This window comes from Streptomyces sp. NPDC005791, from assembly GCF_042871485.1.
Lineage (GTDB): Bacteria > Actinomycetota > Actinomycetes > Streptomycetales > Streptomycetaceae > Streptomyces.
In genome coordinates this window covers 428539-543881 of sequence record NZ_JBIAIP010000003.1, presented here as the reverse complement: position 1 = coordinate 543881, position 115343 = coordinate 428539, and the positions used below count along the sequence as shown (strand labels likewise).

The 115343-nt window shown below is 70.9% G+C and carries 89 protein-coding genes and 6 pseudogenes (1 of these 95 running past the window's edge); 50 read left to right on the top strand and 45 right to left on the bottom strand.

What is annotated here, in order from left to right:
* Nucleotides 1–938, bottom strand: the 5' portion of a protein-coding gene (locus ACFYSH_RS09480; RefSeq protein WP_388751644.1) for an alpha/beta fold hydrolase. Its footprint begins 364 nt before the window's first position; only the first 938 of its 1302 coding nucleotides appear in the window; it begins with the start codon at nt 936–938; the stop codon falls past the left edge of the window.
* A gap of 261 nt (nt 939–1199) precedes the next feature.
* On the opposite strand from ACFYSH_RS09480, the gene ACFYSH_RS09475 reads away from it, so the two are divergent.
* The 4 genes from ACFYSH_RS09475 to ACFYSH_RS09460 all read left to right on the top strand — a co-directional run bounded on the left by ACFYSH_RS09475 (nt 1200) and on the right by ACFYSH_RS09460 (nt 5742).
* Complete coding sequence (locus tag ACFYSH_RS09475) at nt 1200–2024, top strand: aldo/keto reductase (protein WP_388751642.1); 825 nt, start codon at nt 1200–1202, stop codon at nt 2022–2024.
* A 544-nt stretch (nt 2025–2568) separates the two neighbouring features.
* A complete protein-coding gene (locus tag ACFYSH_RS09470) occupies nt 2569–3543 on the top strand; it encodes an acetylxylan esterase (RefSeq protein ID WP_388751670.1) in 975 nt (324 codons plus the stop codon).
* Nucleotides 3544–3652: 109 nt separating this feature from the next.
* On the top strand, nt 3653–4816 hold the full coding sequence (locus ACFYSH_RS09465; RefSeq protein WP_359471864.1) for a Gfo/Idh/MocA family oxidoreductase: 1164 nt from the start codon (nt 3653–3655) through the stop codon (nt 4814–4816).
* The gene (locus ACFYSH_RS09460) at nt 4813–5742 is read left to right on the top strand and encodes a PmoA family protein (RefSeq protein ID WP_388751640.1); all 930 of its coding nucleotides are present in this window, start codon (nt 4813–4815) and stop codon (nt 5740–5742) included. The genes ACFYSH_RS09465 and ACFYSH_RS09460 overlap by 4 nt, the downstream gene beginning before the upstream one ends.
* Before the next feature lie 7 nt (nt 5743–5749).
* Here the strand turns inward: ACFYSH_RS09460 and ACFYSH_RS09455 are convergent, their stop codons facing one another.
* Nucleotides 5750–6193, bottom strand: coding sequence for a nitroreductase family deazaflavin-dependent oxidoreductase (locus ACFYSH_RS09455; RefSeq protein WP_359471859.1), 444 nt, complete (start codon nt 6191–6193; stop codon nt 5750–5752).
* A gap of 332 nt (nt 6194–6525) precedes the next feature.
* On the opposite strand from ACFYSH_RS09455, the gene ACFYSH_RS09450 reads away from it, so the two are divergent.
* The 4 genes from ACFYSH_RS09450 (at nt 6526) to ACFYSH_RS09435 (ending at nt 9534) form a co-directional block, all read left to right on the top strand.
* A complete protein-coding gene (locus ACFYSH_RS09450; protein ID WP_388751638.1) occupies nt 6526–7887 on the top strand; it encodes an FAD-dependent oxidoreductase in 1362 nt (453 codons plus the stop codon).
* Between the two features lie 154 nt (nt 7888–8041).
* Nucleotides 8042–8662: an L-threonylcarbamoyladenylate synthase gene (locus ACFYSH_RS09445; protein WP_359471855.1), complete on the top strand. Its 621-nt coding sequence runs from the start codon at nt 8042–8044 to the stop codon at nt 8660–8662.
* A 113-nt stretch (nt 8663–8775) separates the two neighbouring features.
* On the top strand, nt 8776–8967 hold the full coding sequence (locus ACFYSH_RS09440; RefSeq protein ID WP_388751636.1) for a DUF6381 family protein: 192 nt from the start codon (nt 8776–8778) through the stop codon (nt 8965–8967).
* Between the two features lie 234 nt (nt 8968–9201).
* Complete coding sequence (locus tag ACFYSH_RS09435; protein WP_388751634.1) at nt 9202–9534, top strand: DUF2267 domain-containing protein; 333 nt, start codon at nt 9202–9204, stop codon at nt 9532–9534.
* Nucleotides 9535–9537: 3 nt separating this feature from the next.
* Here the strand turns inward: ACFYSH_RS09435 and ACFYSH_RS09430 are convergent, their stop codons facing one another.
* Nucleotides 9538–10545 (bottom strand): MsnO8 family LLM class oxidoreductase, encoded by a 1008-nt coding sequence (locus ACFYSH_RS09430; RefSeq protein WP_359471851.1) that lies wholly within the window; start codon nt 10543–10545, stop codon nt 9538–9540.
* Nucleotides 10542–10982 carry a metalloregulator ArsR/SmtB family transcription factor gene (locus ACFYSH_RS09425; RefSeq protein ID WP_359471849.1) on the bottom strand — a complete coding sequence of 147 codons (441 nt, stop codon included), beginning with the start codon at nt 10980–10982 and terminating at the stop codon, nt 10542–10544. The genes ACFYSH_RS09430 and ACFYSH_RS09425 overlap by 4 nt, the downstream gene beginning before the upstream one ends.
* 98 nt (nt 10983–11080) lie before the next feature.
* Here ACFYSH_RS09425 and ACFYSH_RS09420 point away from each other — a divergent pair, with 98 nt between their 5' ends.
* Entirely contained in the window at nt 11081–13108 is a 2028-nt protein-coding gene (locus tag ACFYSH_RS09420; RefSeq protein ID WP_388751631.1) for a heavy metal translocating P-type ATPase, read from the top strand.
* Nucleotides 13109–13147: 39 nt separating this feature from the next.
* A pseudogene (locus ACFYSH_RS09415) lies at nt 13148–13413 on the top strand (arginine deiminase family protein); the annotation flags it as partial.
* 92 nt (nt 13414–13505) lie between these two features.
* Here the strand turns inward: ACFYSH_RS09415 and ACFYSH_RS09410 are convergent.
* The 5 genes from ACFYSH_RS09410 to ACFYSH_RS09390 all read right to left on the bottom strand — a co-directional run bounded on the left by ACFYSH_RS09410 (nt 13506) and on the right by ACFYSH_RS09390 (nt 18910).
* Entirely contained in the window at nt 13506–14396 is an 891-nt protein-coding gene (locus ACFYSH_RS09410; RefSeq protein WP_359471844.1) for an endo alpha-1,4 polygalactosaminidase, read from the bottom strand.
* A gap of 249 nt (nt 14397–14645) precedes the next feature.
* Nucleotides 14646–15554, bottom strand: coding sequence for an adenosine kinase (locus tag ACFYSH_RS09405; protein ID WP_359471842.1), 909 nt, complete (start codon nt 15552–15554; stop codon nt 14646–14648).
* A gap of 147 nt (nt 15555–15701) precedes the next feature.
* Nucleotides 15702–15911 carry a hypothetical protein gene (locus ACFYSH_RS09400; protein ID WP_359471840.1) on the bottom strand — a complete coding sequence of 70 codons (210 nt, stop codon included), beginning with the start codon at nt 15909–15911 and terminating at the stop codon, nt 15702–15704.
* A 188-nt stretch (nt 15912–16099) separates the two neighbouring features.
* Nucleotides 16100–16861: an IclR family transcriptional regulator gene (locus tag ACFYSH_RS09395; RefSeq protein WP_359471838.1), complete on the bottom strand. Its 762-nt coding sequence runs from the start codon at nt 16859–16861 to the stop codon at nt 16100–16102.
* Between the two features lie 246 nt (nt 16862–17107).
* The gene (locus ACFYSH_RS09390; RefSeq protein ID WP_359471836.1) at nt 17108–18910 is read right to left on the bottom strand and encodes a thiamine pyrophosphate-requiring protein; all 1803 of its coding nucleotides are present in this window, start codon (nt 18908–18910) and stop codon (nt 17108–17110) included.
* Between the two features lie 337 nt (nt 18911–19247).
* Between ACFYSH_RS09390 and argB the strand changes: the two genes are divergently transcribed.
* Both argB and ACFYSH_RS09380 read left to right on the top strand, forming a co-directional pair.
* Entirely contained in the window at nt 19248–20255 is a 1008-nt protein-coding gene (argB, locus tag ACFYSH_RS09385; RefSeq protein ID WP_359471834.1) for an acetylglutamate kinase, read from the top strand.
* 52 nt (nt 20256–20307) lie between these two features.
* Nucleotides 20308–21420 carry an alpha/beta hydrolase-fold protein gene (locus ACFYSH_RS09380; RefSeq protein WP_359471878.1) on the top strand — a complete coding sequence of 371 codons (1113 nt, stop codon included), beginning with the start codon at nt 20308–20310 and terminating at the stop codon, nt 21418–21420.
* A gap of 3 nt (nt 21421–21423) precedes the next feature.
* Here the strand turns inward: ACFYSH_RS09380 and ACFYSH_RS09375 are convergent, their stop codons facing one another.
* The 7 genes from ACFYSH_RS09375 to ACFYSH_RS09345 form a co-directional block, all read right to left on the bottom strand.
* Nucleotides 21424–23124: an ABC transporter ATP-binding protein gene (locus ACFYSH_RS09375; RefSeq protein ID WP_359471832.1), complete on the bottom strand. Its 1701-nt coding sequence runs from the start codon at nt 23122–23124 to the stop codon at nt 21424–21426.
* Nucleotides 23111–33991 (bottom strand): amino acid adenylation domain-containing protein, encoded by a 10881-nt coding sequence (locus ACFYSH_RS09370; protein WP_359471830.1) that lies wholly within the window; start codon nt 33989–33991, stop codon nt 23111–23113. Before ACFYSH_RS09370 ends, ACFYSH_RS09375 begins: the two co-directional genes overlap by 14 nt.
* Nucleotides 33992–34039: 48 nt before the next feature.
* Nucleotides 34040–35839 carry an ABC transporter ATP-binding protein gene (locus ACFYSH_RS09365; protein ID WP_359471828.1) on the bottom strand — a complete coding sequence of 600 codons (1800 nt, stop codon included), beginning with the start codon at nt 35837–35839 and terminating at the stop codon, nt 34040–34042.
* 46 nt (nt 35840–35885) lie between these two features.
* Nucleotides 35886–36938 carry an iron-siderophore ABC transporter substrate-binding protein gene (locus ACFYSH_RS09360; protein WP_388751626.1) on the bottom strand — a complete coding sequence of 351 codons (1053 nt, stop codon included), beginning with the start codon at nt 36936–36938 and terminating at the stop codon, nt 35886–35888.
* A 115-nt stretch (nt 36939–37053) separates the two neighbouring features.
* Complete coding sequence (locus ACFYSH_RS09355) at nt 37054–37893, bottom strand: ABC transporter ATP-binding protein (RefSeq protein ID WP_359471824.1); 840 nt, start codon at nt 37891–37893, stop codon at nt 37054–37056.
* A gap of 41 nt (nt 37894–37934) precedes the next feature.
* The gene (locus tag ACFYSH_RS09350; RefSeq protein ID WP_388751624.1) at nt 37935–39023 is read right to left on the bottom strand and encodes a FecCD family ABC transporter permease; all 1089 of its coding nucleotides are present in this window, start codon (nt 39021–39023) and stop codon (nt 37935–37937) included.
* Nucleotides 38996–40054, bottom strand: coding sequence for an iron ABC transporter permease (locus tag ACFYSH_RS09345; RefSeq protein WP_359471820.1), 1059 nt, complete (start codon nt 40052–40054; stop codon nt 38996–38998). The genes ACFYSH_RS09350 and ACFYSH_RS09345 overlap by 28 nt, the downstream gene beginning before the upstream one ends.
* Nucleotides 40055–40713: 659 nt before the next feature.
* Between ACFYSH_RS09345 and ACFYSH_RS09340 the strand changes: the two genes are divergently transcribed.
* From ACFYSH_RS09340 to ACFYSH_RS09325, 4 genes are all read left to right on the top strand, one after another.
* Complete coding sequence (locus ACFYSH_RS09340; RefSeq protein ID WP_359471817.1) at nt 40714–41613, top strand: ABC transporter ATP-binding protein; 900 nt, start codon at nt 40714–40716, stop codon at nt 41611–41613.
* Nucleotides 41610–42590, top strand: a complete 981-nt coding sequence (locus tag ACFYSH_RS09335; protein ID WP_388751621.1) for an ABC transporter substrate-binding protein — start codon at nt 41610–41612, stop codon at nt 42588–42590. The genes ACFYSH_RS09340 and ACFYSH_RS09335 overlap by 4 nt, the downstream gene beginning before the upstream one ends.
* Before the next feature lie 6 nt (nt 42591–42596).
* Complete coding sequence (locus ACFYSH_RS09330) at nt 42597–44663, top strand: iron ABC transporter permease (protein WP_388751619.1); 2067 nt, start codon at nt 42597–42599, stop codon at nt 44661–44663.
* Nucleotides 44664–44951: 288 nt separating this feature from the next.
* Nucleotides 44952–46829 (top strand): CocE/NonD family hydrolase, encoded by a 1878-nt coding sequence (locus ACFYSH_RS09325; RefSeq protein WP_388751617.1) that lies wholly within the window; start codon nt 44952–44954, stop codon nt 46827–46829.
* 95 nt (nt 46830–46924) lie between these two features.
* Here ACFYSH_RS09325 and ACFYSH_RS09320 read toward each other — a convergent pair whose 3' ends face one another.
* Both ACFYSH_RS09320 and ACFYSH_RS09315 read right to left on the bottom strand, forming a co-directional pair.
* Nucleotides 46925–48040: an AI-2E family transporter gene (locus tag ACFYSH_RS09320; RefSeq protein WP_359471809.1), complete on the bottom strand. Its 1116-nt coding sequence runs from the start codon at nt 48038–48040 to the stop codon at nt 46925–46927.
* A 125-nt stretch (nt 48041–48165) separates the two neighbouring features.
* The gene (locus tag ACFYSH_RS09315) at nt 48166–49668 is read right to left on the bottom strand and encodes a SulP family inorganic anion transporter (RefSeq protein ID WP_359471807.1); all 1503 of its coding nucleotides are present in this window, start codon (nt 49666–49668) and stop codon (nt 48166–48168) included.
* A gap of 403 nt (nt 49669–50071) precedes the next feature.
* Here ACFYSH_RS09315 and ACFYSH_RS09310 point away from each other — a divergent pair, with 403 nt between their 5' ends.
* Nucleotides 50072–50485 carry a MerR family transcriptional regulator gene (locus ACFYSH_RS09310; RefSeq protein WP_359471806.1) on the top strand — a complete coding sequence of 138 codons (414 nt, stop codon included), beginning with the start codon at nt 50072–50074 and terminating at the stop codon, nt 50483–50485.
* A 78-nt stretch (nt 50486–50563) separates the two neighbouring features.
* Here the strand turns inward: ACFYSH_RS09310 and ACFYSH_RS09305 are convergent, their stop codons facing one another.
* Nucleotides 50564–51529, bottom strand: a complete 966-nt coding sequence (locus ACFYSH_RS09305; protein ID WP_388751615.1) for a pirin family protein — start codon at nt 51527–51529, stop codon at nt 50564–50566.
* 121 nt (nt 51530–51650) lie between these two features.
* Between ACFYSH_RS09305 and ACFYSH_RS09300 the strand changes: the two genes are divergently transcribed.
* A complete protein-coding gene (locus ACFYSH_RS09300) occupies nt 51651–52025 on the top strand; it encodes a tetratricopeptide repeat protein (protein ID WP_359471801.1) in 375 nt (124 codons plus the stop codon).
* Between the two features lie 154 nt (nt 52026–52179).
* Here ACFYSH_RS09300 and ACFYSH_RS09295 read toward each other — a convergent pair whose 3' ends face one another.
* Both ACFYSH_RS09295 and ACFYSH_RS09290 read right to left on the bottom strand, forming a co-directional pair.
* Nucleotides 52180–52851 (bottom strand): 4'-phosphopantetheinyl transferase superfamily protein, encoded by a 672-nt coding sequence (locus ACFYSH_RS09295; protein WP_359471799.1) that lies wholly within the window; start codon nt 52849–52851, stop codon nt 52180–52182.
* A complete protein-coding gene (locus ACFYSH_RS09290) occupies nt 52848–53753 on the bottom strand; it encodes a metallophosphoesterase (protein WP_359471797.1) in 906 nt (301 codons plus the stop codon). Before ACFYSH_RS09290 ends, ACFYSH_RS09295 begins: the two co-directional genes overlap by 4 nt.
* 153 nt (nt 53754–53906) lie before the next feature.
* Between ACFYSH_RS09290 and ACFYSH_RS09285 the strand changes: the two genes are divergently transcribed.
* The 5 genes and pseudogenes from ACFYSH_RS09285 to ACFYSH_RS09265 form a co-directional block, all read left to right on the top strand.
* The gene (locus ACFYSH_RS09285) at nt 53907–54794 is read left to right on the top strand and encodes an SDR family oxidoreductase (RefSeq protein ID WP_359471795.1); all 888 of its coding nucleotides are present in this window, start codon (nt 53907–53909) and stop codon (nt 54792–54794) included.
* Nucleotides 54795–54831: 37 nt separating this feature from the next.
* On the top strand, nt 54832–56319 hold the full coding sequence (locus ACFYSH_RS09280) for an aminotransferase class I/II-fold pyridoxal phosphate-dependent enzyme (RefSeq protein ID WP_359471793.1): 1488 nt from the start codon (nt 54832–54834) through the stop codon (nt 56317–56319).
* A gap of 39 nt (nt 56320–56358) precedes the next feature.
* Nucleotides 56359–56730, top strand: a complete 372-nt coding sequence (locus ACFYSH_RS09275; protein WP_388751611.1) for a VOC family protein — start codon at nt 56359–56361, stop codon at nt 56728–56730.
* A 75-nt stretch (nt 56731–56805) separates the two neighbouring features.
* Complete coding sequence (locus ACFYSH_RS09270) at nt 56806–57342, top strand: isochorismatase family cysteine hydrolase (protein ID WP_359471789.1); 537 nt, start codon at nt 56806–56808, stop codon at nt 57340–57342.
* Nucleotides 57343–57399: 57 nt separating this feature from the next.
* Nucleotides 57400–57682: pseudogene (locus tag ACFYSH_RS09265) on the top strand (NADPH-dependent oxidoreductase); the annotation flags it as partial.
* Nucleotides 57683–57695: 13 nt separating this feature from the next.
* Here ACFYSH_RS09265 and ACFYSH_RS09260 read toward each other — a convergent pair.
* Nucleotides 57696–58863: pseudogene (locus ACFYSH_RS09260) on the bottom strand (epoxide hydrolase family protein).
* Nucleotides 58864–58990: 127 nt separating this feature from the next.
* Here ACFYSH_RS09260 and ACFYSH_RS09255 point away from each other — a divergent pair.
* Nucleotides 58991–60202 carry a phospholipase D-like domain-containing protein gene (locus tag ACFYSH_RS09255; protein WP_359471785.1) on the top strand — a complete coding sequence of 404 codons (1212 nt, stop codon included), beginning with the start codon at nt 58991–58993 and terminating at the stop codon, nt 60200–60202.
* 63 nt (nt 60203–60265) lie between these two features.
* On the opposite strand, the gene ACFYSH_RS09250 is transcribed toward ACFYSH_RS09255, so the two are convergent.
* Complete coding sequence (locus ACFYSH_RS09250) at nt 60266–60553, bottom strand: DUF4190 domain-containing protein (protein WP_359471783.1); 288 nt, start codon at nt 60551–60553, stop codon at nt 60266–60268.
* Between the two features lie 156 nt (nt 60554–60709).
* On the opposite strand from ACFYSH_RS09250, the gene ACFYSH_RS09245 reads away from it, so the two are divergent.
* On the top strand, nt 60710–61144 hold the full coding sequence (locus ACFYSH_RS09245; RefSeq protein WP_359471781.1) for a hypothetical protein: 435 nt from the start codon (nt 60710–60712) through the stop codon (nt 61142–61144).
* Nucleotides 61145–61438: 294 nt separating this feature from the next.
* Here the strand turns inward: ACFYSH_RS09245 and ACFYSH_RS09240 are convergent, their stop codons facing one another.
* Nucleotides 61439–62404, bottom strand: a complete 966-nt coding sequence (locus tag ACFYSH_RS09240) for a MerR family transcriptional regulator (protein ID WP_388751608.1) — start codon at nt 62402–62404, stop codon at nt 61439–61441.
* A gap of 93 nt (nt 62405–62497) precedes the next feature.
* On the opposite strand from ACFYSH_RS09240, the gene ACFYSH_RS09235 reads away from it, so the two are divergent.
* The 5 genes and pseudogenes from ACFYSH_RS09235 (at nt 62498) to ACFYSH_RS09215 (ending at nt 68112) form a co-directional block, all read left to right on the top strand.
* Complete coding sequence (locus ACFYSH_RS09235; protein ID WP_359471777.1) at nt 62498–64015, top strand: alpha/beta hydrolase; 1518 nt, start codon at nt 62498–62500, stop codon at nt 64013–64015.
* A gap of 184 nt (nt 64016–64199) precedes the next feature.
* Nucleotides 64200–64328 (top strand): annotated as a pseudogene (locus ACFYSH_RS09230) (DUF2945 domain-containing protein); the annotation flags it as partial.
* Between the two features lie 285 nt (nt 64329–64613).
* Complete coding sequence (locus tag ACFYSH_RS09225) at nt 64614–65819, top strand: lycopene cyclase family protein (protein WP_359471876.1); 1206 nt, start codon at nt 64614–64616, stop codon at nt 65817–65819.
* Nucleotides 65819–66553, top strand: coding sequence for a class I SAM-dependent methyltransferase (locus tag ACFYSH_RS09220; RefSeq protein ID WP_359471775.1), 735 nt, complete (start codon nt 65819–65821; stop codon nt 66551–66553). Before ACFYSH_RS09225 ends, ACFYSH_RS09220 begins: the two co-directional genes overlap by 1 nt.
* The gene (locus ACFYSH_RS09215; RefSeq protein WP_359471773.1) at nt 66550–68112 is read left to right on the top strand and encodes an FAD-dependent oxidoreductase; all 1563 of its coding nucleotides are present in this window, start codon (nt 66550–66552) and stop codon (nt 68110–68112) included. The genes ACFYSH_RS09220 and ACFYSH_RS09215 overlap by 4 nt, the downstream gene beginning before the upstream one ends.
* Nucleotides 68113–68115: 3 nt before the next feature.
* On the opposite strand, the gene ACFYSH_RS09210 is transcribed toward ACFYSH_RS09215, so the two are convergent.
* From ACFYSH_RS09210 to ACFYSH_RS09190, 5 genes are all read right to left on the bottom strand, one after another.
* Entirely contained in the window at nt 68116–69126 is a 1011-nt protein-coding gene (locus ACFYSH_RS09210) for a DUF5914 domain-containing protein (RefSeq protein WP_359471771.1), read from the bottom strand.
* A complete protein-coding gene (locus ACFYSH_RS09205; protein ID WP_359471769.1) occupies nt 69123–70103 on the bottom strand; it encodes a phytoene/squalene synthase family protein in 981 nt (326 codons plus the stop codon). The genes ACFYSH_RS09210 and ACFYSH_RS09205 overlap by 4 nt, the downstream gene beginning before the upstream one ends.
* A complete protein-coding gene (gene crtI, locus ACFYSH_RS09200) occupies nt 70100–71635 on the bottom strand; it encodes a phytoene desaturase family protein (RefSeq protein WP_359471767.1) in 1536 nt (511 codons plus the stop codon). The genes ACFYSH_RS09205 and crtI overlap by 4 nt, the downstream gene beginning before the upstream one ends.
* On the bottom strand, nt 71632–72789 hold the full coding sequence (locus ACFYSH_RS09195; RefSeq protein ID WP_359471765.1) for a polyprenyl synthetase family protein: 1158 nt from the start codon (nt 72787–72789) through the stop codon (nt 71632–71634). The genes crtI and ACFYSH_RS09195 overlap by 4 nt, the downstream gene beginning before the upstream one ends.
* Before the next feature lie 194 nt (nt 72790–72983).
* Nucleotides 72984–73472 (bottom strand): carboxymuconolactone decarboxylase family protein, encoded by a 489-nt coding sequence (locus ACFYSH_RS09190; RefSeq protein ID WP_359471763.1) that lies wholly within the window; start codon nt 73470–73472, stop codon nt 72984–72986.
* Nucleotides 73473–73593: 121 nt separating this feature from the next.
* Between ACFYSH_RS09190 and ACFYSH_RS09185 the strand changes: the two genes are divergently transcribed.
* Together ACFYSH_RS09185 and ACFYSH_RS09180 are read left to right on the top strand one after the other, a co-directional pair.
* The gene (locus ACFYSH_RS09185) at nt 73594–74538 is read left to right on the top strand and encodes a pirin family protein (protein ID WP_359471761.1); all 945 of its coding nucleotides are present in this window, start codon (nt 73594–73596) and stop codon (nt 74536–74538) included.
* Entirely contained in the window at nt 74535–74873 is a 339-nt protein-coding gene (locus ACFYSH_RS09180; RefSeq protein WP_359471759.1) for a GNAT family N-acetyltransferase, read from the top strand. The genes ACFYSH_RS09185 and ACFYSH_RS09180 overlap by 4 nt, the downstream gene beginning before the upstream one ends.
* 28 nt (nt 74874–74901) lie before the next feature.
* Here ACFYSH_RS09180 and ACFYSH_RS09175 read toward each other — a convergent pair whose 3' ends face one another.
* The 6 genes from ACFYSH_RS09175 to ACFYSH_RS09150 all read right to left on the bottom strand — a co-directional run bounded on the left by ACFYSH_RS09175 (nt 74902) and on the right by ACFYSH_RS09150 (nt 81914).
* Nucleotides 74902–76440, bottom strand: a complete 1539-nt coding sequence (locus ACFYSH_RS09175) for a glycoside hydrolase family 43 protein (protein WP_359471757.1) — start codon at nt 76438–76440, stop codon at nt 74902–74904.
* A 187-nt stretch (nt 76441–76627) separates the two neighbouring features.
* Nucleotides 76628–77227, bottom strand: coding sequence for a class F sortase (locus tag ACFYSH_RS09170; protein WP_359471755.1), 600 nt, complete (start codon nt 77225–77227; stop codon nt 76628–76630).
* A gap of 88 nt (nt 77228–77315) precedes the next feature.
* Nucleotides 77316–77675 (bottom strand): hypothetical protein, encoded by a 360-nt coding sequence (locus tag ACFYSH_RS09165; RefSeq protein WP_359471753.1) that lies wholly within the window; start codon nt 77673–77675, stop codon nt 77316–77318.
* Nucleotides 77676–77778: 103 nt separating this feature from the next.
* Complete coding sequence (locus ACFYSH_RS09160; RefSeq protein WP_388751602.1) at nt 77779–79839, bottom strand: sensor histidine kinase; 2061 nt, start codon at nt 79837–79839, stop codon at nt 77779–77781.
* The gene (locus ACFYSH_RS09155) at nt 79823–80545 is read right to left on the bottom strand and encodes a response regulator transcription factor (protein WP_359471749.1); all 723 of its coding nucleotides are present in this window, start codon (nt 80543–80545) and stop codon (nt 79823–79825) included. The genes ACFYSH_RS09160 and ACFYSH_RS09155 overlap by 17 nt, the downstream gene beginning before the upstream one ends.
* Nucleotides 80546–80621: 76 nt before the next feature.
* The gene (locus ACFYSH_RS09150; protein ID WP_359471747.1) at nt 80622–81914 is read right to left on the bottom strand and encodes a YeeE/YedE family protein; all 1293 of its coding nucleotides are present in this window, start codon (nt 81912–81914) and stop codon (nt 80622–80624) included.
* Nucleotides 81915–82297: 383 nt separating this feature from the next.
* Here ACFYSH_RS09150 and ACFYSH_RS09145 point away from each other — a divergent pair, with 383 nt between their 5' ends.
* The 3 genes from ACFYSH_RS09145 to ACFYSH_RS09135 all read left to right on the top strand — a co-directional run bounded on the left by ACFYSH_RS09145 (nt 82298) and on the right by ACFYSH_RS09135 (nt 85911).
* Complete coding sequence (locus ACFYSH_RS09145; protein ID WP_388751599.1) at nt 82298–83470, top strand: 4-hydroxybenzoate 3-monooxygenase; 1173 nt, start codon at nt 82298–82300, stop codon at nt 83468–83470.
* Between the two features lie 227 nt (nt 83471–83697).
* Entirely contained in the window at nt 83698–85041 is a 1344-nt protein-coding gene (locus tag ACFYSH_RS09140) for an MFS transporter (RefSeq protein WP_388751598.1), read from the top strand.
* 21 nt (nt 85042–85062) lie between these two features.
* On the top strand, nt 85063–85911 hold the full coding sequence (locus ACFYSH_RS09135; protein WP_388751596.1) for a hypothetical protein: 849 nt from the start codon (nt 85063–85065) through the stop codon (nt 85909–85911).
* A 73-nt stretch (nt 85912–85984) separates the two neighbouring features.
* Here ACFYSH_RS09135 and ACFYSH_RS09130 read toward each other — a convergent pair whose 3' ends face one another.
* Together ACFYSH_RS09130 and ACFYSH_RS09125 are read right to left on the bottom strand one after the other, a co-directional pair.
* Nucleotides 85985–88993 carry a family 16 glycoside hydrolase gene (locus ACFYSH_RS09130; protein ID WP_388751594.1) on the bottom strand — a complete coding sequence of 1003 codons (3009 nt, stop codon included), beginning with the start codon at nt 88991–88993 and terminating at the stop codon, nt 85985–85987.
* A gap of 169 nt (nt 88994–89162) precedes the next feature.
* A pseudogene (locus ACFYSH_RS09125) lies at nt 89163–89533 on the bottom strand (EamA family transporter); the annotation flags it as partial.
* Between ACFYSH_RS09125 and ACFYSH_RS09120 the strand changes: the two are divergent.
* From ACFYSH_RS09120 to ACFYSH_RS09090, 7 genes and pseudogenes are all read left to right on the top strand, one after another.
* A pseudogene (locus tag ACFYSH_RS09120) lies at nt 89515–89649 on the top strand (LysR family transcriptional regulator); the annotation flags it as partial. The pseudogenes ACFYSH_RS09125 and ACFYSH_RS09120 sit on opposite strands and share 19 nt — an antisense overlap.
* 41 nt (nt 89650–89690) lie before the next feature.
* Nucleotides 89691–90506, top strand: coding sequence for a FadR/GntR family transcriptional regulator (locus tag ACFYSH_RS09115; protein WP_359471737.1), 816 nt, complete (start codon nt 89691–89693; stop codon nt 90504–90506).
* A 235-nt stretch (nt 90507–90741) separates the two neighbouring features.
* A complete protein-coding gene (locus ACFYSH_RS09110; RefSeq protein ID WP_388751592.1) occupies nt 90742–92061 on the top strand; it encodes an ABC transporter substrate-binding protein in 1320 nt (439 codons plus the stop codon).
* Nucleotides 92061–93020: a sugar ABC transporter permease gene (locus tag ACFYSH_RS09105; protein WP_359471732.1), complete on the top strand. Its 960-nt coding sequence runs from the start codon at nt 92061–92063 to the stop codon at nt 93018–93020. Before ACFYSH_RS09110 ends, ACFYSH_RS09105 begins: the two co-directional genes overlap by 1 nt.
* Entirely contained in the window at nt 93017–93871 is an 855-nt protein-coding gene (locus ACFYSH_RS09100; RefSeq protein ID WP_359471730.1) for a carbohydrate ABC transporter permease, read from the top strand. The genes ACFYSH_RS09105 and ACFYSH_RS09100 overlap by 4 nt, the downstream gene beginning before the upstream one ends.
* Nucleotides 93872–93910: 39 nt before the next feature.
* The gene (manD, locus tag ACFYSH_RS09095) at nt 93911–95125 is read left to right on the top strand and encodes a D-mannonate dehydratase ManD (RefSeq protein ID WP_388751589.1); all 1215 of its coding nucleotides are present in this window, start codon (nt 93911–93913) and stop codon (nt 95123–95125) included.
* A 433-nt stretch (nt 95126–95558) separates the two neighbouring features.
* On the top strand, nt 95559–97583 hold the full coding sequence (locus tag ACFYSH_RS09090) for a GxGYxYP domain-containing protein (RefSeq protein ID WP_388751587.1): 2025 nt from the start codon (nt 95559–95561) through the stop codon (nt 97581–97583).
* 369 nt (nt 97584–97952) lie between these two features.
* Here the strand turns inward: ACFYSH_RS09090 and ACFYSH_RS09085 are convergent, their stop codons facing one another.
* Nucleotides 97953–101882 (bottom strand): glycoside hydrolase family 2 TIM barrel-domain containing protein, encoded by a 3930-nt coding sequence (locus ACFYSH_RS09085; protein WP_359471724.1) that lies wholly within the window; start codon nt 101880–101882, stop codon nt 97953–97955.
* Nucleotides 101883–102268: 386 nt separating this feature from the next.
* On the opposite strand from ACFYSH_RS09085, the gene ACFYSH_RS09080 reads away from it, so the two are divergent.
* Together ACFYSH_RS09080 and ACFYSH_RS09075 are read left to right on the top strand one after the other, a co-directional pair.
* Nucleotides 102269–103339, top strand: coding sequence for a MerR family transcriptional regulator (locus tag ACFYSH_RS09080; protein WP_388751584.1), 1071 nt, complete (start codon nt 102269–102271; stop codon nt 103337–103339).
* 22 nt (nt 103340–103361) lie between these two features.
* Entirely contained in the window at nt 103362–103871 is a 510-nt protein-coding gene (locus ACFYSH_RS09075) for a hypothetical protein (protein WP_359471720.1), read from the top strand.
* A gap of 49 nt (nt 103872–103920) precedes the next feature.
* On the opposite strand, the gene ACFYSH_RS09070 is transcribed toward ACFYSH_RS09075, so the two are convergent.
* Together ACFYSH_RS09070 and ACFYSH_RS09065 are read right to left on the bottom strand one after the other, a co-directional pair.
* Complete coding sequence (locus tag ACFYSH_RS09070) at nt 103921–104454, bottom strand: TetR/AcrR family transcriptional regulator (RefSeq protein WP_359471873.1); 534 nt, start codon at nt 104452–104454, stop codon at nt 103921–103923.
* Nucleotides 104455–104476: 22 nt separating this feature from the next.
* Entirely contained in the window at nt 104477–105313 is an 837-nt protein-coding gene (locus ACFYSH_RS09065; RefSeq protein WP_388751582.1) for an alpha/beta fold hydrolase, read from the bottom strand.
* A gap of 87 nt (nt 105314–105400) precedes the next feature.
* Between ACFYSH_RS09065 and ACFYSH_RS09060 the strand changes: the two genes are divergently transcribed.
* The 5 genes from ACFYSH_RS09060 (at nt 105401) to ACFYSH_RS09040 (ending at nt 108518) form a co-directional block, all read left to right on the top strand.
* Nucleotides 105401–105619, top strand: coding sequence for a hypothetical protein (locus ACFYSH_RS09060; RefSeq protein WP_388751580.1), 219 nt, complete (start codon nt 105401–105403; stop codon nt 105617–105619).
* Between the two features lie 275 nt (nt 105620–105894).
* A complete protein-coding gene (locus ACFYSH_RS09055) occupies nt 105895–107211 on the top strand; it encodes an APC family permease (protein ID WP_388751578.1) in 1317 nt (438 codons plus the stop codon).
* A gap of 154 nt (nt 107212–107365) precedes the next feature.
* Nucleotides 107366–107779 carry a phage holin family protein gene (locus ACFYSH_RS09050; RefSeq protein ID WP_359471712.1) on the top strand — a complete coding sequence of 138 codons (414 nt, stop codon included), beginning with the start codon at nt 107366–107368 and terminating at the stop codon, nt 107777–107779.
* Entirely contained in the window at nt 107776–108255 is a 480-nt protein-coding gene (locus ACFYSH_RS09045; RefSeq protein ID WP_388751575.1) for a DUF3618 domain-containing protein, read from the top strand. Before ACFYSH_RS09050 ends, ACFYSH_RS09045 begins: the two co-directional genes overlap by 4 nt.
* Nucleotides 108252–108518, top strand: a complete 267-nt coding sequence (locus tag ACFYSH_RS09040; protein WP_359471708.1) for a DUF4235 domain-containing protein — start codon at nt 108252–108254, stop codon at nt 108516–108518. The genes ACFYSH_RS09045 and ACFYSH_RS09040 overlap by 4 nt, the downstream gene beginning before the upstream one ends.
* Before the next feature lie 7 nt (nt 108519–108525).
* Here the strand turns inward: ACFYSH_RS09040 and ACFYSH_RS09035 are convergent, their stop codons facing one another.
* The 5 genes from ACFYSH_RS09035 to ACFYSH_RS09015 are packed head-to-tail and all read right to left on the bottom strand — an operon-like array spanning nt 108526 to nt 113695.
* A complete protein-coding gene (locus tag ACFYSH_RS09035; protein WP_359471706.1) occupies nt 108526–109209 on the bottom strand; it encodes an ATP-binding cassette domain-containing protein in 684 nt (227 codons plus the stop codon).
* Nucleotides 109202–110158 (bottom strand): ABC transporter ATP-binding protein, encoded by a 957-nt coding sequence (locus tag ACFYSH_RS09030; RefSeq protein WP_388751667.1) that lies wholly within the window; start codon nt 110156–110158, stop codon nt 109202–109204. Before ACFYSH_RS09030 ends, ACFYSH_RS09035 begins: the two co-directional genes overlap by 8 nt.
* Before the next feature lie 56 nt (nt 110159–110214).
* On the bottom strand, nt 110215–111117 hold the full coding sequence (locus ACFYSH_RS09025; RefSeq protein ID WP_388751573.1) for an ABC transporter permease: 903 nt from the start codon (nt 111115–111117) through the stop codon (nt 110215–110217).
* 5 nt (nt 111118–111122) lie between these two features.
* Nucleotides 111123–112085 (bottom strand): ABC transporter permease, encoded by a 963-nt coding sequence (locus tag ACFYSH_RS09020; protein ID WP_388751571.1) that lies wholly within the window; start codon nt 112083–112085, stop codon nt 111123–111125.
* Nucleotides 112086–112105: 20 nt separating this feature from the next.
* The gene (locus ACFYSH_RS09015; RefSeq protein ID WP_359471699.1) at nt 112106–113695 is read right to left on the bottom strand and encodes an ABC transporter substrate-binding protein; all 1590 of its coding nucleotides are present in this window, start codon (nt 113693–113695) and stop codon (nt 112106–112108) included.
* A 206-nt stretch (nt 113696–113901) separates the two neighbouring features.
* On the opposite strand from ACFYSH_RS09015, the gene ACFYSH_RS09010 reads away from it, so the two are divergent.
* Nucleotides 113902–115179, top strand: coding sequence for an alpha-L-fucosidase (locus ACFYSH_RS09010; protein ID WP_388751569.1), 1278 nt, complete (start codon nt 113902–113904; stop codon nt 115177–115179).
* Nucleotides 115180–115343: the final 164 nt, after the last annotated feature.

Sequence of the window (115343 nt, the reverse complement as noted above, 5' to 3'; positions counted from 1 at the left end):
GCGTCGAACTGCGGGAACTCGGCACGGACGCGTTCGGCCGACCAGTCGGTGGGCCGCGCGCCCTGACCGTAGATCGCCTCGTGCAGGAGGGCGTACAGCGGGTGGCCCGCGAATGAGGTGGCGGTGCGCATGGCCTCCTGGAAGGCATCGGACAACTCGACCCCGTGCGGTCCGTCGACGAACGCGTTCTCGAGGAGGTAGTGCAGCTGGTGGCTGCCGTTTCCGCCGCCCAGCATGATGCCGAGGGACTGGAATCCCTCGGGTGTCAGGATGTGGCCGGCGCTGTCCGGGCGGTGCTCGGCGAGGTACCGGGCGATCGCGCGGGCACGCGCGACGTCCTGCGGGTAGCGGGCGTAGTGCGCGGCGACCTTACGCTCGATCCGTGGGTAACCGGCCCGGTAGACATCGTCGGCGTGCGCGTCCAGAGAGGGCAGACCACCGGTGATCAGGACGGCTGCGAGCCCTTCCGGGGCGGCCGACAGGTAGCGGACGGCGCAGAAGCCGCCGAAGGACTGCCCCAGGACGGTCCAGGGCGCGCCGCCGGTGAGCCGGGGGCGGATCAGTTCGCAGTCGCGGACGATGCTGTCGGACCGGAAGTGCGCGAGGTAGTCGGCCTGCTCACGCGCGCCGCCGCGCAGCGGCAGTGTCTGCCGGTTGGCGGGGGTGGACAGGCCGGTGCCGCGCTGGTCCAGGAGCAGCACTCGGAACTCCCGCACCGCCCGTCCCAGCCAGGCTTCCGTGCCGACGAAGCGGCGGGCGCCGAAACCGGGGCCGCCCTCCAGATAGACAAGCCACGGCAGGTCCTCCACAGCTGTCCCGGTCGCCAGGGCTTCACGGCCGAAGATCTCGATCGTCTCGCCGCCCGGATCGTCATGGTCGAGCGGGACGGTGAACCGTCGGTCGGTGAGGACGATGCCCGGCTGGCGATAACTGTGCAAGGGAACTCCTGTGTCCGGTGTTTCCCCGACAGTTCAGCACACCACCGTGACCCGGTCGGTCGCGGCCCGTGTGCGCCCCACCACTGCGGCTCCTACCGTGCAGTCGTGACCGCGGGGCCGAGCCGCACCCTATTACCAGCGTTTGCCATTAATCCGCGTATGCAACTATTGTCTACGCCAGTAACCATCGCACGCGGATCGACTTCGACCGGCCCCACCAGCCCCGGCACCGCCCGGTCCGACCCCACGAAAGGTTCCACCATGCCCACGGCCCCCACCGTCACGCTCAACAACGGCGTCACGATCCCGCAGCTCGGATTCGGTGTGTTCCAGGTGCCCGACGACGAGACCACCACCGCGGTCGCCGACGCACTGGAGGCCGGCTACCGCTCGATCGACACCGCCGCCGTGTACGGCAACGAAGCAGGCGTGGGCCGCGCGCTGGCCGAGTCCGGGCTCGCCCGGGAGGAACTGTTCGTCACGACGAAACTCTGGAACGCGGACCAGGGATACGACGCCACTCTCGCCGCCTTCGACGCGAGCCTGGCCAAGCTCGGCCTCGACCATGTGGACCTCTACCTCATCCACTGGCCCACCCCGGCCCGCGACCTCTACGTCGACACCTGGCGCGCCCTGGAAAAGCTGCTGGCCGACGGCCGGATCCGGGCGGCCGGGGTCTCCAACTTCCAGCCCGCGCACCTTCGCCGCCTGCGAGAGGAGAGCTCCCTCGTCCCCGCGGTCAACCAGATCGAACTGCACCCCGGGCTCCAGCAGAGCGAGCTGCGCGCCGTACACGCGGAGTACGGCATCGCCACCGAGGCCTGGAGCCCGCTGGCGCAGGGCGCGCTGCTGGACGACGAGGTGCTCACCTCCCTCGCCGAACGCCATGGCAGGACGGCGGCCCAGGTGGTCCTGCGCTGGCACCTCCAGCTCGGCAACGTCGTGATCCCGAAGTCGGTCACGCCCGCCCGCATCCGGCAGAACATCGACGTGTTCGACTTCGAGCTCTCGGCTGCCGACATGGACGCGATCGCGGGTCTGGACCGCGGCATGCGCACGGGCCCGGACCCCGACACGCTCAACTGACCCGTGACGAGGTGACTTCGGCCGGCCGCGGCCTGTCGGATCCGGGCGGGCGCTCAGCGCCTGCCCGGCCGCATGCCGGACCGGCGGGGACGTGTCTCGCCGGCCACCGTCCGCGCCGGCAGCCGCTGCCACCCCCGGGCCGCTCCAGCAGGCCTGCGGCCACGGGGTGGCGACGCAGGGCCGAGCCAGTCCTCGTACACGGTGCGAGGGGTGGCGACGCAGGGCGAGCCTCGTCCACGTGCGCAACGCGTCGTCGACCTCCGGCTCCGTGCAGACGCGACCTGACCCGAAGAGCGTGTTCGCGAGGTACGTCAGCGACTGCTCGCGGTGGGGCGGCTTCCGGGGGACCGCTGTCAGGCGTCCGCCCGGGAAGAGTGCGGCCACCTGCCAACCGCGGGGGTCCTGTCGGACATCGCGGAAGCCCCACAGGTGTGGGCCGGACAGACTACGCGTTTCCCCCGGGCAACGAAAGCTTCTTGACGTTCGGGCCGACCGTCGTACGGTGTGACCATTCATTCACCCTCACGACATGAGGCGGTCCCGCATGGCCCTGTTCGATCTTCCCCTCGATGAACTGCACGTCTACCGCAGCCGGTCCGTGGAGCCGGAGGACTTCGACGCCTTCTGGTCGGCCACGCTCGCCGAGGCCGGAACCCACGACCTGGACGCCCGCTTCGAGCGGCGCGCCGGCCTCGGTCTCGTCACGGTCGACGTCTACGACGTGACGTTCGCGGGCTTCGGCGGTCACCCCGTCAAGGGCTGGTTCATCATACCGGCGGGGACCACCGAACCCCTTCCGGTCGCCGTGGAGTTCATCGGGTACGGCGGCGGGCGGAACCTGCCCCACACCCACCTGCTCTGGGCGTCGGCCGGCCTGGCCCACTTCGTGATGGACACCCGGGGCCAGGGCAGCGGCTGGGCCCCGGGCGACACCGCCGACCCCGTCGGCTCGGGCCCTTCACTGGCCGGATTCATGACCCAGGGCATCGAGGATCCTGCCACCTACTACTACCGCAGAGTGATCACGGACGCCGTGCGCGCGGTCGAGGCGGCCCGTTCGCACCCGCTGGCCGACGCGTCGCGTACCGCTGTGATCGGCGCGAGCCAGGGAGGCGGCCTCGCCCTCGCGGCCGCCGGGCTGGTGCCCGACCTGGCGGCCGTCATGCCGGATGTGCCGTTCCTCTGCGACTTCCCCCGGGCCACCCGGATGACCGACCGCAAGCCGTATCGCGAGATCGGCGACTACCTCAAGACGCACCGGGGCAGGGCCGAGCAGATCGACAGGACGCTCACCTACTTCGACGGCGTCCACTTCGCCACGCGGGGGCGGGCACCCGCACTGTTCTCCGTCGCCTTGGAGGACCTGACCTGCCCGCCGTCCACGGTGTTCGCCGCGTACAACGCGTACGCGCACGCCGACAAGGAGATCGAGGTGTACGACTTCAACGACCACGAGGGCGGCGGAGCGTTCCAGCACGCGAAGCAGCTCACGTGGCTGCCGGGGCTGCTGAAGGCCTGACGGTCGCGCGTGACCCTGACCTCTTGACCTGCCTTGCGGACGGAGCCTAGGTTCTCCGGGAGAAAGCGCTTGCTGTACGGGTGAGCGCCCCTCATCTCCGCCTGAAGGGGTGTTTGTCACGACCAGTAGTCCTTCGCATCAGGGGCCTGTGCGGGTCGCGATCGTCGGCACGGGCGCGATCGCGCGTGGCAGCCATCTGCCCGCGCTGACCGCGCTCGCCGCCGGGCAGCCGTTGGAGATCGTCGCCGCGGTCGATGTCGACGCGGCCTCGGTCGAGGCGTTCTGCACCGATGCCGGGCTCGCGCACCCGTACACCGACCTCGACCGGATGCTCGCCGAGCAGCGCCCGGACCTGGTCACCCTCGCGACTCCGCCCCGGTTCCACCGCGACCAGACCGTGGCCGCGCTGCGCGCCGGGGCGTGGGTGTGGTGCGAGAAGCCTCCGTGCCCGTCGCTGCGGGACTTCGACGCGATCGAAGCGGCCGAGGGCTCCGGTGGCGACGGCCCGTACGCCGCGATCGTGTTCCAGCACCGCTTCGGCTCGGGCTCCAGGCACGTCCGGGAGCTGCTCGCCGCACATGCCATGGGCCGGCCCCTCGTGGCTCACTGCCAGACCACCTGGTACCGGGACGAGGCCTACTACTCCGTCCCCTGGCGCGGCAGTTGGAGCAGCGAGGGCGGCGGGCCCGCGATGGGGCACGGCATCCACCAGATGGACCTGCTGCTCGATCTGCTGGGGCCGTGGACGGAGATCCGCGCGATGGCGGGGCGCCTGGTGCACGACGTGGAGACGGAGGACGTCTCCACGGCGCTGATCCGCTTCGAGAACGGCGCGATGGCCACCGTGGTCAACAGCGTCCTCAGCCCGGACGAGGTCAGCCGGATCCGGATCGACTGCGAGCGGGCGACGGTCGAACTCACCCATCTGTACGGACATCGCAACGCGGACTGGCGGATCACACCGGCCCCTGGAGTCACGTCGGAAGAGGCGGACGTCTGGCGGGACTTCGGCCCCGACGTACCCAGCTCGCACGAGGCGCAGCTCGAGGGCCTGCTGGAGGATCTGCGGGCCGGACGCAGGCCTCGGAGCAGCGGCACGGACGGCCGCAAGAGCCTCGAACTGGTCGCCGCGCTCTACAAGGCCGCCTTCACGGGGGGCACCGTACGGGCGGGCGAGATAGGCCCCGGCGATCCGTACTACGGAGCGTTGCACGGCAACGCCCCCGGCTGGGCGCCGGAACACCTGGTGCGGCCCGCGGAGGTCCCGGCATGACCCGGGCGGTGGAGCTCGTCCACCGGCACGGCGACCACCTCTCCGTCGTGGCGACGGGCAGCGGGGTGGAGCTGCTGCGCTACGTCTACCGCGCCGAGGACGCGTGGGAGGCCCCCAAGCCGTACATCCATCCCCTGCGCACCCTCTCCGGGCAGGTGGTGACCGGATACCGGCCCAACGACCACCGCTGGCACAAGGGGCTGCAGATGACCGCCTCGCATCTGTCGGGCGCGAATCTGTGGGGCGGCAACAGTTATGTGCACGGCGAGGGGTACCTCGCCCTGCCCGAGCGCGTCGGTTCCATGGCGCACACCGGCTTCGACGAGGTGTCGGTGCACGACGGCGGGGTCTGTTTCACGGAACGGCTGACCTGGCATCCCCGTGGAGGGGAGCTGTGGGCCGAGGAAGCGCGCCGTATCGAGGTGCACGACATCGACGCCGAGGGCGGCAGCTGGGCACTGACCTGGTCGTCCACGGTCACCAACCGGCGCGAGGAACCGTTGCGGTTCGGCAGCCCGACGACTCACGGGCGCCCGGACGCGGGGTACACCGGGCTGTTCTGGCGGGGGCCACGCGCCTACCGCGACGGGCGGATCCTCACCGAGGACGGCGAGGGTCCGGACACGATGGGGCAGCAGTCCCCGTGGCTCGCCTACAGCGGTGAGCACGACGAGTCCGACGGGTTCGCCACGCTCGTCTTCGTCCACTCCCCCGAGAACGACCACACCGGCGCGGGCGGCTCGCATCCGGCGCACTGGTTCGTGCGCAGCTCCCCCTTCGCGGCCGTCGCTCCGTCGTTCGCCTTCCACAAGGAGCTGGTACTGGCTCCAGGGGCGGCCCTGGCCCGCCGCTACCGGGTGGTGGTGGCCGACGGGTCCTGGGACCGCGAACGGATCGCCTCCGAGGTCGGTGCGCTCTCCTGGTAGCGCCGCCTCAGCTCTTCTCGGCCGGGGAGAGGACGAAGACCGGGATCTCCCGGTCGGTCTTGGTCTGGTAGTCGGCGTAGTCGGGGAACGCCTCGACGGCGCGGCCCCACCACAGGGCCTTCTCCTCCCCCGTGACCTCGCGGGCGACCATGTCCCGCACCGCGGTCCCGTCCCGGAGCTCCACCTCGGGGTCGGCCTGCACGTTGTAATACCAGACCGGGTGCTTCGGGGCGCCGCCGAGGGAGGCCACCACGGCGTACTCCCCGCCGTGCTCGACCCGCATGAGCGGGGTCTTGCGGAGCTTGCCGCTCCTGGCGCCGCGCGTCGTCAGGAGGATGACGGGCATGCCGCGCAGAGTGGTTCCCTGCGTTCCGCCGGAGCTCTCGATGAGCTCGACCTGCTCACGGACCCACGTCGTCGGGCTCGGCTCGTAGTCGCCCTCGATCGGCATGACACATTCCTCTCGTCGCAGTGCTGAGGTCGTGTGCCCATCATGTCTCGCTCCGGGAGAAGGAACACGCGGGGACACCGGCGTACAGCGCGCCCGCCCCGCCTCGTCTCATTATCTGGACAGCCGTGAGACGACCACGGCGTAGATCCGCCCACAGAAACCGAGCCCCTTCAGCACCATACGTCCCTTTATTTCCGGAATATCCTCTTGCCCCGATCCAGGGGCGCCCGAGCACAGGCCGTACCGTGGGGGCAGCGCAGTAAGCCAAGCCTTACCCCGCTGCACTCTCTGCCCGTGCTCGTCCGCCCTATCGGTCTAAGGAACAACACTCCATGACACGCCCCGTCCGCGTCGCCATCGTCGGAGCCGGTCCCGCCGGAATCTACGCAGCGGACGCGCTTCTCAAGTCCGAGGCCGCCCAGGAGCCGGGCGTATCGATCGACCTGTTCGAGCGCATGCCCGCACCCTTCGGCCTGATCCGGTACGGAGTGGCTCCGGACCACCCGCGGATCAAGGGCATCGTCAAGGCGCTGCACCAGGTACTGGACAAGCCGCAGCTGCGGCTGTTCGGCAATGTCGACTACCCCAACGACATCGGCCTGGACGACCTGCGGTCCTTCTACGACGCCGTGATCTTCTCCACCGGCGCCGATGCCGACCGCGCCCTCGACATACCGGGCATCGAGCTCGCCGGCTCCTACGGTGCGGCCGACTTCGTCGCCTGGTACGACGGACACCCCGACGTACCGCGCACGTGGCCCCTGGAGGCCGAGAAGGTCGCCGTGCTCGGCGTCGGCAACGTGGCCCTGGACGTGGCACGCATCCTGGCCAAGACGGCGGACGAGCTGCTCCCGACCGAGATCCCCGCGAACGTGTACGACGGGCTCAAGGCGAACAAGGCGCTCGAGGTGCACGTCTTCGGACGGCGCGGGCCGGCGCAGGCGAAGTTCAGCCCGATGGAGCTGCGCGAGCTGGACCACTCGCCGAACATCGAGGTCATCGTCAACCCCGAGGACATCGACTACGACGAGGGCTCGATCGCCACGCGGCGGGAGAACAAGCAGGCGAACATGGTCGCCTCCACGCTGGAGAACTGGGCGATCCGTGACGTGGGCGACCGCCCGCACAAGCTGTTCCTGCACTTCTTCGAGTCCCCGGTGGAGGTCGTCGGCGAGGACGGCCGTGTCGTCGCCCTGCGCACGGAGCGGACGGAGCTGGACGGCACGGGCAACGTCAAGGGCACGGGCAAGCACACGGACTGGGACGTGCAGAGCGTCTACCGCGCGGTCGGCTACTACTCGGAGGAGCTTGCGAAGCTGCCTTTCGACGTCGTCTCCGGCACCGTCCCGCACGCGGCCGGACGCGTACTGACGGGTGACGAGCCCATGCCATCGGTGTACGTCACCGGGTGGATCAAGCGCGGTCCGATCGGCCTGATCGGGCACACCAAGGGCGACGCCAACGAGACCGTGGCCTGCCTGCTGGAGGACCACGCCGCCGGCCGGCTGCCCGCCCCCACGCAGCCGGGCCCCGACGCCGTCGTCGACTTCCTGGAGCAGCGCGGCGTCCGGTACACCACCAAGGAGGGCTGGCACCGCCTGGACGCCCACGAGCAGGCGCTCGGCGCCGAGCAGGGCCGTGAGCGCGTCAAGGTCGTGGAGCGTACGGCCATGCTGGACGCGTCCGGAGCCTGACAGCCGGCGCGAGACCCCGCGCCCCCGCGGCCCCTCACCGAAGAGGGTTCCGGGGGCGCGGTGCTGTCCGAGGGCGCGTCAGCCGGACCAGTGCCGTGGCAGGTGTGCTCGTCGTGGGCGGAACGGGTTCACCCCGAGGCCGTAGACTCGCCGAATGGCCAAGTACTTCGATGTGCACCCCGAGAATCCCCAGCGACGCACCATCACCAGCGTGGCCGAGAGCATCCGCTCCGGGGCCCTCGTCGCGTATCCGACCGACTCCTGTTACGCCCTCGGATGCCAGCTGGGCAGCCGCGACGGGATCGACCGCATCCGGTCGATCCGGAACCTCGACGACCGCCATCACTTCACTTTGGTGTGTCAGAACTTCTCGCAGCTCGGCCAGTTCGTCCAGGTCGACAACGATGTGTTCCGCACGATCAAGGCGGCGACGCCCGGGAGTTACACGTTCATCCTTCCCGCCACCAAAGAGGTGCCGCGGCAGTTGCTGCACCCCAAGAAGAAGACCGTCGGTGTGCGGATCCCGGATCACACCGTCACGCAGGCACTCCTGGCCGAGCTCGGCGAGCCGCTGCTGTCCAGCACGCTGCTCCTGCCGGACGAGGAGGAGCCGCTGACGCAGGGCTGGGAGATCAAGGAGCGCCTCGACCACGTCGTGGACGTGGTGCTCGACTCCGGTGACTGCGGCACCGAGCCGACCACCGTCATCGACTTCTCCGGCGGAGACCTGGAAGTCGTACGCCGTGGAGCCGGCGACCTGACCCGGTTCGAGTAGCACGCCGCCCGCACGGTCACTCCGCGCTTCCGGCGCTGCTGCTGAGATGCGCGGACCCCCGGGTGACTGGTTCGGTGGAGGGGTCCGCTCCGCCCGAGAGCCAGGGAGTGATCATGAGCGAGTCAGAAGACGTCCGGGGCCGTCTGCGGCAGATGCGTGCCCGGGCCGAGGATCTCGAGAAGGCCGCCGAGCAGACCACCGACCCTGCGGAGCGCCGTCGCCTCCAGGCTGAAGCCCATCGGCTCGAATCGGAGAGCGTGCAGGTCAGTGGTATGGCGAGCGGAGACATCTACGCCATGGAGTAGGCCGGGGGCGCGGCTCCGGGGGCTGCGGGGCGGAGCCGCGCTTGCCCTCACCGGGGTGGCGTGTTAATACCGGTGTTGAGGCGACATGCGGTGGCGCAGGTACGCGGCCACCGGGCTTCCTCTCCCTTGCCCGTCCGCCTCCTGACCACGCTCGACGAAGGGGTCCCGGTGACGTACATGAGATGGCAGGCGTTCCTGGAAGCCGTCCAGGAGCGCGGCGCCTACGCCTAGACCGTGGAGGCGGAGCGCGCGGCGCGCGTGGTGCTGGCGCTGCTCGGGGCGCATCTGGTCGGCGAGGAGCGGAACGAGTTGGCCGCCCGGTTGCCGGAGACGTTCGCGCTCGTTCTCCTGAACCCTCTGCAGGCCGCCGAACCGCTCAGCGCCGAGCGGTTCGTGCGGGCGGTGTCCGCGTGGATCGAAGGAGCGAACGAACAGACGGCGGCCTGGGACACCGGTGCCGTCCTCAGCGTGGTGGCCGACGCCTCGGGCGAGGAACTGCTCCGACGCCTGCTGCTGCAACTGCCTCCGGGGTACGACCTTTTGTTCGGTCACCCTGTCAGCGGCTGACGATCAGCCCAGGCCGGCGATCCGCGCGAGCCGCCGCATCGAGTCCGCAAGCGCTTCACGGTCGTACGAGCTCGTGGTGACCAGCACCTCGTCCGCGCCGGTCTCCTCGATCACCGACTCGAGTCCGGCCGCCACCGCGTCCTCGGTTCCCGCCAGGTGTCCGCGCAGGCCGTCTTCGAACAGGCCCCGCTCCTTCTCGGTCATGGGCAGTGCTTCGATCCGTTCGGCCGGCGCCAGCGGCGGGAACGAGCCGTGGGTCCGCGAGTACGCCATGGACCACGCTTCCGGGACCAGCAGGCGTCGCGCTTCCTCCACGGTACCGGCGACCGCGACGGTGCCGGCCACGATCACATAGGGCTCCTGGGCCCACACGGAAGGGCGGAACGCCCTGCGGTACCCGTCGACCACTCGTTTCAGCTTCTCGCGGCCACGGAGATCGCCCACGACGACCGGCAGTCCGGCAGCCGCGGCGATGGCCGCGCCCTGACCGGTCGCCAGGACGAACGGGGGGATGCGCAGGCCCTCCGCGGGTCGCGCATGGACCTGGGGATGGGCCTGCTGCGTGCCGTCCAGCCATCCGAGGAGCTCGGCGACCTGCCCGGCGAAGGCGTCGGCGTCCTCCTTGTCCCGGCCGAGGGCGCGGCGGATCCCGTCGGTGAAGCCGACCGAACGCCCCAGCCCCATGTCGATCCGGCCGGGGAAGAGGGAGGCGAGCACCCCGAACTGCTCAGCCACCACGAAGGGCTGATGGTTCGGCAGCATGACTCCGCCGGTTCCGACCCGGATGGTGGAGGTCGCGGCCGCGACGGCGGCTGCCAGGACCGTGGGCGCCGAGCCGGCCACCCCAGGGACGCCGTGGTGCTCGGACACCCAGAAGCGGTGGTAGCCGAGCGCCTCGGCCGTGCCTGCCAACGTGACGGTGTCCCGCAGCGCCTGCGGGTGGTCGTGCCCCTCGCGGGTGCGGGAACGGTCGAGGAAGGAGAACCGGGTCGATGCGATGGATGAACTCACGCCTGGTTCAACGCGGCGGGCGCGCCGTGATTCCCCGTGCCGCCACCCGGTCGGTGCCGTGCTGCCGTGGCGGTGATCTCGGCGGGTGTGTCGCGGAGGCCGAGGCGCAGGTGCTCGACGTGGTAGAGGGCCTGGTCGAGGAGTTCGGCGACGTGATGGTCGTACAGGGCGTACACGATGGAGCGCCCCTGGCGCTCGCCCGCGACCAGCCCGAGATTCCGCAGCAGGCGTAGCTGGTGGGAGCAGGCGGACGGCTCCATCTCCACCGCTTCGGCCAGATCACCGACCGCGCAGGGACCCTCCTGGAGACGGGCCAGGATCCGCAGCCGGGAGGGTGTTGCCAGCGCCTGGAGCGTCGAGGCGACACCCTCCGCCCCGACGGCGTCCAGCCGCTCGCGGGTGGTGGCGGTGCTCTGCTCGTCGCGTCCGTGGCCCATGACGCCATTCTACGTATGACACATGAAGACCTGTTCATATATTCCTGTACGGTGAAGCTGTCGTCGTTCCCGCCGCCCGCGAAGGGGGCTGCTCCGCCATGCCCGCTGATGTCCTGCCACGTCCCTCGCGTACCGCTGCCCCCGGCGCCGGAGGCATCCCCCGGCGTCGCACGCGCGTGCTCGCACTGACCGAAGCCCGCTGGGCGGGAGCGGCCCTCGTGCTCTTCCTGGCCGCGCTCCCTCTGGAGCTCACCGGCGCCCCCGGCTGGACCTGGGGCCCGATGTACGCCCTCGTGTACGCCGCCGGAGGCTGGGAGCCGGCACTGTCGGGCCTGCGGGAACTGCGGGAGAAGGTCCTGGACGTGGACCTGTTGATGATCGTGGCGGCGCTCGGCGCGGCCTCGATCGGACAGGTGATGGACGGGGCGTTGCTGATCGTGATCTTCGCGACCTCCGGTGCGCTGGAGGCGCTGGCCACCGCGCGTACCCAGGACGCGGTCCGCGGACTCCTCGACCTGGCCCCCGCCACCGCCTCCCGCATCACCGCCGGCGGCGACGAGGAAAGCGTCGCCACCGGGGACCTCGCGGTCGGTGATGTCATCCGGATCCGCCCCGGTGAACGCGTCGGCGCCGACGGCCGGGTTCTCGACGGTGCGAGCGAGGTCGACCAGGCCACCATCACCGGCGAGCCGCTGCCCATGGCGAAGGAGCCCGGGGACGAGGTGTTCGCCGGAACGCTGAACGGCACCGGCACACTGAAGGTGGCCGTCGAGCGGGACGCCTCGGAATCGGTGATCGCCCGGATCGTGGCGATGACCGAGGAAGCCTCCCGGACCAAGGCCCCCACCCAGCTGTTCATCGAGAAGGTCGAGCAGCGCTACTCGCTCGGGATGGTGGCCGCCACCCTTGCCGTCTTCCTCGTACCCCTCGCCTTCGGCGGCGACGTCACCGGCAGTCTGCTGCGCGCCATGACGTTCATGATCGTGGCCTCCCCCTGCGCCGTGGTCCTGGCGACCATGCCGCCCCTGCTCTCCGCCATGGCCAATGCGGGACGCCACGGCGTCCTCGTCAAATCCGCCGTCGTCATGGAACGCCTCGGCCAGACCGACACGGTGGCACTGGACAAGACCGGAACCCTCACCGAGGGAACCCCCCACGTCACCGGAGTCCACCCCCTGCCCGGGGCCGGACTGACCGAGGACACGCTGCTGGCCCTGGCCGCCGCCGCCGAACACTCCAGCGAGCACCCACTGGCCCGCGCCGTCGTGCACGCCGCGCAGGAGCGGGGGCTGTCGCTGTCGCCGGCCTCGGAGTTCATGTCGGCGCCCGGCACCGGTGTCACGGCCACCGTCGACGGCCACCGGATCTCGGCCGGCTCACCCGCCCGGCTGCTGCGCGGCACCGCCACACCGGCGGCGGACCAGGCCGCCGCCGTGGCGGCCGGACTGGAGGAGACCGGACGCACCGCGGTGCTCGTCCTGCGTGACGGCCTGCCGGTCGGAGTCCTGGGGATCGCCGACCGCATCCGGCGCGACGCGGCGGCGACCGTCGCCTCACTGGCCCGCCTGACCGGCGGCATCCCGATGCTGCTGACCGGCGACAACCCGCGCGCCGCCGCGCGGCTGGCCGCCGAGGCCGGAATCACCGATGTCCGGGCGGGCCTCCTCCCCCAGGACAAGGCCGCCGCCGTGCGCGAACAGGAGCAGGCCGGTCGCAAGGTGCTGGTCGTGGGTGACGGCGTGAACGACGCGCCCGCGCTGGCCGCCGCGCACATCGGTATCGCCATGGGGCGTGCGGGCTCCGACCTCGCGCTGGAGACCGCGGACGCCGTCATCATCCGTGACGAACTGGCCGCTGTACCCACCGTGGTGGCCCTGTCCCGGGCGACCCGCCGACTGGTCGTGCAGAACCTGGTCGTCGCCGGCGTCTTCATCACCGCCCTCGTCGTCTGGGACCTCGTCGGTCATCTGCCTCTTCCGCTGGGGGTCCTGGGGCACGAAGGTTCCACCGTCATCGTGGGCCTCAACGGTCTCCGCCTGCTGCGCGAATCCGCCTGGAATAGGGCGGCCGCCCAGGGCAGGGCCGCGATGCCGCCGGCCGTCCGGCCGGCTGCCGAAACCGGCTGACAGGCCGTCATGGAGGGCAGGAACTGCCCGGCCGCACCGCCCGACTTCTCCGGCGCCACTGTCTGGTGGGGCGACCCCGAACGCGACTGGGGCCAGGCCACCTTCGAGGGCGGTGACATCATGCCGGTCGGTAACGGTGTCGTCCTCATGGCCATGAGTGAACGCACCGCAACACCCAGACCACCGATCTGCTGCGCGCGGCGGGGGTCGAGCTCATCACCATCGTCGGCGGGGAACTGGGCCGCGGCCGGGGCGGCGGCCACTGCATGACCTGCCCCCTCGGCCGCGATCCGGTGGACTTCTGAACCGGCCGGTTTCCCGGCCCGGGCCCCATCGGAGCCATGCCGGCACGAACGGTGGCGCACGTCGTGCGCCACCGTTCGTGCCTCCGCGTGCGTCAGCAGGTCCGGGACACGTACCCCTTCTCACCTACGGGGAGCACGTCGAGGTCGCGCAGGACGAGGGAGATCCTGTCGCCCCAGGCCGAGCAGCTCTCGTCGAAGCCCACTTCACCCTCGCCCTCGTACTCGATGGCGAAGACGCGGTCGTCGTAAGCGTCGGCGTACGCGTCGCATTCGTCGAACTGGGCGCATTCCTCCGTCACCGCGAAGTCGAAGCCGATCGCGTCGTGCCGGTCGAGCAGGTCGGTGGTGTTCTTCTGGCCGATCGCGAGGCCGTCGCTGTGCGCCCGTGCGGCCAGCACCTCGGCGAAGGCGGCGTTGTGCTCCTTCGTCAGCTTGCCCTTCGAGCGTTCGAACGAGTCGAGGTTGTCCGGCTCCACCGCCTGGAAACCGCTCTCCGCGCAGCCGTCGATCCACTCCCCGACGATCTCGGCGAGCTGGGTGCGCTTCGCGGCCGTCGAGGTGTCCAGAAGGACCTCGTCCCAGCCCTCGTCGATGATCAGCTCCCCGTCGCCGTCACGCAGCAGGAGGCCGGGGTGGGTGTCCTGCCACCACTTCAGAGCGCGGGGTTGTGTCTGGAAGGCGTTGACGTAACAGACGTTGTACAGGCCGGGGACCGGATCGTCCTCGCGGTCGCGGGACACCGCCCGCACCCCGTCGGGCGGCGTGTAGCCACCGCCGATCTGGTAGTCGAAGTTCATGCCGGCCGTCGGCAGGAGCACCTCGGCGGCCGCCGACGGCCGCTCTGGGCCGGCATCGGCGGCCGCCCCGCCCGCGGCGGCACAGCCCGCCAGTACGCCGGCCCCGAGGGCGGCGGCCAGAACCGTCGCCACGCCGGCCACCGCACGCCTGCGGCGGAAGAACAGGGAAAGGGCGCGGCGGGCCACACGTACTCCAGGTGCCAGAGAGCGGGAAGAGGACCCTATGTATCCTCCGTCACCGCTTCCGCGACCGGCTCCCCGGGGGCACGGCTGCACGCGTCGTCCGCCGGGTGCGGCAGCGCAGACGCTGCCGCAAGCCGGACGTCGTGTGCGCAGTTCACACGGCCGTGCGTTCGTGCGAGCCAGGCCGATGTCGCGGTAGGCATCGCTTTCCGCACCTCCCCCTCCGCGCCGGATTGCGTCGTGCCGGTGACTTCACCCCTCCACTTCGGCGACTCGGGTGAGAAGCTCCTCCCGGCCGATGGCGTCGGTCCGCGTCGACGGCACCGTGCAGGCGTAGGCACCGGCCACCGTCCCGTACAGGGCGCAACGCCGCGGGGGTTCGCCGTGCAGGAGACCGAGGAGGAACCCTGCGGCGAACGCGTCGCCCGCGCCGTTGGAATCCACCACCGGAGCGGGCGGAGTGACGGCGGGCGTGTGCGTCAGTTCGCCGTCGTGCAACAGGTACGCCCCGTCGGCACCCGCGGTCGCGACGACGGCCTGCGCCCTTCCTCGTGCGGTGATGTCCCGCATGGTGCGCTCGGGATCGGCCAGAGCGGTGGTCGACAGGAACACCACGTCCGCCTGGAGGGCGAACGCCTCGTGATAGGTGTCGACGCCGTCCCAGTTGTGCAGATCGGTGGAGACGGTCACACCGGCCTCATGGAGCAGCGGCAGCGTGAGGGCACACGGATGCGTGATGACGACGTGGGCGTGGCGGGTGACCCCGGCGAGTTCACGGACCGTCGGTTCGTCGAACCGGTCGGTGTCGTGCGAGCGGGTCGTGTCGTACAGGGACAGCCGCCGCCCGTCGGGTCCGACGAGGTTGACCGCGCGCTTCGTGCCGCCCGAGGAGAACGCCTCGGTGAGCGCGATGCCCCGCTCACGGTGGAGGGTGCGGACCAGGTCCCCCTCGTGGTCGTCACCGATCACGTCGAGGTGGTGGGTGCGCAGGCCGAGGGCGTGCACCCCGAGCGCGACGAAGTCGCCGCTCTGTCCCGCGCGGGTCTCGATGCCCGGACGGATCATGTAGCTGTCGGCGAAGGGAAGCGGCAGCTCGGGGACGTGGACGATGGTGTCCACGCCCGCGCCACCCAGTACGAGGACGTCGGTCTGCTTGCGCATGTGCGTGGTCGTACCTCTCGGTGCGGGGAAAGGAGATCCGTGAGTCACGGTTCGGTTGTCGGCCGGGGGACCCGGACCGATCGCGACGCGCAGGGCGGATCCTGCTCCGCCCTGCGCGTCGTCGTGCCGTGTTGACGCACGGGCGGGTCAGTTCGTCCCGGATCCGGTGTGCGGCGCCGGCGCCGCACGGGCCGTCGGTGTGGCTCGGACGGTGCCGTCGTCGCCGACCGTGCCGGTGACGGTCTTCTCGCCGAGTGGTGCCGCCTGCGACGACTGCCGGGGTGCGAGCACGGTGAGACACGCGACGGCCCACACTCCGAACGGGATTGCGCCGACCAGGCGGAAACGGTGCTGCACGTACGGCTCCTTCGGCAACAGGGCACAGTGGCGCCCTCGAAGGCAGCCACGCGCCAGGCCGCCACAGGCGGGAACGCCTGGCAGCCTGCCGCCCTTCGTGTGCAGCCGTCAAGCATTTCCGCAAGTCCTTACAGGACTTTGCGCAAGTCCGTGCAGCGGGCAACTGCCCTCGGTACACGGGGAAGTGGTCAGGAGGACGGTGGTGGCAGGAGGTCCGCGGCCCTCCGTAGTTCCACGGCGTGCCGGGCCAGATCGGTTTCGCCGCCCCGGTCCGCCGGCATGGCCGCCATCAGAGCGAGCCGGTCACGCCAGCTGTTGCCGGCCAGCGGCACGGCGACGGCGTTCATCCCCGGCACCGACTCGCCGGCACTGTCGGCACGGCCGAGGGCCCGGATCCCGGCCAGCTCGGCGAGCAGGGCGGTACGGGATACGACGGTGCGGCTGGTGACACCGGGCAGTCGCTCCTGCGGATAGAGGGCGCAGACCTGTTCGGCGGTCAGCCGGGCGAGCAGTACCTTGCCCGCCGCGGTGGCGTGGGCGGGGTGGGCGCGGCCCGTCTCCAGGACAGCTCGCACGGGGTGACGCGACTCCCGGCCGTCCGTGATGATCACTTGGTCGCCGATCAGGGCAGCGGTGCTGATCGTCTCGCCGGTGGCGGCGGCCGCCGCGTCCAGCACCACCTGCAGGCGGGCCCTGATCTCGGGGCCGTAACCGGCCGGACGGCCCAGTGTGACCAGTTCCGGGCCCGCGGAGTAGCCCCGGCCAGAGGTGTCGCGGGTGGCGAAGCCGCGCGATTCGAGGGTGCTGAGCACACGGTGTGCGGTGGAGCGGGCCACTTCCAGTTCCCTGGCGGCCTCGGTGACCGAGAGGGTGTCGTGGGTGAGGAAGAGACGCATCAGGCGCAGCCCGGTGTCCAGCGACTCGATGATGTAGCTCCTGGGGTCGGCCACGGGGTCCTCTCGGTCAGGTCACGGGGCCGTGTTCGAGGTGCGGCGCCCGGCACCCATCATTCCGGGCGCCCGGACGGCCGAGTGACCACCGTCCGGGTCCGGTTCGGTGCCGTGACGAGCCGCGAGCGGTCCGAGGGGCAGCGGATCGGCTACCAGGCCGAACCGGCTGCGAAGTTCACGGCGTTCACGGCCTGCCCCTCAAGAGGGGCCCGGCCCGCCGGTACCCCGGCCGCCCTGGGCATACGGTCATCCGTCATCGCGCTGGCGGCGGCCGGGCAGCATCTCCTGCACCTTCGACTTGAACCCCTGGCGGATCATGCCGGCCCGGTCACTGTCCCCCTTGACGATCGCTGTGGCCGCGGCCTCGATCTGCTCGAAACTCGCGTGGGGCGGGATCGGGGGCACAGCGGGGTCGGTGCGGAAATCGATGACGAAGGGGCGGTCGGCAGACAGTGCCTGCCGCCACGCGGCTTCGACCTCTCCCGGCTTCTCCACCCGCACACCGTCGAGCCCGATGGAACGGGCGAAGTCGGCGTACGGAACGTCCGGGATGGACTGGGACGGCAGGAACTGCGGGGCGCCGGACATGGCTCGCATCTCCCAGGTGACCTGATTCAGGTCCTGGTTGTTCAGCACCGCCACGATCAGCCGCGGATCACCCCACTCGGGCCAGTACTTCGCGGCGGTGATCAGCTCGGCCATTCCGTTCATCTGCATCGCACCGTCCCCTACGAGGGCGATCCCCGGGCGGCCGGGATGGGCGAACTTGGCTCCGATGAGATAGGGGACGCCCGGCCCCATGGTGGCGAGCGTGCCCGAGAGGGACCCGCGCATCGACCCGCGCATCCGCAGGTGCCGGGCGTACCAGTTCGCCGCGGAACCGGAGTCGGCGGCAAGGATGACGTCGTCCGGCAGCAGTGCGTCGAGTGCGTGCACGACGTATTCGGGGTTGACCGGATCAGCTTCGACGGCGGCCCGGCGTTCCATGACGTCCCACCAGCGAGCGGTGTCCTTCTCGATCTTCTTGCGCCACGCACCGTGCTTCCTGCGCTTCAGCCGCGGCAGGAGTTCCCTCAGCGTCTCCTTGGCGTCGCCGACGAGATTCACCTCGAAGGGGTAGCGCAGGCCGACCATGAAGGGGTCGATGTCGATCTGTACGGCGCGGGCCTGATCCAGGTCGGGCAGGAACTGGGTGTACGGGAAACTGGACCCCACGACCAGGAGCGTGTCGCAGTCCCGCATCAGCTCGTAGGACGGCCGGGTGCCGAGCAGACCGATGGAACCGGTGACGTACGGCAGGTCGTCGGGCAGCGCGTCCTTGCCGAGCAGGGCCTTGGCCACGCCCGCGCCCATTAGCTCGGCGACGTGTTCGACCTCGGCCCGCGCGCCCCGGGCTCCCTGCCCGATGAGGACCGCCACCTTCTCACCGGCGTTGAGGACCTCGGCGGCCCGGGCGATGTCGTGCGCCGCGGGGACCGGCGTGTAGTCGGCCATTCCCAGGCTGGAGGGGACCATCTTGAACGCGTGGGTCGGCGGGGAGTAATCCAGTTCCTGCACGTCGGCGGGGATCACGAGGGCGGTGACCGTGCGCTTGGCGTACGCGGTCCGCACGGCGCGGTCGAGGGCGTTGGGCAGTTGCTCGGGGACGGTCACCATCTCGCAGTAGTCGGAGGCGACGTCCTTGTAGAGGCTCAGCAGGTCGACCTCTTGCTGGTAGGAGCCGCCCATGGCGCTGCGATTGGTCTGCCCGACGATCGCCACCACCGGGACGTGGTCCAGCTTGGCGTCGTAGAGGCCGTTGAGCAGGTGGATCGCCCCCGGCCCGGATGTGGCCGCGCACACTCCGACCTTTCCGGAGAACTTGGCGTACCCCACGGCTTCGAAGGCGGCCATCTCCTCATGCCTGGCCTGGACGAACCGGGGGCGGTCCTCGGCCCGGCCCCATGCGGCCAGGAGGCCGTTGATGCCGTCGCCGGCGTATCCGAAGACATGGTCGACGTCCCATTCGCGGAGCCGTTGCAGGATGAAGTCGGACACCTTGATCGACATGGTGCATGGCCTTTCGTAGGGATCGGACCCGCACGGGCTCGCCTAACCACTGACGTCACATGAAAACCCGGCGCTCCGGATCAACGGGCTTGCCATGGCCGGGGTTCGTCCCAAAGATTCCGGGAGTCGGATCATCGCCCCGGCAAAGGATCCGCCGGGGTTCCGCCGAGCGCCTCAGGCTCGGCGACCCGCTTCTTCGACAGAGACACCGGTTCCCCTGGAAACAAAAGGCATTTAGGTTAGCCTAAGCTAATGTGAAGCGTGAGACTTGCGGGTACGGCCCCCTGGCCGGCCGGGCTCCAGCCCGCGCGCAGCTCTCGGAACAGGGTGGGGACAGATGAGACGACCGGCCGGCACACAGCGCGGGAACGTGGCTCCTCCCACCGGGTCGCTCGGCCGGCCGGAGGAACCGCCGGGCGACGTGGTCGTCGTCAAATTCGGCGGCAGTGCCATGGTGGACGCGAGCCTGCAGCGGACGTTCGCACAGGACGTCGTGGAGCTGCGACGTTCGGGCCTGCGCCCTGTCGTCGTGCACGGGGGCGGCCCGCAGATCAGCACCATGCTCGATCGCCTCGGCCTCGAGACCCACTTCGAGGCAGGCCTGCGGGTGACGACACCGGAGGCCATGAAGGTGGTGCGCATGGTGCTGACCGGGCACGTCCAGCGAGACCTGGTCGGCCACATCAACGCCCATGGGCCCTTCGCCGTGGGCCTCTCGGGCGAGGACGCGCACACCATGACAGCAGTACGGCGGCCGGCCTGGGTCGACGGACGGCCCGTGGACATCGGTCTCGTCGGCGACGTCGTGGAGGTGCGGCCCGGCATGCTGCACGCGCTTCTGGAGCAGGGGCACATCCCGGTGGTCTCCCCTGTGGCGCGCGGCGAGGACGGGCAGGTCTACAACGTCAACGCCGATCTCGCCGCGTCGGCCCTGGCCGTGGGCCTCGATGCCGAGCGTCTGGTGATGCTCACCGATGTGGAAGGGCTCTACTCGGACTGGCCGCACAGCACCGAGGTGATCGAGCGGGTGACGGCAGGTGCGCTGCACGCGCTGCTGCCGGACCTGGCAACCGGCATGCTGCCCAAGATGGAAGGCTGTCTGCGGGCCGTCCGCGGCGGCGTACGCCGGGCACACGTCATCGACGGCCGCGTGCCTCACGCCGTCCTGCGCCGCGTCCTCGACGGGACCGGTCCTGGGACCACGGTGGTTCCCGACGACAGCGGGGACCCGGCCGCCGATCATGTGCGGGAGTCCCGGCACATACGTACCGCGGCCTTCCCTTCGGCAAGGGATCACAGTGCCATGAATATGACAGCCACGATCGGATCGGGGTCATCCCGTTGACGTGCCATCAGCTCTCCGCCCTCCCCCTGCCAAGGAGACGTCCGTGCACCGGATGACGGATCACGAGGCCATTGCGGCAGGTGCGGAGAACGCGTTCGCCGCGTTCGGACTGCCGGGCCCGCCCGGTACCGACGCGTTCTGGGCGACGGCGCGGACACCCACATCGGTGCCGGCCGACGGCGGCGGCTGGGTGACCCTGTTCCTCTGGCGGGGGTCCCCGGTGAGCGTCGGTTTCGAGAGCTGGTCGAAGCCCGTGCCCATGTCCCGGTGGGAGGACACCGACTGCTGGTACGCCGAGGTCCGCATGCCCCCACGGCTGCGGGTGACCTATCAGTTCCTCACCGACGACGGCCCGTACGCCGACCCGTTCAACCCCGTCGGCGCGGGCGGTGACCGGTCCGTCGTCGCCACGCCGGACGCCCCGCACCAACCGCACTGGCCCCTCGTCGGCGCCGACGACGTCCTGCCCGTCCCGCCCACCCGGATCCGCTGGGCCGGCAAGCGGCTCGGTGGGCGGCGCACGGTGCGGGTCCACCCGGCGGGCGGCGGCGGCCCGGTGGTCCTGCTGCTCGACGGGGACGACTGGCTGTACCTCCACCCAGCCACGACCGCCTTCGACTCCGCCGTCGCCGCCGGTGAGATGCCCCCCGTCACCCTCGTCTTCCTTCCCTCCAAGGACAGGGCTGCCGAGTTCGGGTGCAGACCCGAGCTGTGGGAGGCGATCCGGGACGAACTGCTGCCGCTGGTCACTGCATCCGGTGTGCACGCCGACACGGACCGGTTGGTGGTCGCCGGGCAGAGCCTCGGCGGACTGAGCGCGATGTACGCGGCGATGGAATTCCCGGACCTGGTCCCACGCGTCGCCTGCCAGTCCCCGTCGTTCTGGTGGACGCCTGACGCCTTGAACCGGCCGGACCCCTTGGGCGGTCCGGTCGGTGGTGCCGTCGCCGCCCGTCTGCGGGAGCGCCCCGACCTGTCCGGTCTGCGGATCGCGTTCGACGTGGGGGAACACGAAACGCGCATGCTGCCCCACTGCGAGCTGGCCGAGGCCCTGACGGAACAGGCCGGCGCGACCGTGCGGGTCTCGCGGTCGGCTTCGGGACACGACCGGGCGGGCTGGCGGCACGCCCTGCTCAGGGATGTGGCCTGGACCCTCGACCGGTAGCGGTCACCGGGCCACGGCCCTGCAGTAGTTGTCGTCGGACGCCAGGAGGTGGCGATGCGTGTCGTCCGCCGTGACGACACCCTCGTCCAGGACGAGCACGCGGTCGGCGACGTCCAGCAGAGCGGGGCTGCTGGTGATCACGACGGTGGTGCGGCCCGCGCGCAGTTTCGCGATGTTACGCGCGATGAGCTGTTCGGTGACCGCGTCGACCGCTGTCGTCGGGTCGTGCAGGACCAGGACGTCGGAGTCGGCGGCAAGAGCCCGGGCCAGGGACAGCCGTTGCCGCTGCCCCCCGGAGAGGTTCGCGCCGCGGTCACGGACGCCGTGGTCGAGTCCCTCGGGGTGGAGTGCGACGACGTCGGTCAGGAGCGAGGCCTCCACGGCCTCGGGAATCATCCGGCCGGTGCCCGACGGATCGATGTTCGTACGGAGACTGCCGGCGAAGATCTCCCCGTCGTACGGGTTCACCAGCATGTGCCGGCGAAGGGCCTCGACCGACAGGTCGCTGATCGCGCGTCCGCTGACCCGCACCACACCCTCGTACGTCCCGGGTGCGACGTGCACGCCGAGGATCGAGGCGAGATCGGCCGCCGCGCGGGGCTGGTAGGGGGCGATCGCCACGAACTCACCGGCGCGCACCCGGAACGTGAGCTCGCGCAGTTCCCCGTACCGGACACCGTCGAACTCCAGATCCCCGTTTGCGGCCGGGCGGCCCAGGCCCGGGGCCGTCAGTGGTGGCGCGGAGAGGACCAGTGCCATCCGCTCGGCCGAGGCGCGCGCCATCATCACGTACTTCGGCATCTCCGAGAACAGCTTGAGCGGTTCCATGATGAACTGCGCGAGGCCCACGGCCATGACGAGCTCCCCGATGGTGATCCGTCCTTCGTACGCCAGCCAGCCCGCCGTCAGGGTCACCGCGGCGGCGAGCACCGCGTTCAGGGCCAGTGCGGTGCCCGCGTAGACGCCGTTGACCCTGGCGACGGTGACGGCCTGGTGTTTCGCCTCCGTGCTGACCTTCCGGTAGGAGAGGAAGGCCGCGTGGTTGCCGCCGAAGCCGTGCAGCGGACGCAGACCGGTGATCAGGTCGGCGACCTTCGCCCCCGCCCGAGCCACCCGGGCCTGCTGCTCCTGGGTACTGGACCCGATCCGCCTGGACATCACGCTCAGGATCGACAGGATCGCGACGGTGCCCACGATCACCAGCAGGCCGAGCCGGACATCGGCCAGGCCCAGCGCCACCGACGCGACCACCACCGCGACCAGTGAGCTGACCAGCAGCGGCACCACCTCGACGATGTCGGCGGTCTGGTCCGCGTCCTCGGTGGCGATGGTCAGCACCTCGCCGGACTTCAGGTCGACGTCCCTGGCCACCGGTTGGAGTCCGCAGGCGGCGACCCGGACCCGCCAGCGGTGTGCCTCGGTCGTGTTGGCCTTCTGCAGGACGCGCATCCCGAACCGCCACGACAGTGACACGGTCGTGATGATGACGGCCAGCGCCGCGATCGACAGGCCGAGCGAGCCGAGGCTTCGGTCCCGCAGCGTGTGCTCGACGATCAGGCCGAGCGCGATGGGAAAGGCGGTCTCACCCGCCTGGTAGAGGCCCATGAGGACGGTGCCCCAGGCCACCGCGCCGGCGTTCCGGCGCAGGGCGGTCCGGAGGATGCCGGCGCCCGGGCGGGGGCGGTGCACGTCAGGTGTTGTCATCAAGGTGGCGGGCAATCGCTTCCGGGGTTCGAAGGGTGAGCAGATCACGGATCGTGATCACAGGACCGTACTCCCGGCGGAGCAGCCCGATCAGCCGCACCGCCAGCATGGAATGACCGCCGAGGGACACGAAGTCGCTGACCGCGTTCACCTCGTCGTCGTCCAGGTCGAGTGCCTCGGCGAAGAACTCGCAGACCGTGAACTCCGTCTCGGTCTCCGGGGCACGCTCCCCTCCCGTGGTCAGCACGCCGAGTGGTCTGGCCTCCGGCAGCGCCTTGGTGTCGGCCTTCCCGTTCACGGTCAGCGGGATGCTGTCGACCTGGGCGTAATGCGTCGGCCGCAGGAAGTCCGGCAGCCCGGCACCCACCTCGGCGGCCACCGCTCCCAGGTCGCCGCCGCCCAGCACGAGGTAGGCGGCCAGTCTGTACGCTCCGTCGACCCGTGGGTCGGGCTGGGCGACCGCGGCGGCGAACCGCACCGCCGGGTGAGCGGTGAACGCGGCCTCGACCTCGCCAGGCTCGACCCGATGGCCACGGATCTTGACCTGGTGGTCGGTGCGACCGAGATACAGCAGATTCCCGTCCGGCCGGCGGACCACGAGGTCGCCGGTGCGGTACATGCGCTCGCCGGGTTCGCCGAAGGGGCATGCGACGAAGCGGTGCGCGGTCCTGTCGGGCTGCCCGAGATAGCCGCGCGCGATCCCGATGCCCGCGACGTACAGCTCACCGGGAACGCCGTCCGGCAGGGGTCGGAGCCACGGATCGAGCACGTACACATCGGTGTTGTCGATCGCCACGCCCACCACAGGGTCCTGGCATTCGAAGGTGCCGACGCCGAGGGTGTTGATCGTGTACTCGGTGGGCCCGTACAGGTTGTAGCCGGCCGTACCCTCGGTCTCCGCGAGCCGCTTCCACAGTCCGGGGGTGACGGCCTCGCCGCCCAGCAGCACCAGGGCCGGGCGGCGTGCGGGGTCGTCGAGGAGGCCTTCCGCGACCAGCTGCTGGGCGTACGTGGGGGTCACGTTGATGACGTCGATCCCGTGCGTCGCGCAGTACTCGACCAACCGGGGCGCGTCGCGGCGCAGTTCCTCGTCACAGATGTGCACCTCGTGGCCGTCGGCGAGCCACAGCAGCTCCTCCCAGGACATGTCGAACGCGAAGGACACGGTGTGCGCGATCTTGAACACCCGGTGCCCGTGTTCTGCCAGGACCGGCTCGAAGATGCGGCGCTGATGGTTGACCAGCATGTTGGTGAGCCCGGCGTACTCGGTCACCACACCCTTCGGCTTCCCGGTCGATCCGGAGGTGTAGATCGTGTACGCGGGATGCCGCAGGCGGTGCGGGGCGTCCGGTGCGAACGTCACGTACGGCTCGCCCTCGGGCAGGGGCAGGTCGAGTTCGATCAGATCGCCGGTCAGCCGTGGCGAGACCGCGCTCACCGTGAGGAGCACGTCCGGCCGTGCCGCGTCGATGATCGCGGCGATCCGCTCGTCCGGGTGGTCCAGCTCCAGCGGAACGTAAGCGGCGCCGGTCCGCAGCACGGCGAACAGGGCCACGATCGAGTCGAGGGAGCGCGGGATCGCGAGGCCCACGGACTTCTCCGGGCCGATGCCGCGCCGGGCGAGTACACCTGCCACCGAACGGCTGCGGTCGCGGAGTTGTGCGAACGTCAGCGCGGAGCCGTGGGCGACGAGGGCCACCCGCTGCGGATCGCGGTCCGCCGCCCGGTCGAAGCGGTCGACGACCGTGTCCGTGCCGATGCCCGTGCGCCCGGTGGGCTCGGGGACCGGTCCGAGGCCACGCAGCGCGCCGACCGGCCCGTCCGAACGGGCGAGGTCCCCCAGCACCCGCAGGTAGTCGTCGACGAGCCGGCGGGCCTTCCCCGCGTCACCGTCGCGGTACTCCAGTTTGACCGTGAGCCGGTCGCCGGGGGTCACGACCCAGGTGAACGGGTAGTGCGTGGAGTCGTCGGTCCTCACCTCGGTGATGCCGTGCCTGGCGTTCATCTCGGCGAAGGCGTCCATGTCCAGGAAGTTCTGCAGGACGAACAGGTTGTCGAAAAGGCTGTCGTGGCCGCCGGCCCGCTGGATCTCGCCGAGCCCCAGGTGCTCGTGTTCCATCGCCTCGACCCGGGCCGCCTGGACGGCGGTCAGATACGCCCGGACGGTGTCCTCGGGCCGTGCCCGCGTCCACATCGGCACGGTGTTGAGCAGCACTCCGACGATGTCCGACAGGCCTTCGCCCTCCCGGCCGGAGACGGTCACCCCGAAGACGGCGTCGCTACGGCCCGTGTGGGCGCCCAGCAGCAGGCCGAACGCACCGGTCAGCACCGAGTTGAGGGTGACGCCGTGCGTCCTGGCCGCGTCTCGCAGCCGGTCCGACTGTGCGGCGGACAGCGTGTGCACGAGCGCGCGGGGCAGGCCGTCCGGGAAGGACGGCTGCGGTCCGGCCAGCAGTGTCGGGCCGGTGAGGCCGGCCAGGTGCTCCGACCAGAAGCGCTCGGACACGGCGGCGTCCCTGGCGGCGAGCGTCCTGGCGTACTCCTCGAAGCCCGGTGTCGCCGGGACGGCGTCCAGCTCCTCGCCCGCGAGGACGGCCTGATAGGCGTCGAACAGGTCCCGCAGCAGGATCTCACGGGACCAGCCGTCCCAGAGCAGCAGGTGGTAGCTCAGCAGCAGGCCGTCGCGTCCGCCGGGCAGACGTACGACGGTCAGCCGGATCAGTGGCGGCTCGCCCGGGTCGAATCCGGTGTCGCGGTCCGTGGCGCGCAGGACGTCGACATCCGCGTCCGTCTGCGATCCGACCGTCCGGACGTCGACCCGTCGGCCGGCCTTGAGCATCTGGACGGGATTTCCGTCCTCGTCGGTGGTGAAACCCGCGCCCACCACGGGGTGCCGCGCGATGACGTACGCCATCGCCTCCGACAGCGCAGCGGTGTCCAGGCGGCGGTCGAAGGTGAAGTAGCTCTGGGCGACGTAGTGGCCGGCCGGACCGGCCATCTGGGCCTGGAAGAAGAGACCCCGCTGGAGCGGGGTCACCGGTGCCGTGCGCTCGGCTGTCGTGGCGGCGTCGGCGAGGTGTTCCAGGGCACGGTGCCAGTGCGCGGTCAGTTCACCGGGAATGCCGTCGGCGAGGGTGAAGTCCGCGTGGAGGCTGCCGGTGCTCGCGTCGGTCCACGCGTTGACCTCGACGGCGTACGGGCTGCCCTGGTCACCGCCGGTGAGGCGCGGGACCTGTGACTCGCTCCCCCGGCCGAGATAGTTGAACAGCACCTGCGGACGGTTCTTCAGCAGGGGCGCCGTCTGCGGGTCGAGGTACCTGAGCTGCCCGTAGGCCAGGTGACCGCGCTCGTCGGGCTGGCGTTCGGTGATCTCGCGTGCCGCCGCGACGGGGTCGGTGTGGGCGGTGAGGCGGACGGGTGCGACGGAGGTGAACCAGCCGACGGTGCGGGTGTAGTCGTGGTGTTCCAGGACCGGTACCCGGCCGTGCCGTTCCAGATCGATCGCGAGATCGGTGGGCGAGGGCTGGATCGCGGTGAGCGCCGTGCGCAGCGCGCCGCACAGGAGCTCCGTCAGCCCGATGCCGAGTGCGGCGGGCGCGGTACGGGTCAGCCGGTCGCTCACCTCGGGTGCGAGCACGACCGATGTCGCGCGCAGCGGCCCGGTCGTGGGCAGGAGCGGGGGCGCCTGGAGCGTGGTGATCCAGTGCCCGAGTCCGCCGGTCACCTGGGCGGCTCCGGAGGCCAGTGCCTCCGCGTACGCGGCGTAGGGCGTGGTCGGCGCGGGCAGGTCGGACCCGCGCATCGCCGTGGCCAGGTCGTCCAGCAGGATCAGCCACGAGACCGAGTCGACGGCGAGGTGGTGCACGGCGACGACCAGGGTCCGGCTCGGCTCCAGCCACAAGAAGGCGATGACCTCCCCGGCCTCCGGATCCAGGCGCCCGGCGGCGTCGTCCGCAGCGGTGGTCGTGTCGGTCGTGTCCGTGCGGACGACGGCGACCTCGCGGGCCGGCTCGGTACGCAGCGACCACACCCCGTGCTCGACGTGCAGCCGCAGCCGCAGCGCCGGATGCGCGGCCACGACGGCGTTCGCGGCGCGCCGGGCGTCGGCGAACCCGGTGCCCTCCGCCGCCACCAGCGTCCTGGCCTGGGCGAAGCGGGCGAGCGAGCCGCCCAGTTCCCGCTGGCGCAGGATGATCGGCGTCGGTGTCAGCGGGCCGTCCTCGCGGGGGGCGGGTGCGGCTGACCGGGTCTGTGGGGCGCGTGCGCGCAGATGCCCGGCGAGTGCGCGCGGTGTCTTGAGGAGGAACACGTCCCGGGGCGCGATCGGGAGTCCGAGCGCTCTGGCCCGGTTGATCACCGTGATGGCGACGATGCTGTCGCCGCCGGCCCTGAAGAAGTCGGTGTCGCCGTCCACGGCGGCGGAGCCCGGCAGTGCGTCGGTGAAGATGCCGACCAGTGCGTCGAGCGCGGAATCACCCGCTGCGGGTACCTGGGTGTCGTCCTGTGCGGCGCGCTCGGCCAGGGCCTTGCGGTCCAGCTTGCCGTTGACGGTCAGCGGCAGGGCGTCGAGCGTGAGCACCCGGCCGGGGACCATGTGCGCGGGCAGTGTCGCGGACAGGCGGGCTGCCAGGTCGCCGGGCGCCCCGCCCACGAGGTGGGCGACGAGGTGGTCGCCGTCGGCCGCGACCGTGACGGCGACGTCGGCCACGCCGTCGAGCTCCCGGATCGCGGACTCCACCTCGCCGAGCTCGATGCGGAAGCCTTTGAGCTGGACCTGGTCGTCGGCTCGGCCGGTGAACTCCAGCTCGCCGTCGAGCGTGCGCCGGGCGAGATCGCCCGTGTGGTACATGCGGGAGCCGTCGTTCGCGAACGGGTTGGCCACGAACCGGCCGGCGGTGAGTCCCGGCCTGCCGAGGTAGCCGAGCGCCACCTGGTCACCGGCGACGTAGATGGCGCCCACCCGGCCGGGCGGCACCGGACGGAGCCGGTCGTCGAGCAGATGGGCGACCAGGCCGGGGATCGGCCCGCCGATCGGGCTGACGTCACGGCCGAGGTCCTCGTCGGTCAGCGCCCGGCGGGTGACGTGGACGGTGGTCTCGGTGATGCCGTACATGTTGACCAGCTCCGGCGAACGGGTGCCGTGCCGCTCGGCCCAGCCGCGCAGCCGCGCGGGGTCCAGCGCTTCGCCTCCGAAGATGATCAGGCGCAGCGCGGTGACGGGTGCGCCGGAATGCCGGTCGGCCTCGATGAATCGGTAGAAGGCGGAAGGGGTCTGGTTGAGGACGGTCACCCCGCGCTCGCGGACCAGCCGGTGGAAGTCCACCGGGGAGCGGGTCAACCCGTAGTCCGGCACCAGCAGTTCCCCGCCGTGGGTGAGTGCTCCCCACAGCTCCCAGACCGCGAAGTCGAAGGAGTACGAGTGGAACTGGACCCACACGTCGTGCGGGCCGAATGCCATGTCGGACCGCGTGTTCGCGAGCAGGGTCACCACGCTCGAGTGCGGGACGACGACACCCTTGGGTCTGCCGGTCGAGCCGGACGTGTAGATCACGTAGGCGGGATCATGCCATCCGGGCGCGGACTCCGCCGTCGCCGGCGCCGGTTCGTCCTGCGTCGCGGGCTCCTCCCCCATGACGAGTACGCGGGCACGCGCCTGTGTGAACCGGTCCCGCTGCCCGGGGGCCACGAGGACGATCTGGGGAGCGGCGTCGGCGAGGATGTACTCCAGGCGTTCGTCCGGGTAGGCGAGATCCAGCGGTACATAGGCGCCACCCGCGCTGACCACGGCCAGCAGGGCCACCACCTGTTCCAGGGAGCGCGGTACGGCGACGGCGACGCGTCGGCCCGGCCCGACACCGGCCGCACGCAGTGTGGCCGCCAGTTCTTCCTTCGCGTCCGCCAGTTCGGCGTACGTCATCGAGCTCGTCGTCCCGTCGAGGGCACAGTGGGTGACCGCGGTGGCATCGGGACCGCGCCGTGCGGCGGCGTCGAACAGTGCGCCCAGGGGTGTCGGGGCGATGTGCTCGGGAAGCCGGGCGTCGTCGGGCAGCAGTTCGCCGACGGGGGAGTCCGGGCGGTCGAGCAGTCCGGTGAGGACCCGGGTGAACGTGCCGAGGATCGCACGGGCCGTCGTCGCCCTGAGCAGTTCGGCGTCGTAGATGAGGTTGAAGCGTGGGCGGCCGGCGGGTGTGCGTTCCGCGACGAGGGTCAGCGGGTAGTGGGGAGCGCCCTCGTTCACGATGCCGGTGACCACCAGTTCGTCGCCGGGGCGCCGCAGGGCCCCCGCATCGGTCGCCACGTCGAAGACCACCAGGGTGTCGAACAGTGCGCCTCCGCCGGCCTGGCGGCCGATCCTCGCCAGCGATACGTGCTGGTGGGCCAGCACCGCGCTCTGGTGTTCCCGTACCGAGGCGAGGAGGTCGCGGGCCGTCGTGTCACCGGTCCAACGGGCCCTCAGCGGGATCGTGTTGATGAACAGACCCACCATGTCCGCGATGCCGGGCACCTCCGCGTCGCGGCCGGACACCGTGCAGCCGAACACCACGTCCGTGCCCCGCAGCATGCCGCCCAAGGTCACCGCCCAGGCGCTGTGCACCGCCACGCTCAGCGGTACGCCGGCCGAGCGGACCGTCGTGTCGATGTCGTCCTCCGGCTCCTCGGCGACATCGGCGAAGCGGTCGGAGGGGGCGTGCCCGTCGGCGACCAGGGAGGGGCCGGGCAGACCGGCGAGCTGGTCGCTCCAGACCCGGTCGCTCTCGTCGTCGTCGAGCCCGGCGAGCCGGCGTACGTAGTCGGGGAACCCGCCGAGGGGATACAGGGATCCCGGGGCGTGGTACTCGGCCAGCAGGGCGCGGAGCATCGGTGGTACCGACCAGCCGTCGGCGATGATGTGGTGCACGGTCTGCACGAGCACGTTCCTGCCGGAGCCCGCGCGGATGAGCGTGTACCGCATGAGCGGCCCTGTGGCGAGGTCGAACCCGGCGCGGCGGTCCCGCTCGGCGTGCTCCCGGATCTCGGTGCCGGTGATGCCGGGGCGGTCCAGCGTGGTGAAGGGCGCCTCCAGCCCGCTCTCCAGCACGGAGACGACCCTGCCGTCGGCGAGAGCGACGAACCGCGCGGCCAGGTTCGGGTACAGCGTGAGCAGCCGGGTCGTCGCCGCCGCCAGTCGGCCGGCGTCCACCTCGCCCTCCAGCGTGAGCAGTTGCTGCTCGACGTAACTGCCGACCGAGTCGTCGTCGAAGACGGAGTGGAAGTACAGGCCTTCCTGCAACGGGGTCAGGGGCAGGATGTCACGCAGAGCCGGTCCGTCCAGGGCGTCGACATCGGTCTGCGTGAGTGGCACCAGGCCGAAGTCGCTCGGGGAATGACCGCCGTGCTCGAGCGCCGCCAGCCCGGTCAGGGCGTCCGTCAGGTACGCGCCGATGGTTGCGGTGTCCTCGTCGGTGAACATTCCTTCGGGCCAGGAGATGGTGGTGACCAGCTCGTGCGCGCCGTTCGCCGCGGGCTCGGCGATCGCGTTGAACTCCAGGGCGCGCGGCAGCCTCATCCTGGGATCACGCTTCTCGCCCAGTTGCCCTGTGGCGCCCGCGAACCGCCAGTCGCCGGACGTGTCCGAGTCGAAGCGGCCCAGGTAGTTGAACAGCACCTGCGGGGCGGGCGCGTCCAGTCGGGTGTCGGTGAGGTATCTCAGGACACCGTAGGAGAGGCCGTTGCCCGGCACTCGTGCGAGGTCGTCCTTGACCGCTTTGAGCGCGGCGGCCAGGTACGCGGGGGCGGTGGGGTCGGCCGTCGCGCCCGGGTCCACGACGACCGGGAAGAGGGTGGTGAACCAGCCCACGGTCCGTGAGAGGTCCGGCTCGAAGCCGGCGGTCTCCGCCACGAACCGCCCTTCGCGGCCGTGCCCTTCGAGTTCGATGTGCGCGAACGTCTGGTCCTGGCCGAGGTCGCGGCGCCAACGGGCGAGGGCGACGGCGAGCGCGGTCAGCAGAACGTCGTTGACGCCCGCGTGGAACCTCGCGGGTATCTCCCCCAGCAGCGCGGCCGTGACCCCGGGTCCCACCGCGACGGTCCGGGTCCGTTCCCGGGCGACGGTGTCGGCCTCGGACAGTGCGCGCCTGCCCACCGGTGCGTCCGCTGCCGGCAGGGGACGCTCGAATGCCGCGCGGTCCGACGCGAACGCCGAGCTCTCCAGCATGTGCGTCCAGCGTCGGAACGAGGTACCCACCGGCGGCAGGTCGACCGGTACGCCGGATGTGAACTGTTCCCACGCGGTGGCCAGGTCCTCCATGAGGATCCGCCAGGACACACCGTCCACGACCACGTGATGGACGACCACGACCAGCTGCCGTGCCTCACGGCGCCACACGGCGCGCAGCATCACGCCGTGGTCCGGGTCGAGCGCGTCTGTGGCGAGTGCGACGCAGGCGTCGAGCGGCATGCCGCTCTCCTGCCACCCGGGGGCGGTGTGGTCCGTCTCCGGAATGTCGAAGCTCCAGCGGTCGCCGCGCACCAGGCGGGCGCGCAGCATGGCGTGCCGCTCGACGAGAGCGGTGAGGATCGCGTCGAGTGCGTCGGCGGTCAGGTCCGCCGGGGTGTTCAGCACGACCGACTGCACGAAGCCGTCGATCGCGTCCGTCGTCTCGCCGAGCCACTGCACGACGGGCGGTCCTACGACCGGGCCGGTCGCCACATCGTCGTCATCGGCGGTGTGGACGCCCTCCCGGCTCACGACCGCCGCCAGCGCACCCACGACGCTGTGGCTGAAGATCTGCTGTGCCGTGACGTGGAGGCCCGCGCCGCGCAGCGCGCTCAGCAGCGAGATGGCCAGGATGCTGTCCCCTCCGAGCCGGAAGAAATCCTGGTCGACACCGACCTCGTCCAGGCGCAGCACGGTCGCCACCGCCGCGCACACGGCGCGCTCGGTGTCAGTGGCCGCCGGGACGAACGTGTCGGCGGCGGTACGGGGTTCCGGGAGTGCGCCCCTGTCGACCTTGCCGTTCGCGGTGAGCGGGAACTCGCGCAGCACGACGATGTGGGCGGGCACCATGTACTCCACCATGTGCTCCGTGGCCCACGCCCTGACCTCGTCGCCCTGCAGTTGCTCGCTGCCGGCGGCCGGGATGACGTACCCCACGAGGTAGGTGCCGCCCGCCGTGTTCTTCTTCGCGACGACGCAGGTGTGCCGTACGGAGGGGTGTTCCACGAGGCCGGCCTCGACGTCCTCGATCTCCAGCCGCATGCCGCGGATCTTGATCTGGTTGTCGGCCCGGCCCAGGAAGTCCAGCGACCCGTCGGGGGCGAACCGCGCGAGGTCACCGGTCCGGTACAGCCGGGACCCGTCCGCCGCGAACGGGTTCGCGACGAACCGGGACGCCGTCAGGCCGGGCGCGTTGACGTATCCGCGGCCCAGCAGGAAGCCGCCGACGTACAGTTCGCCGCCGACGCCGACGGGGACCGGGCGCAGCTCGTCGTCGAGCACGTACAGCTGGGTGTTGGGATTGGCCTTGCCTATGGACGTCGACAGTCGCTCCGCCGCTCCGTGGTAGATGACGTGCGAGACGCCGATCGTCGTCTCTGCCGGGCCGTATCCGTGGTACATGGGGATGTCGAGCCGGGTGCGGAAACGCTCGTACAGTTCGGGGGTCAGTACTTCGCCACCGCACCACACGTGCCGGAGGCTGTCGAGCTGCCCGGAGTCGCCCGCCATCTCCAGCAGCACGTCCAGCATGGACGAGACGAGGTAGGTGAAGGTGACGCGTCGGCCGGACAGCACGCTCAGCAGGTGGTGGGGGTCTCGTTCCCCGCCGGGCCGCAGGACCACCAGCCTGCCGCCGCGCACCAGCGGCAGGAATATCTCGTTGACGGAGATGTCGAACGACAACGGCGCCTTGAACAGGGACACGTCTTCGTGGCCGAAGCCCAGGATCTCCTCGGACTGCCACAGCAGGCGCTCACTGATCGCCTCGTGCCGGATCATGGCGCCCTTGGGCCGGCCGGTCGACCCGGACGTGAAGATCACATAGGCCAGGGCGGTGCCGGGCACGGTGATCCGGGGTTCCTCGGTGGGGAGCGAGCCGAATCGCCAGGCGTCGAGCGCGACGGCCACCGCGGGCGGCTCGCCCTCCTGGTGCTCGCCCGAGTCGTTGAGCTGGAGCACGATGCCGGCATCCTCGATGACGACGGCTCTGCGCTCGGCCGGCCACTGCGGGTCGAGCGGCACGAACGCGCACCCGGCCTGCAGCACGCCGAGCAGTCCGATCACCATGTCGGCGGAGCGGCCCAGCGATATGCCGACCACCTGTTCGGCGGTGAGCCCGCGTTCGATCAGGTGATGCGCCAACTGGCTTGCGCGAGCGGCGGCCTCACGGTAAGTCAGCGCACACCGCTCGTCGGTGATCGCTACGGCCTCCGGCCTGTTCCGCGCCTGCTCACGGAACATCTCCACGACGGTCGGGCGGCTTCGTTCGGCTTCGGTGTCGTTCCACCGGGCCAGGGCCTCGAGCCTCGCCGCCGCGCCGACCGGGCCGATGGTGCCCATGGGCCGGTCCGGGAAGTCGGCCAGATCGTCCAGCGCCAGCTGCGCGTCGGCCGGAGCGATTCCTTCGGGGGTGCTGATGCTCCGGCTGTCGGCGCCGACCGCCCAGTCGGCGGGCGCGGATCCCCCGCTGTCGACCCACCGGAGGACGTCGGTGAAGAGGGTGCCCGAGGTGAGGTCGATACCGTCGGGGCTACGGCCTGTCGCCCAGTAGCACAGTCCGATGGCACACGCCTCGGCGATGGTCCGGTCGGTGTAGTCACCGGTTCGCCTGCGCAGATCGCTCAGGCTCGTGGGAGAAAGCAGCACGGAGCGAGCAGTCTGATACACCATCGAAGACTCATCGTCCTTCCACGGTACGGGAGTTGGACAGAACTCAACTCAGGGGGATGTCTCACTGCCCTCGCGCCATGCCCGCCACAGTCGGGCGTACCGCCCGCCCAGGGCCACCAGTTCCTCGTGGGTGCCCTGCTCCACCACGCGTCCTGCGTCCAGCACGGCGATCCGGTCCGCCGCCATGGCCTGGGTCAGCCGGTGCGCGACGAACAGGGTGGTGCGGCCCGCACAGGCGGCCCGCACGGACCTCTCCAGCTCGGCGGCGCCCTCGCTGCCGGCCTCGGCGGTCGACTCGTCGAGCACCACCACCGGCGAACGGTTCAGTACGAGCCGGGCCAGTGCGATCTGGGCGACCTTCGTGACGTCCAGGCGTTCGCCGCCCTCGCCGACCATGGTGTTCAGCCCGTCGGGGAGTGCTTCGACCCAGTGCTCGGCGCCCACGGTGCGCAGGGCGTCCGTCAACGCGGCATCGGTGGCCTGCGGTGAGGCCAGCCGCAGGTCGTCGGCGAGCGGTCCTGAGTACACATGCGTCTCCTGCGTCAGGATGCTCACCAGGGCCCGCGCGCCCGCCTCGTCCAGGCCGGCGAGATCGTTCGGCCCGATGCGTACCTTCCCGGCCTGGGGGGTACCGATGCCGGCGATCAGCGCCGCCAGCGTGGACTTGCCCGCACCCGTCGCCCCCACCAGGGCGAGCGAACCGCCGGCCGGGATCGTCAGGCTGACGTCCCGCAGGACCGGCTCCCCTGCCCCGGGGTAGCTGAACGTCAGCCCTTCCACCGCCACCGGGTACGGCAGGACGTCCGCTGGGGCCACGGACGGATCGCCCACCAGCCGGTCCTCCGTCTCCTCCCCCAGCACCCCGACGAGCCGGGTGAGGCTCGCACCCGACTTCTGCGCCTCGTCGAAGGTGAACATGATGGCGCCCAGCGGGGTGAACAGCCGGTGGAACATGAGCGGGGCCGCCGCCACCTCGCCGAGGCTGGCGGCGTCGGCCTCCAGCAGGGCGTACCCCGCCACGAGGATCAGGACCAGCCCGACGAACTCGGCGCGGTTCTCCCTGCCGACGAACCGGCCGAAGACGCGGAAGACGTCGATGCCGAGCTCGCGCACACGCCACGACCTGGCGGTGACCTTCTCCCGGAAGGCGTCCTCGAGGCGGTAGGCCCGGACGGTGTCTATCCCGTCGAGACCGCTGATCAGGGCCTGCGCGCGCTCGGCCTGGGCCGCTCGTTGCTGCTGGTAGAGGGGTGCGGACCGGGGCAGGTACCAGCGCAGGGCGAGCCCGTAGGCGGGCAGTGCGCCCGCGCCCGCCAGACCGAGCCGCCAGTCCAGCCCGAACATGCCGACCGTGGCGATGGCGACCAGCACGCCCGCCGAGAACACCGTGGGGATGGCCGTACGGATGCCTCTGGAGAGTACGGCCACGTCGTCGCCGACCCGGGACAGCACATCGCCCCGGCCGACCTGTTCGATCCGCGCGCTCGGCATGCCCAGCACCGCCCGGACCGCGGCTTCCCGCAGCCGGGCGAGGAGATCCGCCCCCAGCCGCCCGATCAGGTACGTCGATACCGCGGTGGTCGCCGCGCCGAGCAGCGCGGCGGCTCCCATCAGGACACCGATCGTGAGCAGGACCGAGCGCCCGTCGCCCCCGACGACTCCGTCGACCACCCGGCCGAGCAGGAGCACCGGCAGCACCTGGAGCGCTGCCCCGGCCACCGTGGTGAGCAGGGTGGCGGTCGTGAGCCACGGCACCTCGCGGCAGCGCGCGGCGACCCACCGGGTGGACTCGCCTCCGGCCGCCGTGCGCAGGGCGGCCGGGGCGACGCGCGTGTCGGTACCGCTCACGCAGGGACCACGTCCGGCCGGCGGCGTCGTACTCGCTCGGCGCGCCTCACTGGTCGACCGACTTGACGAGTTCGTCGATCGCGTACGGGAGGGAGAGCAGGGTGCCCTGGGACATGGCCGCGCCGACCGCCGGGCCCTCGCTGTCCAGCAGGTAGGAGACCTTCCCCTCCTTGGCCGCGGACAGGTTGGCGAAGAGCTCGAACTTCTTCAGCGCTTCCTGGTCCGCCTTGTCGTTGATGACGAAGATGCGGTCGACGTCGACCAGGTCGATGCGCTCGGGGGAAAGCTTCGTGTAGAACTGGCCGTCCGCGATCTCGTCGATCTTCGTCGCACCCTTGAAGCCGATGCCCGTGATCAGTCGCCCGCGTACGTCGGTGGTGGTGAACGGTGCGACCGAGTTCTCGTACCAGGACAGCGCGACGGCCGTCCGGTCCGCGAACTCCGGGTGCGCCTCGGCGGCCGCGTCCAGCTTGTCCTGGATGCCCTTCACCAGTGCGGTGCCCTCGTCCTCCTTGCCGAGCGCCTTGGCGATGTGGACGGCGTTGTCCTGCCACGGCGCGCTGAACAGTTCCTTCTCGCCCTTGGTACGGCCCACGGTAGGAGCGATCTTCGAGAGCTTGTCGTAGGCGGCCTGGTCGATCTCGGAGTAGACCGCGATGATCAGGTCCGGACGCAGGGAGGCGATCTTCTCGTAGTTGGGGCCCGCGTCGCCGTTGCTCATCACGACCTCGGGCCGGGTGTCACCCCACTTGTCCTTCACCCAGGGCCACTGGGTGTTGATGTCGGGGGACGCGCCGGCCGGGTTCGGGTACTGGTCGACCATGCCGACCGGCTTGATGCCGAGCGCGAGGATGGCCTGGTCGTCGGTGTAGCCGACGGAGACGACCCGCTCGGGAGACTTGGTCACCTTCGTGGAGCCGAACGCGTGCTCCACCGTCACCGGGAAGGCGCCGCCGGCGGTGGCCGGGGCCTTGTCGCCCGTGCCGTCCGCCCCGTCGGAACCGCACCCCGCGAGGAGGCCGACGCCGAGGGTGACGGCGGAAAGCGCCGCCGCCAGCCGCCGCCATGGCTTCACACACGTCGATCTGTCGAAGAGCATCCGCAATCCCCTGCTTTCGCGCTGTCCGCTGAGCCCCGTCCGAGGGCAGCCAAACCCTATCCACATCCAGTGAGGTTAGCCTAGCCTAACTTAGGCTGTTTGCCTTACTGGAACATCAGTTGGGCCGCACATGCGTACGCCCGATGGGTACGACCAGCGGTCGGTCCCCCACCGGATCGTCGATCACCTCGGCCCGCAGCCCGAACGCCTCGTGCAGCAGCTCAGCCGTGATCACGTCGCTCGGATGCCCCTGCGCCAGGACGGCCCCCGCACGCATGACGACGAGATGGTCGCTGTAGCGGATGGCCAGATTGAGGTCGTGCAGCACCATGACCACGGTGCGGCCCGACTCGTGCAGGTCGTCCACCAGATCGAGTACGTCGATCGCGTGGGCCAGGTCCAGGTACGTAGTGGGCTCGTCCAGCAGCAACAGGTCGGTCCCCTGAGCCAGCGTCATCGATATCCAGACGCGCTGGCGCTGCCCGCCGGACAGCGAGTCCACCGGCCGGCCGGCCAGCTCGGACACCCCGGTCATGGCCAGCGCGCGCTCGACCACGGAGGCGTCGTCCGACGACCACTGGCGAAGCCAACTCTGGTGCGGATGGCGCCCCCTGGCCACCAGGTCGGCCACCGTCAGCCCTTCCGGAGCGACCGGGGCCTGCGGCAGCAGACCGAGCTTCTTCGCCACGTCCCTGGTCCTGAGCTCGGCGATGTCCTCGCCGTCCAGCACGACCGCCCCCGCAGACGGTTTCAGCAGCCGTGACAGGGTACGCAACAGGGTCGATTTGCCGCAGCCGTTGGGGCCGATGATCGTGGTGATCAGTCCCGGCGGGACCGCCACGTCGAGACCGTCCATGACGGTCCGGCCACCGTAGCCGACCGTGATGCCCCTGGCTGCCAGCCGCACGCCGCCCTCGGCCGCCCGATCGGTCTTCGTGATGTGCTGAGCGCCCACAGATCCCCCTGATGTCCCGTCCGTGCAGTCTTGTTCGTCGCTCATCTGAGGTTCGCCCGCACCAGCATGTACACCAGGAAGGGGCCACCGATCGCGGCGGTGACCACGCCGACCGGAAGAGTGATCGGGAGTGCCGAGCGAGCGGTCAGGTCAGCGCCGATCAGCAGCAGAGCACCCACCAGACCGGAGGCCACCAGGGGCGGCGTCGGACATCGGGCCAGGCGCATCGCCACCTGTGGAGCCACCAGTGCCACGAACGGGACCGGGCCCGCCGCGCTCACCGCCGCGGCAGCCAGCAGTACCGCGCACAGCAGCAGCACCGCCCGCACCTTCGAGAAACGGACCCCGAGCCCCGCGGCGACCTCGTCGCCGAGGTGCATGGGCTTGAACTGGAACGCGGCACCCGCCACGACCACCATGAGCACGAGCGTGCACCAGAACACCACCCGGACCTCGTCCCACGACCTGTTGTCCAGCGATCCCACCAGCCACGCCTGCGACCGGGCGACGTCCCTGATGTCGGCCGAGGTCAGGAGCCAGGTGGTGACGGCCTCCATCACGGCGGTCACCGAGATGCCGATGAGGATGAGCCGGAAGCCGTCGATCCCGCGCCGCCATGCGAGGAAGTACACCAGCAGCCCCGTCCCCAGGCCGCCTGCGAGCGCGGCGGCGGAGAGCCCCACGGTGCTGACGACAGCGGCGGCGGTCCCGCCCGACGCCGTTACCAGGAACACCGCTACGGCGCCGGCCCCTGCGGTGATCCCAAGGATGTCCGGGCTGGCCAGCGGATTGCGGGCGATCGACTGGGTGATCGCCCCGGACACCCCCAGAGCGGTCCCCACCAGGAGCCCGGCAAGCGCACGCGGCATCCGTAGGTCCACGATCACGAACTCGTCGACCTGCTCGCCCCGCCCCAGGAGCGTGACGATCACCCGGGACAGACCGATGGGGAAGTCCCCGACCCCGATGGAGAGACAGAACACCAGGAAGACGGCTGTCGCCAACAGCAACGTCACCGACACGATCCACGGTCGCCAGACGAACGACACCTGACCGAAGCGCACGCCGGGCGCCACCGGCCTCTTCACTTCCGCTGTCCTGTTCACGCGCTCCTGAACTTTCCTCGCCATACGAGAACCGCGAAGAACGGCGCGCCGAGAAGGGCGACGACGACACCCGCGTCCAGCTCGCCCGGCCGCACCACCACGCGCCCCACGATGTCGCAGACCAGAAGGACGCCGGCACCGAGGAGTCCCGCGTACGGCACGAGCCAGCGGTAGTCCGGACCGGTCAGGTAGCGGGCCACGTGAGCCACCATCAGCCCGAGGAAGGCGATGGGGCCGCAGGCCGCCGTCGCCGCCCCCGCGAGCAGGGTGATGGCGACGATGCCGGCGGTCCGGCTGAGCGCGATGTTCACGCCCAGCCCCCGCGCCACGTCGTCCCCCAGGTTGAGCAGGTTGAGGGAGGGCAGCGTGGTCAATGCCAGCACCGAGCCCGCCACGATGAACGCGGTCACCGGCCAGATGACGTCGAACCCGACACCGGCGACCGACCCGGCGTTCCAGAACCGCAGCGCGTTCAGCGACTTCAGGTCCGACAGCGCGACCGCCGTGGTCATCGCCGCGAGGAACACCGTGACGCCCTGGCCCGCCAGGGCGAGGGTCAGCGGGTTGCCGGCCCCCCGTCCGACACTCGACAGGCCGAACACGACGACACCGGCGACGGCCGCCCCCAGAAAGGCGAACCAGACGTACTGGAGCGGGTCGGCGAAGCCGAACAGCGCGATCACCGTCACCACGGCGAACGAGGCACCGGAGTTCACCCCCAGCAGCCCCGTGTCCGCGATCGGGTTGCGCGTGTACCCCTGGATCAGTGCCCCGCCGATCCCCAGGGCGACGCCCGCGACGATGGCGAGCACCGTCCGGGGCACCCGCACCGTCCGCACGATGAGCCGGATCTCGGTGAGGCGCTGGTCGCTGTCCGGCGCGCCGGACAACCCGTGCCACACCTCTGCGGGGCTCAACGCCCGCGCACCGACGGCCAGCGACACGGCAGCCCCGATCACGAGGGCCGCCACCAGCACGCCCAAGCCCACACCCCGCCCGCGGCGGGCTTCGTCCATGCCCCTGGATGCGGGACGCTCCACTGCGGTCGCGCTCATGTCGACGTTCGATATCCCTTGATCTGCAGGTGTTTGACGGGAAGTCGGGGCGCTGCGTCCCGGAGCGTCGTGCCCGCGACAGCGGCGGTACCGTCGGCCCTGATGAACCTGGTCGGGCGACCAGAACTCGGACTCACCGCTGCTTAGGGGAGCCTAAGCTCATCTACCGGAACTGTCGATAGGGAACGGCAAGGACGGCCGGACATAGGCATCAGCCAACCGGGCTCTGCCAGAGCCCTGTTGGACGGCGAGGCACGTCCCGCGACTCCCGGGAGGACGTGGTGCGGTCCGCCCGAGGGGTGCCGCTCTCCGACAGCGCCGTTCGCGCCACCGTCCAGCTCGCGTACTCATGTCGACCTCGCACAGCATGCCCGACCGGCTGTGGGCCGGCCTGCCGCCGCCCCACATGCGCCGTCATCGAGCAACGGGACATCATCCCGGTCCGCGACCCGCTTCACCCCCGCGCTCCTGTTTCCTCGAGCGGCTCACGCCCGTGTGCACCCGGTTGCTCGACGCCACAGCCGCTTCGTGTGACAGCCGCCGGGCACGGACGCCTCACCGCACCGACGTCCCGAGCCGCCCCGCTCCGCCGTAGGTGAGCCCCCGTAGCGGAGGCCCCCCTTCCACATGACCTGTAAGGGCAGGCTAACCTAACGCCCATGAGAGCTGGTGAGAGCACGTCCCCCGATGTGGATACCCCTGTGGCTACCGCTGCGCCGCGTTCGCGTGGCCACGGACTGTCCGCCACCGGGGTGACCGTGGCGTACGGCCGGGTCGACGTCGTGCACGATGCGGCCATCAGCCTGCGGCCCGCCGAGGTGACCGCCCTCGTGGGCCCCAACGGCAGCGGGAAGTCGACGTTGTTGCGTACGCTCGCCCGGCTTCAGACCGCACGCGCCGGCTCGCTCACGGTCGACGCGGGAACGGACGACGCCACTGACGGCTTCGCCCTCGACGCCCGCGACTTCGCGCGTCGCGTGGCGCTCCTGACACAGTCCCGGTCGACGCCGGGCGGGCTCACCGTCCGGGACGTGGTCGATTTCGGCCGCTACCCCCACCGGGGCCGCTGGGGCCGTCCCGACCCTCGCGGCACCGCCGCGGTGGACCGGGCGCTCGGACTCACCGGTGTCGCGGACCTCGCCGGGCGGGGCGTCGAACAACTGTCCGGCGGGCAGCTCCAGCGCGTGTGGCTCGCGAGCTGTCTCGCGCAGGAGACCGGCATCCTGCTGCTTGACGAACCCACCACCTATCTCGATCTCCGCTATCAGGTCGAGCTCCTCGACCTGATACGCGACCTCGCCGACGCTCACGGCATCGCCGTGGGCGTCGTCCTCCACGATCTCGACCAGGCCGCAGCCGTCGCCGACCGCGTCGCTCTGCTGCACGCGGGACGCATCGTCGCCGACGGTACGCCCGAGGTCGTGTTCGTCCCGGAACTCCTGTCGGACGTCTACGGCATCCGTATCGACGTGGACGCCGATCCTTCGACCGGCCGACTGCGCACCCGCGCCATGGGCCGCCATCACTCCAGATCCGAAAGGCTCAGCACCTCCCCATGAGACGCAACCTTCTCGCCTCGGCCACCGTCGCCGTCGCCGCCCTCTCACTAGCCGCATGCGGAACCACGGAGCCCGCCTCCGACGACGCCGCGGCCTCGGGCAAGTCCGCCGGGAAGATCACCCTCACCGACTCCAAGGGGACGAAGGTGACCCTCGACGGCCCCGCCACGAAGGTCGTCGCCACCGAGTGGAACGTGGTCGAGGACCTCGTCGCCCTCGGAGTCGACCCCGTGGGCGTCGCGGACGTGAAGGGTTACGCCGCGTGGAACACCGCGGCCCCCCTCACCGGCACCCCCAAGGACATCGGCACCAGGGGCGAGCCGAGCATCGACACCGTCGCGGCCCTCGCGCCCGACCTCGTGGTCGCCACCAGCGATCTCTCGCCCGCGGTGGTGAAGCAGCTCCGCGAGGTGGCACCCGTTCTGGAGATCAGCTCCGCCGACGCCGCCGACCAGATCGGCACGATGACGGAAGGCCTGGACCTCATCGCGAAGGCCACCGGCAAGGAGACCCAGGCGGACAACGTCGAGAAGGAGTTCCGAGCGAGCCTCGCCGAGGGAAAGAAGGCGCTCGCGGACGCCGGTCTCGGCGGCGCCGAGATCGCCTCCGCCGACGGCTACGTCGCGTCGAACCAGGTCTCCATCCGCGCCTTCACCGGCGGATCCCTCCTCGGCGCCGTCAACGAGCAGCTCGGCCTGAAGAACGCCTGGACCGTGGAGGGTGACAAGAGCTACGGCCTCGCCACCACCGACGTCGAAGGGCTCACCGGTCTCGGCGACGTCCAGTTCTCCTACATCGCGAACGACGTCGACGGTGACGCGTTCACCGGCTCCCTCGCCAAGAACGCCGTGTGGAAGTCGCTGCCCTTCGTCGAGGACGGCAATGTGCACCGGCTGCCCGACGGTGTCTGGATGTTCGGCGGCCCCCGCTCGATGGAGGCGTACGCCGACTCCCTCGTCGACGCGCTGACGAAGTAGCGCGCCGTGGCCGTCATCGACAAGACCGCGGTCGGCCGTGACCGCACCGCCGCGGCCACGACGGGCGCGGTCGCCGTGACGGCCGCGCTCGTGCTGCTGGTCACGGTCCTCGCCGCCGTCGACATCACCCAGGGCACCGCCGACGTCGGCGGTGCGGAGGTCTGGAACGCGCTCACCGGAAACGCCGCGGCGGGTGACGCCTCCGTCGTCATCGCGTCGCGGCTGCCGAGGATGGCCGCCGCCGTACTCGTCGGGCTGGCCCTCGGCATGGCCGGCGCCGCCCTCCAGGCGGTCAGCCGGAACGTGTTGGCCTCACCGGACACCCTCGCCGTCAACGCCGGCTCCTACCTGGCGCTCGGAGTGCTCGCCGTCACCGGCACCACCCTGCCGCTGCTGGCCTCGTCCGGCGCCGCCTTCGTCGGCGGACTGGCCGCCGCCGCGCTCGTACTCGGGGTGTCCGGGCTCGGCAAGGGCAGTGTCCGGCTGGTCCTCGCCGGCAGCGCCCTCATGCTGGGCCTCAACGCGGTGACCGAGGCGCTGCTGCTGCTGTTCCCCGAGCAGACCGAGGGCCTCTACCGGTGGAACCAGGGAAGCGTCGGGCAGAACGGGTTCGACGGTGTCCGCCAGATGGCTCCGGTCATCGCCGTCGGCCTCGTCGGACTGCTGCTCGTCGCCCGGCGCGTCGATGCTCTGGCCCTGGGTGACGACGCCGCCCGGGGGCTGGGCGTACCCGTTCGTGGGACCCGGATCACCGCGGTCGTGCTCGCCACCCTGCTCTCCGCGGCGGCGGTCACGGTCGCGGGCCCGATCGGGTTCGTCGGCCTCTGCGCGCCCGCGCTCGTCCGGCCTCTGGCCGGCCGGTTCCGGGGGCTCGTCCGCTCGAGGGTGAGCCTGCCCGTGGCAGGACTCGTGGGAGCCGCGCTCGTACTCGGCTCGGATGTGCTGCTTCGTGCGGTCGTGCCCGCCGACACCGCCGTGGAGGTGCCGACCGGCGTCGTCACCACCGTCGTCGGCGGAGTCTTCCTCGTCGTGATGGCGCTCCGCACCCGTGACACGGCCTCGGCCCAGGCGCCGGACCGGCTGAGGATTCCCGGGCGGACGGCGTTCGTCGTCACCGTGGTCGTACTCGCCGTCGTCACCGTGGGGCTGCTGTTCGCGGCGGTACTCGTCGGCGATGCGAAACTGCTGCTCGGCGATGTAGTGAACTGGGCGCAGGGCAGGGCCGGCCGGGTCGTCACGTTCGTCCTCGACACCCGGGTGCCCCGGGTCTCCGCAGCACTCCTCGCGGGTGCCGCGCTCGCTCTGTCCGGCACCCTGGTGCAGGCCGTGACCCGCAACCCGCTCGCGGAACCGGGCGTCCTCGGAGTCTCCGGCGGCGCCGGTCTCGGAGCCGTCCTGCTGGTCACCACCGCGCAGTCCGCCGGTTCGTGGGAGGTCGCGGGAGCGGCGTTCGCAGGGGCGGCCGTCACCGCGGCGATCGTGTTCGGGCTGGCCGCCCGGGGCGGTTTCCGGCAGAACCGGCTGGTCCTGCTCGGGATGGGTGTGTCCTCCGCCGCCGCGGCACTGATCAGCCTGGTCATCGTGCTCAGCGACCCCTTCGACACGACGAAGGCCCTCACCTGGCTGTCCGGATCGACGTACGGGCGCACCATGCCCGATTCTCTGCCGGTGGCCCTCGCGCTCGGCGTCGGCATCGTGGTGGCGGTGGTCCGCCGACGGGAGCTCGACCTGGTCGCGCTCGACGAGGACACCCCGAGGCTCCTTGGCCTCGGTCTCCCCCGGGCACGTCTCGGCTTCCTCGTGGTGGCCGTCCTGCTCAGCGCCACCGCGGTGGCCGCTGCGGGCACGATCGCCTTCGTCGGACTGGTCGCCCCCCACGCCGCACGTGCCCTCGTCGGCCGACGTCACGTACGGGTGGTCCCGGTCGCGCTCCTCCTCGGGGCCGTCCTTGTCTGCCTCGCGGATCTGGCGGGTCGCACGGTGATCGCCCCGGCCCAGCTCGGCGCCGGTCTGATGACGGCCGTCATCGGTGCGCCGTACTTCGTGTACCTGCTGGTCCACACGCGACGCTGAGGCGGTGGCGGGGCGGGTGCCGGGCCCTGTCCCGCCCGCCGTCGTCGCAGTCGCGCGCCCGGCAGGCCCGGTTCGCCCTCGGAGCAGTAACACGCGGGACTCACCGGCGTGTTGTAGCAGGCGGGAAGCGCTCATAGACTCCTGCGCCGTCGGCTCCGGTTCACGTCCGCGACTGTGACCCAGCTCCGCTGACGGGCGCGACCACCGTCGCGCCCCTCACGGCGGGCCGGGGCCGCTGCTCGGCCTGCACCACTGCGAAACCCGTATCCACCCAGCCGGGAGAAGCATGTGAGAGCACGTCGCACGGCCAGATGGGCCGCCTCAGCACTCGTCACCACCCTTGCCGCGACCGGCGTCCTCGCCGGCCCCGCAGCCGCCTCCGGGCCCTCTGCGGCGCAGGAACGTACCGCGTCGGTCGCCACCTCGACCGTCCCAGTCACCCACGAGGAGAACGACCGCGTGCCGGAGGGCTCGCTCTGGACGCAGCACTACTTCCCCTCCTCGGACCGCTCCGGCACCGAACTGCACGCCGACGTGCTGCTGCCCGAGGGGCTCCCGAAGAAGGCGAAGGTGCCCGTCATCCTGTCGGTCGGCCCGTACTTCGGGCACTCCGGACAGTCAGGCCCGGAAGGCTGGACACACGCCGGCCCGTCAGACCGCTTCCAGGACTTCATCGAGGGCACCTCCCTGTTCGAACGGGGCTATGCCTTCGTCATGGTGGACCTGCGCGGCTTCGGCGGCTCCACCGGCTGCCTCGACTGGGCCGGCCCCGGCGAGCAGGCCGATGTGAAGGCTGCGATCGACTGGGTCTCGAAACAGCCTTGGTCCACGGGCTCGGTGGGCCTCTACGGCAAGTCCTACGACGCCCTGACGGGCCTCGTCGGCAACAACCTGGACCAGCGTGCGCTCAAGGCCGTCGTCGCCCAGGAACCCCTCTGGGACATGTACCAGTACATCTACTCGAACGGCGTCCCCCGTCCGAACGTCACCGGCACCGCGAACGCCTACAACTCCATCGCCACGCTGGAGCAGATGCCGGACGACGACCCGCACTACCTGGCCAACTCCCGTTACGAGCAGGCCCATCCGGAGTGCCTGACGCAGAACGCGGCCGGGTACCGGATCGCCGACCAGGACGACGCGTTCTGGACCTCCCGGGACCTGGCGAAGGCGGCGAAGGACACCGACACCCCTCTGTTCGTGACCCAGGGGTTCATCGAGAACAACACCAAGCCCGAGGAGATGCAGGAGTACCTGGACAACCACAGGGGACCGGAGCGCGGCTGGGTCGGCCAGTGGGAACACGTCCGCGGCGGGGACCGCACCAGCGACGGACGTCTGTCCATGGGGCGTGAGGGCTGGTACGACGAAACCCTGGCCTTCTACGACCAGTACCTCAAGGGCGTCAGGCCCGCGGTCCGCTACCCGGCCTACTCCGTCGAGGACTCCACCGGAGCGTGGCGGGCCCACAAGACGTGGCCGGTCGTGGAGCGGCCCGTCGTACTCCCCCTCGGCGCCGGCGCGTACGTGGACGACGGCGGCCTCTCCACCCTCGCCGCTCTGCACGCGTCCGGCCGGCCGGCACCGCGCGAACGCGTGCAGCCCTCCGGTGACCGGGACATGGAGAACGCCCCTGCGACCGACCCTGCCGCCCCCAAGGCCCTGGCCGAGGGACAAGCCCTGCTGCAGAAGGCCGGGGCTGTCACATCGAGCTTCTTCGTCTGGTCCGAGGCGCTCGAGAAGACCGTGCGGGTCACCGGGACTCCGCAGATCTCCCTGACCGCCGAGGGAGAGGGCAACATCATGCTCAAGCTGTACGACGTCGCCCCGGACGGCACCGCCGTCATGTTCGACGAACAGGTCTCCCTGCTGACCACGGGCAGGCTGACCGTCGATCTCAAGGCGACCGACTGGACCTTGGCGGCCGGGCACGTCCTGGCGGTGGAGATCGGGACGATCCGGACGGGGTCGTGGCGCGACACGCCTTCCGGCGAGACCGTCGCGATCACGAAGGCCCGGCTCCGGCTGGCTCTCGACGACCCGTCCGACGACGTCGCCACGGGTGGCGCCCGCTCGCCGTACCTGGACACGTACCTGCGCCAGTACACGGTGGACCTGCCGGCCGGCCCCGCCACGTTCACGGTGGCCCCCGGCGGCCGCCTCTGACTCCTTGGCCGGCGTCGGCCGCCGAGGCTCCCGGACTCCACCGGGAACGTCGGCCGCCGCCGGCCCCTTCGGCCACCGGACCGAACAGGCAGGTGTTACGAAGCGGAGCCGGCGCCACTCGGCGAGCTGTGCATGTCCGGCTCCTCCTGCGGCTCGCTCAGCTGCTCCCGCAGATAGTTCCAGACCACCGCGATCAGCGCGGCGACAGGTACGGCGAGGAGACTGCCCACGATGCCCGCCAGGCTGCCGCCCAACGTCACCGCCAGCAGGATCACCGCTGCATGCAGTCCGAGCCCGCGGCTCTGGATCATGGGCTGGAACACGTTGCCCTCGAGCTGCTGCACCGCGACGATGATCGCCAGCACGATCAGGGCGTCGGTCGGCCCGTTCGACACCAGGGCGATGAGCACCGCCACGAAACCGGCGAACAGGGCTCCCACGACCGGCACGAACGCGGACACGAAGGTCAGCACCGAGAGAGGGAGGACCAGCGGCACGCCCACGATCCACAGGCCGATACCGATGAACACGGCGTCGAGGAGGCCGACGTACGCCTGGGAACGCACGAACCCACCCAGGGTCTCCCAGCCGCGCGACGCCACCGCCGGGACGTCGGTGGCGAACCGGCCGGGCAGCTGGCGGGCGAGCCACGGCAGGAACCTGGGGCCGTCCTTGAGCATGAAGAACATCAGGAAGACCGCCAGGACGGCGGTGACCACGCCGTTGACCACCGTGCCCACCCCGGTGACGACTGTCGTCACCATGCTGCCGATGCTGTCCTGGATGCGGGCGGTCGCGGAGTCGAACGCACTGCTGATCTGGTCGTCACCGATGTTGAACGGGGGCCCGGACGCCCACTCACGCACGCGCTGGATGCCTTCGACCACACCGTCGGTAAGCTCCCCGGACTGGGAGGCCACCGGCACCGCGATCAGTGCCACTATTCCTCCCGCCGCCAGGAGGAACAGGACCGTCACCACCGAGGCCGCGAGCGCCGGCGGCCACCCGCGTCGGCGCAGAAAGCGCGTCACGGGCCAGGTGAGCGTGGTCAGCAACAAGCTCACCACGAGCGGCCAGACGACCGACCACATGCGGCCCAGTACCCATACAGCTACCGCGGTCATGACAAGAACCAGGAGCAACTCGCCCGATATGCGCGCCGACGCGCGCAGGGCGGCGCGGGTTTTGGTGGAACTCAGCGTGACAGACATGGAGTCACCCTATGGGGCACCGATACAGCGGCTGACGGCCCACCCGGCAGGTCCGTGTGCACCGGGGCCGCACGGCGAGAGACCTCGGCCGGTCGACCGGGGTCCCTCGGTTCCGCGGGGGCGGGTCAGTGACTGGTGAGTTCGCCGCTGAGCTTGCTGTGCAGGTCGGCACTCGTATCGTTCAGGCCGGTGATCTCGACGGTCTTGCCGCGCTGGGCGTACTTGGTCTCGACGGCGTCGAGAGCGGCCACGGAAGACGCGTCCCAGATGTGGGCGGCGGACAGGTCGATGACGACCTTGTCCGGGTCTCCGGCGTAGTCGAACTGCCCGACGAGGTCGTTGGAGGAGGCGAAGAACAGCTCGCCGGTCACGGCGTACACCACGCCGGTGCCGTCCGGGTCGGTGACGGCGGTGACGCGGGCGAGGTGGGCGACCCGCTTGGCGAAGATGACCATCGCGGTGACGGAGCCGACGACGACGCCGATGGCGAGGTTGTCGGTGGCGACCACACAGATCACGGTGATCACCATGACGGCGATCTCCCCCGTGGGCATCCGCCTGAGGGTCTTCGGTGCGATGGAGTGCCAGTCGAACGTCGCGAACGACACCATCACCATGACGGCCACCAGGGCGGCCATCGGGATGTCGGAGACGACCGGGCCGAAGACGATGCAGAGCACCATCAGGAAGGATCCGGCGAGGAAGGTGGAGAGCCGGGTGCGGGCGCCGGACACCTTCACGTTGATCATCGTCTGGCCGATCATGGCACAACCGCCCATGCCGCCGAAGAAGCCGGTGACGATGTTGGCGATGCCCTGGCCGATGGACTCGCGGGTCTTGGAGGAGTGGGTGTCGGTGATGTCGTCGACCAGCTTCGCGGTCATGAGCGACTCCATCAGACCGACCAGCGCCATCGCGAGCGCGTAGGGGGCGACGGTGGTCAGCGTGTCCATCGTGAACGGCACGTCCGGCAGGCCGGGCACCGGGAGGGAGGAGGGCAGCTCGCCCTTGTCACCCACGGTCGGCACGGCGATTCCTGCCGCGACCGTGATGACGGTGAGGATGACGATGGAGACCAGCGGGGCCGGGATCGCCCTGGTGACCTTCGGGAAGAACACCATGAGCGCGAGGCCGCCGGTGATCAGCGGGTACACGGGCCATGGCACGTCGTGCATTTCGGGCACCTGGGCCATGAAGATCAGGATCGCCAGTGCGTTGACGAAGCCGACCATCACCGAGCGCGGGACGAAGCGCATCAGTTTCGCCACCCCGAGCGCGCCGAGTGCGATCTGGATGACCCCGGCCAGGATGACGGCGGCGATCAGGTGCCCCAGTCCGTGCTCGCGGTTCAGGGGCGCTATGACGAGAGCGACGGCGCCGGTGGCGGCGGAGATCATCGCTCGTCGGCCACCGACGACGGAGATGACGACGGCCATCGTGAAGGAGGCGAACAGGCCGACCGCGGGGTCGACCCCGGCGATGATCGAGAACGAGATCGCCTCGGGGATGAGAGCGAGGGCGACGACCAGGCCGGCCAGGACCTCGGTGCGCCAGACCTTCGGGTTGTTCAGCCAGTCGGGGCGCAGGCCGCGCAGCCGCGCAGCGGGAGTCACTACGGAAGAGGACAAGGAAACGGCACCTGTCGTACTCGGGCACAGCCCACCGGCGGGCCAGGGCGTGCGGAAGAGCGCGCAGGGACCGGGTCGGCACCCCGCGGACGACCCGCAGCGCGGGCCGGAGGTCGAGCGGGACGAACGGAGCGGGGAGAAGCCTGGCGTCAGCACAGCCCAGCGGCTCAGGCCCCGTCGCGAGGAGTTACGGCGGGCAGGCGACGGCGATCGGCGACATGGGCTCGCGCACGCTCTCTCCCGCACAGCTCGGATCTTCGTCGGAGGCGCCAGCGGCCCCGGAACGGCAGTGGCGTGGCAGCCGGGCCGCCCTCGCCACTCGCAACTCTACCCTAACGTTAGAGTGGAGTTCGCTGGGTCCGCGCCGCGGCCCGCCACTACGAGAAGGGTCAGGACCACGGGCGTGGACGACAAGCACATGCAGATCGGCGAAGTCGCCGCACGGACCGATCTGTCCCTGCGCACCATCCGGCACTACGAGGAAACGGGCCTGGTCACCCCCTCGGCCCGCTCCCAGGGGGGCTTCCGCCTCTACACCGAGGCGGACGTCGCCCGGCTCATGGTCATCCGCCGCATGAAGCCGCTCGGCTTCACCCTGGAGCAGATGCGGGACCTGCTGGACGCCACCGACCGCCTCGACGCCGAAGCCGTACTCGGCGCCGGAGAGCGAGAGGCCTTGGTGGCACGTGTTCGCGTCTACGAGCGGGCCGCCGTGGAGCAGGTGGAGAAGCTACGGATCCAGCTGGCCCGAGCCGAGGACTTCGCCGCCACCCTGGGCGCCCGCCTGGAGTCGAACGGGGCCGCGGTCCGACCCTGACAGCGACGTACGCGACGCCGCCGGCTACCGCGAGGCTCTCACCGGGAACCCGCAGGGCCGCTGCCGCATCCGCGTGGCTCAGCGCACCCTCCCCCGTGGTTTCAGCGCCACGGGCGGCAGTGCGGGAGCGGGGAGCCGGCCGCCGTCGTACCCCTTCACCTCACCGAAGCGCGAGCCCTCCGTCCAGTCCAGCCGGGCCGCCTCGATCTCCTCGTGCGAACGCCCCACGAAGTTCCACCACATGACGATCTCCTCGTCGAACGGCTCGCCGCCGAGGAGCATCAGTCCGGCATCGGAGCCGGCGCGCAGCGGCAGTTCGGTGCGGCCGCAGCCCAGGTAGAGCATCGAGCCGGGCAGGACCGGAACACCGTCGACCTCCGCCTCGCCGGACATCGAGAGCACCGCGTACTCGAAGTCCGGGTCCAGCGGCAGGCGGGCCTCGGCCCCGGCGGCCAGGGCGAGGTCGGCTCCGACGATCGGGGTGTAGGCCCTGCCGGGCGATGCCACTCCGTCCAACTCCCCCAGGATCACGGTGGCGGTGAGGCCCGGGGCCGTGACGGCGGGCAGGTCGGTGTGGTGCCGGAAGTGCGGCTCGACGTGCCGGTGGGCGTCGGGCAGGGCCACCCAGAGCTGGGCGCCGTGCAGAAGCCGGGCGTGCGGCTTCGGGCTCTCCTCGGAGTGGCTGATGGCCCTTCCGGAGGTCATCAGACCCAGTTCGCGCGGCCGGATCTGCTGGAGGCTGCCCACACTGTCACGGTGCAGGACCTCACCGTCGTGCAGCCAGCTGACGGTCTGCAGGCCCATGTGCGGATGCGGAGGCACACGCATCCCCGGTTCGTCGGCGATGTCGTCGGGACCGTAGTGGTCGACGAACACCCAGGCACCGACCATGCGGCGCCCCAGGTTGGGCAGCAGTCTGCGCACCTCGGTGGACTCGCCGAGCTGGACGCGGCGCGGCGCCAGGAGCTCACGTACCGGTTCCGCGACGACGAAGCCGCGTCCGCCGCAGACGGAGGGAGCGGCCTGGCGATCGAGATTGCTCATGGCGCACAACCTATTCCTCCTCGGTCGTGGAGCACCGGTCCCCACGCCACCGAGAATGTAGTGGAATGTTTAACTAACCCGTTGTGTTGACGTGTCTGAGACTTCAGGCCGAGGAGGACAAGTGGACGACACCTACTACGAGTTCGGTACGCCCGCGGACCGCTGGGACCGGGCGCAGATGTTCTTCGAGGCGAAGGAGTACCTGACCGCGGCGCGGATCCTCGGCGGGCTGGTGCAGGAGGTACCGGAGCAGGTGGCCCCGCGGCTGTTGCTGGCGCGCGCCTACTACCACTCGGCCCGGCTTTCCAAGGCGGAGGCGGAGCTGCGTGAGGTGCTGGAGCGCAACCCGGTCGAGGACTACGCGCGGCTGATGCTCGGGCGCACTCTCGAACGCCAGGGCCGGCCCGACGAGGCGGCCACGCATCTGCGGATGGCGCAGGCGATGACCGAGGGCCTCGGCCCCGAGCCGGCGCGGGAGGGGCGGGGCCAGGGGTGACCCGCACACCCTGAACGGGGCGGGCCGGAGAACTCCCGGCCCGCCCCCTCGTCCGCTCACGCGCCTGTGCGGTGCGAGCTCGTGCGGCGTGACGACGGCGGCGTGCCCGAGGTCGCGGCCAGGGGGGACTTCGCGGACACGGCCCACCCGGGCATCAGACGTGAGGACTCGCGGGCAGCACGAGCGCGGTCACCGCGAAGCCGCCGTCGACCAGCCACTTACCCTCGTACGACCTCGGCATGCCGGGAGCCGACAGCGAGAGGTCCGCGGTGAAGGTGCCCTCGGTGGCCGGACCGGGTTCCGCGTGGAAGGTGACGTCCGCCTCGTGGAAGTCGAGTTCGGTTCGGGTGAGCGGGAACCATGCCTTGAAGATGCTCTCCTTGGCGCTGAACAGCAGCCGGTCCCAGTGGATCGCCGGGCCGTCGGCACCGACGGGAACCCGCGCCCGTTCCGACGCCACGGATATCAGCTCCCACACACCGGACGGGAGCGGTTCGTTCGGCTCGGCGTCGATACCGACCGCGCGCACCTCGGAAGCCCTGGCCAGGACCGCCGCACGGTATCCGTCGCAGTGCGTCATGCTGCCCACGGTCCCCTCCGGCCACAACGGCATTCCGCGATGGCCGCGCAGCACCGGTGCCGGGGGCAGCCCCAGGGCGGCCATGGCGCGTCTCGCGCAGGCGCGCACAGCCGCGAACTCGTTTCTGCGCCGATCCACGCTCGTGGCCACCAGCCGCTCCTCCTCCGGATACAGGCTGCCGGCCGGAGCAGCCGTCTCGTGGGTGTCCGCGCACGCGACGTGCGCGGGGAGCAGCCGTTCGATCACGAGGCGTCGCTCTTATCGGCAGCGGGCGGCTGCCCGTCGTACGGAAGGATCTGCCGCAGAAGTCCGCGGGGGTGCCCCCGCTTGCGCCACTCCCTGGGGTAGCCGATCGAGACCTCCTCGAACCGCACCCCGTCGTGCCAGGTCGTGCGGGGGATGTGGAGGTGGCCGTAGACGACGGCGGCGACGTTGAAGCGGCGGTGCCAGTCGGCGGTGAGTTCCGTCCCACACCACTGGGCGAACTCCGGATACCACATCACGGACGTGGGTTCACGCAGCAGCGGCCAGTGCCCGGCGATGACCAGGGGAACCTCCGGGTCGTGAGCGGCCAGCCGCTTCTCGGTGAGTGCCACCCGGGCCCGGCACCAGTCGTCCCGGGCCGGATAGGGGTCGGGGTGGAGCAGGTACTCGTCGGTGCAGACGACGCCCGCCTCGTGGGCGCGGGCCAGGGATTCCTCCTTGGTCGACGTACCCGGAACCCTGAAGGAGTAGTCGTACAGGAGGAACACGGGCGCCACGGCCACCGGGCCGTCGGCACTCTGCCACCGGGGGTAGGGGTCTTCCGGCGTGGTCACGCCGAGCTCACGGCACACCTGGACCAGGTGTTCGTACCGTGCCTGGCCGCGAAGCCGGACGGGGTCCTTGTCCACGGTCCACAGCTCATGGTTCCCAGGGGTCCACACCACATGGGCGAATCGCCCCGCGAGCAGCTCGAGCGCGCGCTCGACCTCTTCCGCCTGCTCCGCGACATCCCCGGCGACGATGAGCCAGTCGTCGTCGGAGAACGGGCGTAGGCGGTCGGCGACGGGACGGTTGTCGGCGATCCCGACGTGGAGATCGCTGACTGCGAGGAGCCGGCCGCCGGAACTCGGCGGGTGGGGCACGGGCTCAGTCGTGGGACTCATTGTTCGAATTTACCGTCTCCAGGGTCCCGCCGGGGCCGCCCCGCTCAACATGCCCGCTGTTCATCCGCCCGGGATGATTGACCGACCGCCCTCGGGGAACGCGGCGGCACGTGTGAAGCATGCCCGCAGCCGGACGGACCAAGGGAGACGTCGATGACTGACGACGAGAAGCCGCAGGACCCGACACAGCGCCACCCGCAGCCGGACTTCCCCCAGCAGGACCAGGAGCATCCTGGTTGGACCGGGCCGATGGATCCGCCGCCGGATCACGGAGAGGACTCGTACACGGGCAGCGGTCTCCTCGTCGACCGCAAGGCGGTCATCACCGGCGGCGATTCCGGCATCGGCCGGGCCGTGGCTCTGGCCTTCGCGCGGGAGGGGGCGGACGTGCTGCTGACGCATCTGCCGCAGGAGCAGGACGAAGCACGGGAGACGTGCCGCCTGGTCGAACAGGCGGGCCGCAAGGCCGTTGCCGTGGACTGCGACATCCGTGACGAGAAGCAGTGCCGGGCCCTCGTCGAGAGGGCTGTGTCCGAGTTCGGCCGGATCGACATCCTGGTGAACAACGCCGCCTACCAGATGTCTCAGCCCGACGGCATCGCCGCCATCTCGACATCCCAGTTCGACCGCGTGGTGCGGACCAACCTGTACGGGATGTTCTGGCTGTGCAAGACCGCACTGCCGCACATCCCCTCGGGCGGCTCGATCATCAACACCACCTCGGTGCAGGCCTACAAGCCCAGCCCCCACCTGCTGGACTACGCCATGACCAAGGGCGCCATCGTCACCTTCACCCAGGGACTCGCCCAGATGCTGGCCCCCGACGGGATCCGTGTCAACGCGGTCGCACCCGGGCCGGTCTGGACCCCCCTCATCCCCGCGACGCTGCCCGACACCACGGAGTTCGGGAAGCAGAGTCCTCTGGGCCGGCCCGCGCAGCCCGCCGAGATGGCGCCCGCCTACGTCTTCCTCGCCTCTTCGAACGCGTCGTTCATCACCGGCGAGATCATGAACGCGACCGGTGGCACGCCGCTGCCCTGACGCGATTGCTCCGCACACCGCAGGGAAGGCGACGTCCATGCGCACAGACCATCATGAAGCACCCGTGCTCGACGCACTGGCGGCATACAAGGAGAAGGCACAACTGGGTTTCTCGCCTCCCGGCCACAAACAGGCCCGGGGCGCCTCCCCCGACGTGCGCGCCGTACTCGGAGACGCCGTGTTCTTCGGTGACGTGCTCGCCTCCGGCGGGCTGGACGACCGTCGCCAGACCTCCGATGTCCTCCAGCGCGCCGAGCAGTTGATGGCCGACGCGGTACACGCCGAGCACACGTTCTTCTCGACCTGCGGCAGTTCCCTGTCCGTGAAGGCCGCCATGCTCAGCGTGGCCGCTCCGCACCGGAAGCTCCTGGTCGGCCGCGACGCCCACAAGTCCGTCGTCGCCGGCCTGATCCTCTCCGGCATCGAACCCGTATGGGTGGAACCGCAGTGGGACACCGGGCGACACCTCGCCCACGCCCCGTCGGCGGCCACCTTCGAGAAGGCGTTCGAGCGGCATCCGGACGCCTGCGGCGCCCTGGTCACCAGTCCCACCCCGTACGGCTCCGCGGCGGATCTGCGTGCGATCGCCGAGGTGTGCCACCGCCGGTCCAAGCCCGTCATCGTCGACGAGGCGTGGGGAGCCCATCTTCCGTTTCACCCGGACCTGCCCTCCTGGGCCATGGACGCCGGCGCCGACGTCTGTGTCACCAGCATCCACAAGATGGGGAGCGGACTGGAGCAGGGCTCGGTCTTCCACCTCCAGGGCGATCTCGTCGACCACGACACGCTCGCCTCCCGCGCGGATCTGCTCGGTACCACGAGCCCGTCCGTCCTGCTGTACGCGGGCATCGACGGCTGGCGGCGGCAGATGGTCCTGGAGGGACACGCCCTGCTGTCCCGGGCCCTCGGACTGGCAGGCGACGTCCGGGAACGGATCGAGAAGATCGACGGCCTGCACGTGAACGACCACGACGACTTCTGCGGACCGGGAAAGGCCGCGGAGTTCGACCCGCTCCCCGTGATCATCGACATCAGTGAACTCGGAACCAACGGATACCGGGCCGCCGACTGGCTCCGCACGCACCATCGGATCGACATGCACCTGGTCGACCACCGCCGTATCAGTGCCCAGTTCACCCACGCCGACGACGAGACGACCGCCGGCCGCCTGCTGGACGCCCTGCGTGACCTGTCACAGCAGGCCCACACGCTGGGCCCGGCGCCCGCCGTGGAAATCCCGGGACCGGACGAACTGCGCCCGGACCAGGCACGCCTGCCCCGGGACGCCTACTTCGCCGCCACCGAGGACGTACCGGTCGAGAAGGCCGTGGGGCGCATCGCCGCCGAAATGATGACCCCCTATCCCCCCGGCATTCCCACCGTCCTGCCGGGTGAGCGCCTCACCGAGCCGCTGCTGCGATATCTGCGCTCGGGAATCGAGGCGGGAATGAACGTCCCCGATCCGGCGGATCCGACCTTGCGGACGGTCCGGGTGTGCGCGGACGGCGCGGACGCCGGGGAATGACCGAGAAGAACCCGAGAACGCGCCCCGAAAGGACCGTACATGCCCATCGCCACCTACGGCCTCGTCGCTCTCGACTGCCCCGATCCCGAAAGCCTGGCCGCCTTCTACCAGGCCGTCCTCGGCGGAGAGGTCGACAGGTACGACGAGGACTGGTACGTCCTCCATGCCCCGGGTGGTTCGCGCATCGCTTTCCAGCGGGCGACGGACCACCGGCCGCCGGAGTGGCCCCGGGGGGACCGCAATTCGCAGCAGGGGCACCTGGACCTCGATGTGCCTGATATCGAGCGCGCACAAGAGGCGGTACTCGCGCTCGGTGCGACACCACTGGATATCGACGACCGGGGTGGTGAGCGTCAGTTCCGTGTGTATGCCGACCCGGCGGGGCATCCGTTCTGCCTCTGCCTCAAGTGACGTGTCCGTGCGGGCAACCACCTGCCGAGGACGCCTCTGCGCGCTCATTCCACGACATGATGAGAATGTGGGATCATGAGCCGAAGTGCCCTCATCGTCATCGACATGATCAACACCTACGACCACCCGGATGCCGACCTCCTCATCCCCTCCGTACGCGAGGCACTCCCCCGCATCGTGGATCTCATCGAACGGGCCCGGAGCTGCGGCGTACCGGTGATCTACGTGAATGACAATTTCGGGGAATGGCGGTCCCATCACGGCGAGATCATCGAGACTGCCTTGTCGGGGCCGCAGAGTGTCCTGGTCGAGCCCGTGCTGCCGGACGACAATTCACTGTTCGTCGTGAAGGCCAGGCATTCCATCTTCTATGAGACACCGCTCAGCTACCTGCTTTCGCAACTGGATGTGGGCCGCGTGATCCTCTGCGGTCAGGTCACCGAGCAATGCGTCCTGTATTCGGCCCTCGACGCCCATATCCGCCATCTCGAGGTGACCGTTCCCGATGACGCCGTGGCCCATATCCACCAGGACTTGGCACAGGCGTCCCTCCGGATGATGGAGCGGAACATGAACGCGTCGATCCGCACGGCTGCGAACGTCGCATTCTGAGTGCCGCCGTGCATGAAACCTTCCCTGAACACCTCTCCCCCGAAGGAGCTCCCTGATATGCGAGCCCTGGCCTTCGTCTGCACGCTGAACTCCTCACCGGCCCCCTCCAGCAGCCATCTCATCGCCGACCAGGTGATGGCCGAGTTCGAAAGCCTCGGAGTGAGCGGCGAGGTGGTACGGGTGGCCGACCATGACATCCGGCCGGGAGTGGGGCTCGACATGGACGACGGTGACGCCTGGCCCGCCTTGCGGCAGCGGGTCGGGAAACGAGGACGGCGCCCACAAGGTGAGCTCCGACCTGTTCCAGGGCCTCAACGACCTGGGCTTCTCCGGGCGGCCTCGCCCCTGTCGGTTCAGCCCGCGGCCACCGTGCGGTAGGGGCGGAAGAAGGCGCGGAGTTCCTCCGCGTAGAGCTCGGGCTCCTCGAACGCGGCGAAGTGGCCGCCGCGCGCGGGCTCGGTCATGCGCACCATGTTGGTCGTGCGCTCCAGCCACGCTCGCGGCGGACGGACGAGATCGCCGGGGAAGACCGAGAAGCCGGACGGCACCTCGACGCGCCGGGCGAGCTGTGCGTGCGGGATGGCAGCGTTCGCGCGGTACATGCGCATGGACGATCCGATCGTGCCCGTCAGCCAGTAGAGCGTGATGCCGGTCAGGATCTCGTCCTTCGTGAAACTCCGCTCGACATCTCCGCCGCAGTCGCTCCAGGCCCGGAGCTTCTCCACGATCCATGCCGCGAGCCCGGCCGGTGAGTCGTTGAGTCCGACGGCCGCGGTCTGCGGCTTCGTGCGGTGGATCGCCCCGTAGGCGCCCTCGGCCGCGCCCCAGGCCGCGGCACCCTCGACATAGGCTCGCTCCTCCGGCGTGAGCTCCGCCCGGTCGCCTCCGAAGACGGGCACGCCGGCGTCGGTGCGGTGCACGGCCACGACCCGGTCGGGCTGGTCGAGGCCGAGATACCGGCTCACATGGCTGCCGATGTCACCCCCGGCCGCGCCGAACCGGTCGTAACCGAGGACGGTCATGAGCTCGGCCCACAGACCGGCCACAGCGATGGAGTCGAGAGGCGGGCCGAGGGGCCGGTCGGAGTATCCGTACCCCGGCATGTCGGGCACCACCACGTCGAACGCGTCGGCCGGATCGGCTCCGTGCCCGCCCGGGTCGGTGAGGAGCGGGATGACCTTCGAGTAGCGCCAGAACGAGTCCGGCCATCCATGGCTGAGGACCAGGGCCAGCACGGGCCCGGCAGGCGCGACAGCCCGGGCGTGCACGAAGTGGATCCCGAGGCCGCCCAGCCGAACGCGGAAGCGCGGCGAGCGCCGCTTCCTGCGTGGGCCAGTCGAAGTCCTCCGCCCAGTAGGCGACCAGCTCACGGAGGTAGCCCAGGTCGGTCCCGAGTGACCATCCGGCGTCCTCCGGCGAATCCGGCCATCGTGTCGCTCGCAGCCGCGCGCGCAGGTCTTCGAGTGCCTCGGGGGAGGTCTCCTGGATGAACGGCTCGGGGCGGGGCTCGGCGTCCGGCATGGGCGCATCCTAGAACGGCCGGACGGCCGGCTGACGGATGGCTGAGCCTGCGCGGGCGGCGGAAGTACGTGGCGCACCCGGAGTACAGTCACCCTCTGCCCCGCACCCCCGGTCCACCAGGTGAGAGATGTCCAGCCACATAGATCAGCGGTCCACACACTCCAGACCCGACGACGCCCTGTACGCGGAGCGCGCGCTGCGGCTTCGGCGGCGACTCGAACGCCTGATCGGCATCGCTGCTACCGAAGGTAATAGCCTCGTCCCGCTCCGGAACGGGGACCAGATCTTCGCCGCGATGCTGGATTCCATACGTGGCGCCGAACACACCGTGGACATGATGACCTTCGTGTACTGGCGGGGGGACATCGCCCGGGAGTTCGCCGAGGCGCTCTCCGAGCGGGCTCGCGCCGGCGTGCGGGTGCGGCTGCTGCTGGACGGATTCGGGTGCCGGCTGATCGAGAAGGACCAGCTGGCGTTGATGGACGATGCCGGGGTGGAGGTGGCGTGGTTCCGCAAGCCGCTGTATCTCTCGCCGCTCAAGCAGAACCACCGCTGCCACCGCAAGGTTCTCGTCACGGATGAGGAGACAGCGTTCACCGGCGGGGTCGGGATAGCCGAGGAGTGGTGCGGTGACGCCCGCGACGAGCACGAGTGGCGGGACACCCACGTGCGGGTGCAGGGCCCGGCGGTGGACGGCCTGGCCGCCGCCTTCGCACAGAACTGGGCCGAGTGCCATGACGAGCTGTTCACGGAACGCGACAGGTTCGTCGAGGCCACGCAGCACGGCGACGCCGTGGTCCAGGTGGTGCGCGGATCGGCCGGCTTCGGCTGGCAGGACATGCAGACCCTCCTGCGCGTCGTCCTGGAGTCCGCCGAGGAGCGGATCCGGATCACCACCGCCTACTTCGCACCCGACACCTACTTCGTCAGGCTGCTGTGCGACGCCGCGCGGCGAGGCGTCCACGTCGAGATCCTGCTCCCGGGACCGCACACGGACAAGCGGGTCTGCCAGCTGGCCGGCCAGCACCACTACGAGGAACTCACCGCCTGCGGTGTGAAGATCCACCAGTACCAGCCGACCATGCTGCACACCAAGGCACTGACGGTGGACGGTGTCGCGTCGCTGATCGGTTCGACGAACTTCAACCGCCGCTCGCTCGAGCACGACGAAGAGGTGATGCTCGCGGTCCTGGACCGCGAGTTCACCCTCACACTGGACGGTCACTTCGAGCAGGACGTGGAGCGCAGCACGCTGATCGACGCACGCCGGTGGAAGCGCCGGTCGCCCGTGCAGAGGCTGCGGGAGGCGGCGGTCCTGCCGATCCGCCGCTGGCTGTGACGCGTACGGACGGGTGCGCCACCACGAGGAGTGGTGGCGCACCCGTGCTTCCCACGCGGTCGGTCAGCCGCCGATGTACCAGCTGAAGCCGCCCGACGAGGCTGCCACGGCCATCAGGACGACGAAGAGGATCACGTCGATGATGCCGAGGACGAGTCCGGCCTTCGCCATCCCGGCACCGCCCTTCGCGGACACCTGACGCAGGCCGAAGGCACCGAGAACGATGGCTGTCGGGCCGAGGACCACGCTGAAGAAGACCAGGCCCACGATTCCGCAGACCAGGCTTGCGACAGCGAGACCGTTGGTCCCGGACCTGGGAGTGGCCATGGACGAACTGTCGTAGTGCGACATCACTCTCTCCCGTCGGTTCATACTGCTGGGTGCTCGGAGTGACGTACGGGTGCCCCTTTCCGGATGCCGTAATCAGCCGGTCCTGGGGAGTGTGGTGGCTCCCGTCGGGGGCATACGGGCTGTCACCTGCCGCTCGGCAGGTGAAGGGAGTGGTCCATGAGTGAGTCTGTCGAGACACGGCCGGATACGACCGCGGTGATCACGGAGCCTGTGCCCGATCTGCAGCTCCAGTTGCTGATCCAGCTGCTGGACAGAGAACTGCGCTCCAGTCTGCCGATCACCCTCACTCTGGCCAGTGGTGTACTCCACGGAGATGTGATCGGCCACGAGGCGTGGAAGGCGGACTGGGCGCGCAGCCTCCGGCAGGTCGAGGGCGAGGGCGCGAATCTGATCGCGGAGTTCCCCGAGACGGTGGACCAGGGAATCAGGGAACTGGGTGACGGTGACGGCACTGCGCGGCTGCCGCGCTGGATCCATCTCAGAGACGCCACGCTGGTCTTCGGCGGTACGGGACCGGGATCCCTGCGCCTGCCCCTGTGGCGCGGACGCCTGGCCGACGTGTCGGGCTGGGCGCTGGGGCGGCCGCAGTGACGGTGGCAGGCGTGCCGTCCGACGGTACGCCTGCCCGTCGGACGGCACCTGGATGGTCCCTCCGCCCCGGACGCGCTGTTCGACGACGTGAGGGCGTGCGGGCCCAGCTCCTGGGCCGGGTCGCACTCGTACGGCGAGCCGTGCGTCGTCTGCGGGACGGGCGCTCCGTCAAGCTGACCGGCGGCACCGCCCCGCCGGTCGGCGGCTCCCCGGGGGCCCTTCATCAGCTGTGGACGGCCCCACGCGGTGCCGGACCCCACGTCCATGACCGACGCCCTGTCCCGCCGTCATGGTTCACGCGGGCAACGCGGTCCCCGACTGGGTGTGCAGCGCGGCGAGGAGCCAGTCGTGCGCGGACCCGGGTGTCGGCTCGGGCCGCCCGGCCGGTGGGCTGACGACCTCGGCCGTCAGCTCCCAGTACCGGTCGATGCGCGGATCGGCCGCGAGCTGTCGGGCGAGGACGCGGCGGAAACCCGGAGTGTCCGCGGTGTCGTGGGCGCTCGCGTACGCGGCTACGAACCCGTCCAGCGCTTCCCCCGGGTACGGTCCTCTTTCGTGCCGCATCTCGGCGCCCGCCAGTTCGTACGCCTCGGCCAGACCCGCGTACAGCACGGCCGACGCGCGGGCATCCGCTTCCTTGTGCGCATGGGGCTGGGTCCGGCTCCGTTCCTCCCCGTCACAAGGGCCGGACACCAAGGCGCACAGGCGGGCGAAGGCCAGGACGTGAACCGGATCGGGGTTGTCGGGTGGCTGCGGGACCGCGGCCTCCAGAAACGCCGCGACGGAACGGGCGGGCATCCGCGGCGGCAGCCAGCCGCGCCAGAACCGGGCCAGTGGTGCGGTGGTCGGCGGCGCGGTCACCGCACCGATCAGCCGAAGTCGGCCCGCGCGTTCGGCCGCCGGGCACTCCTGCACCGCGCGGAGAGCCGCCTCCCTCCAGCGCAGCGCCGCCAACTGGGAGCCGAGTGTGCGCAACTGCCCGGCGACGGCGTCCTCCAGAGCGCTGCCGGGGCTCCCTGCCGTCTCCTCCTCGTCCAGGATGCGGCGCACCGCCGACACCGGGAGGTCCATGGTCCGCAGGGAGCGGATCATCCGCAGCCGCTCGAGTGAGTCGGGGCCGTACCTTCGGTGGCCGCCGGCGCTGCGGGACGCCTCGGGGAGCAGGCCGCTGTCGGAGTAGAAGCGGACTGTCTTGACGCTGACTCCCGCACGCTCGGCGAGTTCACCGATGCCGCACAACCCGTCGTACGACGCGCACACTTGAACCTCCCTCAGGGGGAGTTCCTACGGTACCCGCGAGTGGGACCGGGAGTTCGGGCCGGTCCGAGGACGACGGCGTATCGAGGAGAGACCATGACCACGTTCATCCTGGTGTCCGGTGTGTTCACCGGACCGCACGTGTGGGACGACACAGCCGCGCGGCTGACCGCGGCGGGTGCCGAGGTCCGGCCGGTGGCCCTGACCGGACTGGGCGGGACCCGTCCTCCGGTCGGCACGGACGTCGACCTGGAGACGCACATCTCGGATGTCATCGCGGTGATCGACTCGGTCGCGCCCACGGCCGGCCGGGAGATCGTGCTGGTGGGCCACGACTACGGCATCCATCCGGTCCTGGGGGCCGCCGACCGGCGGGCTGAGGCGGTCGCCCGGGTCGTCTATCTGGACTCGGGACTGCCCCAGGACGGGGTCCCCGCCCTGGCCGCCGTGGCCGACGGCGGCCTGCGCGAGGAGGTGGTGCGGGCCGCCGGAGGAAGCACGCAGGGAGGAGGCGCGGCCCTGCCGCCTCCGGCCCGCGACGCCTGGCAGCTCTGGGGAAGCACGGCGGACGTCCCCGACGCGGCGCTCGACCGGCTCACCGCCCTCGCGTCACCGCAGCCTCTGGGCACACTGCTCCAGCCGCTGAGGCTGACCGGTGCGGCGGCCACGGTGCCGATGGCGGGAGTGCTGTGCGCCGGTAACGGGGCGAGTATCGCGATGGTCCAGGCCCAGGTGGACTTCGGAGAACCCTCCTTGCAGGCGCTGACCGATCCGCGGGTGACCTTCTTCGAGCTGCCCACAGGGCACTGGCCCATGCTGTCCGATCCCAGGGAACTGGCGCTGACGCTGCTGAAGGCCGCGGCGGGCGAGGGCCAACGGCTCACTCCTGCGGGCGACAGGCGACCGCGTCCGTTCCTGCTGGACGTGCCCGACCTCCCCCGTGAGCGCACGGAGAACGTCGACCTGTACCTGCCGCCCGCCGCCCGTGGCCCTCACCCGGCGGTGGTCTTCGTGCACGGCGGTCCGGTGCCCCGCGACGCCCGCCCGACCCCGCGGGACTGGCCGGGCCTGACGGGATACGCCCGTCTCGCCGCCGGACACGGAGTGGTGGGCGTGACCCTCGATCACCGTCTGCACGCCGTGACCGACTACGACACGGCCGCCGCCGATCTGGCGGACGCCGTGGAGCGGGTGCGGGCCGATCCGAGGGTGGACGCGGACCGGGTCGCGCTGTGGTTCTTCTCCGGAAGCGGTCCCCTCACCGCGGACTGGATGCGCAAGCCTCCGCCGTGGCTGCGCTGTCTGGCGGCCAACTACCCCGTCATGGCGCCGCTGCCGAACTGGGGAAGGCTCGGCAGCCGCTTCCACCCGGCGGACGCGATCGCTCACGCGGACTCTCTGCCGATCGTGCTGGTGCGGGCCGGCCTGGAGGCGGCCGCTGTCGCGACCACGGTGGAGGAGTTCCTGGCCGCCGCGCACAGGTGCGGGGCCGATGTCGAGGTGATCGACGTACCGAACGGCCACCACGATTTCGAGGCCGTCGACCGGACCGACGAGTCGCGCGAGGCCGTGCACCGCGCGATGCGCACGGTGCTGCGGCACCTGACGGCCTGAGCCGACGGCTTCCGGTGGCCGGACCGGCGCCGGTCCGGCCACCGGATGCGCGGCCGTCGGATCTGCCCGACGCCCGGAGGTGCGCGACGGATTCGACGGCCCGTTCGAGGAGGTTGCCGTGACGAAGAAGGACGACGATCTGGGCCAGGGCGACAAGGTGGCCCGGTAGAGCCACGGCCAGGACGTGACGGGCAAGGTCACCAAGAAGCACACGGACCGCACCCGCGCATCGGGACGGACGGTCGACGCCTCGGACGAGGATCCGCAGTACGAGGTGGAGAACGACACGTCCGGCCGCTCCGCCGTGCACAGGCCCGACGCCCTGCGGAAGAAGCGCGGCGGCTCCGAACCACCGCGAGCGGCACTCGGAGCAGGCACTCGGGTCACCCGGAGAGGCGCGTCCCGTGGCGGCTGCTGGCTTCTGGCCCCGGAACATGATCGGGTCGGCATCCCGTCAGTTGTTCGGGGGAACGAGCCGAGGGACACGGATGACGAACCGACCGAACCCGCCGCCACCGGACACCGTCGTCATGTGCGCCCGACCGGCCCGCGCACCCGGGCCCTGCGGCGCGGGCCGAGGCGCGCTGCCCCCGGAATCGTGACCGGCACCGCCCGGGACCGGGTGGACGACGCCGTCGTCGTGGGCGGCGGCGCCTCCGGACTCTGTCTGGCGCACCTGCTCGCGATGACCGGTGAGGCGGTGACGCTCGTCGAGGCCCCCGACGGACCGCTGCGTCCCGCGGAGCGCACCTGGTGCTACTGGGAAGCGGGCACCGGCGAGTTCGAGGACGCCGTCGTCGCCTCCTGGAAACGGCTGAGGGTGCGAGGGCCGGACGGCGAGGTCATCGAGTCGGACCCCGCGCCCCTGCGTTACCGCATGGTGCGCTCGGGCCCCTTCGAAGGGCTGGTCCACTCCCGCCTCGCCGCGTCCCCGGTGGCACGCGTCCTGCGTGCCACCGCCCATGAGGTGCGTGACGCACCGTACGGCGCCGAAGTGCGCTGCACGACGGCCGGTGGGCGGCCCCTCGTCCTGCGGGGCAGATACGCCTTCGACTCGCGGCCCGTGCGGGGGACGCCCGCGCACCGCACGCTGCTCCTGCAGCACTTCCGGGGCTGGTTCGTGCGGACCGCCGATCCCTGCTTCGAGCCCGGGGTGGCGGACCTCATGGACTTCCGGGTCCCTCAGCCCCGTCATGGCCTCGCGTTCGGCTACGTCCTGCCCCTCGCGCCGGACCGTGCGCTGGTGGAGTACACGGAGTTCTCCCGCGCCCCGCTGACGACAACCGCGTACGAAGCGGCTCTGCGGCAGTACACCGGGGGCGTGCTGCGGCTCGGCGGTTACACCGTGGAGTCGGCGGAGCAAGGTGTCATCCCCATGACCGACGCCCGCTTCCCCCGCCGGACCGGCCGTGCCGTCTTCCGTATCGGCGCCGCCGGAGGCGCCACCCGTCCGGCCACCGGCTACACGTTCGCCGCCGTGCAGCGCCAGAGCCGGGCGATCGCCGCCGCCCTGCATCACGGGGCTCCACAGGTGCCGCCTCCGCACGGCCGCCGGGCGCTCGCCATGGACGCCGTGCTGCTCCGGGCCCTCGACACCGGGCGGGTGGACGGGCCGCGTTTCTTCACCGAGCTCTTCCGTCGCGTCCCCACGGAGCGACTGCTGCGCTTCCTCGACGGTGGGAGCACGCCGTGGGAGGAGTTCGGCATCGGTCTGCGTACGCCCATGGGGCCGATGCTCCGCACCGCCGCGGAACTCCCCTTCCTCGCCCGCCGGGCCACCGGCCTGTCCCAAGAGAGCCCTTGATGACCCTTCTGCGGGACCACGACCTGGCGCGCGCATTCGATGACGCGTCACGAAGGTACGACCGGCTCACCGCGCTGAACCCGGGCTACCGCTCCGACCTGCTCCGCTCGGCCCGCCGGCTGCGGCTGCCGCGTGGCGGCAGGGGGCTGCGGGTGCTGGATCTGGGCTGCGGGACCGGCGCTTCCACACGGGCTCTGCTGCGGGCGGCCCCCTACGCCCGGATCACGGCCGTCGACGCGTCTGCAGGCATGCTGGAGCGGGCACGCGCGAAACGCTGGCCCACGAACGTCCGCTTCGTGCACCGGTCCGCGGAGGAGTTGCCCACCACGGACGACGGCGGCTCGTACGACGCGGTCTTCGCCGCCTACCTCTTCCGTAACGTCACGGAGCCGGGCGAGGTCCTCGAAGCCGTGGGCTCCCTTCTGCGTCCCGGCGGCCGTCTGCTGATCCACGAGTACAGCCTCAGCGGCTCACCCGCGCACCGGGCGCTGTGGAACACGGTCTGCCGGGGTGTGATCATCCCGGCGGGCACGCTGACCGGCGACCGTGCGCTGTACCAGCATCTGTGGCGCAGTGTCCTGGCGTTCGACACCGCGCCCGTCTTCGCACGACGGATCGCCGGGGCGGGGTTCCCCTTCGTGCGGACCGTGCCCGTCGGGGGCTGGCAGAGCGGCATCGTCCATGTGTTCCTCGCCCGCAGCGGTGTGGGGCCCGACGGGCACGAGGCGTCATGAGTGCGCGAAGGCGCCGACCCGACGCCCCCCGGCACGGTCGTGACCGCCGGGCGGAGGTGCTCGTGCCGGAACCGGGATGCGAGCGTTTCACCGGCGAGGCGCCGTCGGCGGCGGTGGTCGGCGGCGGTGTCGCCGGCCTCGCGGCGGCGACCGCGCTCGCCGAACGCGGTGTCCGTGTGACGCTGTACGAACGGGAGGAGACACTCGGCGGCCGTCTCGCCGGGTGGCCCGTCCGCCTGGCCGACGGGTCAGGGACGACGATGAGCCGCGGTTTCCACGCCTTCTTCCGTCAGTACTACAACCTGCGCGGACTGCTGCGCCGCGCGGATCCGGGACTCACGGCGCTCGTCCCGCTGCCGGACTATCCGCTCCGGCACCGCGACGGCACGACGGACGGTTTCGCCCGCGTGCCGAGGACTCCGCCGTGGAGCGCGCTCGGGTTCGTCGCGCTCAGCCCGTCGTTCGGCTGGCGCGATCTCGCCGCGATGGCCCCCCGCGAGGCCCTGCCCCTCCTCGACGTACGGGTCCCCGAGGTGTACGAGCGCTTCGACGGGGTCAGCGCCGAGGACTTCCTGCGCCGGATCAACTTCCCCGAAGCCGCCCGCCACCTCGCCTTCGAGGTGTTCTCCCGCAGCTTCTTCGCCGACCCGCGCGAACTGTCCGCCGCCGAACTGCTGCTGATGTTCCACATCTACTTCCTGGGGTCGTCCGAAGGGCTTCTCTTCGACGTGCCGCGGGAGCCCTTCCCCCAGGCACTCTGGGAACCTCTGGGCGGCTACCTCCGGCGGCTCGGCGTCGACGTACGCACCGGCGCACCGGCGCACCGTGTCCGCCCGTCGGACGGCGGGGAGCTGACCGTGGAGACCGAGGGGGCGGCCGACCGCCACCAGGCCGTGGTCCTCGCTCTGGACACCCGCGGCCTCCGCCATGTCGTGGGAAAGTCGACTGCGTTGGGTGACGCCTCCTGGCGTGCCGACATCGCGGACCTGCGTACGGCGCCACCGTTCCTGGTGTCCCGGTTGTGGCTCGACCGCCCCGTGCGCGGGGACCGCGCGGGGTTCCTCGGCACCAGTGGTTACGACGGACTCGACAACGTCAGCGTCCTGGACCGCTGGGAAGGCGAATCGGCCCGGTGGGCCGCTCGGACGGGCGGCTCCGTGGTGGAACTGCATGCCTACGCCGTCGACGCGGGCGCCGAACCGAAGGAGGTCCAGCGCCGGATGCTCGACCGGCTGCACGAGGTCTACCCCGAGACCACGGACGCCCGGGTCGTGGACGCCCGCCACGAATGGCGCGCCGACTGCCCCGTCTTCGCCGTGGGCGGCTACCACCGCCGGCCGGCCGTTCGCACACCCCATCCCCGCGTCGTGCTGGCGGGCGACCTGGTCCGCACCGGCCTCCCCGTCGCCCTCATGGAACGCGCGGCGACCTCGGGGTTCCTGGCCGCCAACGCGCTTCTCGCCGACTGGGGCATCCGGGGGCAGGTGCTCTGGACGGTCCCGCGTGCCGGGCGCTCCCGGGCCCTGCGCGCCCTCGCGGGTCTGGCCGCGAGGCAGTGACGTTCAGCCGGGAAAGCGCCCGGTGCTCCGCAGCGACCAGCGGCGCTCGGCGTACGCCAGGTCGTCCCGCCAGAGGCGGCCAGAGGTCCGGCGCATCAGCGGCCGGAGGGCGGGCGCGGCGGCGCGCGCCAGGACGAAGCCCCGCCGGTCCGAGGCCGCGACGACGGCCTCGACCACCGCCGTCCGAGGGTCCGTGTCACCGGGGGCGGTGAGCGGCGTGGCATGGGTCTCCACCACCGACCCGGCCCCTTCGCCGTCCGTGATGTGCATGACCACCGTGCGGGGTCCGGGCGCGGTGAACACCGCCCGTACCGGCACCACGAGGCGTCCCGCGACCCTGAACGAGACATCGACGGCAAAGGCGTCGTCCTCGCCGTCCTCCGGGGTACCGGCCACGTCCAGACCGACGAACGCGTACGGGTGGAACCATGATCCGTGCCAGGGGTCGAGCCGGTTGGCGATCACATCCTCGGGTTCGCACCGGCCCACCGCCGTGAACACCGCGTCCAACGCGTCCGCCGCTGCCGGCCTCACCGGGACGGCCGGGCGCTCCAGCGGGGTCTCGCCCCCGGCCCGGTCCAGTCTCACCCAGACCAGCACCCCGTCGTCGTGCACCGGGTACGGCGACCACCCCGGGAACGGCCCGCCGTCCAGGGCCAGTCCGTGCCAGTGGCACAGGAGGGTCCCGCAGACCACCCGGCTGTCGCGCAGCGGGGCTCCCAGGTGGGGGCACTCCCCCGGGCCTGCGCGCAGGGCACCGCCCTCGGACCGCCACAGGACGACTTCCGTCCCGGCGATCGTCCGGCCGTACGGGCGGTCCCCTGCCCCGGTCTCCCGGGAGGAGCCGACGACGTACCAGTTACCGGAGGGCCGGGCGGTGGCCCGCTTCAGCGCTTCGGCGATCATGGTGGGCTTCGCCTCGCGCCAGGTGGGGGCCTGCCGCTCCCATCGGGGGGCTCGCCGCACCCGCAGGGGTGAGGTCCAGGTCGTCCGTCTCCGTGGAACGAGCGTCACCGCAGTGCCTCCGCCTCGGCGGCTTCCGGCGCGGCGGAGGCCGGCCGGGTCCGCATCCGCGCTCCGAGGATCCGTACGAATCCACCCGCGGCGGTGACGGCCCGGCGCCGGCGCGGGACCACTGCACGACGGTGCAGCACCCGGTGGTCGTCGGCGGCGATCGCGTCCAGGATGCCCCGGTACAGGACGAACGCCGTCCGGATGCAGGGCCGTGCCCGTGGCTCCAGCATCGCGATGCCCGGTTCCGCCTCCTGGTACACGGTCCGGATCATCGCTTCGGCATCGGCGAAGGCGGCGCGCAGACGTGGGTCGTGCCGTCCGGTGCGGCGGCTCCATTCCAGCAGGGGCCGGTTGACGCCATGGGTGGCGAGCAGGTCCGCCGGCAGGTAGACGCGTCCGCGGTCCAGGTCCTCCCCCACGTCCCGCAGGAAGTTGGTCAGCTGGAAGGCCACGCCGAGGGCGGCCGCGTGCGGGGCCGCCTCCTCACGGGCCACGACCGTCCCGAGGACGGGCAGCATCTGGAGACCGATCACCGCTGCCGAACCGTGCATGTAGGCGCGCAGATCGGCGTACGTCGGATAGCCGGTCACCGTCAGGTCGCTGCGCATGGACGTCAGGAAGTCGGTGAACAGACCGTGGTCGATGGCGTAGCGCTCGGCGGTGTCCGCCACGGCCCTGACCACGGGCTCGTCGCCGTCTCCCGAGCGCAGCCCGCGGGCCAGGTCGCCCTCGAGCACACGCAGCAGTCGGTCTCGCTCCCCGGGGGGCTGCCGGCGGTCCAGGTCGTCGACGATGTCGTCGGCCCACCGGGCGAAGCCGTACAGCGCGTGTACGGCGCAGCGGCGTTCGACCGGCAGCAGCCGGGTGGCCAGGAAGTACGTACGGCCGTGCCGGGCGTTGAGCCGGCGGCAGTGTGCGTAGGCGGCGCGCAGGGCGGGTCCGGTGATCCCGGCGGCGTCCAGTTCACGGCGGTTCATGTGCTCTGCCCTTCGGGGACGGGGGGACGGCGGCGCGCGCCCGTCGTGCGGGGAAGGCCCGTGACGCGGGCCGCGGCGAGCTTGCCGCTGACGAGTACGGTCGGCACGCCGACCCCGGGGGTGGTTCCGCATCCTGCGAGGACGACGTTGTCGTAGCCCCGTACGAGGTTGCGTGGCCGGAAGGGACCGGTCTGCGCGAAGGTGTGCGCTACGGAGAACGGGGTGCCCGCCGCGAGTCCCTGGTCCGTCCAGTCCACCGGGGTGATCAGCAGCTCCCGGTCCATGGAGGCTTCGAAGCCGTCGAGCCCCCGACGTTCCAGCTCGGCCAGCAGACTGTCCCGGTAGCGCGGCCCCAGGCCGCGCCAGGTGCCGGCGGACGGGCCGGTCGTGGTGTTGGGGCAGGGGGCCAGGACGTAGTGGAGATGCCTGTCCGGCGGCGCGAGGGAGGGGTCGTGTGTCGTGGGGCGGGTGATGAGCAGCGACGGGTCGCTCATCGGCCGGCCGGTCCGGGTGAGTTCGTCGAAGGTGTGCTTCCAGGCTGCGCCGAAGGAGAGTGTGTGATGTGCCAGTTGCGGCCAGGTGCGGTCGGTGCCGGCGTGCAGGATCACGGCCGACGGCGCGTGGCGCAGCGGAACGGCGCGGCGCGGAGCCCGGCCCAGGAGCCGGTGGGCGACGGGTAGGTCCGGAGTCAGGACGACCGCGTCGCAGGCGATCCGCTCGCCCGACGCCAGCCGGACGGCTCGTACCCGACCCGTCGGCCCTTCCAGTGCGCTCACCTCGGCGGACCACCTGAACCGGCCTCCGGCATCGGCTGCCGCGTCCGCCATCGCCCTGGGGAGCGCGTACATGCCGCCCTTGGGGAACCAGACCCCGGCGACCGTGTCCATGTAGGCGATGACGGCGTACGCGGCGAGCGCACGGGCCGGGGCGACGCCCGCGTACAGCGCCTGGAAGGAGAACACCCGGCGCAACCGTGGGTCCGAGAGGAATCTGCCGATCTGTGGATCGAGCCGGCCGAACCCCCCCAGGACCGCCAGCCGGGCCAGGTCCGGGTGCAGGAGCTGGAAGGGCGAGTCGAAGTTGGTGTCGATGAAGCGGCGCATCTGCGTCCGGTACAGCCGCTCCAGCCAGCTCCGCAGCCTGCGGTACCCGGCGGCCTCCGCGGCCCCGGCGAACCGCCGGACCTCGGCCTCCATGGCGTCACCGTCCGTGTGGACGTCCAGCACACTGCCGTCCGCGAACCGGGCCCGGTAGGCCGGGTGCAGGGGGACCAGCTCCACCCTGCGGTGGAGGCTGTCCCCGACGGCGGCGAAGGCCTCGTCCGCCAGGTGCGGCATGGTCAGCACCGTGGGCCCGGTGTCGACCTGGTACCCGCCGAGTGCCAGCCGCCCCGCGCGGCCTCCGGGCCCGGCGTCCCGTTCGACGACGGTCACCCTGCGGCCCGCGCCGAGCAGGTGCAGGGCCGCTGCGAGACCGGACAGGCCGGCGCCGACCACCACCACATGATCCGTGGGGCCGTGGACGGTCCTCACTCGGCCTCTCCGTTCCGCGCCGGGCCGGTGCCCACGGTCCTCGCCACCAGCGCGGCGAACTCGTTCCTGGCCCGCTCGTCCGCTCCGGCGGACGCGAAGTGACGCAGACTCGCCTCCGAGAGGCCGGCGATCTCCTCCTCCACCACCGATCGCGCACCCGTACGTTCCAGAGCGGCGCGCATCCGTTCGACCGATCCTCCGCCGGCGCCGCCGGGGCCGAGCACGGCCAGGGCCTCGGTGTCGCCCGACTCCGCGGCGAGCCGGAGGGCGACCACGAGGAGAGAGGTGAGCTTGCGTGCCCGTAGGTCGTCGTCGGCGGGTTTACCCGTGACAGCGGGGTCGCCGAACGCGCCCAGCAGGTCGTCACGGAGCTGGAAGGCGAGTCCCGCGCACCGGCCGGCGGCCCGCAGCCCGTGCATGGTCCGGGCATCGGCGCCCGCCAGGGTCGCCCCCAGGGCGAGCGGCCGCTCCACGGTGTAGAGCGCGCTCTTCAGCGTCGCGATCTTCCTGGCCTGGGCGGGGTCGGAGGAACCGGTCGCCTGCGCCCGCATGTCCAGGTACTGCCCGGCGACCATCTCGCCGCGCATGGCCTGCCACTCCTGGTGCAGCTGCCCGCCGTACGGGGAGGCCAGCGCGGTCTCGGTGAACAGGTCGTCGGCCCAGGCCAGCGCCAGATCTCCGGCCAGCACCGCGGCGGTGGCCGAGTAGGACTCGGCGGACCCGCGCATGCGGCCCGCCCGGTGCGCCCGGGCGAAGTCCGCGTGCACGGCCGGCGCGCCCCGGCGTACCGGGGATTCGTCCATGACGTCGTCGTGCACCAGCGCGCAGGCCTGCAGCAGCTCCAGGGCTGCGCCGATGCGTGGCGGGGTCCCGGGGTCACCGGTGCCTCCGGCGGCCTGCCACCCGCACCAGACGAAGGCCGTCCGCAGCCGTTTACCGCCGTGCAGGACGAATGCGGCCACCCGGGAGGCCACTTCTCCGGCGAACACGGCGTCCACCCGGCGGGCTTCCCGCAGCCTGAGGCGCAGGTGCTCCGCGAGGACGGTGTCGACGGCCACCGCCGCCTCACCGGCTGTGCGCGGGGCCCGGCCGGTGCCGGGGCGGCATCCGGTGCCTCCCCCGGCCTCTGCCCGCGTGGCCCGTGGACCGAGCATGGAGAGCCCCTTTCGCCCGGTCGCGCCTACGCGTCCACCGGTGCTTCCGCCGCGAGGAACGCGGATGCCCCTATGCCTGCCCGGCGGACGCTCCCATCGGAGCGGAGTTCACCCGGACGGCGGACGGAGAGGCGGAACCGGCCCGGGACTCCGACGACTGTGTCACGGGCTGGAGGAGCGGGCCTGGCGTCCCGTCACTGCCGGGGAACCCCGCGCACAGGGTGCTTGCTCATGATCGAGATGCGGTTGAAGGCGTTGATGGTGACAGCGACCCAGACCACGGCGGAGATCTCGTCGTCGGAGAGGTCACGGCGGGCCGTGGCGTACGCGTCCGCCTGCAAGGAGGCGTCGGCGGGCCGTGTGGTCGCCTCGGCCAGGGCGAGAGCGGCGCGTTCCTGCGCGGTGAACACCTCGGTGTCCCGCCAGGCGGCCAGCACGCCCAGCCGCTGGGTGGTCTCGCCCGCACGCAGCGCGGCCCTGGTGTGGACGTCCAGGCAGTACGCGCAGCCGTTGATCTGCGACACCCGGAGGTTGACCAGTTCGACCAGGGTGCGCGGGAGTCCCGCCTCCTGGGCGACCGTACGGACCGCCTCGGCCGTGGCGGTGAGCGCGTGATAGGCCTTCGGACTCTGCTTGTCGACGTAGACCCGCTTGTCCGCCTGGTCCGCCTGCGTGCCGTTCACCCTGGTCTCCTCACCGGGACGTGCCGCCCCCCGTCGTGCCGTGCGTCCGAATGGGCGACGGCTTATCATCAAGCATGATCGTTGAATATCAAAGCACCTTTGTCACACAGGTGGGCCCTCGATGAGCGGCGTCGACGGCGGCGTCGACGTACTGACGGCGCGAGATGTGCCCCTGGGCGGACCGCGGGCGATGACGGTGCGGCGCACGCTGCCGCAGAGGGCCCGCACTCTCATCGGAGCCTGGTGCTTCATCGACCACTACGGCCCCGACGATGTCGCCGAGACCGGTGGGATGGACGTCGCCCCGCATCCGCACATCGGTCTGCAGACGGTCAGCTGGCTGTTCAGCGGGGAGATCGAACACCGCGACAGTCTGGGCAGCCACGCCTTCGTGCGCCCCGGAGAGCTGAACCTGATGACCGGTGGCCACGGCATCAGCCACACGGAGGTCTCGACCCCCGGCACCTCCGTCCTGCACGGGGTCCAGCTGTGGGTGGCGCTGCCCGAGGAGCACCGGGACACGGGGCGCGACTTCCGGCACCACACGCCGAGCCCGGTACACCGGGACGGAGCCGCGCTCAGAGTGTTCCTCGGCTCCCTCGCCGGGGCCACCTCACCGGTCCCCACCTTCACCCCTCTGCTCGGCGCCGAGATCGTCCTGGAGCCGCACGCGACCACGACCCTCGACGCCGACCCTGCCTTCGAGCACGGTCTCCTCGTCGACCAGGGCAGCATCCGGATGGCCGGGACGACGCTGCGCCGGGCCGAGCTGGGCTATCTCGGCCCGGGGAACGACGAGCTGACCCTGACCAACGAGACGGACGCCCCCGCCCGGGCGGTGCTCGTGGGCGGAACGCCGTTCGAGGAACGGATCGTCATGTGGTGGAACTTCGTGGGCCGCAGCCACCAGGACATCGTCGAGGCACGCGAGGACTGGGAGGCCGCCTCCGAGCGCTTCGGCCAGGTCGAGGGCTACCCCGGCGACCGTCTCCCCGCTCCGGCGCTCCCCAACGCCACCATCGCACCGCGCGGCAACCCCGCACACCCGAAAGGCAGCACACGATGACTCAGGCCCCCGCCCCGATCGTCCGGAACATGGACGCCAGGCACCGCTACGAGATCCTGGTCGGCGAGGTGAGCGCCGGGTTCACCGCCTACCGCGACCGCGACGGGCAGCGCGTCTTCTTCCACACGGAGATCGATGACGCCTTCGCGGGCCAGGGACTGGCCTCCGTCCTCGTGCAGGAGGCCCTGACCCACGTACGGGCCTCGGGCAAGCGCCTCGTCCCGGTCTGCCCGTACGTGGCGAAGTTCCTCAAGAAGCACGAGGAGTTCGCCGACATCACCGACCCGGTCACGCCGGAGGTCCTGAAGTGGCTGGAGACCACCCTGGCGCGCTGACCGACGCTTGTTGCGGCCCGGGGCGCGGTCAGGCCGGCCGGAGCTCGAACCAGTCGAAGGCCGGGGCGCCCTGGGTCGCGTACATGCCGATGACACGGCCGGTGAAACCCCCCGCGACCTCTGTGGTGAGGTAGCGGCCGTCGAGTTCGGCGAGGACCTCGAAGTCCCCGTCATCCGTCTCGAAGCCCAGGCGCAAGGTGTCGGGGCCGCCGACGCGGAGTCCGGAGAGCGCCGCGGCGTCGGGTCGCTCAGGACGCACGGTGACGGTGGGCGGCAGGACGTCCTTGGTGGTCACGTCGATCCGCAGCGTCACAGGGCCTGATGGCACTGCCCGCTCGGCGATCGTCCGACGCACCGGGCCGATGCGCGCGACGGCACGCACCGTGCCGCCCCCCGTCTCCACCTGGTAGTGGTGCGCCTCGTCGAGCCGGACGGCGAGCCCGCCCCGGCCGCCTTCGCCGGCGTCGGCCCGCACCCGTGCGCTGCAGTCCGGATCGCGCTGGCGCCTGCCCACGAACAGCGCGCCGGGCTGGTCCAGGCTGTCCGCGCGGGCGTGCAGCACCAGGTGGCCCGGCCGCTCGTCCAGGCGTGCGGCCGCGGGGTCGAGGCGTCTCAGCGACACCCAGCAGGGAGCGAGCGCGGCGGAGTCGAAGTCGTCACGGTACTGCTCGTCGGGCCAGGGGTGAGGGGTCAGCGCCGGTGCCTCGGCACGCAGTTCCAGCGGGCCGGGCAGAGGCCACTCGTCCTCCCACCGCACCGGAGCCAGATACGTCTCGCGGCCCAGGCCGTGGAACCCGGGGGTGTCGCCGCGGGGCCGGGTGCCCAGCAGGACCATCCACCACGTCCCGTCGTGCGCCTGCACCAGATCGCCGTGACCGGTGTTCTGCACCGGGTGGCCGGTGCTGCGGTGGGACAGCACGGGGTTGTCAGGATGCGGTTCGAAGGGCCCCAGCACACTGCGGGCCCTGGCCACCGACATGGCGTGCCCGCGTTCCGTCCCACCCTCCGACAGCAGCAGGTACCACCAGTCACCGATCCGGTAGAGGTGCGGCCCCTCGGGGTACTGCAGCCCGCTTCCCGACCACATCTGGACCGGCTCGCCGAGCAGTTCACCCGTCTCCGGATCGATGCGCACCGCGCGGATGCCGTCGTGGGAGAAGACGCACCAGCAGTTCCCCTCGTCGTCCCAGGCCAGATCGGGGTCGATACCGGGGATGCCGACCGGCACCGGGTCCGACCACGGGCCGGCAGGATCCTCGGCGGTCACCAGGATGTTGTCCGCACCGGCGACCACGGTCGTGATCATCCAGAAACGGCCGCCGTGGTGCCGCAGCGTGGGGGCGTACACCCCGCACGAGGACGGGGCCGTGTCAGGCAGCGTCAGCTGGGAAGGGCGGTCCAGAGCATGGCCGATGAGACGCCAGTGCACGAGGTCCCTGCTGTGCCACAGCGGCACCCCGGGGACGTACTCGAAGCTGGATGTCGCCAGGTAGTAGTCCTCGCCCACACGGCAGATGCTCGGATCCGGGCTGAAGCCGGGTATCACGGGATTGTCGAAGTACGCCATGGTCCGTCCTCGGGGCTCAGGCCGGGGCCGGGGCTCCCGGGCCATAGTCGTTGAAGCGCTTCGAAGATTTACAGCCAGGCATGGGAGTGTCAAGACTTCCCACCGGAACCGTAGCCGTGTCGAAGCGCTTCGAAGCCTGCGCGCCCGGCGTTGCACGAGCAGGAGGTCCGTCCCGGGGCGGCTCCCCTCAGCGCAGAGTCGCGTACACGATGAGGTTGTCCACGGGATGGCCGGCGGCGTCGAACGCGCCGTCACAGGTGATCAGACGAAGCACTCGCTCGTCGGTGGCTCCGTAGACCTTCTCCGTGGGGAAGGCGTTCTTCCTGACGGTCTCCGTGCCGGTGACGGTGAAGTGTGTCTTCTCCCCTTCCCCGTCGGACACCGCGATGTCCGCGCCCTTGGCTATCGTGTGGAGGTCATGAAAGACAGCCTTGCCGAACCGTGTGTCGTTGTGGCCGATGAGCACCGCGGCACCGGGTTCGCCGGGAACGGCCCCGCCCGCGTACCAGCCGGCCGTCATGCCCTTCTCGGCCGGCGGGACCTCGACCGTGCCGTCCTCGTTGAGTCCCAGCCTCAGCAGCGTGCTGTCTATCCCCAGCGACGGGACCGCCAGCCTCGTCGGTGCGGGCGCCTTGGGCGCTTCCGGGGACGGGGGTGCGGGTGAGGTGACCTCGGCGGCAGGCACGGGTGCGTCGGCGGAGGCACAGCCGGTGACGGGGGTGAGCAGCAGGACTGCTGCCGCCACGGACACGGCAGTCCGCCATGCCGAGGTGGGTGCAAGGGACATGAGTACTCCGGTGAGCTGAGCGAAGGCCGGCGGGGAGAACAGCGGGTGGCGCCGTTCCCCGTCCGGGGAGCGGCGCCACCGTGCGGGATCAGCCGTTTCGCTGGGCGGCGGACCGGCGGCGCAGCACGAAGGCGCCGGCACCCGCGAGCAGTACCGTGCCGGCGGCGGAACCGTACAGCGCGGTGCTGCCGGCTTCTCCGGCAGGCCGCTCCCCGGCGTCGACGCCGCCCCGCGGCATCGTTCCCGCCGGCACGGACTCGGCCGGGACCGGCTTCGCCGCCGCCTCGGAGGGCTCGGCTCCTTCGGGTGCGGGGGCGGGGGTGGCCGTGAGTGCGGTGGGCTCCGGCGTGGGGGTGGTGTCGGCGGCGGCCACTCCGGACGGGAGCAGGACCGCGCCGACGGCGGCGGTGGCGAGGGCCACGATGCGCAGGGTGGGGCGAAGGGACATCTGAAGCACTCCGATTCCAGCTCGGCGTTGACTGTGCCCGCGCACGGATGCGCGTCGGGCGCCGGGCTTGCCCACATGCTGGAGTGGAGTTGTGAGGAAGCTGTCAGACCCCTGTGTTCATAGGATCAGGTCCTGCCGATGGCAGTCGCAGGGTGAACACCGACCCCTGGCCCAGGGTGCTGACCACGGCCGTCGTCCCGCCGTGCGCCTCGACGAGCTTGCGGACGATCGCCAGCCCCAGGCCGCTGCCCCCGGTGCGGCGGTTGCGTGACTTCTCCGCTCGCCAGAACCGGTCGAAGACGTAGGGCAGGTCCTCGGGCGCCATCCCACTGCCGGTGTCGGCGACCTCCACCACCACCTCGCCGTCCGCTCCCCCGGACGTCCCCGCGGTCGCGTACGCCCGCAGCGCCACCCGCCCTCCCGCCGGAGTGTGGCGTACGGCGTTGGACACCAGGTTCCCGATCGCCTGCCGTAGTCGTACCGGGTCGGCGGTGAGTTCGGGGAGCGGCGCCCGCCCGTCGGAAACGTCTGCGGTGAGGCCCACCCCCGCGGCATCGGCCTGGGCCTGGTGGGCCGCCACGACATGGGCGAGCAGCTCGTCGATCCGTAGGGGTTCGGGGTGCAGACGCAGGGCGCCTGCGTCGGCCGCCGACAGGTCCTGGAGGTCGTCGATGATGTGCTGCAGTTGCAGCGCCTCCTCCAGGAGCGAGGAGACGAACTGGGCGTCCGTGTCGGCGATGCCGTCCTGGGCTCCCTCCAGCCACCCCCGGATGTTGCTCAGCGGGGTGCGCAGTTCGTGCGCCACATCGCTGACCATCACCTTGCGTTGCTCCTCCAGGCGTGCGCGATGGGCCGACATGTCGTTGAACGCGGCGGCCAGTCGGCCGATCTCGTTGTCCGCGGCGACGACCACAGGTGAGGGGCCCTCCCCGTCCCGCATGCGCTGGGCGGCGCCCGTGAGCGCGTGCAGTGGCCGCACGAGCCGCACTCCGGCGAGGACCGAGGCTCCGACGGTGAGCGCGAGGACGAGCGCAGCCACCCCGATGATCTTCGCCGTGTTCCCGGGGGAAAGGTCGAAGCCGGGAACGGCGCCGCCCCCCGGGTCACCGATGAACAGCAGCGCGGGTGAGGCGACGTACGAACTGAGCTGCTCCTGGCGGGCGATGCCGACACAGGAGGCGATGTCACGGTCGATCTCGCTGTCGAGGGGCGCGGGGGTGGCGAGCGCGGTCGGCAGGGACTCCTGCGGCACGCTCGTGCTGGGCACGGGCACGGGCGCCGGCTGGGGGGCGGCCGACGCGGCCACGGGCTCCGCATCCGTGTTCCACGAGAGGTCGAGATCGAGCCGCACGGCCTCACGCCCCTGCCGGTCCAGGCACGCGTTGACGAGTTCGTTGAGCGCGGCGAGCGCCTTCGTCTCGGTTTCGGTGGGGCTGTCCAGGGCGTCGGTCGCGCACCGGCTGCCGCGCAGACGGTCCGGATCGTTTCCCACGACCTGGATACGGGGCCGGCCGCTCGGGTCCTCGACGACGTCCGAGGCGATCCCGGACCGGCTGAGGCACCGCACCGCCTCGTCCGCGGTGCGACGCAACGACGTACGCTCCGTCTGCGGCAGTCTGAACGGCCCGACGGCGCGTGGGTCCACCCGGTCGCTCCCGGAACGCTGCGCCCCGTCCGTACCGGGTTCCGCGACCGTCACGGAGCCGGAACCGGAACCTGTACCTGGCTCCGCCCCGGACATCGCCCCGGAGGAGGACACGGCGGCCACGGACAGCGGGTCCACGACCGCTGACGCCTGGGGTGGCAGCGCCGGTGGCTGCGGGGTGGAGCCCGCGGAGTCCGCGAGTACGTCCCGGTTCTGCGTCGTCAGCGTGATCCGCCGGTCGGACGCGTCGGCAAGTTCCTTCACGGTGGCCCCCACTCCGTCCCAGGTGGGGTGTTCGGCCGCGTAGGCGAGCAGCGCGTCGAGGACACGGGTGTCGGCCGCGAGATTGCGGCCCTGTTCCTGCTCGATCGCGCCGGACGTGGTCTGTACGGCCAGCCATGCGGTCGCCGCGACCGAGCAGGCCGCGACGAGCGCGGACACCGCCAGCAGCCGGCCGAGCAGACTCTTGCGCAGCGGCAGCCGCAGGCGCTGCCCGCCACGCTCAGCGCGCAGGAGCACGCGGGGTCCCCTTCAGCGGATCCATGAGCTTGTAGCCCACTCCGAAGACGGTGAGGAGCCGGACCGGGCGCCGGGGCGCGCGTTCGATCTTCTTGCGGAGGTTCATGATGTGCACGTCGACCGTACGGCTGCTGATGTACCGGTCGAATCCGTGGAGTTCGGCGAGCAGCTGCTCGCGGGTGAAGACCCGTTCGGGTTCGGCGGCCATCGCCGAGAGGAGCCGGAACTCCCCCGGTGTGCACTCGACCTCCACGCCGTCGACCGCCACCTCGTGCCGCACGGGGTCGACTGCGAGTGATCCCACCCGCAGCACATGGCCGTCCTCGCGTTTCGCGTCCCGCCGGGTGCGCCGCAGGAGCGTACGCACACGTGCCATGAGTTCCCGCGGGCTGTAGGGCTTGGTCATGTAGTCGTCCGCGCCCAGGTCCAGCCCCAGCAGCAGATCGTCCTCGGTGGCGCGGGCGGTCAGCATGAGGACCGCCAGCTCCCGCTCCTCGGCGCGCAGTATGCGGACGACGTCGAGTCCGTCGGCCCTGGGCATCATCACGTCGAGGACCAGCAGGTCCGGCGACCCCTGCCGCGCCTGTTCGAGGGCGGCGAGGCCGTCCGGCACCACCGTGACCGCGTGACCTTCGCGTTCGAGGTAGCGCCGGACCAGCTCGGCCTGTTTCGCGTCGTCTTCAGCGACTATGACGTTTGCGCACACGCGGACGATCGTAGAGGAGGCCGGTGAACTGCGGCTCTCCGCCGTGGGATCGGACCGATCGGCCTTGCGGGGGTGGTCAGCAGACGCCGTCGCCCGGCTTGGGGTTGCCGAGACCGAACAGCGGGCGCAGCTTGAGCCCCAGCCAGGTGCCGACCAGTGCGACCGCGCCCCACAGCCAGCCGCTCAGGCTGCCGGAGGAGACGCCGGCCAGGTAGGCGCCGATGTTGCAGCCCCCGGCCAGCCGGGCACCGATGCCCATCAGCACACCGCCGAGCACCGCCGCGACGGCCGTACGCCACGGGATGCCGCGGTGCAGGGCCCAGGTGCCACCGAGTGCGGCTGCCACCGCCGCACCGATCATGATGCCGATGTCGGTGAGACTGGTCTTGTCGGCCAGCACCGGGCCCGCCAGCATCTCCGCGTTGCCGGGCCGCTGCCACCAGGTCCAGTTCTCCGGATGGCCGCCGAGCGCGCCCACCAGTTCCGAGCCCCACAGGCTGAACGCACTCGTGACGCCCCAGGCGCCGCCGGACACCAGTAGTACGCCCGCCCCGAGCAGGGCCAGCGCCAGGGCGCCGGCGGCCAGAGGCCAGGAGCCCCGGAAGGCACGTGCGGCCGCGGTGCGCGCCGAGGGCACGGCACCGAGCGGTGGCGGGTTACGACGGGCCTGGACGCGCCGCGTGACCACGACCACGAGCAGCAGTGCCGCGATCGTCACCGCCCATGAGCCGAACCAGCCGATGTGGTCGGCGAGTACGACCGGTTCCCAGGCAGGCAGGTCCTTCCACAGGTCGAACTGCCAGGCGGCGAGCGTGGCACCGGCGATGAATCCGCCGAGGGTGAGGACCACCGAGGTCTGCCCCGAGCCGACGGCGAACAGGGTCCCCGAGGCGCAGGCGCCGCCGAGCTGCATGCCGATCGCGAAGAGCAGTGAGCCGACGATCAGGCCGACTCCGATCGACCCGGCGGACGGCGCGGGCTGCGAGCCGAAGAGCCCTGTACTCGTGCCGATGATCAGAGCGAACAGGGTGGCGGTGGTGCCGAGCAGCAGCGCGTGCGCCCGCAGCCCCGTGCCGTTGCCGACGGCCACGAGCTGCCTCCAGGCGGAGGTGAAGCCGAACCGGGAGTGGAAGAGCGCGACGCCCAGGCCGAGTCCCAGCAACAGCAGTACGGCGGGTCGGGCGCCGTGTGCGGACCATACGTACGCGGTCAGGGCCACGGCGAGCAGCCCGGACACGGCGAGTGGTGTCCGGCGCACCGGGGGCAGGGGCGGCGCCTCCGGTCGCGGAACCGAGGTGGGGGAAGGAACGAGGAGGGCGGGCAGTGCGCGCGGCGGCGCGGCCGGCCCGGCAGGTGGCGCTGTGGTCACGAGAGGTCTCCGGATGATGCTCGACGGATGGCGGCGGTGTCGGCGGCGCGGCAGGGCCGTCGACATGGGGCTCAGCCGCGACAGAGTCCGTCGTCGACGCACCAGGCCGACTGCGCGAACAGCGCGCGGCACAGGGACAGGGCCGATACAGACATGCGTACGAATATAGGGACGGACTCGCTCCGGATGCCTGACCGTCTCGGCATGCGGAAGCCCTTTGAGACGGCCGACGGCGGGGTGCACCGGCTCCCGGAAGGAACCATTGACAGGGCCGTGATCCGGGCGGCACACTCCCAATCAGTGAAGAAACTTTCACTATGCGAACACTCGGTCCGACGGTGGCCGCCCAGGGATGCGGACCCCGAAGCGAAGGAGAACGAGCGGTGCACACGACCGTAGGAATCATCGGGGGCGGCCCGGCCGGGCTGCTGCTGTCACGGATGCTCCACCGGGCCGGCGTCGGCTGCGTCGTCCTGGAGGGCCGGGACCGCGCCTACGTCGAGGAGCGCCAGCGGGCGGGCATCCTCGAACAGTCCACCGTCGATGCCCTACGTGAGGTGGACGCGGCGGGGCGGCTGGACGCGGAGGGGCTGGTCCACGACGGCGTGGAGCTGCGCTGGGAAGGCCGGGCGCACCGGATCGACTTCCCGTCACTGACGGACGGCCGACGCGTGTGGGTGTACGCCCAGACCGAGGTCGTCAAGGACCTCATCGCCCTGCAGCTCGCCGACGGCGCGGCCCTCCGCTTCGGGACCGAGGTCCGTTCCGTCGAGGGCGCGGACACCGATCGCCCGACGATCCGCTACACGCACGACGGCCAGGACAAAACCCTGACGTGCGACTACGTGGTCGGCTGCGACGGCTTCCACGGGGTGACCCGGACAGCCGTGCCCGAGGGGATCCGACGCACCTACGAGCGGGTGTACCCCTTCTCGTGGCTCGGCATCCTGGCCGATGTGGCGCCGTCCTGCGACGAGTTGATCTACGCCCACTCCCCGCGCGGCTTCGCGCTGCACAGCATGCGCTCGCCCGAGGTCAGCCGGATGTATCTGCAGGTCCCCAACGGAACGGACCCGGCGGACTGGCCGGACGAGCGGATCTGGGACGAGCTGGACGCGCGGTTCGCGCTCGACGGCTGGAAGCTGGGCCGCGGCCCGATCACTTCCAAGAACGTTCTGCCCATGCGGAGTTCGGTCACCGAGCCGATGCGGTACGGCCGGGTGTTCCTGGCCGGCGACGCCGCGCACATCGTGCCGCCCACCGGCGCGAAGGGGCTCAATCTGGCCGCGGCCGACGTCACGGTGCTGGGCCGGGCGCTGATCCGGCACCACGAGACCGGTGCGTCCGATCTGCTGGACACCTACTCCGGGACGTGTCTGCGTCGCGTCTGGCGCGCCGAACACTTCTCGTACTTCATGACCACGACGCTGCACACCGATCCGGCTCAGAGTTCGTTCGACACACGCCTCCAGATCGCCCAGCTCGACCGCATCGCCGCCTCACCGCACGCGGCGGCCGAACTCGCCATGAACTACGCGGGATTGCCGTTGCCGTGACGAAGGCGGGGCAGCAGGGCGTTCGAGCCCCTGGGCTCGCCCCCTCCGCCGGGACGGGCACCAAGCCGGTCGACGTCCCCCATTGACACGGGCGGAGGCCGAGGGGAAGCTCACACCCCGCGGCAGTGGAAATATTTTCACCCTGCGAACACTCCCCGACCGTGGCGTTGTCCCCCCGCACGCGACGGCCCACCCGCCACAACGCCGTGGCAGAAAGCGAGTGCCCCGTGGCCGCATCGACCACGTCCCCACCCGACCGCTCCTTCCGCGTGGTCGCTCCGGTCATCGCCCTGTGCTGGCTCGCCGTGTTCTTCGACGGCATGGACGTCAACATCTACGGCGCGACCATGCCGCACCTGCTGGCCGACGAGAGCCTCGGTTTCACTCCCGCCCTGGCCGGCACGATCGGCAGCTGGACCACCTTCGGCATGCTGATCGGCGCGCTGGCCGCGGGCACGCTCACCGACTGGCTGGGCCGGAAGCCCCTGGTCATGGGCAGCGTCGTGCTGTTCTCGGTGGGGTCCGCGCTGTGCGCCGTCGCCCCCGACGCCACCCTCTTCGGCGCCGGACGCTTCCTCTCCGGCCTCGGCCTGGGCGGGCTGATGCCGATCGGCCTCGCGATCGTCGCCGAGTTCGCGCCGCCACGCCGGGCCGCTCTCGCCACCGGCCTGATGATGACCTCGTACCACGCCGGCGGCATGGCGGCCACGGGTATCGGTCTCCTCGTGGCCCCCGAACACGGCTGGCGCTGGGTGTTCTTGGCGGGCGTGCTGCCCGCCCTGATCGCGGTGCCGCTGGTGCTGAAGTGGCTTCCGGAATCTCCCGGAGTGCTCTTCGCCCGGGGGCACACCGGGCAGGCGTACGCCGTCGCCGACCGCTACCGGCTGGAGCGCCCGGGCGTGCAACAGGCTCCCCAGGCCGGCGCGAAGGGCCGTATGGCCGCGATCACCGCTCTGTTCGCACCCGGCACCCGCTGGGCGACCCCGCTGCTGTGGATCGCGTCCTTCGCGGGGCTCCTCCTCGTCTACGGAGTCTCCACCTGGCTGCCCGAGCTGATGCGAGCCACGGGCTACTCCCTCTCCTCCTCGGTCACCTTCCTCATGGTGATCAACGCGGGTGGCATCGTGGGCATGCTGATAGCGGGCCGTACGGCGGACAGGTTCGGCCCGGTGAAGGTCTCCGCGCTGTGGTTCGTGCTGACCGCGGTCGGCACGTTCCTGCTGAGGGCACAGCTACCGCTCGGCGCCGCGTACGTGGTCGTCTTCATCACCGGTATCTGGCTCTTCAGCGCCCAGGTGATGGTGTACGCCGCCACGTCCCGCGTCTACGCGCCCCGCGAACGAGCCACCGGCCTGGGCTGGGTCACCGGCATCGGCCGTACGGGCGCGGTGGTCGGTCCGACTCTCGGCGGCGCGGTCCTGGCGGGCGGCGACGCGGGTCTCGGCTTCACGACCTTCGCAGTGACGGCCGTCCTCGGCGCCGTGGCGATCTCCCTGGTGCCCCTGGCCGTGCGCGACCGCCGCAGGCACAGCACGGACGCGGCCCCCGCTCCCACTCCGGCGACGGACTGAGGAGATCGGGAACGGCCCCGGTTGCGGCGACGACCGGTCGAATCGTGGAGACTTGGGAAGCCGGGCGGCGGCAGCTGCCGGTGGAAGGCTGCAGAGACCAAGGCCGACGAGGAGGACACGATCAACAGCGCCGAAACGGGCCGGCACCCGCTGGACTCCGCCAGCATCCTGAACGCGAAGGAAACCCTCTTCGAACTCCTGGGCCGTGCGGGAATGCTCCGCGACGAAGCCGAGGAACTGATCGCGATCGTGGAGGCCGGTGCGATCGCCGACGCGCACAGTGAGGCCGGGAAAGCCGCGGGTGAGCCGGCCGGGAGCGGGGAGCCGTACGGCACCGGCTGGCACGACGGCGCACGGGCCGTCGGCGACGCGCTCGGCCGCGTCGCCGAGCGAGCACGTGAGCGTGCCCTCGGCCAGGCAACGCCCGGCTCGGCGGCGGATGCCGCGCGGGGCCGCCATCCCGTCGGAAGGGTGGACGTGGAGCGGGCGAAGGTCGCCGTGATGCCGCTCTACCTCACCTTCAGTGACTCCTCGGACCTCGACCCCGAGGTGTCGGACGAGGTCCTCACAGCCGTGCTCGGCACGATGGGCCTCGTGCGCCGGGTCGGCTATGCCGGACAGCTGCAGCGGTTCACCGAATCCCATCGCCGGCGCCTGGCCGAGCTGTACGCCCGGTTCGGTCCGCGCAGCCGGATCGCCGTCCACGGCCGCCACTCCCTGCTCCACTCGCCCACCAGCATCGCCGTGCTCGAACGCCTCACCGCCACACCGACCGCTCTCCGGGCGGAATGGGAGCTCGCCGAACTGCCCCCGGCGTGGCTGGACGGACTCGCGACGGCTTGGCGCGCGTCGGAGACCGTGCCCGAGTGACGCCCGCCTCTGCGGAACGACGGGGTGCACCTGCGGATCGCAGGTGCACCCCGTCGCCGGCGGAGCCCGGGTCTCAGCTCAGCGGTTCGATCCGGATGTTACGGAACCGCACCGTGTTCCCATGGTCCTGGAGACGGATGGCTCCGGCCGAAGGGCCTTCCTGCCTGCCCGCGCCGGTCGGTCCGTCGATCGCGACGTCGTCGTGGACCTTCTGGCCGTTCCACACCACGGTCACCCGCGCGTCGGCGGTCTTGCGGCCGCTGTCGTCGAAGCGCGCGGCGCGGAAGGTGATGTCGTACTTCTGCCAGGTCTCCGGGGCCGTGGCCGCGTTGACGTCCGGTGCCTTCTTCTCGTAGATCGCTCCGGCCTCGTTCGTGGCGGGGGTGGTGTCGCCGAACGAATCGAGGATCTGGAGCTCGTAGCGGTCCTGGAGATAGATGCCGCTGTTGCCGCGGTTCTGGCCGGTCACGTCGTCCGGCAACCGTGGCACCCGGAACTCCAGTTGCAGCTTGAAGTCCTGGTAGGCGTCCTTGGTGCGGATGTCACCGCAGCACACTTCCATGGACCGCTCGGCCGACAGCGGCCATTCGAGGCGCCTCCCGTCCGTGTGCTGCCACTGCCCCTGGGAGTCTGCGGTGCCGTCGAAGAGGGCGACGGGGGCACCGTGCGGCCGCACGGTGATCAGGTCGAGATTGACATGCCCGGTGTCGCCCGCGTCGAAGCGGTAGGAGAGCGTGTTGGGCCCCGCCTTCAGCCGGATCCGTTCGGTCTTGGTCGACCAGTCGTCCCAGGTGCCGGTCGAGGCGAGTGCGGTCTGTCCCAGCTTCTTCCCGTTGACGTGGAGGGAGAGGTTCTTGGTCCCCCGGAAGGGGTCGGGGCCGTTGGAGTAGCGCAGGTTCACGTCGTAGTCGCCGGCCTTGGGGACGGTCACGTCGAAGGTCGTGGCGGCCTTGCCCTCCGTGTTGTAGCGGTCGACGAAGCCGCTGCCCGAGTAGCCGGTGTGGTCGGTGTGGACACCGGCCGTCCCGGTGAGCCGCGCCTCCTCCGCCTCGTACAGCGTGGCGGGCGGGAGCTGCTTGCCCGGCAGGGCGTTGAGCGTGTACCAGGCCTCCGTGCTCCACAGCGCCTCGCCGGACGCGGACGCGAACGGCCGCGGTGCGCGGAGGTGTACGACCCTGCCGGGCTTGAGGCCGTCGAGCCGCAGCCGCACGGTGCGGCCGTCGTCGGCCAGGGTCGCCGAGCGCACGGCGAGCCGCTCCTCGGCGATCTTCGGGCCTCCGTAGTCGGACGTCGGGGTGTAGCGCCACTGCTCCGCCTGGTAACGGGACGTCAGCTCCGACGCGGTGGCTTCCGACACCGGTTGCGTGTACTCCAGGTCGAAGCCGCCCGGAACGGCACGCATCTCCTTGACGTCGAAGGTGTTGCCGCCGTTGGGCGTGAGTTTCTGCAGGCCGAACTTCAGCTTGCCTTCCTGGCCCCAGTTTCCGTCGGCGCCGAGTCCGCCCGCGTATATCGCACCGTCGGGTCCCATGGTGATGCGGTTGACGCCTGCTTCGAGTCCCTGCGTGTAGCGGAAGACGGCACCCTGGTACTGGCCCTTCACCTTTTCGAGGTAGGCCCTCTGGAGGCCACCGTAGGTGACGTCGCCGATCAGCATCTGGCCTGCGAAGCTGCCCTTCTTCAGATGCAGTGGCGTGCTGGGGGAGTTGCCGATCTCGTTCTGGGGCAACCAGACCACCGGCTGGGTGACGGGCCGGTTGTCGAACGGGCCCGACGGCTCCGTGTAGTGGTTGAAGAAGCGGTCCTGCTTGATCTGGACGAGCTTCGACGCGGGCAGCCAGCCGCCCTGGTTGTCGGTGGTGAAGATGTCACCACCGGGACCCCAGCCGATCCCGTTCGGGGTCCGGAGACCGCCCGCGACCGGATGGATCTTGCCCGTCCTCTTGTTGATCTTGTACGTCGTGCCACGGCCCGGCGCCGGCTGCGGAGTGGTCGTCGCACCTCCGTAGTTGATGGCGACGGACAGGTTCACGTAGAAGTGACCGTCCCGGTAGAGAAGCCCGAAGGCGAACTCGTGGAAGTTCCCGCTGTACGGCCAGGTGGCGACCGTGCGGTACTCGTCGGTGACGAAGTCCTTGTCCGTGTCCACGAGTTGTGTCAGCTCATGCTTCTGCGAGACGTACAGCGACCCGTCGACGTACTTGATGCCCATCGGCTCACGCAGGCCCTCGGCGACCTTCTTCACCGTCACCTTGTCGCGGCTGGTGTCACCCGTGACGTGGTCGAGGAGGTACACCTCGCCGGTCACGTTGTCCGTGCCGCCCCAGGTGGAGAGTGCCAGACGTCCGTCCGGTAGCCAGTCCATCCCGGTGACCTGGGGTTCGAATCCGTCCGGGCGCAGGTCGGTGAGGTCGAGGTCGGGGCGTACACCGGCGAGCGGCAGACCGTCGCCGGGGCTGTCGGTCCCGGACTCGCACTCCTTGCGGCCCGGCGCGGTGACCCGGACGACCCCGGCGTCGGTGCTCAGGGCCTCGTTCGGTACGACGCTGAAACCGTCGGCGCCCGGCGGCCTCCACGACAGCGTCAGTTGCTGTTCGCCACCGCGCTCGAAGTAGTCGACGCGGAACGGGTGTGTGCCTGCGTCGAGTTGGACGGATCCGTCCTTGGGCTCGGCGCCGTGCAGCCCGTCGTGGTCGATGACCTCCTGGTCGTCGATGGTGAGCCGCGAGCCGTCGTCGCTGTTGAGGCGGAAGGTGTACGTCCCGCCGGCGGGGACCACCAGGTAGCCGGAGGCCTCGGCGACGAAGTTGTCCGCGAAGCCGCCGAAGTCGTCCACCGTCGACCAGTCCACGGTCGACATCAGCTTGTCGTGGTTCGGGGTCTGGCCCGGCTTGAGCGTGCACAGCTTGCTGAGTGGCACCTGGGTGTCGAAGACGCGCAGGGTGACACCCGGTTCCTGGGGCGGGATGTCGTCGGGTGCGGCGGCGGCCGGAGGGGCGACCCAGACGCCTCCTGCGAGGAATCCTCCGACGAGCAGGGCAGCGAGGTGTCTTCGGGCACGTGGGAACAACCGTGGATGCATCGGTCCTCCAGAACGGGGTGGCACTCCGGTCGGGCTGTACGGATCCGCGAAAGAGCAACAGGCCTGGTTGCGCCGCCACGCTAGGGGGCTTCTGCTGAAGAAGTCCATACTTTGTCATCTGCGAGTTCAAAGTCAGGCCTTGGCCGTCGCGTCCCCTTGACAGCGCCGGTCACACCTGGGTCACCTCACGCCGATGCCCAGGGGTGGTGGAGACAGCGGCGGTGTTCGCGCCGACGATCACCGCGATGGCGAACCAGGCGAGGGCATCGAGGTGTTGGCCGAGGTGGGCGAGACCGACCAGGGCCGCGAAGACCGGGTTGACGCTCATGAACACGCCGAAGAAGTGCGCCGGACGCGGCACAGGGCGAGCAGGTCGGCCGGGAACGGCACCGCCGGGGAGAGCACCCCCGCTGCCAGGGCGCAGCCCGGCGCGGCGGGGGTGTGCGGGTGGTGCCGGAGCATCCACACACCGATGGGCAGGTAGAGGACGCCGGAGACGGCTGCCGCCGCGGCGGAACCCAGTACAGGCCCTGGCACGCGCCCGCGTCCTGCTCGCCGGCGCGGACGAGCTCGTACGGGAGACCACCACGGGTCATACCCGCCTGCACATCGGCCACGCCTGGTCCGCCTTCGGCCGTCACACCACCGAATTTCGGCCGCCGCCGTACCGCCCCGGACCAGCCTGTACGCTGCTCGGATGCAGCCGTCCGCCTCCTCCCCTTCCGCGCGGTCCGGCCAAGCCGCGGCTCCCGCCCAGCGTGGGCTTCTGACGGAACGGATCGCGCGGGAACTCGAGCACGACATCCGTTCCGGTGTCATCCCCGTCGGGACGAAGCTCCCCTCGGAGCGCGAACTCGCCGCCCAGTTCGGCGCGAGCAGGAACGTCGTGCGCGAGGTTCTGCGACGACTCGAGGCGCAGCACCTGATCGAGGTCGCTCCGGGCCGCGGTTCGTTCGTGCGCGAGCAGACCTCCGGGCAGGCCAGGGGGTACGACGCGTTGTACCGGGCCGGGCGCCCCACCGTCCGGCAGCTGATCGAAGCTCGGCTGCCGCTCGAGGTCGAAACGGTGCGCCTGGCGACCGAGCACGCCACGGACGAGGACATCGAGGCGATGCGGTCCGCACGGGATGCCCTCGAGGCGGCGAGCGACGTCGTCGTCAAGGCCCGGGCCGACATGGCTTTCCATGACGCCGTCGCCGAGGCGAGCAAGAACCCGGTGCTGAGGATCATGCTCTCGTCGATCAGCGGGATGATGTTCGAGATGATGCTCCGCTCCAACTCCGACCCTTCGATCGGCGAGCCGGGAGTCCCGCATCACCCGGAGATCTTCGAGGCGATCGAGGCACGGGACACGGAACTGGCCTGTGCGCGGATGCGGGAGCACCTGATGCTCGGTCTGCGCACCTACGGCAAGGATCTCGACGTCCAGGTCGACATCATGGCGCGCAACCACATCGAAGCGCTGCTGGACGAGACCGGGGACCGGTCCGGCACCGGCAGGACGGGCGAGTAGCTCCTCGGACCGCCGCCCCGGACGTGACGCGTGCCCGGCTCCACGTCTCGGCGAGGCCGACCGCGCGCTTCGACGAATTCGGCCCGTGAAGGGGCTGTTCGGTACGCCGCACTCCTGCTAACGTCCCTCTGGTCCAACTGGTCCTACCAGTTGGACCAGAGCACGGATACTCCCGCGGCGGCCAGGGGTCGCAGGTGAGCGAGACGCACGACAGCACAGAGAGGCGAGGACAATGATGTCCACGAGCAGCAAGCTCCTCAGCCGGCGCTCCTTCGGCAGGCTGGCGGCAGGAGCCGCGGGCACCGCGGGGATGGCGGCCCTCGGCGCGTGTACGACCAGGAGCGAGCGGCCCTCCGCCGGCACCCCGCTGCGGATCATGGCGATCAATCACGTCTGGTCCCAGGCGATCCGGCGCCGGACGAAGGAGTTCGAGGAGCGCATCGGCCGACGGGTCTCCATGACCCTGCTCACCGCGGACCAACTGGCGAGCAGTTACAACGTCAAGCTCAACGCCTCGGGCACCGACGTGGACGTCATGATGGTCCGTGCGCTCCAGGAGCAGCTCCTCTTCGCGCACAACGGCTGGCTGGCCGATCTGAGCGACCGCGTCTCCCGTGACGAGGAGTTCGCCTGGCCGGACTTCCAGAAGGCGCCGCGCGAGGCCTCGTCGACGGCGGGCAAGGTACTGAGCGTCCCCGTGGTGACCGAACGCCCCGCGCTGTACTACCGCAAGGACCTCGTGGAGGACCTCGGCGGACCGCCGCGCACCCTGGCCGAGCTGATGGCGGCCGCCCAGGAACTCACCGACAGGAAGAAGGGCCTGTACGGCTTCGTCGGCCGAGGCCAACGCAGTGGCGCCGTATCCCAGTGGTCGAGTTTCCTGTACTCGCACGGCGGGGACTTCGTGGTGCGGGGCAAGTCCGGCATCGGCTCGCCCGAGGCCCTCGCCGCGTACGAGTACTACGGCGGACTTCTGGCGAGGACGGGCCCGCCCGGCGCCACCAACATGAGCCTCGAACAAGCCATGCCGATCTTCGCGCAGGGCAAGGCCGCCTTCTACATCGACGCCGACGCGATCTACAGCAGCATGCTCGATCCTCAGGTGTCGACCGTGCGCGAGACCGTCGGCTTCGCACCCTTCCCGGCCGGACCGGCCGGCTCCAGGCCGCACAACATCCCGTCCTGGAGCCTCGGCATCAGCACCTTCAGTCTGCTGCGCGACGACGCCTGGGAGTTCATCAGGTGGGCCGCGAGTCCCGAGATGACCGCCGCCCTGCAGAAGGACGGCATCCCCGGCGCCCGCAGCTCGGTGTGGTCCGACCCCACATCCCTGAAGTCCTTCCCGCCGGATCTCGCCGAGGCCATGCGACTCAACGCGGAGCGGGGCCTGGGCTACGACAGGCCCCGTGTCCTGCAGGTCGGCCGGGCCCGGGACATCGTCGGGCAGCCGCTGGTCGCGGGCATCCTCGGTGACGACGTACGTCCGGTTGCGCGTGACGCCCATGCGGAGTTCGCCGATTTCCTCGTTCGCGACAACCGCCACAAGGAGTCCTGATGTCCACCACCGAGGTCTCCCCCGCCCGCCCGGCTGCCTCGTCGGGCAGGGATCCGGCCCCCACGCGCCGTTCCCGCACCTTCGAACAGGCCAACCGGCGGCTGAAGTGGACGATGCTGGCTCCGGCGCTGCTGTTCGTGGGCCTGATGATCGTCTTCCCGCTGGTCTACACCGTCAACCTGAGCCTGACCGACGCCTTCGGCGCCGTCAACGCGGGCAAGGAACATGTCGGCGTGCAGAACTTCACCGACGCACTCGGGGACACCCGCCGCTTCTGGCCGGCCGCGCAGCGGACCGTGGTCTTCACGGTCGGGGCGGTGATCCTCGAGACGGTGCTCGGTCTCGCCCTCGCCATGCTCATGCGCAAACCGTTCCGGGGCATGCGGTGGGTGCGTACGGTTCTGATCATCCCGTTGCTCACCACTCCCGTGGCGATCGGCATCCTCTGGCTGCTGATCCTCGACCCCACCAACGGCATAGCCAACCACCTCCTCGCCGGGGTCGGGCTCCCCCGCCAGGAGTTCCTCGGCTCCGTCAGCCAGTCGTTGCCGACCCTGATGCTCATCGACGTATGGCAGTGGACGCCCATGATGACCTTGCTGCTGCTCGCCGGGCTGACCACGCTGCCCGAGGAACCGGAAGAGGCGGCACGCGTGGACGGGGCGAACAGCTGGCAGCGGTTCCGGCACATCGTGCTGCCCATGCTCGGCCCGACCCTCGCCACCGCCCTCGTACTGCGTGCCGTGGACGCCCTCAAGACCTTCGACATCCTCTACGCCACCAAGGGTGCGGGCGGCGGCTCGGACTTCGAGGTGGAGACCCTGAACGTCTACGCCTACGGACTCACCTTCGACTACCAGGAGTACGGCCTGGCCGCCGCCGTCCTGGTCCTGTTCACGCTCTTCATCATCGGCGTCGTGGTGCTGCTGCGCCGCCGGAGCGGAAGGAAGACCGCATGAGCGCCACCGTCACTCCCGTACCCGTCCAGGCGCACCTGCGCCGACGCGCCGCCCGCTCATGGCTGCGTGGCACAGCGATCGCCCTCGTGACGCTCGTCTTCGCGCTGCCCCTGGTATGGATGTTCGCCGCCGCCTTCAAGACCAACGTCCAGGTGACCGACCCGTCCGTGGGCCTGTGGTTCAGCCCGACCCTCGAGAACTTCCGGAACATCGTGGAGGCCGGGCAGATCCTGCGGTCCATGGGCAACTCACTGCTGGTCGGTGTGGTCTCCACCGTGCTCTCCGCCGTGATCGCGGTGCCCGCCGCCTGGGCGGTCGGACGGTTCGACATGCACCGCACCGGTTCGCTGGTCCTGGTCGCGCGCATCGTCCCGGCGATCTCGCTCCTCGTTCCCTGGTACTACCTGTTCGCACAGATGGGCCTCGTCGGCTCCTACACCGTGCTGATCCTCAGTCAGATGTTCGTCTCGGTCCCGCTCATCATGTGGATCATGATCAGCTTCTTCGCCGGCCTGCCGGTCGAACTGGAGGAAGCCGCGCGCACGGACGGACTGAGCGCCTTCGGCGCCTTCTGGCGCATCGCGCTGCCCCTCGCGGCCCCCGGGACGGCGACAGCCTCGCTGCTCGCCTTCGTCTTCAGCTGGAACAACTTCATGTTCGCGCTGATCTTCGCCGATGACCGCACCCAGACCGTGCCGGTGACCCTCTTCAACTTCATCTCGTACGCGAGCACCGACTGGGGCGGTCTGATGGCCGCCGCGACGCTCATCACCGTCCCCGTCGTCCTGGCCGCCGTCCTCGGGCAGAAATACCTGGTGGCCGGCTTGACCTCGGGCGCCACCAAGGGCTGAACAATCCCCCAGCACCGTATTCGGAAAGAAAGTACCCGCATGAAAATTGTCGACGCCAAGGTCCTCGTCACCAGCCCCGGACGCAACTTCGTCACCCTCAGACTGACGACCGACGAGGGACTCACCGGCCTCGGCGACGCCACGCTCAACGGCCGCGAACTGGCCGTGGTCAGCTATCTCGAGGACCACGTCGTACCCCTCCTCATCGGCCTCGACCCGCACCGCGTCGAGGACACCTGGCAGTACCTGTACCGAGGTGCCTACTGGCGGCGCGGACCGGTGACGATGGCGGCGATCGCCGCCGTCGACGTCGCCCTGTGGGACATCAAGGCGAAGGCCGCCGGACTCCCCCTGTACCAGCTTCTCGGTGGCGCGAGCCGGGACCGCGTGAGGACCTACGGCCATGCCAACGGCCGTGACATCCCCGAGCTCCTCGATTCCGTCCGGGCCCGCCTCGCCGAGGGCTACCCCGCCGTACGTGTGCAGTCCGGTATTCCGGGTCTCAAGGCGGTCTACGGCGTGTCGACCACGGACGACAGCGGTTCCCCCGTGCTGCACCAGCAGGTCCGGCCGCTGGTGGAGGACTGGGACACCGAGGCCTATCTGCGTCACGTGCCGGCCGTTCTGGAAGCCGTACGCGCCGAGTTCGGACCCGAACTGCCCCTCCTGCACGACGCACACCACCGGCTCACCCCTCTCCAGGCCGCCCGCCTCGGCAAGGACCTGGAGCCCTACCGCCTCTTCTGGCTCGAGGACTGCACGCCGGCGGAGAACCAGGAGGCTCTGCGCACGGTCCGCCGCCACACCACCACGCCGCTGGCCGTCGGCGAGGTATTCAACACGGTGTACGACTACCAGACCCTGATCACCGAGCAGTTGATCGACTACGCACGTTCCGCTGTCACGCACTTCGGAGGTGTCACTCCGCTGCGCAAGCTCTTCGACTTCGCCGCGCAGTACCAGATCAAGAGCGCGATCCACGGGCCGGAAGACATCTCCCCGGTCGGCATGGCAGCCGCCGTCCATCTCGACCTCGCCGTGCACAATTTCGGGATCCAGGAGTACTCGGGCCACACCCCGCTCACCGAGGAGGTGTTCCGCCACGCGTACACCTTCACGGACGGCCACCTGCATCCGGGCGAAGCGCCGGGGATCGGGGTGGACCTGGACGAGGACCTGGCAGCCGCACACCCCTACGAAGCGGCGTACCTCCCGGTCAACCGGTTGCAGGACGGGACGGTCCACGACTGGTGACCGCGCCGGGACGGGCGGACAGCGCTCGGCGTGGGGAGGAGTGGGCAGCGGGGGCGGCCGGCCCTGTCACGGGACGTCCATGACAGGGGTCACGAACAGTGGTGACAGACCGCCCCGCCCCCGCTGTCCTGTCGAGAATCTGAAGTCACTGATGAGCGACGACACGTCGGGAGCGATCGCGGGAGCCGGCACGCTGTAACGCACCTCGGGCGGTGCTGTTCTCGTCGGACTCGGTCCCGGCGGGCGTGCGAGGCGTCCGGCCCCTCCTCGTCGGGATCGGCACCGGGTTGCACGAGACCGTTCACGAGCGCCTGGTCGGGCGGGGTCTCCTGCGCGCACCATGGACAGCGCCCCGCATCTGCCGCTACGTTCAGCGATTACCTGACTCTGACAACGATGTCACGCCGCCTCTCCCAAGGAGCAGTGATCGCCGATGGTGTCCCGAAGAACCCTTCTGCAGGCAGGCGGAGCAGCTCTCACGGCCGGCGGGCTCGGAATGACCCTGCCCGAGCGGGCACGCGCGGCGGAGGACGGCACCGCAGTGCCTCTCCTGCCGTCCTTCGGCCGGCCCCACCGCCTCGACGTCGCTGACATCAGCGCTCTCGACGGGGACGACCAACTACTGCTGACGACCCTTCAGGGCGTCGTCAACCGCCGTCGTCCACGCCTCTACTTCAACTTCGACGGCAGCGACGTCGACTTCCGCTGGCTGCCCGGCACCGGCGCCTCGGTCACCCGCCACGACAGCGCGATGAATCTCGTCGCCCGCTATCGGAACGAGACACGCGGCGCCATCCTGCACGACCCCGAGGTCCCTGACTCGGTGAACGTGGCGACCACCTTGGCCGGCCTCGAGAACGCCGTCGCCGCCACCGCCGCACAGGCGCGTGAGCACCGCCTGAAGACCGTCTTCGATCTGCGGGGCCGCTTCGACGCGGACGACGTGCTCGCCACGTACCGCTGGCAACTGGAGCACCTCCTCCCGCGCTGCGCCCCCACCCTGCTGGCCGGGCTGCCGCCCACCCGGACGGTACGTGCGGACAACGTGCGCTGGCGCGAGATCGCACGCGAGACCGAACGCATCCGCGACTCGTCGAACCGACGAGTCCGCACCTTCGATCTGAGCGCGGAAGCCGCCGGCGGGGGCGGCGTCTACCTGCGCTTCCAGGATGCGTTCGGCGACGACGGCTGGGGCGCTTCGGTCGGTTCGGTGAGGGCGAAGGCCGACGGTGACGAGGTGATCGCCTCCTTCGCTCCCGGCACCGCCGCCGAGGTGCCGTACCTCTTCGACGGCTCCAACTCCTCCATCGGCGGGGACGCCAACCGGTTCTGCGATGGCGACGGGTACTTCATCTATCACTTCACCCTGCCGGCCGGCACGCAGCGACTCCTGGTCGAGGTCGAGCTGTGGAACCAGTATCTCGTCTCCGCCACCACCACGGCGCCCACCAGGGTCGAGCCGTTCCCCTACTTCCGGGACTACGCCGTCGCGAGCCGGGCCATGGTCGTCTGGCTGCCTCCGTCGGGTGAGGAGGGGGCGCTCCTCGACGAGATCTTCAGCCGGCTCGCGCACACCACCCCCTACGTCGGCTGGTTCTCCGACGACGTGGCCGGTGAGTGGGGAGGCGTCGAGCGAGCCTCCCGGCACGGCATCGAAGTGGTGCCCGCCGACTACTACATGAACGGCACCGTGCACGCCGGCGTCCCCGCGAGAATCTCCGGCAAGGTCCCGCCGAGACCGTCGGTCGCGCTCCGCAACCGCGTCTACCTCACTCTCACCGTCGGCGAAGGAGACAACATCCAGTACTGCCAGCGCCGTATGCGCGGTATCTGGGACGACCCGAAGAGGGGTAGCGTGCCGGTCAACTGGACCGTCAGCCCGCTGCTCGCGGACATCGGACCCGCGCTGCTGGCGTACTACCAGCAGACCGCCACCGCCAACGACCTGCTGATCGCGGGCCCCTCGGGCGCCGGCTACACCTACCCCGGCTCGTGGCCCGAGGGCGCCTTGGACGCGTACACCGCACTCACCGGACGCTTCCTGCGCCGGACCGGCATGGACCTGGTCTACGCGTACAACCCCCGCAATGCGACAGGTGACGGATGGATCCCGTTCGATGAGCGCGTCGTCCGCTCCTACCGGGAGAACACCCCGGTACGCGGCATCATCCAGTCCTGGGAGACCGGAGACCTGAGGATCCGCCCGGCCGGCACGCCCGTCATCGGTAACTTCTTCCCGCAGGGGAAAGCCCCGGAGTACCGGGACGCGTTGCTGCGGCACATCGAGGGCTGGGACCGCACCGCGCCCCTGTTCATCGCCGGCGCCGTCAACGCCTGGAGCTGGACACCTGGTGACATCGCCGAACTCCGCGACCTGCTCGGCGAGCCGTTCGAAGTCGTCCGTGGCGACACGTTCTTCGACCTGATGACGCGGGCGGAACAAGGCGCTCGGCCCTGAAGAATCCTCGACGAAACGATCTGCGGCTGCGGTAGGTCCGGCAGTGGCACCGCGATGCCCGGTCGGCCCAGGACTGGCATGTGCGGCCAGTGCCGCGACGTGGCCGAGGACTCCCGGGCGCCGGGCGGCAACGTCCAGCAGTGGACCTGCAACGGGCTGGGCCTCAGCTGGGGCAGCGCACCGCGTCTGAGGGCCGGACCGGAGCCGCCACGCCGGGACGGCGTTCCGGGCGGGGCCTATGCGGAACCGACGGCCCGCCGGGTGGGCGTGGCGGGCCGTCGGGGGCATGGCGGGCCGTCGGTCCCGGATCCGATGCGGCCCCCCGTTCTCGGTTTCAGGGCTGTCCGGCCCGTCGCCGCGCCAGTCGGGTCACTCCGTCGCCGTCGGTCGGCGCGATGCCGCCATCGCGTCGTCAGGGTCGCTCAGCGGGCGCAGCCGGTAGGTGTAGGAGTAGTCCTTGTCCGAGAAGAGCTTGTACTCGTCGTGCGTGTGCGCACCCCAGCTGTCGTCACCGCCCACACCCATCTGCCGGTGATTCAACCGCAGTACGACATCTTTCCGCGGGTCCAGCTGGTAGTCGTGGCGGGCACCCGCCGACAGGTCCTCCGGGGTGTAGTGCGAGGCGTTGACCTCGAGCAGCGGTTCGCCGGAGGCCAGTAGCCCCCTGCCACTGCCGTCCGTCAGCGCCACCCACCGCACGTCCGTCCTGTTGCCGTTCTCCTGGGGACGCAGGTAAGGGGTGCGCTTCTCGGGGACGATGTCGGAGTGGAGGCCCACGTCGGTGCCGTTGTTACGGTCCCAGTAGTTCTCGTGCGGGCCGCGACCGTAATAGCGCAGGTGCTTCAGACGTCCGGGCAGGAAGAGCACCGTGCCGACCTCGGGGATGTACGGGAGACCGGCCGCGCCCGGGTGCAGGGTGTTGTCGACCTTGATCTCGCCGTTGCCGAACACCGTGTACGTGGTGGTGTACGTGGACTCCGTCGAGGTGGGCAGGGTGCCGCTGACGGTGATCTCGACGGCCCGGTCCCGCAGTCCACGCGTCTGGACGCCCGTGACCTTCCGGTCGCTGCCCGCGTAGCGCCAGGTGGCGTTCCGGCCCGGCTGGCCGTTGCCGACGTCGTTGTCGGTCGGTGCCCGCCAGAAGTTCGGTGCGGGACCGGAGGCGATCAGGCGGGTGCCGCCCGCCTCGTACGACGTGATCACGCCGCTGCCCTTGTCGACGGTGACGGAGAAGTTGTCGCCGGTCACGGTCACGGAGTCGTCCGCGTCCTCGTAGCTCAGCGCCGGCACGGAGTCCAGCGGCCTGGGGGTCACGGCCGGGCCGGCCACGTCGAGGGGGAGCTGCTGACCGGCCACCTCGAAGCCGGCCTCGGCCCACTTCGTGGGCTCCTTGGTGGTGAACGACAGGTGGAGGAAGTACTCCGCGCCCGGCGCCGGGTCGGCCGGCAGCCTGACGGGGACGGTCACCGCCTTGTCGGTGAGGGGGGCGATGTCGAGCTGTGAGCGGGTGAGTCTCCCACGCTGCACCGTCCTGCCGTCCGCGATCAAGGACCAGTGCCCGTCGAACTCACGGAGGTTGGTGAACAGGTATTCGTTGGTGACCGTGATCCGCCCGGCTGCCGCACCCCCGCTGTCGGCGGTCACGCCGATCGCCTGGTGGACGTGCTTGACCTCGGTGGCCTTGCCGGTGTGCCGGCGGTCGGCGGTGACGATGCCGTCACCGGAGAAGTTGCCGTCGTTGGGGTTGTCGCCCCAGTCACCGCCGTAGGCGAAGAAGGTCCGTTCGGTGGGCCGGTGCTCCTCGAAGCCGACGCCCGCGGCGTCGAACCAGAACCGTACGCCGTCGTCGCCGGGGCCGCGGGAGCCGGAGGCGAGTTCGGCTCCGGTCAGGGCGCGGGCGTAGACGCGCGCCCGCCGGATGGTGCCGCTGAACTCCCGGGTCCAGTGTTCCGCGTCGGTGGCGAGGGTGAGCGGAGCCGTGTTGCTGCCGGGCGGCCGAGTGACGGCCTTGACGGCCTTGGCCTCGTCGTCGACGTAGAGGGTCAGCTCGGCCGCCTCTGCGTCGTAGACGCCCGCGATGTGGTGCTCCGTGCCGGCCCAGTCCTGCGGGAGCGTCCAGCTCGCGGTGGTCCACCGGCCGCCGGAGTGGATGAAGAACTCCAGGCTGTCGTCGGTCTGCTTCAGCGCGTACTGGGTATCGCCCTTGGCGAGGATGGGCTGGTGGAATCCGCTCACCCCCTGGGTGACCCAGGCCTCCAGGGTCAGCGAACCGGTGATGTCGAGGCCTGCGTCACGGGTGAAGACAGTGCCGCCTCGGACGCCCTTGTCGCGGTCGAAGGTACCGCTGGGCGCGACGAGTTCGCCGCTCACCGCACCGGGTCCGGCCTCGGTGAACAGCTTGCGCGTCGGCGTGGGCCAGTTGAGGGCCTGGTCGGCGAAGTCCCAGATCCAGCCGCCCTGCAGGACGTCGAAGCGGCGGATGAGGTCCCAGTACTTCTTGAAGTTGCCGTTCGAGTTGCCCATCGCGTGGCTGTACTCGATGAGGACGAACGGCCGGGTGTCGGTGGTGTCCTTCGCACGCTGCTCGACCTGGGCCGGCTTCGTGTACATCTCCGAGCGGATGTCGCTGATGCCGGGGCGGTCGTCGCCCTCGTACTGGATGACGCGGGTGGCGTCGTAGGAGCGGATCCAGTCGTGCATGGCGACGAAGGCGGAGCCCGTGCCTGCCTCGTTGCCGAGCGACCAGATGACGGCCGAGGCGTGGTTCTTGTCCCGGTGGACCATGTTCCTCGCGCGGGCGACGCACGCCTCGGTCCAGTCGGCGTGGTCGCCGGGGTAACCGTCGCGGATCCCGTGGGTCTCCAGGTTGGTCTCCCCCACCAGATACAGGCCGTACTCGTCGGCCAGCTCCAGCCACAGCGGGTTGTTCGGATAGTGGGAGGTGCGGACGGTGTTCATGTTCAGCCGCTTGACGGTCTCGATGTCCTTGACCATGTCCCCTCGGGTCAGCGCCATGCCGCGCTCGGGGTGCATCTCGTGCCGGTTCGTGCCGCGCAGCGAGACCGGCTTGCCGTTGATACACATCAACCCGTCCACGAGCGCGAACTCGCGCAGGCCCACCCGGTGCGACAGCGTCTCGGTCACCTTGCCCGCCGGGTCACGCAGCCGCAGGACGGCGGTGTAGAGATGCGGGTGCTCGGCAGACCACAGCTTCGGCTCCGGCACGGTCCTGGCCGCCTGTACGGTCACGTCCTTCCCCGCAGGGGCGGACCCCAGGTCGGCGGTCTGGCGCAGCGGGCGGGACCAGACCGGGTGTCCGTCGGAGTCGTAGAGCTGGGTCTCGACGGTGTACGTCCCCCTTCCGCCACCGTCGCCGTAACCACGGACGGAGGCGGTGACGGACAGTCCGGCTGTCGTGCAGGCGTCGCCGAGGGGGGTGTCGAGCTTGAAGTCCCGCAGGTGGACGGTGGGGGTGGAGAAGAGGTGGACCGAGCGGAAGATTCCGCTCAGCCGGATCATGTCCTGGTCCTCCATCCAGTCGCCGTCGGAGTAGCGGTAGACCTCTACCGCGATCTGGTTACGGCCCTGTTCGAGGTGGGGGGTGATGTCGTACTCGGCGGAGGTGTAGGAGTCCTCGCGGTAGCCCACCGGCTTGCCGTTGATCCACACGTAGTGTGCGGACTTCACCCCTTCGAAGTGCAGGAACACCTGCCGTCCCGCCCACTGCCGCGGAACGGTGAACGTGCGGCGGTACTGGCCGACGGGGTTGTAGCGGGTCGGTGCGAAGGGCGGCTGTGCTTCCTCGCCCTGCCCGTTGGCGCCCCACCAGGGATACGTGATGTTGGTGTAGATCGGGAAGTCGTAGCCGTGCAGCTGCCAGCAGGAGGGCACGGGGACGGTGTCCCAGGACCGGTCGTCGAGGTCGGTCCGGTGGAAGTCGGGGTCGCGGTCGTCGGGGCGGTCGGCGTAGGCGAACTTCCATGTCCCGTCGAGATCGAGCCGCCACGGGGAGCGTGTCCGGTCAGCGGCCAGGGCCTGGTCGACGTCCGCGTACGGCATGAGCGTGGTGTGGGGTGGCTCGGAACCGACGTCGAAGAGCGCGATGTTGTTGTTCCACTCCGGGTAGCCGCCGGCCGGCGGGTCCCCGGCGGTGGCGGCGGCGCCGGCGACCGCACCCGTGGGAACGACGGCCGGGAGGGCGGCGAGGGCGAGCGCGCCGAAACCTGCGGCTCCGCCCTCCAGGAGCCTGCGGCGGCTGACGCTGTGGGGCGGCTGGTGCGGGGAGGACGAGTGCTGCATGGCAGTTGACCCCTAGGGAAGGCCGTACCGCGTGCGTCGGTGCGGCGCACGGCGCGTAGGCGTGTCGTGTTCCGGTCAGTGTCGTCGCGGTACTCAACGGGAGTTCATGGCCCGGAGCTGCCCTGGTGACTGCCTCGGCCGGCGTGGCTGTGTTCGCCGCCGTCCGTCGAAACGCTGCTGGTCGTCATGTCGATGCGGCTCCTCGCGGGGGAAGTTGCCTCTTCGTGACGTTCGAGATTTCGCGTCGCGTCCGAAATCCTGCCGCGACGGTAGTGACGGGTGGTGGAGGTGTCAATGGTGTCTCACGGTGCCGGACCGATCGGTGGGCCCGGTGGCGTCGCTCATGGTGTTGACCTTCGAGCTGGTTGAAGCTCGATGATGGCGAGGTGCCCAATCCTGAACTGATGCCGATCGGGGTCTTCGCCCGACGCAGTGGTCTGACCTCCAGCGCGTTGCGCTTCTACGCCGACTCCGGGCTGCTGAGTCCCGCCGAGACCGACCCGGTCTCGGGCTACCGCTACTACAGCGCCGGCCAGGTGGCGCGGGCGGCCGTGCTGCGTCAGCTCCGCGAGATCGCGATGCCCCTCGCCGCTGTCGAGGCCGTCCTGGACGCGGGGGCCGACGAGGCGTCCCGGCTGGTGGACGGTCATGTCGCGAAGGTCGTCGGGGATGCCGCGGCGGCGCGGCAGAAGGCCGCGTTCATCAAGTCCGCACTCGGCGAGGTGCCGAGTCAGCCGATCGCGGTGCTGAAGGGTCCGGTGCTGGCGGATGCGGTGGAACAGGTTCTGACCGCGACCGCACGTGAGCCGGGGATGCCGGTACTCGCGGGCCTGCGCATCGAAGCGGGCCACGATGCGGTCACCCTGACCGCGACCGACCGGTACCGGCTCTCCACGCGAACCCTTGTTCCGGCCGGACCACCGGAGCAGACATGGGCCGGTACGGTCGACGGCGACGAGTTGCGGGCGGCGGTCTCCGAGATCCGCCGCAGCACGCTGGTGCGCCTCGAAGCGCTGCCGCACGGCATCTGGCTCCGGGTGACCGGGCGGGAGGACCGGCACTGCCGGCTGCTGCCCGAGGAGTTCCCCGACCACCGGCTGATGCTGGCGTCCCTGCGCGCGGTCACCACCCGGGTGACGGTCTCGAAGGAGCCGTTCCTGCGAGCCCTGGAGGAACACCCCGGCGAACTCGTCGCGCTGTACGTCGCCACCGACGGCATGACCGTCCGGTCGGCCGACGACGAGTACCCGGGAACCATGCTCCCGGCCACCTCGACGGGTCCGGCCCTCCGGATCTGGTTCGAACTGACCACGCTCTACCCCGCCGTGAGCACCGCGATCGGCCCCGATGTGATGTTCGACCTGAGAGGACACGACCAGCCCGTCACGATCCGCTCCGCCGACCGCGGTGATCTCACCACCCTGGCCATGCCGGTCAAGCCCGTCCGCTCCATCTGAGGAAGAAGCCGAGGAACACTCCATGACCACCGCACCCGCCACCTGCGATCCGACCATGGAAGCCATCGGCCGGGCCGTCACCGAGGGCCGGACCGGTGACGTCGCCGCCGCCCGCAGGAAGCTCCTGGACCTGTGGTCCGCGATCGGTGTCACCGGCGACCCGCTGCACCGCTGCTCCCTCGCCCACTACCTGGCGGATCTCCACGACGATCCCGCACAGGCCCTCGCCTGGGACGTCCGGGCCCTGGACGCTGCCGACGCCATGACCGAGCAGCGCGTGAGTGACCACCACGCCGGTCTGCGCATCGCCGCCTTCTACCCTTCCCTGCACCTCAACCTCGCCGACAACTACCGCCGGCTCGGCTCCTTCGAAGCAGCAACCGACCACATCGACGCGGCCGGGGAGCACGCCTCCGCCCTGACTCGGGATCCCTACGGTGACCTTCTTCGTGGCGCCATCCAGCAGGTCGCCGAAGCCATCGCCTCGCGGGACCGCACACGGCGCCCCTCCGCGCCCGGTAGCCGCGCGTAGGGCACCTGCCCGGCCTGCCCCGCACAGGAGGGGGCGGCGGCCGTCATCTTCACAGCGAACGCAGGCCCCGGTCGGCGAAGGCGATCAGCCACTCGAAACTCTCGTCGATGTCCACGCTCCACCGGAATCCGTCGGCCGACTGCAGCGTGGCGAAGCCGTGGAAGAGGCTGCGGAGCATGCGCAGGGCGTGGTCCACTTCGCGCTCCTCGATCTCGTAGCCGCGCAGGACCGCCGTGAAGGCGTCGAGCAACCGCTGCCCCGCGGTGGCCAGCGGGTCGTCCGGGCCGGACGGTTCCACGCCGAGCGTCGCGGCGTACCGGCCGGGGTGTTCCAGGACGAAGGCGCGAAAGGCGCGCGCAGCTGCCGCCAGGGCGTCCCGGCCCGCATACCCCTGGACCGCGCTGCCGACGGCGTCGGCGGCCTCACTCAGCGCCATGGCGGCGATGCGCCGGTTGAGGTCTTCCTGGCCACCCACGTGCTTGTACAAGGACGGGGTGCGCACTCCCACCCGCGCGGCCAGCGAACCCATCGTCAGATGGGCGAGACCCACCTCGTCGGCGAGGGCGGCACCGGCCGCGACCACGGCCGCCGGGTCCAGGCCGGCCCTAGGCACGGGCGGCGTCCGCACGGAGGAAGGCGAGTACGAGTGACACCACCTGGTCGGGGAACTGGTCGTGCGGGTAGTGCCCGGCGCCCTCGATCATCTCGAGACGCCCGAGGCCGGACGGCAGGGCATCGACGACCGCCGAGCCCTCGGCGTGCGGGTCGGCCCAGTCGGGGTCGAGCGTGCCCATCACGACCAGGACCGGGCAGCGGACGTTGCCCAGCTGCGCGCCGGCGTCCGTCGGGGCGCTGCGGCCCATGCCCTGCATGGCCTTCATCCGGCCGGGCTCGCGCAGCAGGGAGTCGATGCGACCCAGCCGCTCGGCCCAACCGGCTGGTTTCGCACCGGGGTAGGCCTCGTCGAGGTACGAGCGCCAGAGCGGCACGCTGCCGAACACGGCGGTGCCGAGCAGCCGCAGCATGCCCCGCCGGTAGCGCCTGACCCGCAGGTCTGCGAGGCGGATCGACTGCTTCCGGGTGAACGGCGCCAGCTCGACGACCGCGGTGACCAGTGAGGGTTCCCGCGCCGCGGCGATGGTGGCGGCCCCGCCGGAGATCGAGTGGCCGACGAGCACGGCAGGGCCCCCCAGGTGGCGGATCACGGCGAGCAGGTCGCCGGCGACGGCGGTGCGGCTCCAGGCCGGCCAGTCGACGCCGGACTCGCCGCAGCCGCGCAGGTCGACCGCGGCGACCCGGTAGCCCGCCGCCACCAGCGGTGGGATCACGGCCCGGTAGGCGGCGCGGCTGTCGCCCATGCCGTGCGCGAGGACGACCAGCGGGCCGGACCCCGTGACTTCGTAAGCGATCGTGCCGCCGTCGACGGCGAGGTACTCGGTCATGACAGCTCCCCGGTTGGCTAAGTTCGTTAGCCACAAGCTAATAACATTAGCTTTTTCTGTCAACCGCCGCGGTTGTGGAGTCGCGCCGTGAGCAGCGGCGAGGATGCCGCCCTCGAGGCGATGACCGTCCTGGGTGGCCCGGTGCGGCGTGGACTGTATCGACATGTCGCCAATACGCCGGGCGAGGTGGGGCGGGACGCGGCGGCCGAGGCGGCCGGGATCTCCCGCTCGCCGACCGCCTTCCACCTGGGGCCCGGGGCCTTCACCTTCCAGGCACCGCACCCCCCGCCGGCCGGCCTCGGCTGAGGCCGGTCACGCGTCGCGGAGACAGGCTGTGCGGGCCCGCCCGATCGGCCCGCGTTCCGTCGTGTCCGGACAACGCCGGTCTTGTCCATGGACCGTTCCATGGCCAGGGGGGCGAGGAGGGAGGAGTCGCCGAGCGGCCCCCACCAATTGCGGGGTGCACCCGGCCCCGGCGCGGGAGCATGCGCTGGAAGCGGGTGTTGTGCTCGGGCCGCCACCCCGCGCTCCTCACTTCCGGTTGCCTGCTTGCGGACGCCGCCGCGTGGTACGAGATGAGCATGAACCGCCCCACACAGGACGACACGGAACGTGCGGACACACCACTCAGGCGCACGCTGACCACACCGCTGCTCTACTTCTTCATCCTCGGTGACGTGCTCGGCGCAGGGGTCTACGTCCTCGTGGGACAGGTGGCCGCGGAGTCCGGCGGCGCGGTGTGGGTCCCCCTGGTCGTGGCTCTCGGCCTTTCTCTGCTGACAGCCTCCTCCTACGCGGAGCTCGCGACGAAGTATCCGCGGGCCGGCGGTGCGTCGCACTACACGACCCTGGCCTACGGTCCGTTCGCCGGCTTCTTCGCGGGCTTCTGCATGCTGGCGGCGGGCATCGTGTCCGTGGCCGCTCTGGCCCGCGGATTCGGTGGTGACTACCTCAGCGTTTTCGTCACGCTGCCCGTCGCCCTGATCGCCGTCCTGTTCCTCGGCGTGCTGGCCCTGCTCAACGCCCGCGGCATCAGCGAATCGACTCGGGCCAACGTGGTCGCGACGGTCGTCGAAGTCGGAGGCCTCGTCCTGGTGATCGGCCTCGGTGTCTGGGTGGTGCTGCGCGGTGACGGCGACATGAGCCGGCTGACACAGCTCGGCACGGCCGAGCACTCCCCGGCCGCCGCCGTGCTGAGCGGGTCCGTCCTGGCCTTCTACTCCTTCGTCGGCTTCGAGACATCCGTCAACGTGGCCGAGGAGACCCGCAACCCCGGGCGGTCGTATCCACGCGCGCTGTTCGGCGCGCTGGCCACCGCCGGGGTGGTGTACGCACTGGTCGGTGCCGCAGCGAGTTCCGCCGTGCGGACGAGCTCGCTCGTGCAGTCCAGCGGCCCGCTGCTCACCGTGGTCGAGGTCGCCGGTGGCGTGCCGACGCGGCTCTTCAGCGTGATCGCCTTGATCGCGGTGGCCAACGGTGCGCTCCTGACCGGCATCATGTCCTCCCGACTGGCGTACGGCATGGCACGCGACGGCCTTCTGCCACGGTTCCTCACCCGCGTCCTGCCTGGCAGGCGGACTCCTTGGGCCGCCATCGCCACGACCACCCTGCTCTCACTGCTGCTCGCTGTGACGGGCGACGTAGCCGCACTCACCTCGACGCTCGTACTGCTGCTCCTCGTCGTCTTCTTTCTGGTCAACACCGCCGTTCTACGCCTGCGCGGCGACACCGTGCGGCACGACCACTTCACGACCCCCAAGGTCGTCGCCCTGCTCGGTGCCGCGTCGTGTGTGCTGCTGGCCACGCAGATCGAGGGCGCGGTGTGGAGTCGGGGGCTGATCGTGCTGGCCGTCGGTGTGCTGCTGGCGTGGGGCGCGGCCCGACGCCACCGAGGATGACGAGCGGCGGTCGAGGCGCTGACCGATGGGGTGGGTGCTGGGGCGGTTGCGGGGTAGTCGAGACCAGACATCGACGGACACAGTCCGACGAGAAGGTTCGTCAGCGCCGGCTCGCTACGGGCCGCGGCATGTCGAGGAAGAAGGTGACCTGACCATGAGCACGGCAGAGCGGCAGACCCACGCCACCGACGACTCGGTGAGCGTCCTGGTTTCGCGCGCTTCGCAGCAGATGTCGGAGCTGGTCCGCGAAGAGATGCGGCTGGCCAGGGCGGAGATGACCCAGAAGGGAAAACGTTTCGGCAAGGGGGGCGGTTACTTCGGCGCCGCGAGCGTCATCGCCGTCCTTGCGGCCCAGGCTCTGCTCGCGACCTGTATCGCGGCTCTCGCACTGGTGTTGCCGGTGTGGGCGGCCGCCCTCGTCGTCACGGCAGTGCTGGCGGCAGCGGCAGCGGCAGCCGCCCTGGCCGGGAAGAAGCAGATCACCGAGGCCGGCTCCCCCGCCCCCGAGCAGACCGTCGACAGCGTCAAGGCCGATCTGGCCGAGATCAAGGAGAAGGCACACCGATGACCAAGGAATCCCGGACGAACACAGGCACCCACGTCCCCGGTGCTTCCGACCCCGAGGAGTTGCGCGAGCAGGTCGAGCGCACCCGCGACGAGCTCGGGCGGACCGTCGAAGCACTGGCAGCCAAGGCCGACGTCACCGCACAGGCGAAGGAGAGGACGGCCGCCGCGAGGGAGCAGGCCGCGGAGAAGGCTGCCGTGGTGGCCGACCAGATCCGTGACAAGGCGGAGCAGGCCACGCGACTCGTCAAGGACAAGACGCCCGATCCCGTCCTGGAGAAGACGGCCCGGGCCACAGCACACGTACGGGAGACCGCGACCCGGGCAGGACGGTATGCGGCGGACAGGGCTCCCCGCCCGCTGCTCGAAAAGACCGGCCGGGCCGCGTCGTTCGCACGCGCCAACCGCGATCCGCTCCTCGCGACCGGTGTGCTGCTCGCCGCCTTCCTGCTGATGCGCCGCGGCCGGGAGCGCCGATGAGGACGCTCAAGATCGCCTACAAACCGGTCGGGCTGGCACTCGGCGCGGCGAGCGGCATGATCGCGGGTGCCGCGTTCAAGCAGGCGTGGAAGGCCATCGAGGGCGAGGGCGACGCTCCCGACGCCCTGGACCAGGACCGTTCCTGGCGGCAGATCCTGCTCGCCGCCGCCCTCCAAGGCGCTATCTTCTCCGTGGTCAAGGCCGCGGTCGATCGCTCGGGCGCCGTGGCCACGCGACGTCTGACGGGCACCTGGCCGGGCTGACCCTGCGTCATGGCCGTGCGTCCGGCTGCCGGGGCGAGGCCGACAGGGACTCCCAGTGGACCGTACGGTCGCACCAGCGGCGCAGGAGTGTCCGGTCGTGCCCGACGGCGAGCAGACCCGCTCCGGTTGTCGTGCGGTAGTGCTCGATGACCTCGATGAGCGCGGCCGTCGTCGACGCGTCCAGCATGGCGGTCACCTCGTCGCAGATCAGCCACCGGGGGCGCAGGGCCAGGGCGCGGGCAAGGCAGGCGCGTTGCAACTGGCCGTCGCTGACCTCGTGGGGGCGTCGGCGCAGCAGGTCGGGGGTGAGACCGAGGTGGCCGGCCAGTTCGGCGACCCGGCCGGCGGCCTCCTCGCGCCGGCCGGTGGCGCGGAGCGGTTCGGCGATCAGGTCGGCGAGCCGCAGGCGGGGGTCGGAGGAGAGCCTGGGCTGCTGGAAGACGATGCCGAGGGTGGTGCGAAGGGCGCTGGGGGCGCGGTGGCGCCAACGGCGGACGGGCTCGCCGTCCAGCAGGAGGGTTCCGGAGTAGGGGCGGTGCAGCAGTGCCGCGACCCGCGCCAGGGTGGACTTTCCGCAGCCGCTGGGGCCGAGCAGGCCGACGGCCTCGCCCGGCTCGATGGTCAGGGATGCCTCGCGCACGACCGGGGCCCCGGGGTCGTATCCGGCGGTGATGGCATGCAGTTCAAGCATGGGCGCCCTCCGGCAGGTACGGGTGATGGCAGGCGACGGAGCCCGTCGGCCACGGTCGGTGTGCGCACGCGTCGGTGGCCCGCTCGCAGCGGATGGCGAAGGCACAGCCGCCGGGCAGGTCGCCGAGCTCGGGTGGCATTCCGGGTATGGGTGTGAAATCCCGGTCGGGCAGGGCCCGGAGCAGGCCCCGGCTGTACGGGTGACGGGGGCCCGGTTCGCCGAAGAACGCCTGCGCGTCGCTCAGTTCGACGAGCCGGCCGGCGTACATGACAGCCACCTTGTCGGCGATGCGTTCCGCCGCCGTCAGATCGTGGGTGATCATCAGCAGGGCGCGTCCGTGTCCGGAGTCGCCGTCCTCGGTGGACAAACCCCCGGTCCCGGCGGGGGCCTCGACGTGGCGGCGCAGTTCGTCGACCGTGCGCTCGACCAGGTCGCGGTCGAGCCCGGTCGTCGGTTCGTCGGCCAGCAGCAAGGGGGCTCCGCCGACGAGTGCGAGGGCGGTGGCGGCGCGCTGGGCCAGACCGCCCGACAGTTCGTGCGGGTGGCGGTCCAGATGCCCGACGGGGAACGCGGCCCGTGCTGCGGCTGCTTCGGCTGCGTGCCGTACGGCGGCCCGCCCCCGGACTCCGGTCAGCTGGGCGACCGTCTCCTCCAGCTGCGAGCGGATGGTGCGTACGGGCGTGAGGTGCGCGGCCGGGCTCTGCGGGATCAGCCCGATCATCCGGCCCCGCACGGTCCGGGCCAGCGTGCGCTCGTCCGCCGTGAGCAGGTCGAGCCCACCGAGGTGTGCCTGCCCCGCGGTCTGGGCGTTGGCCGGGAGCAGACCGAGGAGGGCGGAGGCGAGTACGGACTTGCCGCATCCACTCTCGCCGATCAGGGCCAGGCACTCTCCCGCCGCGACGTCGAAGTGCGCGTCGGTAACGGCGGCGACCTGGCGTCCGCCCGGCATGAGGAACCGTACCGACAGTCCGCGGACCGACAGGACGGGGCGCTCTGTTCGCTGGGTCACAGCATCAGCTCCGATCGACGGCGGGGGTTGAGGCGTTCCCGCCAGGCCCCCGCGAGGCCGGCGACGGCGAGGGTCGGGACGATGATGAAGAGGCCGGGGAAGAGCGTCGGCCACCACTGCCCGGCGAGCAGGGAGCCGCGTGCGCTCTGGACCAGGGTGCCCAGGCTCGCGGTGTGGGTGGGCAGTCCGAGTCCGAGGAAGGACAGGGCGGACTCGTGCCACATCGCGTGCGGGATCATCAGCACGGCGGCCAGCGCGGCTTGTGGCAGCACCCCGGGCAGCAGGTGTCGCACCGTCACCCGCCACCGGGACGCTCCGCCGGACACGGCCGCGTCGATGTAGGGCCGGGACCGCAGGGAGAGGACCTCGGCACGCACGATGCGCGCGGTGGAGAGCCAGTGGGTGAGCGCGACCGAGATCACCACGGGCCATACCCCGGGCCGGAACATCGCGATGATGAAGATGCCCATCAGCAGATGAGGTACGGAAGAGAAGGTGTCGACGAGTCGCATCAGGCCCCGGTCGACCCAGCCACCCAGTGCTCCGGCACACGCTCCGACCGCGGTGCCGATGACGGTCGCCGTGAGGGCGGCCGCCACTCCCACGAGCAGGGACACCCGCAGCCCGTACACACAGCGCAGCAAGAGGTCGCGGCCTACGTCGTCCGTGCCGAACGGGTGTGCCCAGGACGGGGGCAGGAGCTTGGCGGACAGGTCGATGGCCTGCTGGTCGAGCTGGACGACCGGGGGGACGACCAGGACTGCGAGGACCGTGACGGTGATCAGTGTGGCGGAGGTGTACACGCGGACGGCACGGGTGGACCGGCGGCCGGCGCCACGCGACCGCCAGACCGGCTCGGCCTCCGAACCGGCCGGCGTCTTCGCACCGGTGTCAGTCATGGAGGTCACAGTTCACTCAGCTCCACTCTCGGGTCGGCCAGGCCGTAGAGCAGGTCCGCCAGGAGGTTTCCGGCGAGGACGGCGACGGTGGCGAGCGTGGTCAGGGCGGCGAGCAGGGGGAAGTCGACGGAGGTGGCCGCTTCGACGGTGGCGGCGGCGATGCCGGGCCAGCTGAAGACGGTCTCGACCAGCAGGGCCCCGGTGATGAGTTCGGGGACCCGGGATCCGATGAGGGTCAGCACCGGAAGCAGTCCGGAGCGCAGTGCGTGGCCGAGCAGCACGGTGCGTTCGCTGAGCCCCCGGGCGCGGGCGCCGCGTACCGGGTCCTCAGCCAGTGCGTCGCCGACCCCTTGGCGTACGTACAGCGCGAACCAGGGCAGTTGGGCGACGGCGAGCACACCGGCGGGCAGGATCACATGGCTGAGGACCTGCCCGGCGGACACCTGTTCGTCGCCGGTGTCCGTGAGGCCGCCGGCCGGGAGCAGGTCCCACTGCAGGGCGAAGAGCCAGATGGCCAGCAGGGCCACCCAGAAGACCGGGGCGGCCTCCAGTGAGTACGCGAGCGAGGTGACCGTACGGTCGAACCACGAGCCGGGGCGGCGCGCCGCGAGCACCCCGGCGAGAGTGCCCACGAGCACCGCGATGCCGAAGGCGACCGCGCACAACAGCGTCGACCAGACGAGGCGTTCGCCGATCACCTCGGTGACCGGCTGCCGCATGACGCTCGAGTCACCGAGATCACCGGCGGCGGCGCGGGTCAGCCAGTCCCACCAGCGCAGGGCGAACGGCTCGTCGGCACCGAGGTTGGCGCGCAGCCGGTCCAGGGTCTCCTGGTCGGCGCCGAGGACGGCGGTGCCGCCGTAGGCCCTGACAGGGTCGAAGGGGGAGGCGGCGGCGAACACACCGAAGGTGACGACGAGGAGGACGGGGACGGCGATCAGAGCCCGTCGTCCTGCCAGTCGTGCCATCGCACCCCAGGGAAGCGACGTCATCCCTGCGGCTTCCAGTCCTCGACGTTCCACCACGGTCCGCTGGCGAAACCGTGCTCGTGCGGTTCGGTCTGCGTGGTCAGCCCGTCCCAGCGGTCGGCGAGGACGTACAGGTGGTCGATGTGGGTGAGGAAGGTGTAACCGGGGTCCTCGATGAGCTCGCGCTGCACGGTGTCGTAGGCGGCCTTGCGGGCTGCCGGCTCCTGAGTCCGTCGGCCGGTGTCCAGAGCCTCGTCCACCGCTGGATTGTCGTAGCGGCCCATGTTGTTGAACCCGTCACCGGCGAGGGAGGAGTGCAGCATGGTGTAGAGCCCGAAGTCGGGGTCACCGGCACTTCCGAAGCCCGCGAGGACGGCGTCGTCCTTCATCCGCGGCTCGATGACTTCCCAGGTGGCGCTCTCGACGGTGACGTCGATGCCCACCTTCTCGGCATCGGACGCGTAGGCGAGGGCGTGGTCCTGACGGACCTTGTCGCCCGAGGGACAGAGCAGGGTGAAGGCGGCGCGGCGGCCGTCCTTGGCCCGGGTGCCGTCCCGTCCGGCCTTCCAGCCCGCGCGCTCCAGGACGTCCCGGGCCTTGCCTGGATCGTGGGGGCGCTCCATGTCCTGTGCGAACCAGGGGTCGTCGGCGGGTACGGGCCCGTAGGCGGGGTGTCCCGCGCCGTCCAGAATCTTGTCGACCATGGCCTCGCGGTCCACGGCCACGTCCAGGGCCTGCCGGATCGTACGGTCCCCTGTGACCTTGCCCGCGGTCGGCAGGGTGACGGTGCGGTTGTCGTAGGACGTCGCCGTGTACGTCTTCCTGGTCTCGTCGTCCTTGAAGGTGGCGACGAGGTTGGGCGGAAGGATCGCCCCGTCGAGGTCCCCGGAGCGCAGCCGGGTGGCGCGCACGTCGTCGTCCTGGACGATCGCCATGGTGAGCGTCTTCACCTCGGGCGCGCCGCCCCAGTAGTCGGGGTTGGCCTTGAAGGTCAGCTTCTCGCCCTTGCGCCAGGAGGACAGGACGTACGGGCCCGTACCGACCGGTTCACTGTTGAAGGAACCGGTGTTGGGGTCCTCCTTGCCGGCGATGTGCTCGGGGACGATCGGCAGCACGGTGCGTCCGGCGAAGGGGGCATAGGGGTAAGCGAGGTGGAAGACGACCTTGTCCTCTCCTTCCGCCCTCACGTCCTCGACGGCGTCCAGCTCGCTCCGGGCCGTGTTGTTCGTCTTCTCGTCGAGGACCGTGCGGTAGGTGAAGACCACATCGGCGGGGGTGAGCGGCTCACCGTCGCTGAACTCCACGCCCTTGCGCAGGGTGTAGGTGTACGTGAGCCCGCCGTCGCCGACCTCGGGCAGCGCCGAGGCGAGCGCCGGTATCAGTTCCATGTCGGCGTTCCGGGCGAGCAGACCGTCGAAGAGCTTGGAGTTGCCGTCCTTGCCGTAGCCGAGCAGCGGACTGAGCGTGTCCGGTTCGGAGGCCACCCCGATCACGACCGAATCGGCGGAGCCGTTGTCCTTCGCACCGTTCCCGGGTGCGGAGCACGCGGCAGCTGTGATACCCAGCGTCACCGCGACAGCCGCGGCGACTCGTACGCGTGGTCTCCTCATACACCTCACACCTCTCCTGCATCAGACAAGTTATTGCATATTAGTTGCAGGAAATGATCTGAGTAAGATGCGCCCCGAGCGGCCGAGTTCGAGCCCTTCCGGGACGGCAGCCCAGCGTCCCTCTCGCCCGCTTGCGGGCCGGGTCAGGTTGCCGCCGGACCGGCGGCAACGTCCGTCACCGTTTCACCGAGCGAAGGTGTTGCCCGATGCCCATGCAGTCCTGGTTCTCCGAGGCGAAGCTCGGGATCTTCGTCCACTACGGCATCTACGCCGTCGACGGGGTGCCCGAGTCCTGGGCCTTCTACACAGGACAGGTGTCGCACGCGCGGTACATGAAGCAGCTGGGCGGTTTCACCGCGTCACGGTACGACCCGCGGGACTGGGCGGCGCTCTTCGCACGTGCGGGTGCCCGCTACGCCGTTCTGACGACACGCCATCACGACGGTGTGGCCCTGTGGGACACCGAGTTCGGGGACCTGGACGTCGTCCGGCGCACGCCCGCCGGACGCGACCTGGTCGGACCGTACGCCGCGGCGCTGCGCGAGCAGGGGCTGAAGGTCGGCATGTACTACTCGCACTCCGACTGGAACCATCCCGACTACGCGAGCGTCCTGCATCCCTGTCCCTCCCCCACCCACACGGACGTGCTGACCAGCCCGTGGGTCGCACCCTCCACAGGGGTGGAGGACCCTGAGGCGTGGACCCGGTATCTCGCCTACCGCGACGGCCAGGTCGGCGAACTGGTCGACCGTTACCGCCCGGATCTCCTCTGGTTCGACGGCGAATGGGAACGAGCCGAGGAACAGTGGGGTACGGACGCACTCGCCGCACGCATCCTCCGCGGTCATGCCGGCACGGTGTGCAATGCACGGCTGACCGGTCACGGGGACTACGCCACCCCGGAGCAGGGGGTGCCCCTGCGGGCTCCGGAGGGTCCGTGGGAGCTGTGTCTCACGGTGAACGACTCCTGGGGGTTCCAGCCCGGCGACACGAACCACAAGTCGGTACGACAGCTGGTGCGCTACTTCGCGGAGACGATCGGCACGGGCGGGAACCTGCTGCTCGGGGTGGGCCCGCGGGAGGACGGCACCATCCCGCACGAACAGGCGGCGCGCCTGGAAGGGCTCGGCACCTGGATCGCGGCGCACCGCGAGGCGGTGTACGGGACCGTCGCGGGCCTGCCGGCCGGGCACCACTACGGGCCGAGCACCTTGTCCGCCGACCGCCGTACCCTCTACCTCGTCTGCTTCGACCCGCCACGCGAGCACGTCGGCGTGCGGGGGCTGCGCAGTCGCGTGCGGCGGGTGTCGGTCGTCGGCACGGGTACGCCTCTCGCACACCGCGTCGTCGGCGGGCTGCACGACGTGCCGGGCGTCCTCTGGATCGACGCCCCACCCGCACGGGATGTCGACGAGTACGCCACCGTGCTCGCGCTCGAGCTCGACGGTGAACTCGGGGTGTACCGCGGCGCGGGCCGCGTCTGAGCCGGACCGCAGCCCTGCGGGGGTAGCCGATCGCGGTCGCTCAGCGTCGGCGTGGGGGGGGGGCCCCCCCGCGGGGCCCCCCCCCCCCCCCCCCCCGCCCCCCCGGGGCGCGGCCCCCCCCCCCCCCGCGGGCCCCCCCGCCGGGACACCCCCACCCCCCACAA

What these genes read in the sequence shown, in the direction of transcription:
- ACFYSH_RS09335 (WP_388751621.1), top strand. Translation starts at nt 41,610, where the DNA reads ATGAGACGCAACCTTCTCGCCTCGGCCACCGTCGCCGTCGCCGCCCTC.
- ACFYSH_RS09100 (WP_359471730.1), top strand. Translation starts at nt 93,017, where the DNA reads ATGAGCGCCACCGTCACTCCCGTACCCGTCCAGGCGCACCTGCGCCGA.
- ACFYSH_RS09040 (WP_359471708.1), top strand. Translation starts at nt 108,252, where the DNA reads ATGAGGACGCTCAAGATCGCCTACAAACCGGTCGGGCTGGCACTCGGC.
- ACFYSH_RS09340 (WP_359471817.1), top strand. Translation starts at nt 40,714, where the DNA reads ATGAGAGCTGGTGAGAGCACGTCCCCCGATGTGGATACCCCTGTGGCT.
- ACFYSH_RS09205 (WP_359471769.1), bottom strand. Translation starts at nt 70,103, where the DNA reads ATGAACCGCCGTGAACTGGACGCCGCCGGGATCACCGGACCCGCCCTG.
- ACFYSH_RS09245 (WP_359471781.1), top strand. Translation starts at nt 60,710, where the DNA reads ATGAGTGAGTCTGTCGAGACACGGCCGGATACGACCGCGGTGATCACG.
- ACFYSH_RS09350 (WP_388751624.1), bottom strand. Translation starts at nt 39,023, where the DNA reads ATGGCGAGGAAAGTTCAGGAGCGCGTGAACAGGACAGCGGAAGTGAAG.
- ACFYSH_RS09475 (WP_388751642.1), top strand. Translation starts at nt 1,200, where the DNA reads ATGCCCACGGCCCCCACCGTCACGCTCAACAACGGCGTCACGATCCCG.
- ACFYSH_RS09320 (WP_359471809.1), bottom strand. Translation starts at nt 48,040, where the DNA reads ATGTCTGTCACGCTGAGTTCCACCAAAACCCGCGCCGCCCTGCGCGCG.
- argB (WP_359471834.1), top strand. Translation starts at nt 19,248, where the DNA reads ATGAGACGACCGGCCGGCACACAGCGCGGGAACGTGGCTCCTCCCACC.
- ACFYSH_RS09130 (WP_388751594.1), bottom strand. Translation starts at nt 88,993, where the DNA reads ATGCATCCACGGTTGTTCCCACGTGCCCGAAGACACCTCGCTGCCCTG.
- ACFYSH_RS09255 (WP_359471785.1), top strand. Translation starts at nt 58,991, where the DNA reads ATGTCCAGCCACATAGATCAGCGGTCCACACACTCCAGACCCGACGAC.
- ACFYSH_RS09110 (WP_388751592.1), top strand. Translation starts at nt 90,742, where the DNA reads ATGTCCACGAGCAGCAAGCTCCTCAGCCGGCGCTCCTTCGGCAGGCTG.
- ACFYSH_RS09375 (WP_359471832.1), bottom strand. Translation starts at nt 23,124, where the DNA reads ATGACAACACCTGACGTGCACCGCCCCCGCCCGGGCGCCGGCATCCTC.
- ACFYSH_RS09285 (WP_359471795.1), top strand. Translation starts at nt 53,907, where the DNA reads ATGACTGACGACGAGAAGCCGCAGGACCCGACACAGCGCCACCCGCAG.
- ACFYSH_RS09065 (WP_388751582.1), bottom strand. Translation starts at nt 105,313, where the DNA reads ATGACCGAGTACCTCGCCGTCGACGGCGGCACGATCGCTTACGAAGTC.
- ACFYSH_RS09215 (WP_359471773.1), top strand. Translation starts at nt 66,550, where the DNA reads ATGAGTGCGCGAAGGCGCCGACCCGACGCCCCCCGGCACGGTCGTGAC.
- ACFYSH_RS09250 (WP_359471783.1), bottom strand. Translation starts at nt 60,553, where the DNA reads ATGTCGCACTACGACAGTTCGTCCATGGCCACTCCCAGGTCCGGGACC.
- ACFYSH_RS09275 (WP_388751611.1), top strand. Translation starts at nt 56,359, where the DNA reads ATGCCCATCGCCACCTACGGCCTCGTCGCTCTCGACTGCCCCGATCCC.
- ACFYSH_RS09280 (WP_359471793.1), top strand. Translation starts at nt 54,832, where the DNA reads ATGCGCACAGACCATCATGAAGCACCCGTGCTCGACGCACTGGCGGCA.
- ACFYSH_RS09360 (WP_388751626.1), bottom strand. Translation starts at nt 36,938, where the DNA reads ATGCTCTTCGACAGATCGACGTGTGTGAAGCCATGGCGGCGGCTGGCG.
- ACFYSH_RS09035 (WP_359471706.1), bottom strand. Translation starts at nt 109,209, where the DNA reads ATGCTTGAACTGCATGCCATCACCGCCGGATACGACCCCGGGGCCCCG.
- ACFYSH_RS09015 (WP_359471699.1), bottom strand. Translation starts at nt 113,695, where the DNA reads ATGAGGAGACCACGCGTACGAGTCGCCGCGGCTGTCGCGGTGACGCTG.
- ACFYSH_RS09195 (WP_359471765.1), bottom strand. Translation starts at nt 72,789, where the DNA reads ATGCTCGGTCCACGGGCCACGCGGGCAGAGGCCGGGGGAGGCACCGGA.
- manD (WP_388751589.1), top strand. Translation starts at nt 93,911, where the DNA reads ATGAAAATTGTCGACGCCAAGGTCCTCGTCACCAGCCCCGGACGCAAC.
- ACFYSH_RS09075 (WP_359471720.1), top strand. Translation starts at nt 103,362, where the DNA reads ATGACCACCGCACCCGCCACCTGCGATCCGACCATGGAAGCCATCGGC.
- ACFYSH_RS09345 (WP_359471820.1), bottom strand. Translation starts at nt 40,054, where the DNA reads ATGAGCGCGACCGCAGTGGAGCGTCCCGCATCCAGGGGCATGGACGAA.
- ACFYSH_RS09090 (WP_388751587.1), top strand. Translation starts at nt 95,559, where the DNA reads ATGGTGTCCCGAAGAACCCTTCTGCAGGCAGGCGGAGCAGCTCTCACG.
- ACFYSH_RS09175 (WP_359471757.1), bottom strand. Translation starts at nt 76,440, where the DNA reads ATGGCGTACTTCGACAATCCCGTGATACCCGGCTTCAGCCCGGATCCG.
- ACFYSH_RS09105 (WP_359471732.1), top strand. Translation starts at nt 92,061, where the DNA reads ATGTCCACCACCGAGGTCTCCCCCGCCCGCCCGGCTGCCTCGTCGGGC.
- ACFYSH_RS09305 (WP_388751615.1), bottom strand. Translation starts at nt 51,529, where the DNA reads ATGAGCAATCTCGATCGCCAGGCCGCTCCCTCCGTCTGCGGCGGACGC.
- ACFYSH_RS09220 (WP_359471775.1), top strand. Translation starts at nt 65,819, where the DNA reads ATGACCCTTCTGCGGGACCACGACCTGGCGCGCGCATTCGATGACGCG.
- ACFYSH_RS09425 (WP_359471849.1), bottom strand. Translation starts at nt 10,982, where the DNA reads ATGGGCCACGGACGCGACGAGCAGAGCACCGCCACCACCCGCGAGCGG.
- ACFYSH_RS09380 (WP_359471878.1), top strand. Translation starts at nt 20,308, where the DNA reads ATGACGGATCACGAGGCCATTGCGGCAGGTGCGGAGAACGCGTTCGCC.
- ACFYSH_RS09405 (WP_359471842.1), bottom strand. Translation starts at nt 15,554, where the DNA reads ATGCGCAAGCAGACCGACGTCCTCGTACTGGGTGGCGCGGGCGTGGAC.
- ACFYSH_RS09025 (WP_388751573.1), bottom strand. Translation starts at nt 111,117, where the DNA reads ATGACTGACACCGGTGCGAAGACGCCGGCCGGTTCGGAGGCCGAGCCG.
- ACFYSH_RS09170 (WP_359471755.1), bottom strand. Translation starts at nt 77,227, where the DNA reads ATGTCCCTTGCACCCACCTCGGCATGGCGGACTGCCGTGTCCGTGGCG.
- ACFYSH_RS09115 (WP_359471737.1), top strand. Translation starts at nt 89,691, where the DNA reads ATGCAGCCGTCCGCCTCCTCCCCTTCCGCGCGGTCCGGCCAAGCCGCG.
- ACFYSH_RS09370 (WP_359471830.1), bottom strand. Translation starts at nt 33,991, where the DNA reads ATGGTGTATCAGACTGCTCGCTCCGTGCTGCTTTCTCCCACGAGCCTG.
- ACFYSH_RS09045 (WP_388751575.1), top strand. Translation starts at nt 107,776, where the DNA reads ATGACCAAGGAATCCCGGACGAACACAGGCACCCACGTCCCCGGTGCT.
- ACFYSH_RS09055 (WP_388751578.1), top strand. Translation starts at nt 105,895, where the DNA reads ATGAACCGCCCCACACAGGACGACACGGAACGTGCGGACACACCACTC.
- ACFYSH_RS09390 (WP_359471836.1), bottom strand. Translation starts at nt 18,910, where the DNA reads ATGTCGATCAAGGTGTCCGACTTCATCCTGCAACGGCTCCGCGAATGG.
- ACFYSH_RS09455 (WP_359471859.1), bottom strand. Translation starts at nt 6,193, where the DNA reads ATGCCGATCGAGGGCGACTACGAGCCGAGCCCGACGACGTGGGTCCGT.
- ACFYSH_RS09010 (WP_388751569.1), top strand. Translation starts at nt 113,902, where the DNA reads ATGCCCATGCAGTCCTGGTTCTCCGAGGCGAAGCTCGGGATCTTCGTC.
- ACFYSH_RS09180 (WP_359471759.1), top strand. Translation starts at nt 74,535, where the DNA reads ATGACTCAGGCCCCCGCCCCGATCGTCCGGAACATGGACGCCAGGCAC.
- ACFYSH_RS09450 (WP_388751638.1), top strand. Translation starts at nt 6,526, where the DNA reads ATGACACGCCCCGTCCGCGTCGCCATCGTCGGAGCCGGTCCCGCCGGA.
- ACFYSH_RS09020 (WP_388751571.1), bottom strand. Translation starts at nt 112,085, where the DNA reads ATGGCACGACTGGCAGGACGACGGGCTCTGATCGCCGTCCCCGTCCTC.
- ACFYSH_RS09030 (WP_388751667.1), bottom strand. Translation starts at nt 110,158, where the DNA reads ATGCCGGGCGGACGCCAGGTCGCCGCCGTTACCGACGCGCACTTCGAC.
- ACFYSH_RS09235 (WP_359471777.1), top strand. Translation starts at nt 62,498, where the DNA reads ATGACCACGTTCATCCTGGTGTCCGGTGTGTTCACCGGACCGCACGTG.
- ACFYSH_RS09290 (WP_359471797.1), bottom strand. Translation starts at nt 53,753, where the DNA reads ATGAGTCCCACGACTGAGCCCGTGCCCCACCCGCCGAGTTCCGGCGGC.
- ACFYSH_RS09420 (WP_388751631.1), top strand. Translation starts at nt 11,081, where the DNA reads ATGCCCGCTGATGTCCTGCCACGTCCCTCGCGTACCGCTGCCCCCGGC.
- ACFYSH_RS09440 (WP_388751636.1), top strand. Translation starts at nt 8,776, where the DNA reads ATGAGCGAGTCAGAAGACGTCCGGGGCCGTCTGCGGCAGATGCGTGCC.
- ACFYSH_RS09185 (WP_359471761.1), top strand. Translation starts at nt 73,594, where the DNA reads ATGAGCGGCGTCGACGGCGGCGTCGACGTACTGACGGCGCGAGATGTG.
- ACFYSH_RS09085 (WP_359471724.1), bottom strand. Translation starts at nt 101,882, where the DNA reads ATGCAGCACTCGTCCTCCCCGCACCAGCCGCCCCACAGCGTCAGCCGC.
- ACFYSH_RS09165 (WP_359471753.1), bottom strand. Translation starts at nt 77,675, where the DNA reads ATGTCCCTTCGCCCCACCCTGCGCATCGTGGCCCTCGCCACCGCCGCC.
- ACFYSH_RS09460 (WP_388751640.1), top strand. Translation starts at nt 4,813, where the DNA reads ATGACCCGGGCGGTGGAGCTCGTCCACCGGCACGGCGACCACCTCTCC.
- ACFYSH_RS09445 (WP_359471855.1), top strand. Translation starts at nt 8,042, where the DNA reads ATGGCCAAGTACTTCGATGTGCACCCCGAGAATCCCCAGCGACGCACC.
- ACFYSH_RS09270 (WP_359471789.1), top strand. Translation starts at nt 56,806, where the DNA reads ATGAGCCGAAGTGCCCTCATCGTCATCGACATGATCAACACCTACGAC.
- ACFYSH_RS09470 (WP_388751670.1), top strand. Translation starts at nt 2,569, where the DNA reads ATGGCCCTGTTCGATCTTCCCCTCGATGAACTGCACGTCTACCGCAGC.
- ACFYSH_RS09050 (WP_359471712.1), top strand. Translation starts at nt 107,366, where the DNA reads ATGAGCACGGCAGAGCGGCAGACCCACGCCACCGACGACTCGGTGAGC.